Below are 97,565 nucleotides of genomic sequence, written 5' to 3'. Positions count from 1 at the left end.
AGTAGTTAAAGAGATGCGGGGGCGGCTCGCTTTAACAGAGCAAGACACCGCATCTTTTTGACGGCAAACATCAACGTAGCAATAAAAAAACAAACAAAAAATGGTCAACTTTTTTCAGGACAAGACATAGAGACAAGTGATTAGAGATCTGGAGGGAGTTGGGAGGTATCAGGTGTGTGGTGTGAGGCTTGAGGAGCGTCTTCTCATCATTCATCATTTATAGTTTATCATTCAGCTTTTGCCTGTCATGCCGACAAAGGAGGCATCTGCTGCAATTAAACAGGCTCAGTTTCAGTTGGGTATCTGGTATGAGGTATGAGGCTTGAGGAGCGTCTTCTCATCATTTATCAACCATAGTTCATCATTCAGCACCGCTGTCATGCCGACAAAGGAGGCATCTCCTGCATTACAGCAGGCTCAGTTTCAGTTGGGTATCTGGTATGAGGTATGAGGCTTGAGGAGCGTCTTCTCATCACTCATCATTTATAGTTTATCATTCAGCTTTTGCCAGTCATGCCATCGAAGGAGGCATCTCCTGCAATGAAGCAGGCTCAGTTTCACATGGGATATCAGGTATCAGGCATGAGGCGTGAGGAGAAAGGAGAAAAGGTGAGTAATCAGTAGTGAATGGTGAATGTGATCGGTTGGAGAAGCGCCATCTTATCATTCAGATTTTGCTGTCATGCCGACGAAGGAGGCATCCTCAGTATGAAAGCAGGTTCATTTTCACATGGGGTAACAGGTTCCAGGTTTGAAGAGCGTCAACTTATCAATCATCATTCATCACTTATAGTTCATCATTCATACTTCATAATTATCATCCAGCACCCCTTCCGCCTAATGCCTCACGCCTCTCTTTCAAGGGGATCCCTCCTATCGTCGGGATGACACAACACCAGGCAGCCAAAAAATCTGCAATCTCAAAATCTAAAATCTTAAATCACGGTCCGCAATCCATCTTCATGTTTTACATCCATACCACATCATTCCTTGCCGTATCGCATATAGTGCTGAAGTCTGCTGAGGCGGAACTGGCCCTGGAGGGCAGCTGGATTCATATGGTGGACGGGCAGCTGGAAGATGGCTATTCCCACTGTACACTACAATTGTTCAACGACCTGCTGGCTGCGCTCCCACAGCCCGGTGACCTGGATGTAGAACTCGCGGAGCAACTGGAGCAGGGTGGTGTGATAGATCTTGTGGACCTTGGCCTGTTGATCGACCACCTGTACTTCTCGCTGGAACCGCTCGATATTCACCCCAACCAATTAGGGTTTGCTGCAGAAAAAGAATACTATATCAGGGGCTTCTTAAAACCAACCATAGCGCTACCGGCGAATGATGGTTCTGATGAAACCGTGCTTACTGCACTGGCACTTTCCTACGAACTCTACCAGCAACTCCTTCGCAAAAACTACAATGAGCCGTTAGCGGCCTACTATGCCGGCCTGCAAAACCCGCTGGTAATGGAACTGGCGAGGAGAGAGTTTGAAAAAAGATTTAAGATTTCGGATTTATGATTTAAGATTTGGGAGGAAGAGTGGAGAAAGAAGTTCGATTGGATGTCTGATCTCTGATTTGAGCATGTCGGATTTTAGAGCCAAGGTATGAGACGTGAGAGGTAAGTACGAGGTACAAATTTAGAAGTACGATGGGGATTTTCTGATTTTTGATTTTGGGATGTCGGAATTGGGGAAGGCATGAGGTATGAGCTGTGAGGCGTGAGAGATAAATACGAGATACGATTTTAGAAGTACGATTGGATGTCTGATTTCTGATTTTGGGATGTCGGATTTGGGCAAGGCATGAGGTATGAGGCGAGAAGGAAGTACGTTTTAGATTTACGAAGTACGGATGGCTGATTGCTGCTAGCAGACAGCTAAATTTCTCACTTCTCTTTTTTTTCTTTTTACTTTTTGCTTTTTAATTTCCCCCCTTCTTTTTCATTTTACATTTTACATTCTCCCCCTTTTGACTTTTGAATTTTGACTTTTGACTTAATACTTCCCCCCCTCGTATCTTAGCCCGCAAACAGTCATTATGAAACAGTTACTTTGCCTTTTTGCCGTTGCTATCACTTTACAGTCAGGTGCACAGCAGTATTCTCTAAAAAAGATCTGGTCGACAGATAATAACATAGCCGTTCCTGAGTCGGTGTTACCTACCAAGAAAGTGCTGTATGTATCGCTGATTGACGGGCCGGCATGGGGTGCAGATGGAAAAGGTGGTGTGGCCAAACTATCCCCGGAAGGGAAGATCATTGATACCACCTGGGTTACAGGCCTGAACGCACCTAAAGGCATGGCTATAGTAGGTAAAAGGCTGTATGTAGCTGATATCACCGAAGTAGTGGTGGTGAACCTGAAGAGCGGGAAGATCGAAAAGAAAATAAAAGTGGATGGTGCTGTTGCACTAAATGATGTAACCGCCACCAAAAAAGGAATAGTGTATGTATCCGACTCCAGGACCGGGAAGGTATGGCGGTTTGAAAATGATATACCTACGCTTTATCTGGATAACCTAACCAATGTAAATGGTCTGAAAGCAATTAATGATGAACTGTACATAGCAGCAGGGAAATCATTTGTCGTTGCAGATGCCAACAAACAACTAAGAACAATTGCTGAACTTCCGGAAGGTGGTGATGGTGTAGAGCCGGTAGGCAACGGAGACTTTATTGTCACTTCATGGATTGGACTGGTATATTATGTTTCTGCTGATGGCAAAGTACAAACGCTCCTGGATACAAGAGCTGATAAAAAGAATACAGCTGATATAGGTTATGATCCTCGTAAACGTATCATCTACTTGCCTACGTTTAATGGTAAGACGGTGGAAGCATATAGATTAATTTTATGATTGAAGATTTTAGATTTGGGATTGGGAGAAGTGAGAGGTAAGTACGAAATACGATTTTAGAAGTACGATTGGGATTTCTGATTTCTGATTTGAGGATGTCGGATTTGGGAAAAGGTATGAAGTGTGAGGCGTGAGAATTAAGTACGACTTAAAATTTCTGATGTCGGACTTAAGATTGGCGAATTTGGTGGCACCGACTGGTCTTCTTTTTGCCTTTTGAAATTTGACTTTTTCGATCCACTTCGGCACAACGACACGGAGATGCACGACGAAGAGTTTGCTGGTTACTCACCAATGACCACTCACCAATGACCACTCACTGCTGACCACTCACCACTGACAGCTCACTGCTGATAGCTGCCTGCTCTCCATTTTTTATTTTTAATTTTTAATTTTTACTTTATGTCTTCGAAAAACTAACCAATGAGAACACCGCTGTTGATATTTGCGCTTTGCATGTTATTGTTTTCTTCAGTTGCATCTGCGCAGGAAAAAGATGAGCTGGACAAGTATATTCAGCATCTTAAGGATGATAATGCCGGGCCGCGTAAGGAAACCGGTTTTCTTTCTGCCGGCTCTGACTTTCTGTATGGCCAAGGATATTTTGATGCGAAGAATTATTCTTCGGCAGAATGGTATTTTATGGACGTGGTGAAGAAGCAAAAAGATAATGCCTTTGCAAACTATCAACTGGCCATTTCATTGATCAGGCAAAATGATGCGGCCAAGAAGCAACAAGCCCAGGAATACCTGGATGCAGCTTTTCGTCTCAATCCATCACTCAAGGACAGGTATCAAAAGGATGTTCCTGCAGGCACCATCACGGCCACTCAAACCACGCCTGCAAATAATCCTCCTGCTACAAGCACTCCTCCTGCAAACAATCCTCCAAACAACAACCCGGTAACAACTAACCTCACTGGTCTGGATGCTTACATTGACAGGCTAAAAAGATCGAGTGCAACATTTGGTGCGGAAACTGCCATGAATACAGCAGGACAAGAGGCACTGTATGGTATAGGCTACTATGAGAAGAATGATCTCGGCAGTGCTGAAACAAGGTTCAGGCTGGCACTTGCGCGTGATGCTGAGCAACCTTACATAAACTATATGATGGCTATCTCGCTTGCCGCACAGGGAAACAAAGAGGCTGCAAAACCTTTCCTGCAAAAGGCATTTGCTAAAGATGCATCCCTCGTACGTCGTTATGATAATGACTTACCTAAAGCCATGGCGGAATGGAAAAAGCTGGAAGATGCGAAGCAGGTAAAGACATCGCCGCCTACTAAAGAAACCTATGGAGGCCGATTGGTTTTTGGTAATTATACATGCCACCAATCGGTGTGGAATGGTCCTAACAGGAGCCCGGCCTACAGTTTCCAGTACAAAGGATATTTTGCATTGAAAGCAGACGGCACTTACAGGTGGCTCGACAATGGCCAGACAGGCAGGTATAAGTATGATGCAAAAACGGGTAACATCACATGGCTCTCCGGTTATTTTAAAACCTCCGGCGTAAAGTCGACACAATACAAGGTGGATAAAGAAATGGCACAGGCGACAGTAAACTTTTCAGAATCGTACAGGTGGGAATGCGGGTGCGAAAGGAAGTGAGTTGAGAGCCAAGTACGAGGTACGATTTACGAAGTACACTTGGAATTTCCGAATTGTGATGTCGGATTTGAATTAAGGCGTGAGGTGTGAGAAGTGAGGTGTTTGATGTTAGATGTTAGTTGTTAGGTGAGATTGCTTATTTCTGATTTACTGCTAGCTGACTTCTTTATTCATTCTTCTTTTTACTTTTTGCTTTTTAATTTCTCCCCTTTTTGACTTTTGAATTTTGACTTTTGACTTTTGAACCACAGCGACACAACGGCACAGAGATGCACGACGAAGAGAGATTAACGATTACTCACCACTGACTGCTCACTGCTGATAGCTGACTGCTGACCGCTGACAACTGAATTCTGAATTCTGACTTCTCCTTTTTTCTTTTTACTTTTTGCTTTTTAATTTCTCCCCATTTTGACTTTCGAATTTTGACTTCATGCTACTACAATCATTTCCACCGCTCACTGCTGACAGCTGATAGCTGACAGCTGACAGCTGTTCTTCATTCTCCCCTTTTGCCTTTTGACTTTTGACTTCTTCTTTCCTACATTCACCCCTCATTTCAACCCTAAACATCATGGCAAGGAAGCTTTTCCTCGTTGCATTACTATTCATCGCCACCCAATCGTACGCGCAGCTCAGTGTGATAAAGATGGTGGGAAACGACACTGAAGATTATAAACTCGGTGCAGGTTTATATTTAAAAGCTGGCTACCCCATTACTGAAGGAGACGACATCACATTTGAAGCAGCAGCTTATTTGTTTAGTTTGTACGACAACAGCTATACCTACGGCACCATCATGGTTCCGGCGAAATTCGGGTACCGTTATACATTGAATCGTAAGGGAAACGGATTTTACGTGGAACCGCAGGTAGGCTATAATTTATTTGGCATAACAGCACTCAATGTAAATGGACGTGCAAGAGAATTTAAGTACAACGGCGTCGTCCTCGGTGCAAGCACGGGTTACCTGTTTTCGTTGTGGTCATCCCCGCTCGACCTGAACCTTCACTTCGAAACCATCAGGGCTAAAGGCGGATCTAATAATTATTTCAGGCTGGGATTAGTATTTCCATTTAGCCTGAAGAGAAGAGAGAGCTACGACTAATGTGATAATCTTAAAGAAGTAATGAAACAGCTAAACAAGACCATGATAAAACAAATAGCAGCATGCTTATTTATAGCATTCACTATAGCTTCCTGTGCTAAGGAAACCATTGCAGGTGCCATGCTGGAAGCAGAAGAGCAAATTGCCAATGGTTCTACCATTTCTATGAGTTACCAGGTGAATGGTGCACTGGTGAAAACGACGGTGAATGACCGCACTAATTTTGCAGGCAGCTACCACAAGTTGTCGTGCAAAAAAGACACCTACACCATCAACAATACAGACTATTATCGTTATGCACTTTCACTTGTAAGTACAACCGGGGAATTAAGCTTTTTGTTTTATACTGACAGCTTGCAGGCAAAAACCTACGTGCACAAAGGTTCATTTGGGAACCAGCATTTCTTAGAATACAACAATACAAATGGCTATACCCGTTATGCAACAGATAGCATGAGCTTTACCATTACTTCCTATGCCAACAGGCGTATCAACGGTCATTTCTCGGGCAAGCTAACACCGTTGGTTGGAGGCACCAGCAATACCTATGGCACGCCTGGATCCATCATGGTCACCAATGGTACTTTTGAAAATGTACCGGTGTTTTATTAAAATCAGGTTGTAGACTATGTAGGAAAATCGATTAGAAATTACATCCTTTAGCCCCACTAACAAAACCTGCAAGGAAGCTAGCAGAACTTTCCATTCCACCTGGAGAGCAGTACAGCTTAAGACCTTATTTTTGTTTATAAAGTTGATGAACTTTACTTAACCTATATTCAATCCTAGCTTTAAGGGTTGTAGATTGATAGTAGAAAAGTTAAGAGTTCTCCTGGCACTATCTCTTATGCCATACTTGAATATAAAATGGTTGTACAACAGCTAAATTGACTAACATAATTGAACATAACACTTGGAAAAAATTAAATATATCCTACAGGGAATTTTGGGCAGGCCGAATTACATCAAACTGGAACAGTTGAAGAAAAAGATTCTTCCTACAAAGAATGACCGAAAACATGCAGCTATTGCAAAACGCCAGATAGACTTTTATAAGAACCTGGTGATGCCAAATGATCTTTGTTTTGACATCGGAGCCAATATAGGTTCTAAAACTAAGGTTTTTCTACAGTTGCAGGCGAGGGTTGTAGCCGTAGAGCCACAGCGCAATTGTACAGAGATCCTTGCTGCATTGTATGGAAACAAGGCCACTGTTCTCCAAAAAGGGGCTGGTGCAAAAAATGAGGTTAAAGAATTTTTTGTTGCAAATCATTCCGAATTATCCAGCTTCAATGAAGACTGGATTAGCGAACTGAAAAAAACAAGATTTGCAAGCGCAAATGTTCAATCAGTAGAAAAAGTTGAGATAGTAACCTTGGATAGTTTAATCCAAACATATGGAAGACCTGCTTTTATAAAAATTGATGTTGAAGGTTATGAATTGGAAGTGCTGAAAGGATTACATGAACCATTTGGATGTTTGTCATTTGAGTATACAGTTCCTGAGAAGAAAGCTACGCTCGTTGAAGCTTTAGAATACTTAAGGCAGCACTATCCTAATTCAACCTGCAACTATGTTATTGGCCGCGAAGATCATTTTGCATTAAAAACATGGGTTAGCATAGATGATCTACTGCAACTTGTGCAAAAGCAAGAATTTGATGAAACATCGGCAGGAGATGTTTATGTAAGGTCTTCAAAGAACTGATACAACATGCTTTAATCTTTCTTCTTTCTCCAATGTTTTTTATGAGATCAATACAATATTGGGCTTAACACCTACAAGTTGCATGCATCAGATTGGCCCTTTTACTACAGGCTCCATAATTTCCGATGAAGAGTTATTTCGGCTATGGGTGCACCTAACCCAGCTATATAACTAACTATTGAAGCAGGCCATGCACAAATAAACAACCGGCGCTCAGTTCTTCAGTTTGGAACGTCGGCACTAGATCTATTAAGTTAATTGTCCAAGCGCACCACAATCAGTACATTAGGCACGTTTAAACAACTCTTCTATTTTACGAACACATTCAGCAGCAATTTCGTATTCTTCTTCCACTACTGCTGCCTCCATGGTGTTTTCCAGTGTATATAGCCTCAACTTTGCTTCAAACGGAAGCGTTTCCTTTTGCTCTTCGGTAATCATACTTCACAATAAATGGTTAGCATGTATAGCAAAACAGAAACAATGCCAAAACTTTCAACTGTTGAAGTAGTGGTACTAGATGGAAATGAGCTAATCAAAACGATCAGATGATGTATTTACCTATACACAAAAGGATTTGCCGGTTGGGCAAATCCTTTATTTTTCAATCAGTGAAATGGCCTAAATATTAACGTTCAAAAATTCTCAATTGAAACTAGTGTCATCATTTGCTGGAAGCTTTGGCAGAACTTCACACACCCATCCAAGTATCATCACCCCTGGAGCGTTCAGTTCATTTGTGTTACTAAATGAACTATTTGCCAAATTAAAACATCCTAAACCAATAGAGGTTGTAGCTTCTTTTCTATCTGCTTCAGTCCATTGTGCTTTTATGGAAAGATCTTTAATAACAATCATCGCTTTTGGAATTGCCCGAATGGCACCATTGTTTTCAGCAGATACTTCACCTGTAGAGTAATAACCAGCTTTGCGTGTGAGTGCATACCATAGATTGGCGTTATCAATTACATCTGCAGCCATCCACGGTCTATCCAGGCTTACCAGGGTGTAAGAAAAGTCAAGCTGAAAATCAGTCGACTTCACTTCCTGCGTGGTAGAATTATCTATACGACCAACTGCCCTATTAAGCAATACTTTTTGTTGAAATGGAACCACAACATTCATAGCCTTATAAACCTGCCTATTGATGGTCGGCACTTTATTGAGCTGTAAAGTCGCATGCGCAACAGGCATATTGATCGGCTGAAATACCTGGTTGACAACAGGTTTGGCAGTCACTTTTTCTGCAGTCATCATTCCTGGCTTTTTCATCAACCTGGCCGAACCTGCAATTGCTGCAGTGTTTAAGTGTGTACTGCCTATGGTAGTAGTAACAGGCTCAGCAGCGTTGGGCTTGGCAGCAACAGGTTTAGTAGCCAGGTTAATCTTATCTACAAGCAATGGATTTTTTACAATATTGATGATGTTTGAATTCTGAACCAGCTTTGTATCCAGAACGCTTTCCTTCCAAACTAGTTTACTGTTAATAATGGGCGGTTGTTTGTTTCCTACACCACGGCCAGGTACTGTTTGGGTTGTTGTTTTGGTAATCGTTTTACGGGTCCATATAGAACTATTAGCGTCATACCAATTAGCAGGTGTAGCCCGAGTTAAATAAATGGTTTCGGTACCGCCATCTTCTGTTGATGCACGTGCTCCATTGTTATATAGCCTGTCAGCAAGTGATTTTAAGTTTCCCCATAAACCAATGTACGGAGTAGGGTCTCCAGTTATTCTTTTATCACTGAACTGAGCGGAAGCAATTAACTCTCCATATGTTCCACTCAGAGTTCTTGTTCCATCAGCAATGAATACATCATTTACCTGGGGTACTTTGTCGCATAGTCGTGATAAATGATCAGCTGCTCTTGTTGGGTCTGATCCGAAATCATCAGGAGAGATCATATGAGCTAAAGGTTCAAAAGCTACGAAAGAACGAGATGAATTATTCTTAATAGCATATTGGCTAATAAAAAAATCCCTGATGTTTTTCATTAAATCTACTTGTTCCATATATTGTTTTATTAAAGCCAGTACGGCATCACCGTACTGGCTTATTAATCAACTGTGGTTAAAAAATGGAATTACCTAACAGGGTTTACTCCTGAAGTAGTGCCCTTTGCTGGTTTTACATCTTTCATGTATTCTTTTGAATCGAGCCTTGGTGAAGCCGGGTTGATAACGGAGACATATCCTAATAATTGAACACCATCGCAAACCAATCCTTCGCTGGTAAAGCGATAAGAGAAATCTCTTTTCTTGTTATTGCTAGAGTAAGATCCACCAACCATGAATGGACCATATCCTACAGCTCCCCCACCCTTCAAAGCTTTCTCCAGCGTTGACCTTTGTGAATTCATCTCAGACCACTTAATCTTTAAATTTTTAATTAAGATGATGCTTGTAACAATTGATGGTAAGAAAGTAGACTTGTCTGATGCTGACTTTAGTTCCTGGCCGTAGGTGCCATCGGAAATGCAATTCTTTTTGTAATCACCCATTAAGAACCAATTACCCAGGTTTAGCAAGTTGGTATCGAGCCATGGACGCTTAATATCAGCGGTGCAATAGCTAAACGATATTTCCAAACCGCTGGTCTTTAAGTTCATATTGGTTCTTGCCTGGCTGCCACTTGCTGTTGCGCCAATAGAAAAGAAACCTAAGCTGAAGCCTCCTGATGCACCCCATGCAGATTGCGAGGAGGAAGCATGAGCCTGTGATTGAAAATCTGTTTTATTATAAGTCATCCACCCTCCGTTTTCGTTGGCACTATACCATTTGCGAGGCAGCATAAAAGTGTACGGAATTGAGCCAATTTTTTCAAACTGTATAAGACTGTTTTCCCATTTTTGCTTTGCCCTATTTATAAGGAGAACTGCCGGATCTTGTCCCTGGCTAGCCAGTAGGTTTATTGCTGTTTCGATTTCATTTTTGTTGCCAAAGCTTTGCCATTCGTTCCATGCTTTGTTTACTTCATCTTGGTATATTTTTCCTGCAATAGGCCAATTACGTAAAGCAGCTGGATCTGAAAAAGCATCCGCGTATGCCCTGTTCTGATCTTTCACCTTATCATAATAAGCATCACGATAAGTATTGTAGTTACTATACTTTGGCGTTACGTTACCATCCTTATCCATAAGCTTAGCCTGAGCGTCAGCCAAAGCTTTTTTCATACTATCATTTACCTGTGTTTTAGGCGGTATAGCGGTAGCCCCGTTTATGATGGCAAACCATGCATCCTCTACATGGCCAGCAGACGGCATAACGGTGTATTCTGGACTCATTGCTAACTTATCATTAGTAAGGAAGTACGTGTTCAGGTAGTTAACCTGCGACTGGGCAATTCCAGCCGTTATCACCTGGTTAACATCTATTTCAGCCGGAGGTGTTACTTCTCCAGATCCATCAGGCGTACTTCCCTTATCAGGAGGTGTAGAAGCTGTTTTTGCATCTGCAAGAATCTTTTTCATTTCTGCTCCCTGTGGTGTCCATGGATTAGCAAAATCAGCCTCAGGAATAGGCAAGCCTACATTTCTAAAAGAAACAAAATACCCTTCCTGCATTTTTTTGGTTTTTGGATCTAAACCGACAGCTTTGTATTGCAAATCGGAAAGAATTTTAAAAACATCTTGTGACATTTCTACGAATTTTGAATTGAATTAATGCGCCTACTCTTTTATGGATTTTCGGCTTCTTCCTTTTTTATCTTTTAAGAAAATGAATTCGTATCTACCCCTTGGGATCGCAGGATGTTTATTGCCTTTTCAACCTCATTTTTGAAACCTAAAGTGATCCACCTGTTCAAAGCCTCGTTCACGTCATCACTATATGATTTTCCTACAATTGGCCACATTTGGAATTTCATTGGAGATAGCCTTGCCTGGTTGTATGCATTCGCCTGCTCAGCTACTTTTTTATCATACTCTTGACGGTATTTCATATAAGCCTGGTAACAAGGAGTAGGATTACCATTGTAATCCACTAACAATCTTTTGACATCGTATTCCTCCAATTCCATGATCATTCATTTAATATAATTGATACATAATGGCGCGGTGTCTACCTGGAACAGGTAAACTGTTGTTTACGAGGAGGATTAGTAAGTCGTAGTGAAATCTACCAATGAGAATCCGAGTTAATCTTAGAGGCTATTGCTGGCGATTTTATATATATCTACAGGTGCAGGATACCGTGCTGAGGAATATGAACTTTATACGAATAGCAACTTGTTCTTTTCCAAATATTATGTGTCTAAACCCTTCAGCTGGCTGATAATCTTGAAGCGACGTTCATTATTGGGGAAACGCGAATTGCCTTTTGCATGATAAATCCGTTCTAATACAGCCAAACTAAATTTTTCTTGCCTGCTGATTTGCTGGGTTAAAAATGAAAAAGACTTTCCAAAAATGCAAGTGTTCAAGGATTTATTTTTCTGTTTCATTATGTCTTCAAGAGCGAATACCAGTTAGCTTGTTTGATTTTGTTGGTTCAGGGCAATCTGATCTTACCCGGTAATGCTCTAACAGGTATAAACATTTTGCTAACCATTAGATGGCGTCATTTCTCCCTCTTGTTCACTAGCCTTCCCTATAAGTTTTGGAAGAAGAATAAAAAGCCGTGACTTTTGATGATTGGATGCTCCCTGTAAAAGATTAGATTATGAAAATTATTCATCTGCTGGTTCTTTCTAGCTTCATACTTGTAGGAAATGCCTTGGCACAATCTCCTGCACCAATAAAATTTGTAGATTTTGTACTTACGCCTAACCATGATGACTGGGATTACAAGGTGAATGAAAATGCCACAGTACAAGTTAGTGTGCTACAGTTTGGGGTGCCTATAAAAAATGTTTCTGTTGATTATGAAATAGGTCCTGAGCTATTGCCGGCAGAAAAGAAGGGAAATGTTTTATTTAAAACCGGTGAAGGAAAAATAGATATTGGCACCAGTAAACAACCTGGCTTCCGGCAGTTAAAGTTGCGCACGTCTGTAAATGGTAAAGTATATACCGGCGAAATTAAGGTTGCCTATTCGCCGCAAGACATCCAACCGACTGTTCAGATGCCAGATGACTTCATGCAGTTTTGGAACAAGGCGAAAGAAGAGGCATCCAAAGTCCCTATGGATGCTATTGTAACGCATCTACCCGATCAATCCACTACTACTGTAGATGTTTACCTGGTCAACCTGCAGAGTTATAAAAAGGGACGCCGTTTGTTTGGATATTTATCTAAACCAAAAGCTCCAGGAAAATATCCTGTGCTGTTTGAACCGCCAGGCGCAGGCATCAAGCCAATCAACCCTTCAATTGCCTATGCTAATGAAGGTTTTATAGTGATGAACATTGAAATACATGGTATAACACCTTTAATAAGCACTGAAGCCTACCAACATATCAGCAGTGCATTTGGTGACTACATGCATCATAAACTAGATGATCGTGACAACTACTATTACAAAAGCGTTTACATGGGCTGTTTACGAGCAATTGATTTCCTCTGCAGCTTGCCAGAATTTGATGGTAAAAATGTAGTGGCTACAGGAGGAAGCCAGGGAGGTGCACTGGCTATAGTAACGGCTGCTTTAGACAAAAGAGTAACATGCGTTTCTGCTTTTTATCCTGCCCTTTCTGATATGACAGGTTACCTGCATGGACGAGCAGGAGGATGGCCACACTTGCTGAACGCAACCAATCAATCAATCAACAACAAGCCTGAGAAAGTAAAAACATTGGCCTATTACGATGTGGCAAATTTTGCCAAACACATCATTGTTCCTGGCTTCTATTCCTGGGGATATAACGATAATGTTGTACCTCCTACTTCGGTATTCGCCGCTGTAAATTCTATAAAAGCACCTAAGACTATTTCAATAACACCTATATCAGGTCATTGGCGATTTGCAGAAACCAACCAGGAGTCATTGGAATGGATAAAGAAGCAGGTTGGACAGCGGTAAACAACACGTAATTCCTGCTCAACTTGTACATACTTTTTTATTGAAAACTTCCCCCTACCCTTATCCTACCTTTGCAGTAAAAACCGCTATGCTTTCAAATAATGATATACTGAAGAAACTAAGAATAGCACTTTCCTTGCGCGATGAGGATATGCTGGAGATCCTATCACTAGCTGGGTTTAAAATGACAAAGGGTGCATTGAATGATCTTTTCAGGCACGAGGATCATCCAAGCTATGTAGTTGCTGGCGACCAGGTACTGAGGAACTTTTTAGATGGCTTGATCATATACAAACGAGGTCCTAAAGGCCAGTCCAAAGCTGCTGAAAATAAGTTTTAAGGAAGAATAGATGGCTTGTATAAGTATTGTGTTAACTACATTACTATTACTCTTAAACTGTGACACAAACACCTTAACCCGCAAACTACATCTAACAGGACTGATTACATATTGAGTTTTGAAATTATCAACTCCTGCAGTTGCCTAATAAATAGATGAAGATGAGCCGTTATACACAATATAATTCGTCAATCAGTCCACGAAGCTGAACAGCATTTTCAAATGCATTGCCCATTGTGTTGTTGAAGTAAACATATACATCCTTTCCTTCAGCGAGAAGAGCAGCGATCTTCTTTGCCTGCCCTTGTAGGAAAGTAGTTGAATAGCTACCTCTATAATCACCTGTCGGACCATGAAACCTGAAATAACAAAATGAAGTAGATGGATGCAAGTGCAGGTTGTTTGACTTAAGCATATCATGCAATACCAGTGTTGCCTTCCATTGTTGTAGCTTATCTATAAGATCATCATTATACCATGTATCGCTTCTGAATTCAACCGCCTTCAACCAGTTTTCTTCATGGTCTGCAAGGTGTAGATTATGCATTACTTGCTGCACCTGCTGCTCGTAAGCTGATGTTATGCTGCCAGGAAACTGCACAAGCAAACAAGCCTTCTTATTTCCTAGATGATTAGCTGCCTCTATAAATGATTGAAGCGCATTAAGATCCGGTTGAAGCGGCTTTACATGCGTAACGGTTTTTACCAGCTTCAACGTGAATTGAAAACCAGGACCTGTTTCCTCAGCCCACCTTAGGAAAGTAGTTGCCCTTGGAATTTTTCTGAAGGTGCTGTTTATTTCAACAGTGTTCAATAAAGATGCATAGTTGATAAGCCGGCTCTTACCATGAAAGGTCGCAGGAAAAGTTTCTTTATTTCCCGGAAGCACTATACCGCTTGTTCCTATTCGCAACTTTCCTTTTTCAGTCATTTTTCTTAAAGATGTTTGCTCATTCCTGCTAACACCATGCCTTAGAAGAGAGGAAATAGAAGTAGCTACCACTAATAATGATTTTCAAAAATCAATTAATCCCTTAGCTTGAATGAGAATATTATCTCTTTTGCTATCAAGTTACCAGACCAGCTTGTCCAACACTGTCACATATTTTTACTGAATGTTCTCAAGTTTCCGCAAATGATAAACATATAAGCAGACCCTTAAGAAGACGATTGAACAAGATGGATTGGCAGCGCTTTTGCACCTCAGTTAAAAAATAAAATCATGGCTAAAGCAAAAAGTTTGAAAGCAGGCGATAAAGTGGAATGGGAAACATCGCAAGGCAAAACTACCGGTACGGTAAAGAAAAAGCTGACCTCGCCTACAAAGATCAAAAGCCATAAAGTGGCGGCAACAAAAGAAAACCCGGAGTACCTGGTGGAAACAGAAAAAAGCAAGAAGCTTGCAGCACATAAACCCGATGCACTGAAGAAGAAGTGATGATTTTTGAGATGGGCATGAACATGGATGGTTGTGAATTTCGCTTCCGCAGATGTTTGCAATTAGATGTAATCCTTAAGTCTTTAGCTAAAATAATTCACCCCCACCCCTTCTTGGATCAATTGTTAATTGATACTTACTGCACCAGTATAACTAGGCGCTATTGGAGGCGCATCCAATGGGCAGGTAATCCTTATTTCAGTCCCGTTTCCATTACTTGAGTTAATCGACAGGCATGCATTGATCAGTTTGCACCTGTTATCAAGGTTAAGAAGGCCGCTGCCTGTCCCCGTTGTGCTTTCATGGTCAAAGCCTCTTCCATCATCTTTCACCGTAATGACCAATTGACCATCTTCCAATCTTCCTGAAACTTTTATTTCTGAAGCATGTGCATGCTTTAGTATATTATGCAAGGCCTCTTGGATCAATCTGAAAATAATGAGTTCCACTTGTTTGTTAAGTGGTGGAATATCCTGTTCCCAATCCAAGAAAGTATTCATCCCACTTGCCCTGTTGATAACCTTCAACTCCATTTCAATAGTACTTACCAGCCCCATCCTTGCTAACATATCATTATTTAGCGTCTTCGACATATTTCGCAAATCCTGGATAATGTTTCTCAATATCTCCTGCGCATCGCTGATTGCCACGCCAGCTTCCTTTGAAACATTATCTTTTATGTTTTCAAGGTTTAGCTTCAGCAAAGTGAGCATCTGGCCAATATTATCATGAATTTCCTGGCCGATACTTTTAAGTGTCTGTTCCTGTATTTCTAACTGGGCTTTAAGCAACTCTTTCTGCAGGTTCATTTCCATTTCACGTGCAAGCAATTTTTGTTTACGTAATTGTATCTTTTGCAGCTGACTTCGTTTAGCAAGACCAAAAGACAATAGGAATATTTCTATCAATAATCCTCCAACCATTAACTGCTCCAGGTGAAACATAGCTGGGGTTAATCCGAGCTCCATGAGAGCAAGGTTTATTATACCTGAAACTTTTACCAGACTGGCATACAAGTAGTACTTACCTGTCGGAGTTGCATTGAGAGATGATATGATGCTAAAAAGAATAACAATAACACTCAAAATGATCACCAATAAAAAAGAAATAAGGAATACATAATTTTCCTGGTAACCATAATTATCAAGTGGAGTCAAAACCGGCGCAATGGCAACTATGAGCAAAAGAATTTTGATGCCGTTACAGCATATATGAAGCGTCCGACTCAAGTTCCGTATATGTAAAAGCACCTGGCATAAATGTATATTCAAAGCCATATGCAGCCCTGAGAAAAAAGGAGCGGCGGCTGTATTAAACCAGGGGCTTTCAGGCCAGATCATCTCAAAGCCAAGTCCAAAGTAGCTAATGATCCATCCAATAGCTGAAAGTATATATAAACTGTAGGTTAGGTAAATCTTCTCTTTTCTTGCTATCCAGTAGAAAAGGCTGAACATAATACTGTAAATAAGGATGCCTAATGCTATACCTTCAAGCAGGTAATCACTCAGAATTTTTGATTGAATATCTTTTAGATTATAAACCTTGAGCGGTAGAATAAAAGCATGCCCCACCTGGTTGGCATACAAGTAATATTCCCTGGTACTGTTTGCTGGAATTGTAGTTGAGAAAACAAAATTTTTATACGAGTACTTCCTGTTTGCAAAATTGAAAAAGTCACCGTATTTTCCTAATGATAACAAGGTATCCCCCCTTACTTCATATAGGTGCAACTCGTTCAGACGAGAGTTTTGGACATTTATATAAGCCGTATTATTAGAAACACCTGTATTGGAAATGTTGAACTTGAACCAATAATATCCTTTAGAAATACCGCCGTTAAAGGGTTCCTGATTTACAGGAATAAAATTCTTAGAAGGAAGCTTTCTTATATTTTGTATACCGGGATCACTAGAAGAAAAAAAATAGGATAACTCATTGACCTGGAATGAACCATCAGAGAATTTTCCCGAAGGCAGATCTGCAGTTTGACTCATCAAATGATGTGAGGCAATAAAGAAAGCCACCAGGAAAAGGATGTGCGAAAAGTGAGCTTTCATAGAAGTCGAGGTTGTGCATTAGTAAAATAAATCTTTAAAGGTTTAAAAGCAAATATCAATATGGAAACAACAACAGTAAAAGAACATGATGGTGCCATAAACCCTCATACAAACAAGAAGTTGTTAGGTGTTTTTGCTTTTTATGCAGCTTCAGTATTCATTCCGGCAGCTATTACCCTGGTTATTATGAAGAGAAGAGGCAGGAATTTTAAGAAATGGAAGTGGGTACCAATGGTTATTTATTTCTTCCCGTACCTGATGATTGCCTTTTACTATGTATATGTCATCTTTAAAGACTACTTACTTAACCTAAAGATACCCCGACTGGAAGCCGGGGAACTAACGAATATGCGCTACGATAAGAAGTTCCCGCTTTTCCTGTATTACGACCCTTTTGGAAGAAGGCACAAATTTTCCGTAAGAAAGGCCGCACATTTAATCCATTACCTGAAAAAGGGTGACATTATCTTGAGACGCCATGAAAACTACCTTGATTCTTTACTCCTTACCCAAGCAAGCTATTTTACCCATGCAGGAATCTGCAGCGGCTTTAATAGCAGGGGCTTGCCCATTATCGTTCATGCTATTGGGAAAACAGGAGTGGATCATGCAAACTATTATGACTTTATGCGGTGCGATGATGTAGCCATACTTCGGTTAGGTGCAGAAATAATAAAAAATGATCCGGGAGAAACTAAACCCTCTATGCTTACTGTAAAAGGTGTTGGTATGCAACAGGTAAAGGAGGAGTTGATGGCGAACAAAGGCACGTCGGTGAAAGGAGTACCCTCTTCTTTGAAATTATTTGAACAAGTTAAAGGAAACGGCAAACAAAAAGCTACAGAAAGTGGCAAGCCTCTACTTGAAAAAATGATTGAAGATGAGGTACCGCTAATTGAAAAAACTACCTCGCCACGCATTGGTGAGCGCCAGATAAAGCTTTTTAAGAATTTACAATGTAAAACATGTTATGACATTTCAGACTGTATAGATGTAGTTACCGACATGTTCAAGATCTATTACAAACGGCCTTATGATTATTTGTTCAACTTTAGGGATGTGAATACCTTGAGTTGTGTGGAGTTTATCTGGTACTGTTACAAATGCCTGTACCCCTGGCATAATGTAATGGAAAATAAAGCTCATTGGTTTAAAGAATATGGACCACTAAAAGTTGAAGCCGATGTTGTACTTCCTGATGCATTTATAAACTCTGGTGCATTCGACCTGGTATATACTAGCGTTACCCAACACGGAAAAACACTTGACAAAGAGGAATTAAAAGAATATATTCCAATTCACCTTACGAGGTTCAGCAAATTTCACAAAGACAATTTCTTATGGCAAACAGGGCTGTGCAGCATTGCGTTGATGGTATATTTTGCTATCAATAGATCCAATAGATCTAAAGAGGAATAACATCACCTATTACAGGTATATTTAAAGTAACCCGGCAAGGTAATTTCTTCAAGGCTTTCACCGGTTCTTCCAGGCCTTCATAAGCTAAATGGAAAGTACCATAATGCATAGGTAAAAGTGTATCAGCGCCTGTTTGAATACAAGCTTCAATGGCCTCTTTTGGTGACATATGGTTTGGAGTCATAAACCATGAAGGCTTATATGCCCCTATACCTAATATGGCGATATTTGGCTCAAATGCCTTCATCATAGAAAAATGATCACCTTTTCCTGAATCACCGCCGTAATATATCGTTCTGGTTTTATCATCTTTTACTTTTATTATGAAGCCACCCCACAACGAGGTATTGTAACCTGTATCCACACGTTTGCAATAATGTCTTGTTGGTACAAAAGTAATTTCCGGAGAATGAGCAGGTAAAGGATATACTTCAAACCAGTCGGCACAATATATCCCACATTTCGGGTTCCCTGTATACCTACGTATTATTTTATCCATTCCAAGACCGGTAAGTATAGTGACCCCCTTATTCTGTTTTACAAGCAATTGCAATGATCGCTTATCCAGATGGTCTGCATGATCATGAGATATCAAAATATAATCAATAGAAGTAAAATAAGACGGATCAATTGGCATTTTGGAATGCCTTTTATAGACACTTGAGTTATAAAATTGCGGATCAATCAATATCCGCTTCCCTTCGATATGCAGGTAGAAAGATGCATGCCCAAGCCAAATCATTACATCTTGTTTCTCTAAAAAAGCATTGTTGTGATGTAATGTTACAGGAGTGCGATGAAAATAATTACGCAGCAGATAATAAAGATGCCCTGGCATCCATTTTAGTATATCTACATAGTTTTGATAAAAGGGATGTTCATGGTTTACAAATCTGCCTTTCCTGTCCATAGGTGTTCCTTTCCATTCCTTAGGATAATTGTATTTCCTGTTACGGCAGTTTTTTTTGAAAAAAATTGGAGGCGCAGGTCTTACAGAAACGATTCTGGCAAGGATCAACAATCCCCCAATAGTGATAATAATATTTGCAACTAGCCTTAGCATATTATGATGCTTGTTTTATTGACAAAGCAGTAACGGGTAGACCTTTTGCCATCTAATCTACAGCTGAAAAATCATTTTTGCAATGATACTTCAGCGCAGGCTCACGACTCAGGAAGCATAATGCTCTCCTGCTAAAAATTCATGATCTATGTAATCAAAAACAATTAGCAATCTTAGTAGTATAAGATGAAGATCAGGGCATAAGCTTGCAACTTTATGAACTCCCTGCAGATTTAAATGAATCAACCCTAAAGTACATCTTCCAAAACGGCATACAAAATGGGTGCTACTATAAAAAAAAGAGGCTGAACTTCTTCAACCTCTACCTTCAAATAGCCTATTTGATTATCATTGTTTATCAAAGCCTTCGTAAAGAGTCAGTTCGCCGTTATACGCTATAACTTTTTTGACTGTTTTTTCATCTTCCAGGTGAAGTACATAAAAAACGTCAGCATTTTCATGAATTTCCTGTACCAAGTTAATCTTGTAATTGCCATATCCACTTCTCTTTATCGACTTTTGTAGGTGCTTAGGCATTTTATCCTCAGTGTAAGATAACATATCGCGAAGCCAACGACCTTTCTTTGTATATACCACGGTTGTCTTCACATTATCGCGGTCAAAGTATGCGGTGATGACATCTTTATCCTGAACCCACGTTACGTCATCGCCGTCCCTAAAGTGGGAGGTAAATTTTTTAACTGCCTTTTGACCAGCTTTCGTAGTCATCATTGATGCTTTGCTATACCGGGCAGCACTAGCTGTGGTTTTACTAGTTGAAACACTCTCCTCGGTTGGTAATGCGGCCTTTGCTAAAAATTGAGCATCTGCAGAAGAAATAGAACCCAACACGATAGCTGTGATGGCTAAAATTTTAAACTTTTTCATTTTCAATTTTTTAATTAGTTAGTGAATGGTGATCGGCGCCTTGATCATGATGTAAAGGTGGAAGAATGCAGAGGCGATATCAACCGTTCATTGACTGATCTTTCTACCGTTTATTACAATAATGAACAGGTGTTTAAACTGTTTAGAAGGCAGTAAACAATGCGGTAATTTACCTGCACTACCAGTAGTTTATCATGTAAAATGATCAAAACCAATGGTTAGTGTAAAGAAGGTATATATTCGGTGGTTTCACTGTGAACAGAAAAAAATCGCCTAAAATAGGTGTTATTTGAACTACAAATTGATCATTGGCCAGAAGCTAATAGCATTCGTGAAATTGTCAAACAGGCTAAATGGGCGATATATACCAACTGCCATTGCCTTTACCTTGATGCTGGCTTCTAAATGGCTTAAGATATTTGGCAACTATATCATTTCGTTGCCTTAAAAACTATCACTTCCACTTTTCTGATAAAAGTTTTACTTTCATAAGAAGGAATTGAAGCATAACTGTGACAAAAACTGATCGTCCAAAACTGGAACTTAATAGAACTTTTTCGTTGTTCGGGCTGAGATAAGCAATATAAGATTGCGGATAATCCTCCTATCAAAAACCTACTTCGCTAATAGATAGAACTTGTAATGTAAGAAAGACACCGGAAGAGCTGATTTCTCAATGCGGATTCACTTATAAACTTATGTTCTATGAATAAGGATAAAATCGTTTTAGTGGACGATCATGTACTATTGCGATGCGGTTTGGCTACACTCGTTATCAACCTGGGCTATGAAATCATGTATGAATGCAGCAACGGCAAAGAATTAACGGAAAAAGTAGATAAGCATAATGCCCCTGATCTTGTGTTAATGGACATAAATATGCCTGTAATGGATGGCTACGAAACCACCACGTGGCTTAGTAAGAACTATCCTTTAGTGAATGTACTTGCACTAAGCATGTACGACGACGAGAATGCAATCATCAGGATGATCAGGAACGGGGCGAAAGGATATATTTTAAAAGACTGTAGCCCACAGGAACTTGGTAAGGCTATCAACGCTGTTCTTACAAATGGCTTTCACTATTCGGAAAAGGTAACCGGGAAAGTCATTCATTCTATTAGAGAAATGGACAAAGATGACAGTACCACTAAACAGGTACTAAATCTGAATGAAAAAGAAATAGAGTTTTTGAAATATGCTGCTACAGAAATGACTTATAAAGAGATAGCACTACAGATGCATCTCAGCCCGCGCACAATAGATGGCTACCGCGACCAACTTTTCGAGAAACTTAAACTAAAAAGCAGGGTTGGATTGGTATTGTTTGCAATAAAACAAGGCATCATTCAAATAACGTAACCAGTGGTTATGAAACCTGGATGAATACAATACACAAACAGTTAAAAGTCAGGCATTGTGTTAGCTCCTGTTTATCATTCAATTCTTTTTGCCAGGGTTCTAATACCGTTTATCTTGTTCATTTCACGGTCATGAAAGGTAAATACACCCTATAAAACGTAGTTAATCTACTGTTGTTTCCCCCTCTCCTGTTTTAGAAGATTTGTTTCATAAAACCAATCATTATGAGACAGATTAACAAGTATCATGTTTACACCTGCATCTACTTCATGTACAGGCGTATATACAGAAAATCATTGCTGTTATTTTTTGGATTGTTGTCACTGATGTGCTTGCACGCTCAGCAGAACAATCTGAATGGCAATTGGCGGGGCATCTTATTTACAGATGGTGATAGCACTGCCTATCGGATTAATCTTTCTTTTAACGGCAACAAGCTTGTGAGCTTAACCAACGACTTCGGCAGTAAAAATTGGTTCAAATCAAAACATTTGAAATGTTTCACCGAAACAGCGGCCACTACTTTGTCGGGAATAAGAAGGAAAGACGGCCATGTACGAACGGATCAGTATACAATTACAACTGTCGATCCAGAAACGGCATCCATCAACTGGCTCAGGGAGAGCAAAGCATCTGACGAAAGAGGCAAGAAGATTAAAAACAACTATAGCATAGTTGCCACAGGGTATATCCAAAAAGACATGCCGTAGGCGCCGCCTAAAGACCAGCTTTCTCTTAAGGTTTAAATAATCCATTCTCAAAGCCAATGTCATGAAACTAGCTCTTTATGAGGTCATTGCTACCGCATTGGCTCTAATATTCAACTGCCATGTAGAATTGTTTCATCCGATTGGACACAGGAGCCAATTTATCCTTTTATCAAAAAGGTTTCGAACATGGATAGTTCTTGCAAAAAAGGTATTGCAACCATCAAAATAATATTAAAATGAAAGGAATAATATTCATTCCCGATATCACGGGATTTACAAATTTTGTTAGCAGTATAAATATCAATACGGGAATGCTCATCACACAAACGCTGCTACAAGAAATAATGGAACATAATACACTTAAAATGGAGGTGTCGGAGATTGAAGGTGATGCTATTTTATTCTATAAAATTGGAGAGCCCATTCCTCTCGCCGAACTATTTATAGCCTTCAAACAAATGCAGGCAGCTTTCAATTACCGGTATGCGGCATTTAAAACGAAGTTCAACTTACAGGTGAAGCTTTCGCTAAAGACCATTGTACACTATGGAGATATCATCTTGTACAGCATTCACGGCTTTAATAAACTTTATGGAGAAGCCATCATTGAAGCACATCGACTGCTTAAAACTGGAAATCCTGCAGCAGGGTATATACTTGTCACAGAAGATTATACAAAAGCCCTGCATTTAAATGTTTCTGACCTGCTGGTACCTGGAGACACAGCTAGCAAATACCCATCTTCACTAACCGTCGGAATAACAAAAATTGCTTACCAGGTATATCCAAATATGAAAAGCCATATAGTTCTTGAATCCTGATTTTGGGGATGCATGAACCAACAATGCCTTTTGTATGCATGGAACTGCATCCTCTAAGTTCCTGAACCCTCTGTTTACAGTACCCTTCGCAGCACAATGTGTCGTACTTTTAAGCCCAAACACTACGTACACATGGGCAAGGCCTTCTATTTAACCATCATCTTATTTACATGCTTATCATCTGCTGCTGTAGCGCAAAAGACAACAGCTAAAGGCGCAAAGAAGACATCCGCTAAACCTGCACCAACATCCAGCTTCAAAATTGATTACGAGAAGTTCAAGCTGGCTAATGGACTGGAGGTGATCTTTCATATAGACCGATCTGATCCTGTGGTGTCGGTAGCGCTTACTGCGCATGTTGGTTCTGCACGCGAAAAAGAAGGCCGTACCGGCTTTGCTCACCTGTTCGAGCATTTGTTGTTCCTGGAGTCTGAGAACCTGGGCAAGGGTGGGTTGGATGCTATGAGTGCACGCATAGGTGGTGCAGGCGCCAATGGCTCTACCAGCAGGGACCGCACCAACTATTATCAAACGGTGCCTAAAGATGCACTGGAGAAAATGATATGGGCCGAAGCCGATAAACTTGGCTGGTTCATCAATACCGTTACCGAACCTGTATTGGCGAAGGAAAAGCAGGTAGTAAAAAATGAGAAACGCCAAGGTGTAGACAACCAGCCTTATGGTCATACACGTTATGTGATTGACAAGCACCTGTACCCTGCCGACCACCCGTACAACTGGCAGGTAATCGGCTCTTTGGAAGACCTGCAAAATGCTACGCTGGCCGATGTAAAAGAATTCTTCAACAGGTGGTATGTACCCAATAATGTAACACTGGTAGTAGCAGGCGATTTTGATAAAGCGCAGGCAAGAAAATGGGTGGAAAAGTATTTTAATGAAATAAAGAAAGGCGAACCCGTACAGCCGTTGCAAAAGCGGCCGGGTGTAGTAAAAGAAATCAAACGCCTATACCATGAAGATAACTTTGCGCGCCTGCCTGAACTAAATATGGCATGGGTATCAGTGGAGCAATATCATCCTGATTCTTATGCCCTGGAAGTTCTGTCTGAATATCTTTCTGATGGAAAAACAGCGCCGTTGTACCAGGTGCTGGTGGAAGACAAGCAACTGGCTCCGCAGGTAAGTATGTCTAACTATACTTCTGAACTGGCTGGCCAGCTACAGCTTCGGGTACGTGCCTTTGCAGGCAAAGACCTCGACGATGTTTCTAAAGCAATTTTTGAAACATTTGCCCGGTTTGAAAAAGAAGGTATCTCACAAAAAGATCTTGATAGGATAAAGGCTGGGCTGGAAACGCAATTTTATAATTCACTTTCCAGTGTACAAGGTAAAGGCTTCCAGTTGGCGCAGTACAATATTTTCACAGGCAATCCTGGCTTTATTTCTAAAGACATACAAAATACGCTGGCCGTCACCACGGCAGATGTGGTACGTGTATACAACAAATACATTCGCAACAAGCCATACGTAGCCACCAGCTTTGTACCAAAAGGCAGGCTGGACCTGGCACTGGAGCATTCTATAAAAGCAGATGTGGTTGAAGAACAGATAGTACAGGGAGCGGAGGACAAGGTAGATCCTAATATTGTTGCTACCTACCAGCGTACTCCGTCTTCTTTCGACCGCAGCAAGGAACCTCCTTATGGTCCTAAGCCAGAAATAAAGATCCCTGCTATTTGGAACCAAATATTACCCAATGGCACCAGGGTGTATGGCATACAGAACAACGAGGTACCGCTGGTACAGGTTGAACTGGTTATAGACGGGGGGCAGTTGATGGAGGACACTGCAAAACCTGGTGTAGCCAATATGGTAGCACGTATGCTTACCCAGGGCACCAGGACAAAAACACCACAACAATTGGAAGAAGCCATTAAGCAATTGGGTGCTACCATCAATGTAACTGCCGGCACTGAAGATGTGACGGTAAGGGTAAATACGCTGGCGCGCAATTATCCTGCTACGCTAAAATTGGTAGAAGAAATACTGCTTGAGCCGCGGTGGGATGCTAAAGAATTTGAACTGCAAAAACAGAATGTTGTTAGCCAGCTACGCCAGCAGGAAGCTAATCCTACAGCCATTGCGCAAAACCAGTACAACCTGCTTATTTATGGCAGAAACAACATCAGGTCGCGCAACCTGCTAGGTACTATCGAGTCTGTCAACGTACTCACTATTGATGATCTGAAAGCGTATTACAACAAAAGCATCTCTCCTTCAGTAGCACGTATGCACATAGTAGGTGCGGTTAATAAAAACCATGCAGTAAAAGCAATCACAGGTTTAGCCACAAGGTGGAAAAACAACCGGGTAGAAATTCCTGCATACCCGGCACCGCAGCCACCAGCAAAGTCTGTTGTATATTTTTATGATGTACCCGATGCAAAACAGTCTGTGATCCGTTTTGGTTATCCAGCTCTTGCTGCTACACACCCTGATTATTATCCCGCTTCCATCATGAACTATATACTTGGCGGTGGTGGCTTTGCATCGCGCCTTACACAGCAATTGCGTGAAGGGAAAGGTTATACCTATGGTATCAATTCAGGCTTTTCCGGAACGGCGACACCGGGACCTTTTACCATTGCCAGCAGTGTACGTACAAACGTTACATTAGAGTCAGCGCAACTGGTAAAGGAAATACTACAGGAGTACGGTAATACATTCACAGAAAAAGACCTGGAGACAACCAAGAGCTTTTTGATAAAAAGTAATGCACGCGCTTTTGAAACGGCAAATGCAAAACTGAACATGCTCGGGAACATCAGTAAGTACGGATGGAAGTACGATTACGTAAAAGAGCGCGAACAGGTAGTAGAGAACATGACGGTAGACCAGGTAAAAAAACTTGCGCAGAAATACCTTGATCCAAACAAGATGATATGGCTGGTAGTGGGTGATGCAAAAACACAACTACCACGGTTGAAAGATCTTGGCTTTGGTGAGGTAGTAGTGGTTGGTAAATAGAAGCGACTGATTAAGGTTATGTTCAGATTGAATCCAACTACCGGGGCGATAACATCTAGATTTAGAGTGGAATTACCTGCTAAATTTTATATATAAAAAAGAAAGGTCGAAGCTGTATACTTCGACCTTTCTCTATTTATTGAGCAGCAATTGAAATTCAACTCTTTTGCCGCCCCTGCAGTTTCTATTAAGCCTTTTCTTCAGAAGCCTCGTAGTTCACATGACTTTCAGCTATACCTGTTAGCAAAAGGTCTGTTTGCTTTTCCTCTTCCAAAGTAGTGTGCAGTAATTGTTGCGCTTCAGTAAGTCCAAGCGTTTCAGCAAGCTGAGCAAGACCACCATAAGTAGCGATCTCGTAGTGCTCTACTTTTTGCGCAGCGAATATCAATCCTACATCTCTAGTTGCGGTATTGGAATCTGTGTCAGAGATAATCCCTTCTCCTTCTTTAATGATACCTTCTATTGCTTCGCAAGTTTTTCCTTTTGCCTTTTCACCCAACAATTCAAATACTTTCTCCAGGCGTTCGATTTGCTGTTCGGTCATTGTAAGATGGCTTTCAAAAGCATTCTTCAACTCATCTGAAGTTGCTGCCTTCTTCATTTTAGGTAGTGTTTTCGCGATCTGTTTTTCAGCATAGTAGATGTCTTTTAGTTCGTCTACAAAAAACTCTTTCAGCAGAGAATTTGCTGCACCAGCACCAGCGTTTTTTCCGGCTATTTTCTTTGAATCCATGATTGATGTTTTTTGCTGTCTACCAGAAATTACCATACCAACCCTGAAAAAAAGATAATCCTAGAAACTTGTTCAAGCAGTGCATTTGAACATCAATGGTAAGTGCAACAGGAGGTATGAAAACTTTATTACAAGGAATTTTTTAACACCTCCTAACCATGGTAAATTGGGGATTTATAGCGGCATCCTTATCTTCCACTTTGTTACCACCTGCTAGCAATTAAAGTTTTATATTAACATAACATACCTCATCATTATGCGAATAGTTATTGTGTTTCTTCTACTGGTTCCATCGCTGCTTTCCATTGGTCAAACAGCGCCAACAACTAAATTCCATTCAATGCTGGAATCTTATTTCCAGGAGTACCTGGAACTGAATCCTTCAGTAGCTACCTCTTTAGGCGACTACAGGTACAACGACAAGTTGGAAAACAACCTCAGTCAAACCTATAGGACCAAGACACAAAATATGTATCGCCGCTACCTCGACTCTCTGAAGGCATACAATCCACAAAAGTTATCAGCCAGGGACCAGCTGAGCTACAAGATCTTCAAGTACGATCTTGAAAGAGGTTTAGAACGAGCAAAATACCCTACGCACCTCACGCCTATCAGCCAGATGGGCGACTTCCGCTTGTCGTTTTCGCAGCTGGGTGGCGGCACAGGAAATCATCCATTCAAAACAATGAAAGATTTTGAAGACTTCATTAAACGTATGGATGCCTTTTCGGCTATTACCGATACAGCTATTGCTAATATGCGTAAAGGCATTGCAGCAAAGCGGGTGCTTCCAACCATTGTTGTGCAAAAGGTGATACCACAGGTGAAGGCAATGCTGGTTGACTCTATTCCTTCAAGTCTTTTTTATAACCCTATCAAGAATATACCAGCAAGCATCACTTCAACAGATAAAGAGCGAATTACACAGGCTTACACAAATGCTATTAAACAAAAAATTCTACCTGCTTACCAAAGACTACATACATTTCTTGAAAAGGAATATCTACCAAAGACAAGAGAAAAAGTAGGATTACTTGCTCTTGATGGTGGCAATGAAGGATATGCGTTCCTGGTGAAGTCGTACACAACTACTGACCTTACACCTGCTGAAGTATTTGCCATTGGTGAGAAGGAAGTGAAAAGGATACATGCAGAAATGGAACAGGTAAAACAGCAGGTAGGCTTTATCGGTGACTTGAAAGCGTTTCTAAAATATGCTTTGGAAGATAAAAAGTTCTACCCCTTTAAAGAAGATGAGGAAGTGGTAGCTGCATACAACCAGGTGTATGACCGCATTAAGCCGCACATTTCGAAGTTGTTCAATATGGTGCCTAAAACAGCTTTTGAGATACGACCTGTAGAGAAATATAGGGCCGCAGCAACGGCAGCACATTATATGCGCGGCACAGTTGATGGATCACGCCCCGGTATATTTTATTTTCCTGTAGCTGACGCAAAAAAATATCATTACTGGAGAATGGAAGACCTATTCCTGCACGAAGCTATTCCCGGTCATCACTACCAGATATCACTGCAGATAGAAAATCCTGACATCCCGGGTTTTCAAAAAACAGGAGCATATGGAGCGTATGTAGAAGGCTGGGGATTGTATGCTGAGCGACTAGGTTCGGAACTGGGACTATACACAGATCCTTACCAACGGCTTGGACAATTGTATGGAGAGATACATCGTGCTATACGATTGGTGGTAGATGCAGGTATACACTACAAAGGCTGGACGAGAGAACAAGCCATTCAATACAGCCTGGACAATGAGCCTATAACAGAAGCCAATGCCATACAAGAAATAGAGCGTTACATTGTTATGCCCGGTCAAGCACTCAGCTATAAGATCGGCGAGTTAAAAATCCTGGAGATGAGACAAAAAGCCGAAAAGGAACTTGGTAATAAATTTGATGTACGCGCTTTCCACGATGAAGTATTGAAAGATGGAGCAATGCCGCTCCAGATCTTTGAAGCAAAAATGAATAGCTGGATAGAGCGGTCAAAATAGCCTGAGCTTGTCATCTCTTATCTGCATACATCGGTTTTATTGCATGAGCTGTTTGCCGCTGCTTATGCTACTATAAAAGGATAAGACGACATTGAATATTGATCAAGAACTTAATAGTATAACCTTTTTCCTACGCACGTTATTTACATGATGTGCGTTGGAAATAATGTTTCAGATATTACTGCTGATGCATTTAGTAGATGATGTACAAGCAAGTTGTTTTAGAAGCGTACCTGGTAGCCAGCCATAACATCCAGCTGTCCCATTGATACATTGTTCTCATAAGCCTGGCGCAAAAATCCAGCGTGGAGAGTAACATAATTCCTCTTCCATACACGATGCTGAAAATTAACTGTTGCCTGCTTTGAGTGTAACCTGCTTTTGTTGTTGAACTGGATATTAGTAGCACGATCATCAGGAGATATACCTGAACCTAATGATATGCCCACATAATCATCAGCACCTTTTAGATAGTACCTGCCAGTGAAATTAAAAGTTTGTGCACTGCTATTTACATTAGGTGATACATACATCCGGGCGCCAAATAAAAACTTCTTGTAGTACTTGCCGGCATACAGCGTATACAGCCATGTAGTATTATCAAAATGAAGATAACGTACGCCTGCTTCAGCTTCAAAACCGCGTGGCAGATTTGCAATTAATGAAAGCCCACCCCTTGAACGAGGGAATACACGATCACCAGGAGAGTAACCAAAATTTACATAACTGTAGAACGTCTTATTAATGCGTGGATAAGCTTCCAGTTCTGCTTGCCAGCCGTTGGTACCATACCTCTTTGCATAATGTATACTTCCTGTAATTGGCCCAAATGAACTTTGCCTTGTATAGGCAACACTTGCCATATGCCATGGCTGATTAGGAAGATTATCAAGATGTGAAAAGTTGTAACGGACAGCTACACTATTAACTGCCATTGCATCTTTGATGGATGTTGCTAGTGCATTTGCAGCGGGATGATGTTGACTTTGTTTTGTAACCTGTTCAATCACCTGCCATGCTTCCTGGTATTGTTTAAGCCCTTGCAGAATACCAGCTTTTTTTACCAGCAGATCAACTGAAGTGGGATAGACAGCAAGTCCTTTGTTACAAACTTCCAGGGCCAACTGTTGATGACCGTTCCATACCTCAAGGTCAGTATAAGCTAAATATGCATCTTCATGCAAGGGCGCATAAGCCAGTACATGCTTCAAATGAAAACGGGAAGAATCGTATTGTTTATCCCATGCATACAGCCTGCCCAAAAACACCTGTATATCTGCATTGAAAGGTGCTAACGATAACGCTTGCGTTGCCAGTGCTTTTGCCTTCACATGATCCTTCTGATCAAATGCTGCACTTCTTGCTTCATGAAATAATTCACTGGCTGTAGGTACAGGCTGCTGGGCCTGTAGTACACCAGCCACGTATATAGCAGAAAATATTAGCAGCATTCTTAATTTCATTGCGTCTTCACCTCTTTGATGTTTTAAATCATGAATAGAACTTAACTCGTCTTTTTATTCAGACCAGTCCTTGTCATTTCACCCCAGCTTGATTTATTTCTTATTTTATCTACATAGCCTCTTACACCACTCCACACAACAAAAGGATGAAATACAAAAGGCTCCGTCAGCGCTGTTAAGAACAGCTTCTTTATTTCAGCAGGTTTTTTATACTGGTTATAGGTTCGCACTTCCATGTAAACAGCAAATGTCGAATACAAGTAGCCAAAAGAAATGATGAAAATTAGAAAAGCGAAAAAGGTTTGCCAGTAAATCAATTTCAATATGGCCATGATGAAGAAAGCAACAATGCCAATGAACTCAACACCAGGCGCACACATTTCAAAGAAAAACCAGTAAGGATAACTTAATATTCCAAGTATACCGAAGCGTGGGTTAAAGAACATCTTTTTATGCAACCACAATGTTTCAATCGTGCCTCTTGTCCAGCGGTTGCGTTGCCTGCCGAGTATCTTGTAGTTATTGGGTGCTTCTGTCCAACAAAGCGGATCAGGAATGAAAGCAACTTTATAAGGCAGTTTCTTTTCCTCCATGTAACGCCGCATCCTCACTACCAACTCCATGTCTTCGCCTACCGTTTTATGATTATATCCACCAGCTTTAATTGCTATCTCTTTATCAAAAGCACCGAACGCACCAGAAATAAGAAGCAGTCCATTCAGCTTACTCCACGCCATGCGTCCCAACAAGAAAGCCCTAATATACTCAAGCGCCTGTATGCGCGGCAGGTATTGATCTGGCAGGTTCACCTTTACAAGTTTACCATTTTCTATTTCACAAGAATTAGCAATACGAACCACGCCACCTGTAGCTATTACTTTATCCCCAGTAGATTCCAGGAATGGCTTCATCAACTTTAGCAATGCATCCTGCTCCAGCACACAATCCACATCGATACATACGATGTAATCATTGGTGGCTATGTTTATTCCAACATTTAGAGCATCCGCTTTTCCGCCATTTACTTTATCCACCACTACCAGTTTCTTGTGTACAGGGTTCTTACTTTGGTAAACACCCCTCACCTCTTTAGTCGGTATTTTATAAGAAACAAAATAATTGATCTTCTCCAATTCATATGCTGTAATCAACTGCTGCAGGCTATCATCTTTGCTGCCATCATTAATTATGATGAGTTCAATATTGTTGTAATAAATTGACAATAGCGACCTGACATTTTCAATGATATTTAAGCCTTCATTGTATGCAGGCGCAAGAATACTTATAGATGGAGCATAAGGTGAAACGGCTAAAAGATTATAATCTATAAAGCTGTTTTTATTAGCATATTCTTTTATTGCACCTACTGATATGATAGCTATTGAAATATAACACAGCAGCTGCACGGAAGAGTAGATAAAAATAGCCAACGTCACAAAATCCCATATGGTCATTGACCAATTCATACCGCTATAGATTTTACCTGCAGGTATACATCTTCATTTACCTGAAATTGTATTTTATCTGCATTGTAAGACATGTTATATAAACCTGCGGTAGAGTTATAACCAATGGTGGCAAGCGTTTTAATAGCCTGCATACGCACAGCTTCATCAGTATGATACAGGCAATGAGCAGCCTCGGCTGAAACCTGGTGCTGCCGGTAATGCTCCGCCAGTTTTAGAGCGAATTGGATCACTGAAACATTTTTAGAAGACAACCACTTACCCAGTTTAGGTATCTCTTTGAAGTCTTCATTACGTAATAGTTCAAGCAGTTTTAGTTGCTGGAACGCAGTGATAGGATATGAAACGATATCAAGAAAACGCAATCCATTGAAGCCATACCATTTTACCATGGCAGACTGCGCTTCAATGCGCACATCAGGATCTTTAGAGTTGGTATACCTGTATATCTTCTGCAACAGGTGTCGCTGCTCCATAGTACACAATTCATGAATTCCCTGGCACTGAATGTGCGGCTGGCTATCATCTAATTTTTTTGTGGATTCTTCGTGCAGGCCCAACTGGTAAAACAGCTGAACAATATTATCAGCAACACTTCCTAAAAATGTTCTTTTACTACTTATTAATTCATCAATAGCTACCTGGCGTGCAGAAGCATTTTTAAGTAATTTCCTGAACCTGGCAGGCACTTTTATTTCGGATTCTTCTTCAGATATAATCTGAATAATCCATTGGTCAATATGTTCTTTTATTCTATTCTTAAATAAGGTTTTTTTATTCTTTATATATAATGAATAAAAAGTAGCAATTACAGTGATGAGTGTAGCCAGTATAAAAAAGGAAGCTGCTGTATATAAGCTTGCAGGATCGAGCAGCTTTTCTATTAGCCCAGAACCTGCATGCATCACAATCATTGGGTTACGTTTTTCACCTTGTTAAAAAAGTATCTTAACTGGCAATGGCTGGACTTGTAAGGCGATTGATATGAGAAGACAGCTGCTGAATATTGAACGGCTTTGAAATATAATGATCTGCTCCAAGCTTCACTGCTTCATCCACCACACCTTGTTGCCCCATTGCCGATAAAACAATAACGGGAACAGGCTGAATTTGTTGTTTTACCATTCCAACAATCTCAAGCCCCGAAATGTAAGGCATCATAATATCTACAATGATGAGATCAGGATTTTGAGCCTTTATTTTCTCAACGGCATCCCGGCCGTCTTTGCTACAAATAACATCATGGCCTTCTTTCTTTAGGCACAACTCCATCATTCGTAAAATGAGCGAGTCGTCTTCAGCAATCAAAATTTTCATATTAGGGGGTGTTAGGGTTTTAAAAAAGAATATTGTTACGCAAATTCATACTGGTCATGCAGCACTACATCTTTATTGGCTTCAATATATTCTAAGGCTTCTGCACGTATATCATTAAGAACATTTATGCATTTATCTATTTCAGAAAAATCTCTTTCCGCTGCAAGCTTTTCAATTCGTATGGTTATCTCGGATACACGGCTTACCTCCAGGTTGGCACATAATCCCCTGAACGAATGAGCTGCATATTTTATATTCTCCTGCTCCCTGTCTTCCGCGGCTTGAACCAGCCTATCAAACGTATCGTTGATGTGTTCAGCTATCTTGTTCATAAATTCGCAGTAGATCTCCTCGTCTTTTCCTAACCGATCGAATAAGGCAGGCAAATTCATAATAGCCGCAGGGGAATATGATTGTTTATTAGTTCTTGGAATCACACCTGGTTGTTTATTTCCAAACCTTTCAATGGCTTGCACGAAATCATCGAAACGAGCAGGCTTACTTAAGTAATCATCCATTCCCATTGCAATGCATTTTTCTTTATCACCTTTCATTGCATTTGCCGTAAGACCAATGATATGAATATGCTTATCCTGGTCTTTTTCACTTTCTCTTATTTTACCCGTAGCCACATATCCATTTATCTTAGGCATCTGCACATCCATGAAGATGATATCGAACTCTTCCTCTTCAAAAGCCTTTACAGCTTCAAAACCATTATTAGCAATAGTAACAGAATGACCAAGCCGGCTAAGCATATTAACTGCTACTTCCTGGTTAATGGTATTATCTTCTGCCACTAAAATTCTGAAACTGCCTGCAGGTTTGTTAGCTGCAAGTTCCTTATCCAAAATCAGCACACCCTGTTCAGCAGGTTGATCTCCTGATAATAAAATACTTTGGATGCTATCCAACAAATCTGATTGGCTAAAAGGTTTTGAGAAAAATGCATGCACACCCAGTTCTGCAAAACGCTCTCTATCGCTTTTCTTGTGCGACATAGAAACAACAATGATGCGCTGGTTCTGTAAAAGATTAGAAGCTATGATCTCTCTTGCAGTTACAAAACCGTCCAACTTGCCAGCTAGTGTTATACCTAACAATACCAGGCAATATGGATCCTTTTGTTGAGCAGCTTTCTTAAGTTCAAATATGGCGCTTTCACCGGTTGATACTACAGTTCCGCGCATCCTGAATTGCTGGATAAGCTGAAGGGTATGATTGCCAGCATTCTTATTTTTTTCTACTATTAATATGCGCTTGCCATCCAATGCAGCATCAGCAAAAAAGCGCGACCTGATCTGGGTATTTTGTACAGTCACTTGAATGGTGAAATGGAAAGTGCTTCCCTCTCCTACCTTGCTCTCCACCCACACATTTCCACCCAATAGTTCTACCAGTCGTTTGGTAATGGCAAGACCAAGGCCTGTGCCGCCGTACTCCCTTGTAGTAGAATTATCTGCTTGGGTAAATTCATTAAATATCGCTGTCAGTTTTTCAGGCGCAATACCTATACCTGTATCGGAAACGCGGAAGTGAATTACCGCTTCATTGTTGCTGTGCAGTGTCTGCAAATTCGCCTGCACGATCACCTCTCCCTGCTCAGTAAACTTTATAGCATTAGAAACAAGGTTAGTGAGTATCTGCTGCAGTCGCAAGGCATCACCAAACAACAGGTCTGGCACTTGTTGGTCTATAGAAAATATAAGCTCCAAGTCTTTCAATGAAGCTTTTAATCCAAGGCCCTGTAGTGCTTCTGAAACTTCATCGCGTAAGGAGAAATTGATAGGAGAAAGTTCCAGTTTGCCTGCATCTATTTTTGAGAAATCAAGGATATCATTAATAAGCTCCAACAATATCTTAGAAGAAGATTGAATGTTTTTTAGGAAATGCTTTTGCTGCAGGTCAAGCTTACTTTGTAAAACAAGTTCCGTCATTCCAATCACGCCATTCAACGGTGTGCGGATTTCGTGGCTCATATTGGCCAGGAACTCACTTCTTGCTTTTACAGATTCTTCTGCTTTATTTTTTGCGGCTATCAAGTCAGCTTCAGCCTGCTTTAGTAGAGTGATGTCGCTCATAGAACCAACCCTTCGTACCGGAATGCCAGCTGGTGAATACAAAATAAAACCACGGCTTAAGATGTTTGCATAGCTACCATCCGCCTTTTGGAACCGGTATTCAGCCACCCAATCTGCTTTTTTAGCTTCGTATGCAGCATTTATCAGTTCAAGAAATTCCGGCAGGTCATCCGGGTGAACCTTACTCTTCCACCATTCTACATTTACAATGATATTATCTACAGGGTAATCAAAGGAACGATTCAACTCTTCGCTAAACCACGAGGTACCGTCTTGTATATTGATGTCATAAATAATATCCCTGGAAGCTTTAAATGCATACTCAAATCTTTCGTTCTTTTGACGCATCAATTCTGCAGATACAATTTCTTCAGTCACATCACGAAAAGTGCCCACCAACTTAGTAGGATTACCTGCATTGTCTACAATTAATTTAGGTTCAGAACGTAACCAAACCCAATGCCCCTGTTGGTGCTTGAATCTATAGGTAATGGAATGGGTGCCTTTTTTAAACAACTTGTCTATTTCTTCCTTTGCTCTTAGCTTATCCTCCGGGTGAATATGCTTGCTGTGCCACCCGGACAACAAGCATTCCTCTCTATCGTAGCCAAGAATAGAAGTTACATTGTCACTAATAAAAAGAATTCTGAAATCGCCTCCTGGCTCACAGTGATAGATAATGCCGGAGCTATTGGCAACTACCAACTCCAGGTTATCCTGCGTAGTTTGTAGAACAGCTTCTACCTGCGATTGCTTCTCTATTACCGTTTTTTGCTGCTTGTTTAATCGTAGGTTATAACCGATTAATAGAATGCTCATGATGGCTAAGGCGACTACCACATCATCAACAGGGGAATCCTGGTACCTGTGAAAAAACTGCACGATGGCCTCCGTCCAATTGTACTCTACCGAAAGGGTAAACAAGAGTACAACCACGCCCACAATTATCAAAAGGTGCCTTGATAAGTATGGCTTTAGTTTTTGGATCAGGTGACGGTTAAACATAGGTAATGCAATTTAACCGTGTGAAATCATCAGAAATTGTGTCGGAAACGCATTACGTCTTTCTCGGGCATCATTTGGATTTTTATAATCATTAATAAGAGGCAAAAAGCTCATATAACATATGATCATGATGTTTTACTGAAAAGGCCGCGCATGTTTGGGTAGAAATTTATAGCTCCTTGAACTTGTTCTTTTAAAAGAGTTGCCATTCTCAGTACTATATTTTCAAAGAATGGCAACTCTAACAACTAAATTTTTCGAGGTTCTACTTATCCCGCCTGTACCTGGCAAAGAAGTTCCAGGTGATCTCGTTGAACTCAATCTCCCTTGTTGTTTTACCCAAAGGAAAACCAATATTGAAAGCATCCGCACCCGGCAATGTATGACCACCTCCTACTATACTTACAAGGCTAACCGCAGCTTTACCATCACCTACTGTCCTGGTGGTAACAGTTGTACTATCGCTACGATGCCTATCAATTGTAGTAGTCGTTTCTTTAGCTGCAGATAAATTGTTGAGCACTTTCCAGTAGTTATATGTTTCAGCCGCAGATTTATAAGCACCGGTTTTACCTTCATACTTTACTACCTCATCTGCAGTGCCATGAATGATCATGACTGGAATGGGCGTCTTGCTTGTATGAAAAGCCACCACACTATCCGGCAGCAATCCGCCTACTGATGCTATGGCGGCAATTTTGCCCGGCAGCTCTGCAGCTAACCTATGGCAGAAAAAGCCACCTCTTGATAAGCCGGTAGCATATACCGCTGTTTCATCTACACGGTACTGCTTTACCAGGTATTCCAGCAGCTTTTCTACAAAGCCAACATCATTCGTCCCATGGCGGTACGAGGTCTCAAAACCCACGTTCCAGTCCTGGTTGATGCCTTGAGGATACACTGCAATGAAACTGTTTTTATCAGCTGACTTGTTCATGCCTGAGTAAAACATCTGCTCCGTCATCGTCATTCCGCCACCATGAAAATTGAAAACGAGCGGGTATTTTTTCATCGAATCCGCATGGTAACCAGTTGGCAGATACACGATATACCTCCGTCTATCGTCACCTACTTTAAATTGTTTAGCCTGCGAAAAGGCTTGGAATACACACAAGGTCAGCAAGACCAGTAGAAAGCTTTTGTTCATTGTATTTGGTTTTATGCAAACCAACTTAGAAGCATGAAACAGACCTACCGGAATGATAATTTCGTAAGTGGAAACGATATTTCAGAAGGAGTAACTATTGAAAATCAAGCCATTGCATTTCTAAACATGGAAGGCGTTCTGCCGTTGATTTTCTTGAACGCGGTATTAAAAGACGACAAACTATTGAAGCCACATTCATAAGCAATAGCGGCAATACTCATATTTGCCAGCGCTGGATCTTTCAGCAGACCTTCTGCATGTGCAATACGATACCGGTTTACATATTCATTGAAATTTGAACCCGAACGGATATTAATTGCCATTGATAATTTCTGGCTACTTGACTTCAACCTTTTACTTAAGATAGCCAGCGTAAGATTTGAGTCAAGGTATAAAGCTTCCTTTTGTACCAGTTCATCTGCAGTTGCAAATAGGTTTTCAGTTTCGCTTTCAGACAGGCCGGTTGTCTTGTACTTAACCGTGTTGATGGCTGACAGGTACTTATGCTTGTATGCAAGAAAGGTGATAACATACACAGTAACTGAATAAACAATTGGTCCTAAAATATAGGGAACGCGTTCTTCAAAAAGGTTCAGGACATATTCAAACCAGATGGTCGACAAACCAATGGTGAGGATATTCACCCATGCCTTGGTTTCTGTTGTACTTTCTGCTGCCTTTATTACCTTAAGCCAAGAGAATAAGATGTAAGAGAGAAAATGGATATAGAAAAACAGGAAGCAGAAAATGGCGATATACTCCGGCAGGTTCCTGAAACCAAATTGCTGCATCGGGAAACCAAGGGCAATGAAGACAACAGCGGGTACGAAATGCAATAGCTCCTTTTTGCTAAGCGCAAAGTTCTTTTGTAAAACAGTTTTTGCGTAAATCAGGAATAGCGGCCCGATGAATAGCATAAGGCATAAGCCGAGGTAAACGTAAAGCATCGGGAAGCGATCTACGAAAGCCATAATAACAGACTTACCCACCCTGAGCGAAAGAACAACCATGACAGCACTTAGCAACTTGTTTGATAGCGGGTTAGGTGCTTTTGTACTCCAAAGTAGAACAGCGGTGAACAAGCCATGGAAGATGCCCAAGCCGCTTACAATTATCAATATAATCTGGCCTATACTCATTATCTGTGTAGCAATGGTAGTAAAAAATAGTACAATTACCAGTTTCGGTTAACCTCATTCTACGCCATTCTATTTTAATAGATAGTTCCTTCTCCTCCTCTAACTTATTTAGCAGCCAGGCTGCCGGCAGCAGAAAATATTTTTCAATGATGTTCATTACTTCATTAGCTTTGAATTTCAAAGTGCTTTCCAGCGACTGAGTTCAAAACAGATCTAAAACTCTTATCCCCTAAATCAACCATATAAATTCTATCATGAGATACATTTTTATTGCTCTGGCATTTTTTGCTTGCAAAATAGGTGCACCAAAAAACGATACGCCTATTTCAACCGAAAAACTTGACACCATCACTTCTACACCGCCAGCTATCATAGCACAGCCTGCTCTTTTTGAAAAAGCATTTATAAAAGGAACGACAGAAAAAGGAAGAACACAGGATATCAATTTGTACGGTGTGACGATCGGGAAATTGAAGATCACTACAGGACGTATAGTTGCTTGCGACCCGCTTCATATAGATGAGTATGGACTTCCTTTTACGCAGGTTTTTCCAACCGGCGAATTTCCCGTTCAGCTTTCTATTGCTGGTGTGGAAGGTGAAGAAATGGTTGCTTTTGCGAGAATCAAATTCAGCGATGAACCAGTTGTAAAATGGGAGCTGGCACTGCTTGAAGGACAGAAGCCGCTACCCGTTGGCGATGAAGAGATACATGGTTATGGTGTAGATGCAGGCGTCGGCATTTTTATGGACCAGGATGCAATCAAAGGTTTAAATCCAAAGCAGATATGGGAGATGGAAAGCAAGCATGAACTGTTTAAAGAGATGGATAAACATTACCATCCTGATTGGCGCTATACAATGTACAGTTTTGGTTCGTACAACCTGGCTGCATTTACTACCGGTGTTGGTGATGGCAGGTATGCCACCTATATTGGTTATGATGCAGCAGGAAATCCATGCAGGCTCACAACAGACTTTAAGCTATTTGACTGGAAGAATAAATAAGTATGGGTTCAATTAGTCAAACAATAAAATCATGAGCATCTCTTCAAGGTTGGATCAACTTCATGCTGAAGCAAGAGGAAACCGGTGGCTACACTACTTTGCCAACTTTACTCGCCTTGCACTTGCCTTTGGCTTTATCACTTCTGGTACGGTAAAGATTATAGGCGAAAGATTTGCTTCAGGTCTTTCTGTTAATCATCCCATGGGTCAATATTTAGAGGCATTACATCACACAGGCTTTTACTATACATTCATTGGTTATGCTCAAGTGCTAGCTGCCATCCTGCTACTGTTTCGCCGTACGGTATTGCTTGGTGCGCTCATCTATTTTCCTATCATCCTCAATATTTGTATCCTTTCACACGCAGTGCGATTTGAAGGATCAATTCTTACGTCGCCGCTTATGGTATTGGCTTCATTGTTCCTCATCTGTTGGAACTATGACAAACTAAAACACATCCTTCCATTTGGAGCACCTGGTACTAATCCTCCTCCTAAGCAAAGTGAACTAAGCAACAAGTTTCCTGCGAGGTTCTTTGCTGGCGTAGTGGCAACAGTTGCAGTTATCATCTTGTTTATACAATTTGGTTTCGACATTATGCCGCGCAATAGTTCGAAGGATTGCATGACGCAATTTGAAAATACTAACAGAACCACGGCAGGCGCACAATTCTGCGATTGCATCCACAACCAGGGCCAGCCGCTGGATACATGCCTGGTAGAATATTATCAGACACCTGATGATGTGGTAGATAGTAAATAGCTTACAAAGCTGTGTCAACTGAAGTAGATAAACTTATTCAAAAACTACTCGTATTGTAGCAGCATTACCCATGCCGGATTGGTGTGCGTAGCAGTCAACCTGAATTCAGTTTCACCGACCATTTCAAATCCTTTCTTTTGGTAGAAACGAATGGCCCGATCATTACCCGTCCAGACTTCCAGCCACATACCCTTATCGCCTGCTGCCTTAGATTGCTTGATGGCCTGTTCAAGTAGATGATGCCCCAGCTTCAGGTCATAGAATTCCTTTAGCAAGTAAAGACGTTCCAGTTTGGTTACTCCTTTTAAGGAAACTGCAGGATGAGGAAATTTGTAGATGATCTTATAATATCCTGCAGGTTGATTGTTATAATAAACAGCCGAGAAAATATTCTGCTCATTTTCTAATTCTGCACGGCAGGCTTTTTCGTTGAAACTCCTGTTTACATAAGCCTGCATAATTTCTATTGGTTGACTATGCCCATGCGATTCCAATAAACTGGTTCCACCGATCTGAGCAAGCAAAGGCGCGTCGGCTGGTGTTAAAGGTGAAAATGAGATCATCGCGCAAAAGTAAAGATGCAGGATATCCTTCTGCCAGCATTGTTGTTAAATGTGCTGATCAGAAGATGGCTAAATGATGTACTGTCCTTTACCAAACTGCTTCATTATAATAATCGAACTTCAGTTAAATTATTTTTCTAATACCTGTAGTATTTACCATCTACAAGATTTAACTTCTACATTATTATCATCATTAAAACAACCGGATATGATCAACTTTCTTTCCAACCTGCAAACGGAAGAACACAATTTTGTTGAAGAGTTTTACTCTGCAAATCATGCCGTAACAAGAGAAATTCCAACTTCCAAATCTTTATCGGGCATCGAGGTCAGGCTATCCAACATCACCATTATTGACAACAAGACCCCAAAGGTTTTTCCTTTCCCGGGGCTTGCTAAGGTTTACCTTATCACACTGGCTATTTCAGATGTTGAACAAGGTCCTATTTCATTTGATTTACATGGTTTTGAACGAGTGGATGATGGAGATAAACTTTCGGTAGATCGGGTTTTATTTTCCTGGAAACCAAAAGATGAGAACGATGATATTCCTTCTCAAACACATATTTTTTGTTCGCTTATAAAATGTAAACAAAGGCTCAGAAATGTTGCTAAAATTATGCAGGAAGCAAAGGATGATGAGCAGTTTAAAAACCTGACTTCTAAACTGAGCACATTGGTAAAATCAGCATCCAATTTATCAGCAATAACAAGCCTCACACTCGAACTAGCAGGGATAGTTGGTAAATTCTTAGGCACAGTAGATGACAAGCCACTTCTAACGGTTTTCCAAAGCTTTACTGACCTTAATGGCGATTACGATAGAACTGGAAAGAATGCAAAGACCTTCCAGAACAAATATGCTTCTTTAGATCTATCCATCACCATACGCGATAAAACAAGAGAGGATCAATTAAAAGAAAATAACATTCTAACGGGCGAGGAAGTGTAAGAATTACTGTTTTTATACAATGCCCCACCGGTGCCTTAAATCTGGAAAACTGGTGGCGCATTTTTTTATGCTGTTAGAAATCTTCAACACTTGATGGTGGTGGCTTCTTGCATATTCAAGCTATTACTGCATCTGGCTTGGTGGCTGTAATTCGTTTCCATAATTGTCGTATTGCAACCAGGTGAGAAAGATAAGCAAGCGGCACTATGGTTCCGGGTAACCATACAAATGGGAAAGATATTATTGCCGTGTTTGGCTGGTCGAAACCAAACTGCTGAAAGGGTGAAGGCGCAGATAGAATACCATTGGTAACTGTAAATGCAAGGATACAGAGACATGCAATATTCCAAACGAGCAATGCGCGTTCATCCAGTTTTTTGGATATGAATACAAGATAGAAAATGATGGGTGCTGAGATACCAGAAACAATATCAATATTTCTTCCTTCAAATGTCATCAGTTGTGGCATCAACTTATGAAGGAACAGCCAGTACAGTACCAGCTCAACCGGTATCCTGATAACATGAAATAGTGTCAATGCTTTCAGATCAAGTTTATCTATAAACGCTTTTCCGTGGCTTGTGTAAAACAAGTAAACAACCACAAAGGCCGGCGGCAGGACAATAGCCGCAAAACGTGGAGGCAAGGCATCTGTAACTGAAAGAAAACCTGAAAATGCAAGTACACTTTGTACAAGCAACCATGGAAATAACAGCCATAAAAATTTCAGGTTTTTATTGGTTGCTCTATAAAAAATAAAAGCAGCAAGTAAGGTTGTAGCAATAAAAACAGCCGGAATAAAATTTGGCATCTGTAGCATGTTGTGAATTTTATGCAAATCAAATTCATGCACAGGATTTCCTTCTTGCCATATGGCAAGAAATGATGCGACAATTACTTTCTTTCTCTATCCAACAATTCTTTTCGTATCCGGCTCAACGATGTATCTGTTATGCCCAGGTAAGATGCTATGTACTTTAGAGGCACATGCTGAAACAATACAGGATTAGCCTGGAGCAAAGCTTCGTAACGTTTATCTGCTGTTGTGGTGATCTGGGAAAGCATACGCATTTTTAAGGAAGCAAAACCTTTCACTAATATTCCGCGTCCCATTTCTCTAAATGCTGGTAGCGCGTGAAACAGCATGTTCAACTTTTCAAAATTGATGACCCAGCCCCGGCAGTCAGTAATAGCCTGGAAATTTTCCTGCGATGGAACACGACCAAAAAAGGATGCGACCTCAAAAACCGGCTGTACCGCAACATAAAACTCAGTGGTTTTTTCATCACCATTGGTATCTATGGCATAGGCACGCATAAGCCCTTCTGTCAGCACCAGGTATTCATTGCTTACCTGTCCTTCCCGCAAAAATAGATCGTTCTTCGCCAGCACTTTTTCTTTGAAATTATTTGCTATCTCAAGGCTTAGCGCTGCATCTATTTTTCCTGCGGATTGAAAGAAGTTGACCAGTTGTTGCATTTAGATAAATTAAGTTGAAATAGGCTTAGACACTATTAGTAGCGGTAAAAATAAAAGAATGAATGAAGAAGAATGAAACATAAGGCAGCTACTGCTATCATCCCTTTTACCACTTATGTCGCTTTTGTACAAGTTTGTAAAATTTGAGATTACCATTTTTGCCTGCGATAGTAATTTACATCATCATGAAAGTTCAACTGCACCAGCCTAGTGCTGCATTGAGTAGTTATATTGACAATTATATGTTTGTTGACATTGACTGGAAGCAACTCTCGTCTATCTCAACCATATGGCGATTGATTCCATTTGGGCAGGTGTCAATGTTGTTTTTACTGGGCGAACCTCATGGCTATAGTTTGTCTGGTGCTACTGAGGAAATGCACAATACTTCACAGGCTTTCATGGTTGGCCAATTAACGCAGCCCATCTGGCTCAAATTCTCTGGTCACACACGGCTGATCAAAATACAGTTTAAACCGTCGGGCATACAGCAGTTGCTGCCGCTTAACATGGAAGAGTTCACCAACATTCCAAGCGTAGAACTTGAAGCTATATGGGGACGATCTGTAAATGAGGCAATGGAAATGCTGCATGAAGCAACGGATGACGAAAATAAAATTGCAATACTGGATAATTTCTTTGAAAAGAAGTTGCTGCCAAAACGAGATAATGCGGCCTACATCGATTACACTGTTACACAATTAGAAAAGTTCAACGGAAACTTAAATATCCAGAACCTGGAAACGAAGCTCGGTATATCAAGTAGGCACCTGGAGCGGCTATTTCGTGCAAAGGTGGGCCTGACACCAAAAGAGATCAGTAAAATAATCAGGTTGAATAGTGCATTTAGCTGCCTGGAAAAAGATCCTTGTATGTCACTGACATCTCTTTCTTATGAGGCAGGCTATTACGACCAGGCACATTTTTCAAAATACTTTAAAAAAATAGCAGGTATTAGTCCATCTAAATTAATGTCGCGCAATTCATCAGAATTATTTGTGACTCATGGTAAATGCTTTGTAAAGAATATGCCGCTCGTAAATGCATGATTTAATAATAAAAGAATAGAAAAAGCTACAGAAATAAACCTGTAGCTTTTTTATTTTAAAATTGCCAACTACTAATAAACCTAAAGATTCATAAAAGAGATGCTGATGAAGCGATTGTGCCCCGCAGTTTTACGCTGACGGGGCAGGCGCAACGAATACGACATAAAATACAAATGCTGGCAAAAATAAATTAGATAACAAATTGAACAGGATAATTAAAATAAATTTGAATTATAACACACGTCGCTTTTGTACAATTTATTGCTTTTAGGTTAATGCATTTTTGCATTACAAAAAACAACAAATATGAATACAACAATTAATCAATTTCAACCAGCAATTGCTGCAGATTACCGCGACTACCAAGGCGGATATTTTAAAGTGCTTATTGATCCAAAGCAAACAAACGGAACGATGGCCCTGCTTGATATGACATTACCAAAAGGCGTAGAACCACCACCGCATTATCACACAAACGAAGATGAAACTTTTTACCTGCTGGAAGGATCTATGTCTTTTCACATTGGTGAAGAAAAAATAGTAGCCAAGCAAGGTGATGCAGTTTTTGCACCAAGACAGGTGCCTCATCATTTCATAATAAAAACTGAAACTGTAAGGTTCCTGAACCTGATCACCCCGGGACAGTTTCTGGAGTACTTCCTGGAGTACAGCTATCCTTCTACTGAACTTTCAGTTGTACCTCCTCAAGGACCACCGCCTGCAGAAGCGATTATGCAGATGACAAACCAGTTGAAAAGCAAATACGGCGTATTATTTCTTTAACCCAATTTCCGTCACTTCCTAATACAGAAGATGTTTCGATCGATCACACTTTTCAAGGCGCCTGCTCTTACTGTATGGAGAAATGATGTTGACACCTATGTACGTACCAATAATGATCTTCCTGGCACCATCATCCATGAAGATGCAGTTAACCTGCTGGTAGATTATTTAAAAGTGACGAAGGCTTTCTTTATTAACTATGGATACAGCCGAAAGCAATTACAGGTTTTTTATAAAGATGTTGCACAAAAACTTTATCCCAGAGAAGAAGAGAAAGCTATTAATCGGCAAATGATCTCCGGCATTATCCAGGATTTAGGATGTGTATCGGATTGGGTGCACTTACACCAGCAAAATAATTCTTAAACAATACTGATCATTTAAAAAAATACGGCAGAGCTGTGAAGGACATTGCTATGCCTCAACCAAAACAAAAACAAATTCAAAAAAGCAACCAAAACTATTTAACAATGAAACAGACAATTTTCTCCCTATTTAGTGCTATTGTATTATTAACAAGCTGTAAGAAAGAAACAGAAAAAATTAATGATTATACTGTAAACACCACCGAGTCGAAGGTAGAGTGGAAAGGCTACCTGGCTGATGGATATTTTAACCGCGGTACATTCTCAATTGCCAGCGCCGAAATAAAAACTAGAAATAATAAGGTAGAAGGAGGCAGATTTACTATTCCTATACTATCGCTCGATGTGTTGAACCTTACCGGCGAGCCTAAAGCAGGTTTGGAAGCTCACTTGAAGAGCCCTGACTTCTTCAACATACTGGTGCACCCAAATGCATATTTTGATATTAGCCAAATTGTTCCTTACCACAAGCAAAATGAAGCCGGCGTAATACAAGGAGCGAATTTCCAGGTGACAGGTGGATTTAAAATGCTGGGTGTAACAAAAACCATAAGCTTCCCTGCACGTATAACGTTTACAGGCAACAAACTGCAGGTAGAGGCTACCTTCAAGATAAATCGTGTGGATTGGGGTATGACCTATGCTGCTGATCCGGCTGCAGGTGCGCACCACATTAAACCAGTGGTAGACCTGCACCTGAAACTTTCTGCAGATAAAAAATAGTAACAGCAAAAAACAATCATTAACTAATACAGCACCTGACAACAGGTGCTTTTTTTGATTTATTAACCAATCAATCCATCTTTTAGAATATAATCCACAGGTATACCAGCTTGTTAAGCAGGAAGAAAAAATTGTACTTTGTCTTCAAATGCGGCTCAAGCTTAGGCAACTAAAACATGTTACCTATTGAAGATCACTAAACCCTATCTGTAAAAACTAAAGTCAATAAAAGTGACTACTGCCAACAAAACCTACGTATGCAGAAACTGCGGTTCTACTGGATTGGAAAATTATTGTAGCCGCTGCGGTCAGCCTTACCAAACAAAACAGATCACCTTACATGGGCTGCTTCACGAGGTCTTCCACCTCTTTACACATTTAGATAAAGGATTTGGATATACGCTAAAGCAACTACTTACTGCCCCGGGCCATATGCAAAGACGATATATTGAGGGTGATCGTTTCCGGCACCAGAAACCTTTTTCAACCTTCTTTATCTGTGCAACAATAGCCGCGCTTAGCCGCTACTGGATCTTCAAGGCACTATATAAATACTATAACATCGGCAGCATTACAGAAGCTACATTTTTCCATGAGTACATGGTACTGCTTCACATCGTACTGCTGCCCATATACGCGTTGATCGCATACCTTTTCTTCTACAGGTCGAAGTATAATTATGCAGAGATGGGCATCCTTGTATTATATACTGTCTCATTTTTCTTTGTAGCCGCTACTGCTATCTCATTGATCAAGTTCATATGGCCGAAACTAGACACTGCATACATTGAGTTACCTGTGTTATTATGCTACAACGTCATCACCTTCGTAAACTTTTTCAACCACCTGCCTCGCTGGAAGGTAATGCTAAAGAGCCTGCTTATTGTTTGCAGCATGTTTTTGCTAGCACAGCTGGCTGAAGATTATGTTGTAGAAATTATTAGGTGACAACTGTAAGAACTAGTCGCATGGGTGGTATTCTCCTACACTAGCTTTAAGTATAGTTGCTTATATAGGAAGTTACATAGCTTACAATTATTGGTTAATCCAACAGCCTGCATGTCCAGCGGCCATCAGGAATGGTAGGAAATACCAGGTAGTACCTGTTCTCTGATCCTTCCATTGGTGTAGCCTCTCCGCCATTAAGATAGCCTGATGAAAATGTGATAACACCTCCACTACCAACAGCAAAGGTTCCGTTACTAGCCTTTTCAAAACCATTATAAGCATAAGCGCCATTTGCCTTTAGCTCAAAAGAACCTTTAGGAAGATAAGTATAAGAACCACCAGAATATTTAGAAGCGGTACAACCGTATTTGCCAGTTTTCACTGCCGGTTTAGCAGAGGCAGTGTTTGCAGCTGGTTTTTCTGCGTTAAGCCCTCTTATCCTGGCAGCGGTTACTGTCTCATCCCACTTACTGGAATAGCCATCGTAGCGCACTTTGTAATTATTTCCCTTTACTTCAAGAATACGTGCTTTGTACCACTTGCCTTTCCAATTTACCTCTACCTGTTGGTTAACAGCTGGCTTCGCCTGTGCAAAGGCTACTGATGAAATTATGAGATTGATGAGAACCAGGATGAAGATGTTTTTCATATAATTCATTAAAAGTGGGGCTAAATATAGGGCACAGAAATGTTTTTTCATTCCACTTTTTTAGCACTCGTTCCCACTTATTCTAACAGCCTTGCAATGATGCTTTTATAAAATTGCCAAACGTAAGAAGCCGCCCAACTACAAAAGCTGAAGCGGCTTCTTAAGTGTTTGCGACCTGTTTTAATCTAACTTTTTTAATACGATTGTCATCAAGCCCTGGTGTTAGCAATAGAGATATAGATGGTCTTTGGGTACCCGGTAAAGTAGTCGGTCAAGTGCCCGCAGAACCAATTCCTGTGACCTTTGCCACGCCACTCGTACCAACCTTTAATCCCATCTCCTACCTGTTCATCTACATTATCTAAAATGACGGAAGCATTGGGCAGAGGCTGCTCCGAGATATATGCCGTGAAATGATTTACTTCCTTGCCTACTACCATATCAATCAACTCGCTACTTCCCATCACGAATGCTTCTGCATATACAGGCACATCCGGATCGTCGTACACCCATGTACCATGGCTGGTTCGGTATGGATGGATGACGTTTACCTGGTTCTTGGTTTTATCTTTTTTCATATCACTTCCTGTTGTTTAAATCATGAATCAATAGCAATCACTTACGCATGCTGTTGATGAAGATGAATGAAAAATGATGCCACCTTAGAACAGTCTTTTGTTGGTGAAATACCTGTTACTATTGCTGCAATAGCATTAGCACAAACCAATCTGGAAGGTGTTATTGTAGAAGAGAGAAACTACACCAGGAACTAAAACTTGTCGAGTTCTTTTATAAATATTTCAGACAGCCTTACCAGCTCTTTAGCCATTTTTTTAGAAACAGGAATATCAGTTTGTGAATATGCAGAAACAACACGCACACTGGTAACAGGTGTTTTTTGCAAGGCCTCCACTTCGCGGCGGGTAATGAAATAATGATGGATATAAAGATTAGGAACAGGCGTCTGGTTAGAAGGCAGTTGCACCCGTGAATCAAATTTTATAATGCTTCCATCCTGCTGAACAAATTGTAGACGATCATTCTCCCCTACTGCCCGGTTGTTGCTGCCATAGCCAATAAAGCTTAAGTACTGGTTATGCCCGTATGACCGCAGCGAGACACCAAATCCATTGGTAAAGCCATTCTTCAAAGTAACAATAGATGTTTCTATATCATGCTCACCCGTAAAACCATTGTAGTTACTCAACCTGATAGACTGGCTGCTGGCAGGCTGTGCCAATACGACCAATAACATAAAGCTAATTGATAAGACAAGGCTTCTTTTCATGGTGGCTTAAAGTTGACAATTATAAAAAGCAAGTATAAGTCATTAGCATTACACATCATTATTAACAAGCTGCTATGTGTAGGTGCAGGTAGTAAAACTAAACTACAGCAACTGATTCATGTCTATATTAGCTACTATGAAATATGCCCTTCAATTTCTTATACTAGCAACATTGTCTATACCTGCAATTGCGCAGGACACCACATCAGGAAAAACAGTAAGAATAGGTAACACAAAAGTGCAGATCATCACTTCTTGCTTTATCCCTTGCAACAATGGCATACTCTTCCTGAACGTGCATGAGAATGAAAAAACAAGTGTGAACGCGGCCACCGAATTCATGAATAACTATGGTGGCAAAATGATCCGGCTAAAACATTCAGGTGAAAGAAACATCTCTTTCTACATCGGCAAGTCGCGCTTCTTTTTCGATCCCAACCGAATCTATAGCAACAAAGGAATACAGGCCACGTTGAAGAAGCTCAGCTACTACACACCTGAAAGTTACAAGCAAGTTCAAGCTTTTTCCAGGGAGATCTTGAAACCGTTACAAAACCAAAAACTGCTGATCGCGCTTCACAACAACACGGATGAAAATTATTCCATCAAGAACTACCAGGAAGGTGGTGACGAAGAGAATAATGCTAAAGAGGTTTATGTAAACCCGGAAATGGATACAGATGATTTTATTATCACTACAGACAGCAGCATTTATAGGCGTATCGTTGAAAAGAACATCAATGTTGTTTTGCAGGACAATAAACGTGTGGCAGACGACGGCTCTCTTTCGGTGTATGCTGCTAAGAACAATATTCCTTACCTAAACATTGAAGCGCAGGAGGGGCATTATAAAGAGCAACTTGCCATGTTGGAGGCAATTGAAGATATCATCAAAGACTACCGCAGCAAATAATTATCCTTTAACCGTACAACCTATTTTACCAGTCGCCAGGTCATCGGGTACCTGTAGATCTTTTTATCGCTGGCTTTTACTGAAGCTATGATTACGCATATCAATATAAAGATGCCCACCAGCCAGATAAACAAGAGCCCTATTATTGTAAAGACCAGTGCTATACAAAGCAGCGCCATAGTGATCTGGAAATTGAGCGACTCCTTAGCATGCTCTGCTACAAAAGCGGAATCATCTTTTTTTACAAGGTAAATTATCAATGGCGCAAGGATGGGTGCAAAGAGTGTAAGAATATGGCAGAGAATAGCCATTGTTCTTTCATCATCGGTTATGTTTTGAAGAGTATGTTCTTCTGAACCAAAAAGACTATTCTGTTGCATGCCAGTAGATTTGAACCTTTAAGTTACTGCTATACATCTGAAATGATGTGTAAAGTGCAAATACTAACGCAAAAAAAATCCCGGTAAAAACCGGGATCCTGATCGTTGAAGATCTATTTGTTTTCAGAACCTGTTGGTTCACTCTTCAGGTAGTTTCGCTTTGCATCTATCAAAGCGCCTTCTTTCTGGTACCTTAACTCGCGAATTTTTTGCCTTCTCTCTTTGCCGGAAAGTGAATTATCATTCCTGGTAGAAGAGATGCGGTAGTCATATTCATTTACTATTTCATCCAGCTTCAGCTGAAGCTCAGATGGCACACGCGACTGCACCATGCGGCCACGGTAATATGGGTCGTAGAACGGATCGTAAAACGGGCTATAGAATGGAGACCAACGAGCCGGGCCCCAACCAAATCCCATTCCCATTCCCATACCCCAAGCTGGTACTACGGGGGCTGCAACAACCACTCTGGCACGCGATGGCGCTGTGCTTCTCACTTTGTTTTGAGCCTCAGCACTTGCAGCCAATCCGAAGGCAAGAACCGTTACTATTAAGTATTTCATGTTTGAATGTTTTAACGCCAATAGTATATCAAAACCTATGCGAGGAAAGGCGCTAAAAGATGGAATAACAATCTACTAACAATTTGGCAAACGCAGAAGTGAAGCCTTCTATAACAGGTTTATTAGAAGGTATTTTGGTCGTTGAAAAATGGGTTTAGAAACTATTTTTTGTGAAGGAAAATACAAAGGCTGTTAATGCCAGCACAGAACTTATTAGTCTCTCCACCTATAGATGATTTGAAGTTTAATTGTACCCAAAATGAAATGCATTTTTGACAGCACGATTACCTTGTACTGTCAGGCAAAATAACATTATTGTCATTGGGAACTGGCGTACGCAAGACGGCTGCAGTATCATCATGACCGGGAGATACTACAGGCATACTGTCTGCCCGTGGCGCTGGTAGTGGCGTTTCAAGCTTAGTAGAAGTATCTGCATCTGTACCACAAGACGCTGCAATCATGCAGGCTGCAGCTATGGTAAGTAGGTTTCTGATCTTCATATGTTTTGTTATGTATTCCAAGCTGATGAAGTGCTAATATTCATCACTAGCCGGATGTTTTGAAAGCGTCCAATAATCAATGATCACCTGGAGCATTTTCTTTAATTCTGGTATGTTGGCTGGCTTTTGAAAAAAACCCTGGACCGTCATTTGTTCAAATGCTTCTTCTACACTTGCCTTATCTACTGATGTAGAAAAGAACACAAATGGAATGCTTTTCTCTTTCAAAGATGGATCCTCCTCCATCATCTTCTTAAACTCCAGCCCATTGATCATTGGCAGGTTTATGTCGCAGAAAATGATAAAAGGCTGTATGGCAGTTTCTTTTAAAAATTTAAAAGCCTCCATAGCAGTGCTAAAGATCATCAGGTCGTTCCTGACATTCAATCCTTCAATTACCTCCCGTATAAATTCCTGGTCATCCGAATCATCTTCTAAAAAAACAATAGGTCCGTACTTTGTCATTCATCCCATTTACTGCTAATAATTAAAATGTTATGCCACAGCACAATGAGAAACTGCAGCATTAGAAGGTGTATTTGTAATAAGATAAAGCGTGTTCTGCTAAAACGATAAAGGTTTTACATGTCGCCAAAAAGCAAAACCTGATATCAAACCACCAATGGTTATAAACATGTAAAAAGGCAAAAGCGGGTCAACAGGAAGGTGCAGGTTAATAGCCGTTAAAGTGGTTGCCAAACACAACACACTGCCATAAGCTATGGCTTTTACTAGCATTATTGCTGCCAATATAAAACCCCAGGCATGCGTGCGCCACAGCAGAACTGCAGCAAGTGCAGTGTTAGGAACTACTATAGAAAGATCGAGTGCAAAAATGAGTGGTGGAGCCGCAGGTGTTGTTCCATTCATTATAAATTTCACACACTGGATGATCTCGAAAATAGCCAGTGGCAGTGTGACCATAACAAGGAAAATGGCTATCGCTCTTCGTGGAAATTTAGACGATATAGCAACAGCTATTGCTTTTGCATCTATGGTAGCCAATTGAATAAACAACGCATAAATGCTTAAGCTAAAGATAGCAACATACAGCAGGAAGAATTTATTGAACACCGCACCAAAAAGGTAGAAAGCGTAGTTATACAGCATATACGCCAACAGCCCTGTTACTATTAATATAGCCTTGGGTGAACCGTGCCTGGCAGCTTGCAGTGAAATATAATATGCAGGTAGAACAAAGAAAAACGTGACAATATCGTTTGCCTTCCATGTAATAACGTATAGCTCTTTATCAAGGTATAGGCCAGGTAGCAATAAACCTCCTGCTGATGCTATTGCAGCAAAGAAGAAGATGATGATTGAAAGTCGGTTTACAACAGGTGAAAAGGGCAGTTTCATAAGCAGCACCATTCAGTACACCCAAAGAAACAGGATGTGCTACAGCAAAAAACTGACGATCGTCATCTTTTTATTTCGTTAGAAATTGGAGTACAGGAGCATAAGCTGTATGCTAATTTTTTGAACGTATCTATTGATGTAATTGTAAATAATGAATTAAGAACAGGATGAATCTACACCTTCAACAACTGCTGCAGCCTTTTCAGGTCAGACACTTCAGCTGGCGTGAGTGCTTCATTATTATCATATTTTGATTTTAGAAAGAGCACCCGTTTGTGTTGCGGATATTTTTCCAGAATGCAGTTGATCACCTCTCCTGTTGCAGCATCTTTTTCAAACAAGGGTGCAGAAACAGATACTTCAGATTTATAGCGGTTAGGCATTTTTTTTATCATAGCTTCCAAAGTAGCCAGTTTACCTGCGGGAAGATCTTTTATGGCAGATGCTTTACCATGTAAACCTTCCAATTGCTTTTTGCTCAGGCTGCCCCGCTGCTGGTATTGCTTGTATAAACTGATTACAAAAGAGGAAACAGGAAACGCAAGAATACAAGCTTCCAGTACTTCATTCACTATATCTACAGCTGCATGCTTGTTTTGCATAAGAATATTTAAACAGCATCAAAAGTAAGCTAGCACAGCTACAGCTCTGCCTGTTTTTCTTTGAAACGAAAACTAATATATGGGATGATGCGAAAGGAACATCTATCCTTCTGCTGGTGGTGCTGCTTGTTTTGCTTTTACGGCTGCTTTTTTGGCACCTGCTATAGCGACGGCTTCCTTTACCCATGCTTTTACCTGCGCCGTCGGAATATCTTTCACCGTCTTTACTTTTATATGCCGCATACCAGTTCCGGTACCTTCAAAGAGATTGTTTGGATCAAGTAAAGAAGTGGCTTTCAGAAATCCAAGGTTCACATAATCCACAGTTTTGTAGGTATAGATAAATGCAATATTTGATTTACCAGCAACAAATGTCAGTTGCCCCCATTTGATGGTTTCTCCAATACCTGCATGAGCTTTCAATATCACTTCGCGTAGCTTAAGAGCCACCTTGCGTTTTTCTTCCGGCAGGCTTTGAAGAAAGTTTTCAATTTCTGGTTCCATAGCAGGTAATTTTTATCAAATGTATTATTCTTTTCTTCTCCTTATCTGCAGCTCTTCCCAAGGCGTGCTTCCATCTTTCTCCCGGGTAAATATGAGTTCATTCGATTCATGAATAACAATCTCTGCAGTGGTATATATTTTACATCCATCACTCAGATGGCCGCCAATCGTTTGTCCTGTACTATCAGAAATACTAATGTGTATATGTGAGCCATTTACTGAAAGTGTACCCACTAAACTTACAATCTCAAAATGACCTGAGCCTTTGGTTGATTGTGGTTGATTGGCAAAACGGATAGAGTAATCCGTAAGACTGCCAACACATGTTGCTATCCATCCCGCCTGTATATTTTTTTCTTTTACAAAAGAAGAGATGGACTGCTTCAGGTCATCACCGGGCTTCAATCGAATAGCATGTACTTTCATAGCAGTTCCTTTAATTGCAGTGCTACATCCTACACAGCAGATCATTATGGCAATCCACCAAACATATTTCATCTTTTCTTCTATTGAAGCATGAACAATGCATTTAACTAACTTTAACGCCACCCCTACCAACTTTAGGGATTTTATTACCGTAAGTAACTAGACTTTTGTGTTTCAAACAAGTGGCGATTTATGAATTACCTATTGGCGCTGTCTTTGGTATTAAACTGTTGCTTTGTTTCTTGTGCAACGCAAGATACATCAGCATTAAAAACTGCAAATTTTTCAAACATGTCGAACATTAATACAGATACAGCCACATTTGGTGCCGGTTGTTTTTGGTGTGTAGAAGCTGTGTTTCAGCAATTGGAAGGTGTACTAAAAGTAACGAGCGGTTATAGTGGCGGCCATGTAAAAAATCCAACTTACGAGCAGGTTTGCGAAAAGAATACCGGCCATGTTGAGGTAACACAGATCGTTTACGATCCTGCAAAGATCAGCTATGACGAGCTATTAGAGGTCTTCTGGAAGACACATGATCCAACCACGCCTAACCAACAAGGTAATGACGTAGGCCCGCAATATAGAAGCGCTGTATTCTATCATAACGAAGAACAAAAAAGATTAGCTGAAGGATATAAAGAGCAACTTGATAAAGCAGGTGCATGGAGCAATCCTATAGTTACAACGGTAGAACCACTTAAGAATTTTTACGAAGCAGAGAATTACCACCAGGACTATTACAACAACAACCCAAACCAGATGTATTGCAGGTATGTGATACAACCAAAGCTGGAAAAATTCCAAAAGGTATTTAAAGACAAGCTTAAGAAAACTGTACAATAAGAGAGGCCACCTAAACGGTGGCTTTTTGTTGGTGATTGTAAACCTGGAGAATGAGTTTGCTAACAGCAGAAAGAATAAATTGCAGGACTATCTCGCATAGTTCCTAACAGCCAATTCCAGTAAATGAAATCAAAAGTCTATGTTGCAATAATGTTGAGCCTCCTGGCAATAACCTCTAAAGCACAACATTCGCAGGAACAAAAGAAATTCACACGCTCCGATACACTTCGCGGTTCTATAACAAAGTACAGGCAGGGATGGGATGTAAAGCGCTACGACCTGCAGGTTGAAGTTGACATCATACACAGGTCCATTACAGGTTCTAATACCATTACTTTTTTAGAACAGCAACCAGTAACCATTATGCAGGTTGACCTGCAAGAGCCGATGCTAATCGACAGTATTGTTAGTGACAGCGGCAAAAGGCTTCCATTTAGTCGCGAGGGCAATGCATGGATGATTCACCTAAATGAAACTAGTACTGCTGCGCATTCACCAAAGGAACGCAGCATAAAGGTTTATTATCATGGCGTACCCAAGCAAGCTAAAAATGCACCATGGGATGGTGGTTTGGTATGGGCAAGCGATAAAGCAGGCAATCCTTTTGTAGGCACTGCATGCCAGGGTTTGGGAGCCAGTGTATGGTGGCCATGTAAAGATCACCAGAGCGATGAGCCTGACCGCGGGATGAGCATTTCTATAACAGCACCCGCAGACCTGCAAGCTATAAGTAATGGAAGATTGATATCTACCACCCCTTCAGCAAATGGCACACGCACATCAAACTGGCAGGTAGTAAATCCTATCAATACTTATGCAGTAACCATGAATATTGGCAAATACGCCAACTGGAAAGAAACGTACGATGGCGAAGCGGGTAGCTTAGATCTTGAATATTGGGTACTGGCTGAAAACCTTGACAAGGCAAAAAAGCAATTTGTGCAAACGAAACCAATGCTGAAATGTTTTGAGCACTGGTTTGGAAAATATCCTTTTTACGAAGATGGTTTTAAACTGGTAGAGACACCGTTTCTTGGAATGGAACACCAGAGTGCTATAGCTTATGGCAATAAATACCAGAATGGTTACCTGGGCCGCGACCTGAGTGGCAGTGGCTGGGGCCTGTTATGGGACTATATTCTTGTTCACGAAAGTGGCCACGAATGGTTTGGTAATAATATTACCACGCAAGACATTGCTGATATGTGGGTTCACGAAGGCTTCACTACTTATAGCGAGACATTGTATACTGAATGTCATTCAGGCAAGAAAGCCGGTTTTGAATATGCCGCGGGTATAGCCGGCGGAATTGATAACGATCGGCCAGTTATTGGTATTTATAATGTGAACAAAGGTGGCAGCGGCGATATGTATCCTAAGGGTGCTACCATTATTCATACCATCAGGATGATGATGAATGATGACGAAAAATTCAGGCAACTGCTTCGAGACATGCAGCAGACCTTCTTTCACAAGATCACCACATCTAAGGAAGTGGAGCAATTTATTATAGACAAAACCGGCCTGCCGCTACAAGCTTTCTTTAACCAATACCTGCGCACTGCACAGATACCCGTAGTAGAATTTTATAAAAAAGGCAACAGTCTGTCGTACAGGCTTACGGGTCATGTAAAAGATTTTGAGACACCACTTATCTATTCTTTTGAAAATAAAAGAAAGGTTATGACGGCAACATCTGCATGGAAAACAGTAACCTTGCCGAAAGATGAACTGGCATACTGGAAACCTGGTGCAATAGAAAATAATCTACTCCTTCGTTTCAAACAGGTACCGGAACAAAAATAAAAACTACCGGCACGATCAATGTCCAACATAAGAAAACAGGCAATTATAAGTAGCCTGCTGGTTTACGTAGGTGTATTAGTTGGCGCTATCAATACTTACTTTTTTGTAAAAGAAGGTTCTTTCACACCAGAACAATATGGCCTTACCCGCCTGTTCTTCGATGTGGCTCAAAACTTTTTTGCATGGGCAAGCCTTGGTGTCATCCCGGTCATATTCAAGTTTTACCCTTATTATAAAGATCACCTGCCGCATAGAAAGATAGACCTGCTTACGTGGGCATTGTCCATTGCCTTTGTAGGTTTCATCATTGTAATAGCCGGTGCGTTGATATTTGAGCCTGTTGTAGTGCGCAAGTTCTCAAGAGGGTCTGCCCTATTTGTAGAGTACTACCATTGGGTATTTGTTTTTGCTTTTGGTATGCTGTTCTTCTCTGTTGTGGAAGGCTATAGTTGGGCTTTACAGAAATCTGTTGTCTCCAACTTTTTGAAAGAAACACTGCTGCGGATATTCACCACCTTGTTTATTGTTCTATACCTGTTCAACATTATCGACTTCGATATATTCATCAAGCTATTTTCCTTCCTGTTTATTATAGTGCTGGTGGTGTTGGTAATTCATCTAGCTTCTATCAAGAAGCTCCCTATTACCTTTAGCATAAGCAAGGTCACACGCAGGTTTTATAAAAAAATGTTCGGCATGCAGTCGCTGGTGTTTAGCGGCATTTGCATCATGACGTTAGGTCAAACCATCGACAGCATTATGATAGCCGGTGTACAAGGGCTAACGCAAACAGGTATCTATTCATTGGCACAGTTTGCAGCCAATATTGTGCAGATACCACAACGCAGTATACAATCTGTTTCTACCGGTGTGCTGGCGCAACATTGGAAGGCAAAAAACTACGCAGAAATAGGCAGGATCTATGAGCGCAGCTGCATCAACCTGTTATTGATAGCACTTGTCATTTTTGGAAACCTGTGGCTTAATATTGATGCAGTTTTCACTGTTATGAACATCCAGCAAGAATACGCCGTAGGAATTCAGGTAATTTTTGTACTGGGTGTTGCCCGAATAATTGATGCAGGCACAGGTGTAAATGGACCTGTGATTGGCACTTCTACTTTCTGGCGCTTCGACTTCTTTACCGGAGTAATCATGCTTGCCGTAAGGCTGCCACTAGCTTATCTTATGTTGCGTGCATACGGAATGACTGGCATGGCTTTTAGCGAACTCATTTCAATGGCGAGTTACAATTTTGTGCGCTTCGAGTTTTTAAGAAGAAAATTCAAGATGCAGCCTTTCAATATGAATACAGTTTTGGCCCTGGTTGTAACAGGAATGGCTTTTGCCATTGCTTATTTCCTATTGCAAAATGTAGGCGGCTGGACCGGTATATTCAGCAGAAGTATCCTGTTTTCTTTATTAGTCATTGGTGGTGTATTTGGCTTTAAAATAACACCTGATGCGCACCAATTGCTGGATAAACTAAAGCAACGTTTTCGGTAATAACTTACATTATGATGTTCCTGATAGGAACTATCCTTTCAGGAACATTTGTTTCTCCCAGCATCTCGCGCAGATCAATTTCTATGGTGCGGCAAATAGCGGTCATAGGTATATCATTCACACCGTTCTCAAACGGGTTTTCACTCTTATCTCCCACTATTTCCATCACATTGAATATCCACGAAATCAACACGCTCATAGGAATCGTGAACCATACATAGTCATGACCAAATTTTATCACTTCACCCAGCAGACCGAAAGGAAGAACTAGTGCCAGTAACCAGACAAATACCTCGCTGAAATAAGCATACTGCCGCGGGAAAGGATAAGATTTAATCCGTTCACAGGCACCCTGCTGGTCGTACAACATCTTGATCATATTTCCTACTTCCACATGCTTGTATACATGAAGGCATTTCTGGTTGAACAAGTACAACATGTGCTCGCTTTGCCGCCGTAATATCTGTGTTGCAGTATTTGTTTTTGCATATAAATGAAAGGCTTCATCATCTTGCAGAAACTGCTTTATTTCCTCCAGTAGATTTTGCGAATGGAAAGGTGTTTTTTCTTTTACAATGCTGGTGAAGGCATCATCCTTCGCCTCCCACATCTTCCTGTCGCGCAGCTGTATGCGCAGCGCATTTATATAAGCTATGTGGCGGTAAATAAGAACCCGCTTATGCTTCTTCAGATCTTCTTCACCAATCTCTTCCGATGGCTGTAAATAGTCCAGAATAAACACAGCAAACGTACGGCTGGTGTTAACGATAGAACCCCAAATCTTTCTTGCTTCCCAAAGCCTTTCGTACGAGGAGTTGTTTTTGAAACCTACATAGAAGGCTACTGCAGTACCCATCACTCCTATAGGCACAAAGGGCAGAGCCAGGAACTCAAACCCGGCAAATTCATATAAACATGTGATGATTGTAGAATAGAAAAAAAAGAACAGGAGCGGCTTCCATGCAAAACGGAGGATAAACGTTCCTGAGAGATTTCTTGCAGCGTACATTCTTGATGATCATTTTTGAAGCAGATCAAGGTTCAAAAATTATTCCGCCAGCAATGTATCATCACCCATAAATCAATCCTGAACCACTGCCCTGCTTTCCAATGCTAAAGGCTGTAAACTCTGAATAGCAGCCACCACTTTGGTCGCTTTATCTTTTGGTACCGTTCCTTCAAGTACTACTATGCTGTCTTGCACAATGGCCTGCAAACCCGGGTAGTTTTGTAATATGCTATCAACATTTTGCTTAAGCATGTAATCGGTACCAAAAACAACAGGCGCTATTTGTAGTTGATCAACAACTGACTTTACACCATGTACCTTTTCCACTTTTTGAACAAGCGCAGTTTTACCCTCGCTGGTAGGCACTGCACCTGTTAAGTTTACAACCTTATCCTGCACCGTAAACCTAACTCCTAAGAAGTTTTTATCTTCTTTTGCTTTGGCCGTAAGATCTGCTTTTATTGCCTGGTCATTAGTACAAGCTACCAGGAAGCAGGCGAATGCTATGCATATACTTCTTATTCCTACCTTATTGCTATAACCTTTCATAATCATATTCTTGCTATTACGCCTTTTATTAAACGGGTTTTCAGAGCAAAAAGCATGCGATTTAGAAATGCAGCACCCAGGTTAAAGATTATTCCACAGGTGCTGTAGAAAGAGGAGTAACAGCTCTACACTTCATCTTCCTGTTTAAAAAGCTCTTTATGGGTTGCAATACTTCTTATGATGCTACCTGCGACCATGCATTACATGGCACATAAATTTTTAAATACCTTTCAGAATATTAAACAAACCTTTTTTCAGGTTGGTTATACATTTAAACAAATAGAATATGGCATTCATTAAAGATTTCAAAGATTTTGCACTAAAAGGAAATGTAGTGGAACTGGCAATTGCCGTTATCATTGGCGCTGCATTCGGTGCAATTGTATCTTCTATGGTACAAGATATTATCACGCCTTTGCTGCTTACTCCTGCCCTGGAAGCTGCCGGCGTTAAGGACCTGGATCAACTGACGTGGGGCGCAGTAAAATATGGTAATTTTTTAGCGGCTGTGCTAAAGTTCCTCATTATTGCACTTGTGCTTTTCATACTCATCCAGGCATTGAGTAAATTGAAAAGAAAGAAAGAAGATCCTGTAACAACCACACCTTCTGCCCCTGAATTTACCCTGCAGGAAAAACTACTAATGGAGATCCGCGATTCACTGAAGAAATAACGAACTACCAATAAAACAAAAGGCTCTGTTGGATATCCAACAGAGCCTTTCTTATAAACTTCTGAGCTTATTATATTTTCTTGACGTTCACAGCTTTCAAGCCTTTCTGGCCTGCTTCTACTTCAAAAGTTACTTTATCCTGCTCATTTACCTGCGTTTCTAATGCAGATATGTGAACGAAGATCTGCTCTTTTGTTTTGCTGTCTGTGATGAAACCAAATCCTTTTGAGTGGTTGAACATAGTAACAACACCGGTCTTTGGACTATCATCTTCTTCCTGGTGCTTATATACTACTCCAATTTCTATGTCTTCAGCTTTAATTTCTTTTCTACGCGACATATCCGGAGGAGTTGAACTGATGTTTCCGAATTCATCAACGTAAGCAAGCATTTCGTCAAGGTTATTACCATTCCGCGCATCATTCTTCCTTTCTGCTTTCTTTTCTTCTTTATCCTGGCGCTTCTTTAGTTTATTTTTTTCTTTTTCCCTTTTACTAAATGTTGCTTTCGATTTTGCCATATTGCTTTTGTTGTTTTAATGATTGAACCCGGCGCTGGTATCTCTCCAGTAAATCTCCGGTTCAGGTGTTTCTATTGTATGTTGTTCAGGGTTGATCACTCTTTCAATAGCGAGATTAGAGTGATAAATTGGAGTTAACCTATCCAAAAGGTAGCCGCATATCGCGTAATACAATGAAGGTACAGAAATATTTTGGGGTTGCTGCACAATGTTTGCAATTCGGCAAGGTTTAGCTTTTCATTGAAGGCTAAAACATGCTGTTGCGAAATGTTGGCTAGCAAAAGGTCAGGCAGTAACTTTTTTAGCGGCAGGTAATTCTACAGTGTTTTCTACAACAATACCCTGTGGCCAGGTTTCCTGCAGTTTCTTTTCATTGGCAATGGCAATGGGGTCACCAAAAATGAAGAACAGTTTTTTCTTCAGGCCTTTCGCTTGCTTCAGGTCATTCCACATATCCACATATTCGTGGAAGTTGATGGTTATCGGGTTTGCCTTGTCCTTGATGTTGGTCGTTATTCCGTAATGCACCTGCTCTTCTTCTTTCTGGTAAGTGCCAAAAAGCCTGTCCCAGAAAATGAAAGTAGCTCCATAGTTCTTGTTGATATACTTCTCCTGCGAACCATGATGTACGCGGTGGTTAGAGGGAGTAGCAATCATGTATTCCACCCATGGATGGAGTTTAGGTATATACTCAGTATGTACCCAAAACTGGAATAGAACAGCTATTTGGTTAACTACAAAGAAGACAATGGGATGAAAACCAAGCAAGGCAACCGGTAAAAAGAAGATCAGTTTAAGGTGCTGCACCCAGCTAAGGCGGAAAGATACCGTTAAGTTATAATGCTCTGCGCTGTGATGCACCACGTGCGTTGCCCACCAAAAACGTTGCTGGTGAGAAATGCGATGCGACCAGTAGCTGCATAGATCAAATATCAGGTAGCAAGGAATAAAAGTCCACCAGTTGAGCGCCATGCGATAAGGCAAGGCGTTGTATACCCAAATAACAAAAGTGAACATTGTAAGCTTGATGGCCAAGTTCACGAAAACATTTCCAATACCTACTAATATAGATCCGACGCTTTCCTTCTTATCGTATAGATGCTTGCTCTGCTTGTAAGAAATAAACCACTCCAATAGAACGAAGAAGAACATTACAGGAGCTGCCCATACAATGATATTAGGAGCCTGAGCTTCAATTGTACCTAATGCATCGAAAGGAATAGTGGGAGCGCCAAACAAATTCAGGAAGAAAGAAAATAACATAATAGTGCAAATATTAAATCCACTCAACCATTGCTATTAATGTTACTGCGAAAATGGGAGGGAAACTCAAAGAAGAAGATCACAAAAAAAAATATACCAGTCCCGAAGGACTGGTAATGTTAGTTAAACCTCTTCAACAGTAAGTTTACTGAAATCACTGCCATGAAAAAGCCTTGAAAGGTTGATGTCCTTAGACTTGGTCCACTCTTTTACATTGGCAACAGGAACGATTCTCCAGAAGTTTTTTGACTCTAATTCTACAGCATCTTTACAATGAACGATTACGCCGTATACAGGATTTCGCTTCTTAAAAGAGATCTTGAGGTGTTTGTTTGCGGGAAGTTTATTAGCATTTAAAAACTTCTGTATTTCTTCAGTATGCATATATCTAGTTATTATAACCTATTTAAATCGAATTACATTATTGGCTGCAGTAACAAAAGGCGGAAAACCAGGCTACTACTTATATTTATAAGGATGTGGTTGACCAGGAATACCTATAGCAGACAATTATATAATTCACTCACTGCTTAACGCCGGTAGATTATTCAGAGAAGCTGCGGCACCTGTAATCCGGTAAATGTAAGCGTTTCTTGTGAAGATTACCAAAAATGAACAATCGTTAACTTATTATGCTGATATTAATGAATATCATTTTATGTTATATCAGCTGATCATGTCTACTACGCTTTTTGAAACAGCAATCTTCAAGCCACTTTCAATGCTTCACCAATACTGCTAAGCCGGTTGCAGATCATTTAGTTTGCGTTCAAGGAATTTTGTAATTGAAGGATCTTCCGTTATGTACATCAATTGGCTGATCATATACTTCAGCGCATCCATTACCACCCTATCCTTTTTACCATAATCATATATGGGTAAAATTGACTTATCAAAAATTTCTTCAAAGCTCAACGTATTTGTTACTATCCTTACTTTCCCTTCATCGTCTTTATAGACATTACCTATAGGTGATGTGATGATCTGTAAAAACAGATCAGATAAAGCGTGGATAGCTAGTACGGCTGTCCCGGGATCATTTACACCGGGGCTTAGCGCTTTCACAGCAACCTCCATCAGGTGGAAGAAGCCGTAATAAGCATTCTTGTCAATCTCCTGCCCGTAATAGAAGTCAATATCAACCAGTAAATTCTTGATATTCTTTTCTTCCACATTTCCGTGTATCACCAGCAAAGGAGTGCCTTTCAAAACATGTGTACCCATAGGATGAAGCATGCGTATCACAATATCCTGCCTCGCTGCCACTTGCAGCAGCCTGCCCAATCCAAAGCCCTGGAAATAGCCGCTTTCTGCCGACAATACCATTCTACCGCCCTCAGCTGAAAATGATTCATAACTACACCTGCTGTCTGCAATATTGTTGGTAAGTGTTTCTAAGGAGCGGTTATGTATCCGTTGTATTAGTTGCTCATACCTGAATGACTGGGTTATATAGTGCAGGAAATAAATAAAGAGAAAGATGTCGATAACAGTGAGCACCAATAAGAAGTAGATGCTCAATACAGGCAGTTGGTGTACTTCAACCTGCTCAGTGATTTGTGTAAGCAAGAATAAAGAATACACAATACTTCCTGTATAAAATGCCAGGACGATCTTTTGTACCCTGTCGCCAATGATGTTGTCGAGCATGCGGTTACTCATTTGAGAACCTGCCTGGCTCATAACAATCATCACCATAGAAAAACTAAAAACGGTAAGCGAGATGATACCAGCAGCAACGGTAGCTACTATGGTGCGCGCTGTTGTCGGATCAGAAAGGCTGATCCATTTTAAGTACTTGTTGATGTTATTGAAACTGCCTTCTTCATCCAATTCTATTAGAGCCATGGCCAGCAATAAGAACAATATGGCCATGACTGCAGGCAGGAAAGCAATGCTATGAATTGACTTGTTGTAAACCTTGCGAAACCACTTTAAGAGGATATCCAGCATGTATAAATTTAAATTTGCTGCAGGCTTTCAACACTTTCTTCAATCACTTAATTGCATCCTGCGTACAACGAGTTTTACCAATATCATTCCATACAGGAAAAACATTCAACACGAAGTACAGCATGTACAGCTAAAAACATAATGCAGTATTAAATGATGCTTACCGGAAAGGCTGTTGCATTAATCTTTCAGCTCAATCCATACGGGTGCATGATCACTTGTTTTTTCCCAGCCACGTACATTGCTATCTACACCTGCTTTTAGCAAACGTTTGTCGAGTTGCGGGCTTAGCAGGAAGTGATCAATTCGCAGCCCTGCATTGCGGCTATAAGCATTGCGGAAGTAGTCCCAGAATGTATAAATGATTTCGTCCGGGTATAGTTTCCTGATGGCATCTGTCCATCCCTGGTCTACCAAGGATTTATATGCCTCACGTACTTCGGGCCTAAACAGCGCATCGTCGCCCCATCGTTCCGGCTTGTATACATCCTTTTCAGTGGGCATTACATTATAATCACCCGCCAGCACTACCGGCTTTCCTGAAGCAAGCAAACCTGCTGCATGATCGTGTAGACGCTTAAACCAACCTAACTTATAATCGAACTTGGGTCCCGGTGCCGGGTTGCCATTGGGTAAATACAAACAGCCAACATGAATTCCCTGCACCGTAGCTTCCAGGTACCTGCTGGCTACATCTTCCGGATCGCCAGGCAGAACCCTCGATATTTCTTCTATGTCATCGGTCTTGGATAAAATAGCTACCCCGTTCCAACTTTTCTGCCCATGCCATATTGCATGATATCCCAGGTCGTATATCGCCTGTTCAGGAAATTTTTCCTGCGGCGCTTTAAGCTCTTGCATACAAACAATATCAGGGGATGTTTCCTGCAACCATTGTAGTAAAACCGGCAACCGGCCATTGACACCGTTTACGTTATAACTAGCTATTCTCATACATCAGTTTATACATGCTAACATAAGCTTCTTTTTTTGGTGAAGCATAGGCATATGATATGGCTTGTTCTAATACTGATTCAAGGAATGCGTAAAAGACAATCATGAAGAGCGGACGAGATGATCCAACCTATTAATCTTCATCTATTGGAGGATTATATTCCACCCTGTCAGCTACTACAAATATTCCTCGATCGGGATAAAGAGCAGCGATCATTTTGCGCAGTTGCGACGCATCTTTTTGCGAAAGGAAATTTCCAATACGAACCCTGAAGTTGGGTGCCTGGTAAAGCAAGTAAGTCTTCTGGTCTGGGAAGCGGCGCAGCAATTCTGATTTTACAGCATTGGCCACTACCCGATCCTGTGCGTTGTACACCTGTATACGATACCCGCTCCTGATACCACGACTGGCTACTGTTTTCGAACGTTTATTCAGCTCAGCCTGTTTTTGCGACAAGACCTCCATTCGCGGATCTTTATAAACTTTCACAATGTCACCCTGGGCAAAAGCCGCAGTTGAAAAAAAAGCAATAAGAATAAGTAAAACTAGTTTCATTGAAGTATGGGCAGTTCTTCTGTTAGCTGCCATTGTATATTATTAAATGCTGTGCCATTATCTCCTGGTATTAGTTCTTATAACCACCCAATCTTTAGGCATCGCATGATCATTTTAAAAAAAGAACTGCTGGCAAAATATTAGCAGCTACATCTGCAGTTACAAAAACTTACAAAGCAGCCTGTTAGCGAGTTTGGTGGGATATTTTAGTTCTTGAAGCCGTCCTATTTGCAGTGGTGTGCTGCTTAAAAATCTTCATCTTCGCAGCCATTTTCAATTTTACTTAAGAAATGGAAGAAATAATCAATCAGATCAACGGGGTAGTGTGGAGCAATGCGCTGATTATTCTGTGCCTGGGAACGGGGATTTACTTTTCAGTTGTTACGCGTTTTCTACAACTGCGATATATAAAACAGATGGTTCACCTGCTTTTCAAAGGCAAATCTTCTAAAACAGGTGTGAGTTCATTCCAGGCATTTTCTATAGCTGTGGCAGGCCGTGTAGGAACAGGCAATATAGCCGGGGTGGCCACCGCCATAGCCATGGGCGGACCGGGTTCCATTTTTTGGATGTGGGTGGTAGCTTTTCTTGGCAGTGCTTCGGCGTTTATAGAGTCAGTACTTGCACAGGTGTACAAAGAAGTAAAAGATGGCCAATACCGCGGCGGACCAGCTTTCTATATACAGAAAGGTCTTGGCATAAAATGGTTTGCTGCTACGTTCGCTATCATCACATTGGTAAGTTCAGCGGCATTTTTTCCGGGTGTGCAAAGCAATACCATAGCTGCCAGTATGGAAAATGCATTCAGCATCCCGCCCATCTATTCTGGTGTTGCTGTTACCTTACTGGTTGGCCTTGTAATATTTGGTGGCGTTAGACGTATAGGAAAGACAGCTGAGATAATAGTTCCGTTCATGGCCATCCTATACCTGCTGATGGCTGTAGTTATCATCATCCTGAACATTGGACGAGTACCTGAAATTTTCAGCCTTATCACCAAGTCAGCATTCGCTGCCGAGCCTGCATTTGCTGGCATTTTTGGAATGGCTGTTTCATGGGGTGTAAAGAGAGGCATTTATTCAAACGAAGCAGGACTTGGCACAGCACCTCACGCAGCTGCGGCGGCCGAAACATCGCACCCGGTAAAGCAAGGATTGGTGCAGGCATTTTCTGTTTACCTGGATACCTTACTCGTTTGTACTGCAACAGCATTTATGATCTTGTTTACCGGCCAGTATAATGTTGCTGATCCAAGTGGTGGATTTATAGTGAACAACCTTCCGGGTGTTGCTGCCGGATCAGAATACACTCAAAATGCAGTGAGTGTTCATTTCCCTTTTATAGGACCTGGTTTTGTAGCGGTATCACTCCTGTTGTTTGCTTTTACCACTATTGTTGCTTATTACTACATAGCCGAAACAAACCTGAGCTTTCTTCAAAAGCAAGGCAAAGGGAAATGGCAGGTTACCACCCTTAGGTTAGTATTGCTCGTGTCTGTTTATTATGGATCTATCCGCACAGCAGAAGCTGCGTGGGCATTAGGTGATATGGGTGTGGGGTTAGTAGCATGGCTAAATGTTATAGCGATCTTACTGCTACGTAAGCCAGCACTTAAAGCCTTAAAAGATTACCAGGCACAACGTAAGGCTGGCATCGAACCAGTGTTTGATCCTAACAAACTTGGAATAAAACATGCCGAAGTTTGGGAGAAATAATTCCTGTTTATTCTTTACATATTGCTCCTTACAGCAGTAATTATCTTGTGCACTGAAATCAACAAGTGGAGAATTACAATTTCTGTGTCATCACCCTACATTGCTCCTAAGCGACAAATGATACACGAACTGTAGATAAGAGGAATATCCTTCAGCTCAAATGCTTGTATTGATTTGCGGTAAACCCTGTCGGGGCTGCTTTTTACTTCTATGAAAAGATCACCTAGTTTATAAAGTGCGAACCTGGTAAAACCGTCTGATAGCTCATCTAACTTTTCGGCATCGTAAATCAGCTGATGCTTTTCTATATCTGGAAGCGAATTAAATTTCTCACTAAACATATTGCTGGTTTGATGGAACCTCAATCACAATACATGCCATACAACAATCATATGTACCTCAGCATTTTATGAATTTCGGTTGGTGAAGAATGTGAGGAAGAACCGTTGAAAAGTGTTCAATCTCCTACCCGCTGCAGCACCAGATCATCCAACATGTCGAATGTTCTGGTTTTAGATATTACTCATGCTTTATATATAGGCGCTTTAATTTAATTGAAAACCATTACCAGCGGCAACTATTAAAACTTTTTAAAGCTCGCAGGAAACTATCGCAGGTACATTTACGTTGAAGTATGCAGAGATGCAGAAAATTCGATGCACAACAAACCTATATGAAAAACCTTTCCGCTACTGATCTGCTTGAGCAAGACAAGCAGAATCTGCTATTGAAAAACAAACCGTACGACCTGGAAGAAGTACTGGATAACATCACAGATGGGTTTTGTTTTTTTGACAACCAGTGGATCGTTAGAACCTGGAACAAAACAGCCGAAGAATATACCGGAGTAAAAAGAGAAGATATTGTAGGTAAGGATTACCGCGACGTAATGGTTGATCCGTTTTCAAAGTTTCTTGCTAAGAAGTTTGAAGTAGCAATACAGCAAAAACAAGAATCACAACTGGAAGAATTTGTAGAGCAGTATAAACTTTGGTTTCGGATAAATATTTTTCCTTCACCGCTTGGAGTATCGTTTTTTGTAAAAGATGTAAATAGTCAAAAGGAGCAGTGCCTGCAAAACCTGAAGTCTAAAGCTAATATTGACGCTCTTATTAATGCATCTAAGGACCTGCTTTGGGCGGTAGACAAAAACTGTAACCTTATTGCATGCAATGACACTTTTAAAGAAGCTATTTACAAATTAACTGGTCATCATTTAAAAGAAGGCGACAATATCCTGCTTCCATATTTTGAAAAGGAAAATCATCATTGGAAGACGTTGTATGAGAATAGCTTTAGTGGTGGCAGCTTTTGCCTTGACAACCATAGGATCGATCCTGAAACAGGAAATATGATCAGTGAAGAAGTCTGCTTTAATTCTATCTACAACAATGACAAAACTGAAATTGTAGGAGTAGCGTGTTCTTCAAGAGACATAACTGACAGGAAGGAAAAACAAGCCATCATCACCGATCATTACCATGTGCTTAAGGCTAAAGAAGCCGACCTGCAGCGGGTAATGGCAGACCTGGAAAAAGTGATGAACTCTTCGCTTGACATCATTTGTTCCATTGATGAAAAAGGTCACTTTGCCAAAGTGAGTGCAGCTTCCAAAACGGTATGGGGTTATGCGCCTGGAGAACTGGAAGGAAGATCTTACCTGGATTTTGTAGCGCCAGGATATGTAGAACTTACAGAGGATACAATAAACAAGGTGACCCTCGGCACCGTGATGACCAACTTCCAGAATGTGCATATTAGGCAGGATGGCACGCATGTACCCATGCTTTGGTCGCTAAAATGGGATGAACAGGAAAAGACAATGTTCTGTATTGGCAAAGATGCCACCGAGATGAAACGTGCAGAAATGCTACAAAAGGAAACGGAACAACGTTTCTCTTCGTTGATACAAAAAGGTGCAGACATGATCGGTATAATTGATCCGACAGGAAACTATAGCTATGTAAGTTCCAATGTAGAAAGAGTGATCGGGTATACAGCAGAAGAATTATTAGGATTTAATGCCCTTTCGTTGGTACATGAAGATGACCTGGGAAAGATTATGGAAGAACTGAGTACGCTACTTCAATGTAAAGAAAGGAAAATAGCAGACTTCAGGTTTAAACACAAGAATGGCGAATGGAGATGGATAGAGGTGATTGGTACCAATATGCTAGAGGATGAGCTTATCAAGGGCATTGTTATCAACTCGCGTGATGTAACCGATAGAAAAAATGCAGAAGAAGAACTGAGGTATAATAAGGAAAGGTTAGAAACAGTATTGAAAGCCACCAATGAAGCAATATGGGAGTACAATATGGAAACCAAAGAATTGTATTGGAATGAAACCTATACCAAACACTTTGGGTACCATGAGGGTGAAACAACAACCTTAGAGGTATGGAAAGAGAACATTCATCCAGACGAGGCTGAGCAGGTTTGGGAGGAAACGATCAATTTTCTCAAACAAAATAAAACCAGGTACTGGAAGAAAGATTATCGCTATAAGAAAAAGAATGGCGAGTATGCTTATGTATTAGATCAAGGCTATATTATACTGGATGAAAACAATAATCCTATTCGATTTGTCGGTTCGTTGATAGATAATACAGAACGTAAAAAAATAGAGCTTGAGAAAGAATTCATCATTAAAGAATTGACCAAAAGTAACAACGACCTGAAGCAATTTTCTTTTATAACCTCTCACAACTTACGTGCACCGTTATCAAACATCCTCGGCATCTTAAGCATCATCGATTACAAGTCGTTTGATGAAAATCACCAGAAGATGTTCAACCTGCTAAAGGTATCTACTTGCCAGCTGCAGGAAACCATCAAAGACCTTACTGACATCATTGTTATCAGGAACAGGACAAACCTTGAAACAGAGCTTGTACATATAGATAAGATCATTGAGAATGTAAGTAAGGTTTATCTCAATACACTCCATGACATTCCGCACGAGGTAAATCTTGATCTGCAGGCAAGGGAAGTATACCTATACAAACCATATATCGAAAGCATTTTCATCAACCTTATTTCCAATGCTGTTAAATACCGCTCAGCCGAAAGAAAACTGGTGATAAATATTCATACTTATCGTAATGAAAAAGGTGAACTGGTGCTTCGTTTCAGCGACAACGGATTAGGTATTGATACTTCTAAATTCTCAGACAGGTTGTTTGGCTTGTACCAGCGTTTTCATGATCATGTAGAAGGTAAAGGACTGGGATTGTTCATTGTAAGATCGCAGGTGACGGCACTGGGTGGAACTATAGCTCTGCAAAGCAAGGTAAATGAGGGAGCCACATTTATTATTACCATAGCTCCAAAAGAGAGTTGAGTTCTACAACAAGCTGTTAGCGTTCTTAATTTCCATTAGGCATAGTTTTTCTTACTCGTTGTAATAAAACAGCCATGGAAAACAACAATGAACACAAAGGCAGTGAGTTTAAGAACGTGCAGGAAACCTGGGATCAGAATGAACAGAATGATGCTAATAAGGAAGCTTCTGCTGATGCACCTGCTACACCAGCAACCAATGATGATGCTCTTCAGCAGACCATAAAAAACGAAGCAACAGAATACGACCAGGCAGATAAAGAGGAGCGCCTGCTAGGTGGAGAAAGAGCTACAGTAAACGATGATCAGGCGTAGCTAACAGCATTTAGAAGGTACGTCCATCCCTGAACTTTACATTCTTTTTGCCGGCGTTCTTCTTTTCAAAATCAAGTACGGCCTGTGGCTTTACTTTAGCTGGAGCCTTCTTCACGCTGTCCACCGGTACTTCTATCATAGTAGTTGCGCCTAATTGATTAGGATCTTCTTTTTTACCCAGGAAATACTTTTCAGTCCTGGAGATCATACCGTCATTGTAGTATCTCCATGTACCGTGCTTTACAGCTTCGCCCTCTATCTTAATCACCTTTCGCTGCACCTTGTACGGGTCATACACATCCGGCACATCAATGGTATCATAAGGATTTTCAGGATTAACAGCCTTCCAGCTTTCTTCACGGGCAATGCCAGCCATACTATAATACTGGCTCACACCATCTTTTTGTCCCCAGCGGTAACGCTCTATAGCAAACAAGTCGCCCATCAAAGTATAGATACGCCAAACGCCTTCTTTCTTTCCATCTTTGTAAATACCTTCTTCTTCATATCCAGGCTCACCGCGTAATCCATCCACCTTCACACTCCATTTTCCCTGCTTCAGGTTATTGTTATCTATGCAATTGATGGTTTCGCCGTTGGCAGCTTTTCGCGAAGATTTACATTGTGCAGATACATGAAAAGACAACAATAACAACGGGAAGAAGAGGAATTTCATGAGCTGAAAATTAGGTCGTGAAAATAACAATGTTTCTTGTAGCTGCTTTCCTTGCTACTGTTAAAAAACCACTTGGTTCAGTTATCTTCGGCAACATTATCATTAAAACTGTATTCCCGCTTGATTATGAAACATTTCTTCCTGGTCCTATTCCTGGCAGTCTCGTTCAACCATTATGCGCAGGTGAAACCAACACCCGCCACCGAACGTATGAAGAGCATACAACAGCGCAAGTCATTGCAGCAAAACTCATTGGTTAACCACATTTCATTCCGCAACATTGGCCCTACTGTAATGAGCGGCAGAGTGGTGGACATAGAAGTTAACCCATCAGACGCAACAGAGTTTTATGTTGCTTATGCTACAGGTGGCCTGTGGCACAGCACCAACAATGGCCAAAGCTTCTCTCCTATTTTTGATAGTGAAGATGTACTCTTCATTGGCGACATAGCAGTAAACTGGCAAGAGAAGAACAGGGTGATTTGGGTTGGAACCGGCGAAGTGAACAGTAGCCGTTCTTCGTATGCTGGTATAGGTGTTTACAAAAGCAACAACAATGGCAAAAGCTGGGAGTACTTAGGTTTACCTGAAAGCCACCACATAGGCAAAATACAGCTGCACCCTACTGACCCCAACACTGCATGGGTAGCGGTGCTTGGACATCTATATTCTCCTAACAAAGAAAGAGGCGTTTATAAAACCACTGACGGTGGTAAAAGCTGGAAGCAAACACTTGCCATAGACGAAAACACAGGTGTGGTAGAAATGGACATCAACCCTGCTAATCCTAATGAACTGTATGCGGCAACATGGTACCGTACCCGTCGCGCCTGGAATTTTGAAGAAGGCGGGAAAACAAGTGGTATTTATAAAAGTACAGACGGTGGCAATACATGGAACTTGCTTACAACTGCCGGTGCAGGTTTCCCTACCGGAGACAATGTAGGTAGAATAGGTGTTGCTGTTTATCCAAAGAACCCACAGGTAGTTTATGCAATAGTAGATAATCAGAACAGGCGACCTGATACTGCACAACGTAAAGCTGATACGAGCAGGTATGAACTGAAAGAGTTTCATAACCTGACAAGGGAAAAGTTTCTTGCGTTGGAGGACAGGAAGATCGACTCATTTATCAGGCGTACCAGCATTCCTAGAAAATACACTGCAAAAGGAATTAAAGAGTTGGTAGCAAATAATCAATTGAAGCCAACAGCTATATATGATTACCTGTACAATGGCGACGAAAATAGTACGCCGGTTATTGGTGCCGAAGTATACCGCAGTAATGATGGTGGAAGAACCTGGCAGAAAATGAACCAGAAGGGATTGGATCTGTATAGTTCTTTCGGCTATTATTTCGGTAAGATCTATGTAAGCCCTTCCAATGAAAATAAAGTAGTGATACTTGGTATTGATCTGCTTGCAAGCACAGATGGTGGTAAAACATTTAAATCAATAGATCGCGAAAATGTACATGCTGACCACCACGCACTATGGATAAATCCAAACCGCGACGGTCATATGCTAAATGGCAACGACGGCGGCTTGAACATTACCTACGACGATGGTAAAAACTGGTCTATTGCTAATACACCTCCTGTAGGTCAATATTATGCTATCAATGTAGACAATGCCCGCCCATACAATGTATTTGGAGGCTTACAGGATAATGGTACCTGGTATGGTCCATCCAACCACAGGGAAAATGCACGCTGGCATGTTTCAGGTGATTATCCTTTTAAGTCTATTGGTGGCGGCGATGGTATGCAGGTACAAGTAGATACACGCGACAATCAAACCGTTTACACAGGTTCACAATTTGGTGTTTATGTAAGGCAGAATTTACGGAACCGCCAGGACAGGCGTTTCATCAGGCCAAGTAACGACCTGGGTGAGGCAGCTTATCGTTTCAACTGGCAGTCACCAATCCTGCTTAGCCCGCACCACCAGGACGTATTATATTTTGGAACCAATCGCTTTCACCGCAGTATGAACAAAGGCGACACACTGCCAGCTATCAGTCCCGATCTTACTACCAGCCCGCAGCAAGGCGACGTTCCTTATGGTACGCTTACCACCATCAGCGAAAGCCCGCTAAAGTTTGGTCTGATTTATACCGGTACAGATGATGGTAACATTCACGTTAGCCGGGATGGCGGGTACAACTGGACACTCATTAGCGGTAAACTTCCTAAAGGTCTTTGGGTTAGCCGTGTAGTAGCGAGTGCCTACAAAGAAGGTCGTGTTTATGCTTCGCTGAATGGCTACCGCAACGACAACTTCATGCCTTACCTGTTTGTAAGCGATGACTATGGCACCAACTGGAGAAGCATAGCTGCTAATCTTCCATTTGAACCAATCAATGTGGTGAAAGAAGACACTCGCCATGACAGCCTGTTGTATGTAGGAACCGATGGTGGTTTATATGTAACGGCAGATGCAGGTAGATCATATTTCGCATGGACCAATGGCCTACCGAAGAGTGTACCTATCCACGATCTTGTGATACAACAAAGAGAGAATGAACTGGTACTTGGAACACATGGACGCAGCTTATATATAGCTAAACTTGACAGCGTTCAGCTGCTAATGACAAACGCCACCTACCGCAAGCAAAAAGAAGCCGAAGTAGGAAAAGGGCAAGCGGTGATAACACCAATCAATAAAGTTCCGGCAAGGAAGAGTAAGAGCAATACAGAAGGTGCTCAACTAGATGGTCCTTCACTTACACGTAAGGATTAACTGGTCATAAAAAAGCAATAAGGCTGTCCCTGCGAAGAGACAGCCTTATTTTTTTATAAGCTTTGATAGAGAAATCTAATTACTTATCCAGGAAAAACTGCACCGCAAGTGCATATCCCTTTAAGCCAAGCCCGCTTATAGTACCACGTGCCTTTGCTGACACATGCGATATCTTCCTGAACTCTTCCCTTGCATGTACATTGCTGATGTGTACTTCAATAACAGGAGTGGTGATAGCTGCAATAGCATCTCCTAAAGCCACCGAAGTATGTGTGTAGCCACCGGGATTAAGTATGATACCATCATGATCAAAGCCCACTTGCTGCAAATAATTGATCAACTCCCCTTCTACATTGGTTTGAAAAAAAGTAAAATTGACAGCAGGATACTCCTTACGCAGTTGATCAAGAAAACCTTCAAATGTTTCGCTACCGTAAATACCCGGCTCACGTTTGCCCAGCAAATTGAGGTTAGGCCCGTTGATGATTGCAATTTTCATTCAGTGGATTTAGAAGATAGATTACAATCTTGTCTTTACACTTTCAATGAAGTCGTCAAACAAATACCTGCTATCGTGCGGCCCAGGAAAACTTTCAGGATGATATTGAACACTGAAAGCTGGTTTGTCTTTCAAACGAATTCCTTCTACGCTATCATCATTCAGGTTGATGTGCGTGATCTCGATGTTCGGGTTCCTACGCACAGCTTCCGGGTCTACACCAAAACCATGGTTTTGCGTAGTTATTTCACATTTACCTGTATTTACATTTAGAACCGGGTGATTTAACCCGCGGTGTCCATGGTGCATTTTGTAAGTAGGAATATCATTAGCTAGCGCCAGCAATTGGTGGCCAAGGCAAATACCAAAAACAGGCTTCTCTTCGGCAAGCACTTCTTTTACTGTATTAACCGCATAATCCATAGCAGCCGGGTCGCCAGGACCATTAGAAATAAAATAACCCTGCGGATTGAAGGCTTTCATATCAGACAGTGAAGCATTCGAAGGAAACACCTTTACATGCGCACCACGAGATGTCATACAAGTAAGAATGTTTTGCTTCACACCATAATCAATAACTGCAATTTTGATAGGAGAATTAGGATCACCTTGTTCGTAAGCTTCTTTGGTTGAAACCTTTGATGCCAATTCCAGTCCGGCCATGCTAGGTACTTCAGCTAGCATCTCCTTTAGTTTCTGCTCGTCTAGAACCTCAGATGAAATGATACAGTTCATAGCACCTGTAGTTCTTACATGTGCTACAAGTGCCCTCGTATCTACATCTTCTATTGACACAATGCCATTTTCCTTTAGGTATTCATCCAAAGATCCTTTGGCTTGCCTGCGGCTATACAACTCTTCCAGGTTGCGACCGATCAACCCCTGGATCTTTACAGAATCACTTTCTATATCTGAATCCTTCACGCCGTAATTACCTACGTGCACATTGTTCATGATAACGATCTGCCCATAATAACTTGGATCGGTAAAAACTTCCTGGTAACCAGTCATACCGGTGTTGAAACATATTTCACCGGTGGTAGTACCAATTTTACCAAATGCCTTGCCGTGGTAAATGGTTCCATCTTCTAGTAGCAGTACAGCGGGAGCTTGATTATTCATGCGTAATTGAGTGGTTTCTTATTATTAAACAGGTTCAACCTTTATGAGCTAAAACCGTTGAATGATGTAATGCTGTACAAGTGAGTGACACAACGATGTTGAGTACTGTTATGCAGCCGGCGCAAAAATATCATTCAGCAGTAAAACATCTTGATAATTTTTCAACAGTTGGTAAAAACAAAAAAGGCAAGATCATTACGACCTTGCCTTTTTATATTTTCTAAAGTTTGCCAATTACTCAGCAGCTTTATTTTCTTCTGAAGTTTCTGTGGTTTCAGTAGCAGGAGCTGTTGCTTCAGCATCAGAAGCAGGTGTAGTAGTACCTTCAGCTGCAGTTGCAGCTTTTTTACGACCACCACCAGCACGACGTGTACGCTTAGCAGGCTCTTTAGTTTCACCAACACCTTTTCCGTAAACTTCGTTGTAGTCAACTAGTTCAATCATTGCCAGTTCAGCGTTGTCACCATGACGAGCACCCAACTTGATGATACGAGTGTAACCACCTGGACGAGCTTCAACCTTTGGACGGATCACATCAAAAAGTTCTTTGATTGATTCTTTGTCTTGCAGGTAGCTGAAAACGATACGACGCTGGTGCGTGCTGTTTTCTTTTGCTTTAGTTATCAGTGGCTCTACATAAGTACGCAAAGCTTTAGCTTTTGCCAATGTAGTAGTGATACGCTTGTGAGCGATCAGTTGAGATGCAAGGTTGCTAAGCAACGCTTTGCGGTGGCTCGCTGTGCGGCCTAAATTGTTGATTTTGTCTCCGTGACGCATGACGTGTGTTTTATAGGTTGTACCGTGTCAGGAATTACAACCCTTGTGAATTCAAAATTCAAAAGTCAAAATTAAAAACCTGAGAAGGTCCTTTTTTGACTTTTGAATTTTGACTTTTGATTTAATAATCTTCCTTATCTATACCCATTTTGCTCAGATCCATTCCGAAGCCAAGGCCTCTTTCGTTCAGTACTTGCTCGATCTCAGAAAGTGATTTCTGACCGAAGTTTCTGAATTTCATAAGGTCTTCCTGCTCGTATTGTACCAGTTCGCTCAGGCTATTGATCTTAGCAGCTTTCAAACAGTTAAATGCACGTACGCTCAGGTCAAGATCTTCCAATGGAGTCTTCAGGATCTTGCGCAGTTGCAGTGTTTGCTCGTCTACCAGGTCTTCTTTCTTCTCTTCTTTGTTGTCGAAAGTGATGTTCTCATCAGTGATGATCATCAGGTGCTGGATCAGGATACGAGAAGCTTGTTTAACAGCTTCCTCAGGATGGATGGTACCATCTGTCTGAACGTCCATCAACAGTTTTTCGAAGTCGGTTCTTTGTTCAACACGAGTGTTCTCGATGCTGTACTTTACATTCTTGATCGGAGTATGAATACTATCAATAGGAATATACCCGAAAACTGAATCTTTCACACGATTGTCTTCAGCCGGAACGTATCCACGACCTTTAGCAATAGTGATCTCTATATCTAGTTTAGAGCTGTTATCCATAGTACAGATCAGCAATTGAGGGTTCATTACTTCAAAACCCTGTGTAGCATCGCCAATCATACCTGCTGTAAATTCAGTTTGATTCTTGATGTTCAATGTGATCCTTTCAGTTCCAACCTCGCCTTCTACTTTCTTCTTGAAACGCACCTGCTTTAGGTTCAGGATGATTTCAGTTACATCTTCTGTAACACCACGAAGGGTAGCAAATTCATGCTCTGCACCTTCGATTTTTATACCTACAATGGCGTAACCCTCCAATGAACTAAGTAATACTCTGCGAAGAGCATTTCCAATGGTCAGGCCGTAACCTGGCTCCAATGGACGGAATTCAAATTGTGCTTCAAAGTCGTTTGCCTTCTGAAGAACGATTTTATCGGGCTTTTGGAAATTTAAAATGGCCATTTGTTATTGACGATTTGTTGATTTAAATGTTGTGAGTGTCAGTTGTGAGTAGTTAGTTGTGAGTGATATGAATGAGAGCTTTACTCATTGCTCACTACTCACCATTCACAACTCACTTCTATTACTTACTGTACAATTCCACGATCAGTTGCTCCTTGATGTTCTCAGGAACACTTTCACGCTCAGGGTAAGCTATAAAAGTACCTCTTAGTTCAGCCTCGTTCCAGTCTAACCAAGAGAACTTTTGGTTTTTACCACGGATAGCACTTGTAACAGCAGTGTTAACAGAGCTCTTTTCTTTAAGACCGATGATATCACCTGGCTTTAATTGGAAAGAAGGAATGTTTACAACTTCACCATTTACAGTAACGTGCTTGTGGCTAACCAGCTGGCGTGCAGCAGGACGGCTAGGAGCAATACCTAAACGGAAGATAGTGTTATCTAAACGTGCTTCCAGAAGTTTGATAAGGTTTTCACCAGTTACGCCTTTACGACGTGCAGCTTCGGTGAAAGTGTTACGGAATTGCTTTTCAAGCAAACCATAAGTGTACTTAGCTTTTTGCTTTTCTTTCAACTGAAGTGCGTATTCACCCAGTTGCTTACGCTTACGCTGAGCACCGTGGATACCCGGAGGGTTGCTGTTTTTGCTCAACCACTTACCGTTGCCTAAGATAGGCTCTCCAAAAATTCTTGAGATCTTGGTCTTGGGACCTGTGTACCTTGCCATGTTTGTTTCTTTTTCAGATTTTTTAGTTCCAGGTATAGTTCATCAAAAATCTTAAAACGCGACCTATACCTGCTTTTGATAATTCAAAACTTAAAAGTCAAAAATCAAAAACCATTTATTGCTTTTGATTTTTGACTTTTTACTTTATTATACTCTTCTCTTCTTAGGAGGACGACAACCGTTGTGAGGTAATGGGGTAACGTCTTTGATCATGGTTACTTCGATACCGCTGTTAGCCAAAGCGCGGATAGCACCTTCTCTACCTGAACCAGGACCTTTTACATAAACGTCTACTCTCTTCAATCCTGCTTCCAAAGCTACTTTAGCGCAATCTTGTGCAGCTAGCTGTGCAGCGTAAGGAGTGTTCTTTTTAGAACCACGGAATCCCATTTTACCAGCACTAGCCCAGCTAATAACCTGGCCATTCTTGTTGGTAAGAGAGATAATGATGTTGTTGAATGTAGCGCTGATATGAGCGTCGCCGTAAGCGTCCACTTTCACTACTCTTTTCTTGGCAGCTGCTTTTGCGCTGTCTTGTCTTTGATTTTTAGCCATTTTCTTTTTTTGAGGTAATCTTCTAAAAATGATAGTCTCTCCCTGCTAGGCAGCAGATCCGACGACTGGTATAAACAACAAATTACAAACTACAGGTTCCAATGATACACTGGAACCTATAGTTTGTAACATGGTTATATTATTTCTTAGGTGCCTTCTTTTTACCGGCAACTGTCTTACGCTTACCTTTCCTGGTACGGCTGTTAGTACGGGTTCTTTGTCCGCGAAGAGGTAAACCTTTACGATGACGAAGACCACGGTAACAAGCGATATCCAACAAACGCTTAATGTTCATTTGAGTTTCGCTACGAAGTGCACCTTCTACCTTAATCTCATTGTTGATGATATTACGGATAGCAGTTTGCTCTTCATCGTTCCAGGTGTTCACTTTCTTGCTACGGTCAATTCCAGCTTTGTCAAGAATGTACTGGGCTGTAGAAAGACCTATACCATAGATATAGGTAAGACCTATTTCGCCTCTTTTACTTTTTGGTAAATCTATACCGGCAATACGAGCCATATTTTAATTTCTGATTTTGTGATTTGGTGATTTTGGGATTGTATTTCGGATATCGAAATCTCAAAATATCGAAATCCCGAAATCCCACAATTCTTTCTTACCCCTGGCGCTGCTTGTAGCGAGGGTTCTTTTTGTTTACAATGTACAGCTTGCCTTTTCTTCTCACGATCTTGCAATCTGCACTACGCTTTTTAATAGATGCTCTAACTTTCATGATGTGTGTTATTAAAATTCCTTATGCTTATTGCTATCGGCTATCAAAGGCTAACAGCTAATTGTTTACTATTTATACCTGAAAATGATACGTCCACGGCTCAAATCGTACGGGCTCATCTCTACTCCTACTTTGTCGCCAGGTAAAATTCGTATGTAATTCATTCTCATTTTACCGCTGATGGTGGCAATGATCTCATGACCATTTTCCAACTTCACCCGAAACATTGCATTGGACAAAGCTTCTATGATTGACCCATCTTGTTTTATCAGTGCTTGTTTAGACATATTATTTTTGGGAGCGCGAAGATAAGCACATACACAACAAAGAAGAAAAAATAGTGGAAAATTTTGAATATTTTGTGGAAAAGTTAATAAATACTGTTCCTATTTCATCCAATTCTTCTAAAACTGCAACTTTTCTTGGCAACGGCCCCTGTTATATTAAAGATGATTGCTTAAGGTAACCCTTGTCAGTAGAGTAAATAAACATGCAACTGCCGTTTTTTATGTTTTGAATGATCTCGGGTGCATCTTTTGTAGGCACTGCAGGACATCCAAAACTACGTCCAAGGTAACCAGTAGATTTATAAAATGATTCATTGGCATAATCTGCGCCGTGAACCACGATAGCCCTTGCTCTTGCATTATCATTGATGTTTCTTTCTACACCATCTAAACGTAGTGACAAGCCATGTTTACCTATATATGTTTCTGAAGTAACATAAAAACCAAGACTGCTTTGATATGATTCCGCTTTGTTAGAAAAGGTAGTTGCCATCAACAACCCGGTGTTGCGGCCATGCGCAACATGCGAATGCCTAACCAGTTTGTTTTTCTTCATATCTATTATATACATCCGCTTGCTGGTGCTGGGTTGGCTAAAATCGATGATGGTCAACAAGTCATTCTTTATCTTTCCTTGTGTTTTAAGTTTAGAATATCCATTTATAGCAAGCTGAAAAGCCTGTTTGTTCAACTTGAGGTTTTGCAGGTTTAGCACATCGTATAGTGCAGTAAAGCGCATTTTCTCAGAAGAAACTGCATCATTAGCTACTACTTCTGTAGAAGCCAAAGAATCAGTACCAGTTTCAAAACTTGCTTTTACTATAACCTCATTTTTTGCTTTATACGCTGTTACGCCAAATGACACAAGAACCAGAGCTACGAGGGTAATCCATAATTTTTTGGGCATAAGATTGTACATTTTTTTAGGTTAACGAGCACGAAGGTATCATGTAAAAACAACATATTGCCTCTGTTTTAGCTAGTTAACAAACCCATAAGTGTGGAATTAATTCCCATGTACCAGATTAACTGAAGCTCAACATTTTACCAAGCTTTTTTAAAATCAACAGGTTGTTAAAGCTGCCTCTCCTTTTTTTAATCCAGCAAATTGATCGGCAATATCAGCTCCCATTGATTAGGTTGTGTAAAGCCTCTATATTGGTTATTCAACAAACGGCTGTAGCGAATACCAAAGGTCACTGGTTGCTGATTCCACCATTTTGTATCGAAATACATTTCGCCACCGGCAGTATTGAATGGAAACATAGCGCCTGTTCTTAAACTTTTGCCCTGTGTGATATCGTAAAATCCATTTGCCCGTACCCGCTGAAAGTATACTATATTACCTATCCCAAAATCAGGGTAGAACAACGGAAAGTGGTAGTTAAACCCAATGCGCCACATCTGTGGAAAATCCACCGATGTGTATCCTCTCGAAAAAGGAAAACTGTTGCCAAAGAAATACTGGTTCATTGTGTCCCGCTGTTGAAAAGCAGCATTGATAACCAAGTTATGATTTACATGCAAACCAGGTAAATACAAAGCAGCATTTGCAAGCAGCTGGTTTGCCTCCAGCTTATCTATAGATTTACGATACTGCAGTAGAAGTGTTTGCGCCCACCGTGGATAGATATGTTGCAGCGCCTGCTGAATTTGCCCGGTGTACAACAACCTGCCCTGTATATAGTTGAAGTTCCTGGCTGCAAGTAGTGATTTACCTATCCCCGTCCATTGGATCTGTTGGTTATTTAATGAACTGTTAAGTGTAAGAAAACGATATTGCCTGCCGCCGGAAAGATTGAGCGGAAGACGAACCCCTGCATTCAGATTAAGTTCATTGTAGTTGAAACTTGTATCTCGGTTGTATACGATGGTTCTGTCCCAGGTGTGGTTGATACCTAAAGTTGGTTGCAAATACCAGCCTCCATAGATGCCAGTAAAGCCGGCGCGATGGCTTGTTTCATTCCTGTTGTAAGTGTAAGCCAACTCAGACTGGAATGTATTTAAAACATTTTGGCCATATAGTGTAAAAGAAAACTCCTGCAGGTCGTACAATGGCCGCCAGCTATGGAAGTTGAAAAATCCAAAACCCTTCCTGTAACGCTGCGTGGTAAAGGGGCGAAGGGATATATTCTCTAAAGTGGAAGAAGGTTCTTGTTTTAATGCATTAGGAACATAAAGATCAGGTAGTGCATTCTCTCCTTCGCCTACACGTTGCCAGAGTAAGTCGCTGGCAGCTGTAGTTATTAGTTTATAGCCTGTAGATGAAAACGTAGAAGAAAATAAAAGGTTCTTCCCTCTATTCATTACCGCCTGGTAATGACCTGTTGGCTGAACAGCTACCCTGAACAAAGCTTTGGTGTTTTCTACGAACGCCCAAACTTCATCACTGCCTTTATATGTGCTGGAGAAAAAAATAGTATCACCTTGAACTGTAGGAAAAGCATAAACCCGATTGGCATACGGCACCAATTCGGTTTCTTTTGCAGATGGTATATCAAACCTGATCAAAGCCATTTTTCCATCTTCATTTCTTGCAAGCGTATAGATGGCGCTGTCGTTAGCAGAGAATTTTGGATAGGTATACACCACACCACGCCTGGCCACTGATCTGAATGTATTGTTACCTGTTTCGTCAACTACCACCAATGTAGAAGTAAGATCAGTACGCATATCTACCGCTACTATTTTACTACCATCGTTACTTATATCAGGTGCAAAATATCTTTGATGGTTGGTGATAACCTTTCTATCACCAGTAGCTGCATCCATCAAAATGATATTGCTATACTCCCTGTAGCCCCACCTGCTGTCCGGGTTCAAGCTCGCATATACTATTCTTCCATTCTTGTAAGAGAAGTAATCATCATGAGCAATATCGCGTGTTGCCAGCTTCTCCTCCTCTCCATTTTCTTTTACTTTATAAAAAGCAGGAATTTGCCTGTAACCCCTTTTCATTACAATCAACGACCCATCTTCAGTCATGTAAGGGTATTTGTAATCTACTCGCGTAGCTACATTTTTAGGCGTTACGTAAGTAGGTTCTACTCCTTTTGCCAGCTGCCATTTTTGCTGGTAAAAGTTGAAGGCATCATTTACAAACTGCTTATATGGAATGCCTGCATGCCGCCTGATGGCACCTTGCCACGGGTAAATGATCGGCTTGAAACGTACTGCATCCTGCGAAACTTTTAGCCAGAAGTCCTGCCCATATTTTTCGCGACCATACGACACCAACATATACCCCAACGAATAATGATCGGGAACAAAATCCTTTAGTGAACCATTGCGTAGCTTCATGAACGAATACTTGCGGCCATCGCGATTGAGCGACTGGAAACCATTGAAGAAGTAAGGGATCCTACCCCTACCCTGCCTGCTCAAAACAGTCTCAGAAAAAACAGCATCACCTTCAAAAAAATAATCCGGAACAGCAGCGCTATTCAGCAGGTCCTGTCCCTGCTGGCCAAATACAAATGACATAGCCCTGGCTAATCCAACATTGAAGTTGGTGTACTGCTGTACGTGCCTGTATTCGTGAACAGAAAGATTATCTAACCAGCTAAGGCCTCCAAGTTGAAAGCTGTTTTGCGGTGGCGTCAGGTAAAACTCGCTACGGTATGGTCCCAGCCCCACATAAGCATTGGAAACGGTCGATTGATTTTGTAAAACAATATTGATCTTACGCAGCCTGTTGCCTATAGTAGCCGATTGCTGTTTATGTACTTCATGAACTACGGAAGCAACTCTTCTTGCCGCATCATCCAAGCCTTCAGGATAGATGACACGCGCTGTATCAGTACTTACTTGCTTCCATTTTATAGAAGATGGATTGCCTCCGAATACTTGTGCATGCGTATGGCTAACCACAAGTAGACAAATGATGAATAACAAAGAATAAAAAGAACAACGTAGAATAGGTTTGAAGCTTACAAAGAAGCTGGCTGGCAAATGATCTTTTACTTGCATGAAGTTGTTTGTACCGGAAGTTATGTACGCATTTACTAATAAAAAAAATGCCACCAAAAAAGGTGGCATCGATAACTGCAATTAAGGATTTATCTAATTAAGCACTTCAGACAACTTCTTTTCAAGCTCTTCGCCATGAAGATTGCGTGCGATGATCTTGCCTTCCCTGTCAAGTAAAAGATTGAAAGGAATAGCTCGAATACCATACAGTTTAGCTACTTCATTTTCCCAGAACTTCAGGTCGCTCACATGTGTCCATGTAAGCTTATCATCGTGTATTGCTTTTATCCACCTTTCCTGTGCGCCCGGCTGATCGAGGCTCACACCCAATACATGAAAACCTTTGTCTCTATACTGGTTGAAGATCTTTACCACATTAGGGTTATCTCTCCGGCAAGGGCCACACCAACTAGCCCAAAAGTCAACAAGCAAAACTTTTCCACGAAGTGAAGACAACGAAACAGGAACTCCTGCAGTATCGTTTTGCGTGAAATCAATAGCTGTCTTGCCAATTCCAAGCTTACGAGCTATATCAATTCTTGCAGCTAGATCTTGTGCTGATGGTAGCGCTTTTAGATTGGCAGGTAGCAAGTCGAAAACAGGCTGTACCTTATCTGCATCTATATCGTATCCTGCAAATTGGTTAACTGCATAAATAGCTATCGGCGAGGAAGGATTGGCCTGGACATATTGTTTATTCGCTTCTTTCGATTTCACTTCCACCGCTTCAAAAAGAGACGTCAGTTTATTTTTAGTTTCCTCGTCTTTCGCTTCGCGCCACTGGTTGCTTAGCTGAGCGATCTCGTCATTGTATGGTTTTAGCAACGCGGTCAGTTTCTTCATCTCATCATGAGCTGCAGATCCCTTCACTGTTGTATTGCTAAAAGAATCAACAGAAACAATGCTTATGGTTGTAGGGCTAAGAAAAACGGCTGTGTAATCTCTGGCTGTATTTGTTTTCACTGGTGTACCATCGGCTGCAGCTACATATTTTACAGAAAGCGTTGCACGTACAGGTTCGGCAATGGTATTCGAAATGGTATAACTTCCTTTGTTCACTACCGCGCTATCTAGTCGTCTCTCTCCGCCGTTACTATAGCGCAGGTACACTTTTTCAACCGGCATGTTTATATTCTTGATCTTGCCTTTGAGGATGAACTTTTTCTCCTCCTGGCTATTGGCCATAATTCCCACTAATACGGCTGCTAGAAGCAATAGAATTCTCATATGTTTTGAATTAACGAATACAATTGTACAAAACTCGCAGCTCTTATTGTAGCCGCTCGTCCAGATATTGCTTGTGAAAGACGAAATTTCTACAAATAGAAAAGCCGGAGCTCTGAAGCACCGGCTTTTACAGATCATTTTTATAGATTATGCCTCGGCCTTTGCCAGGTGAACCTTGGTCATATCGAGGTAGTTATTTTGAAACTCATGCACGGTCATATGATGCGTAATATGACGCTTATCTTCACGGTACCAAATATCTACTATACCAAAATTGTTTGCATTTGGCAGTAGTACCCTGAATGCTCCGTGCATGTACTTCACAGAACCATCATCATTTACATGCTTTTGAAATCCTAGCCGGAACAACTGCGCCTCATCAAGCAAAATCGACTTTAACTGCTGGGGTTCGAACCAGAATTCCTGCAGATCTTCTATCTGCACACATACTTGTTTTTCATCTCCATTCAAATCAATCACTTCACCTTCTTTCCATACACCATCATACTCGGCCATAACAATGTCGCCGACTTTTAATTCATTGTACTTGATCATATGCTTTGCAATTTTTAAAGATGATAAGTTACAGAAAAACTGGAACTGTTGTGGTTTATGATTTAATGAATTATAAAGATGCTCACTGAACATCTAGAGAAAACATAGATACTGCTATTCAGCCCAACTCATAGTATAACCGTCATTTTCTATTTCCAATGCTTCTTTCGTAAGCTGCAGCGGGTGAAATGTATCAACCATAACAGCCAGTTCTTTTGTTTCTTTTTTACCTATACTTTTTTCTACTGTACCAGGGTGCGGCCCATGCGGTATGCCTGCAGGGTGTAAAGTAATCATGCCACGCGTAACGTTTTTACGGCTCATAAAATCACCATCTACATAATACAAAACCTCATCGCTATCAATATTGCTATGGTTGTACGGAGCTGGTATTGCATCAGGGTGATAATCGTATAAACGCGGTACAAAGCTGCACACTACAAAGTTGTGTGCTTCAAAAGTTTGATGAACTGGCGGTGGTTGATGCACTCGACCAGTAATGGGTTCAAAATCGTGGATGCTGAAAGCAAATGGGTAACAACAGCCATCCCATCCAACTACATCAAAAGGATGATGACCATAATGCAGCGGATACAGTACACCTTTCTTCTTGGTTAGTATCAGGAAGTCGCCGTCAACATCATTGGTTTGTAGGTTTTGCGGCGTACGAATATCGCGTTCGCAAAAAGGAGAATGTTCAAGCAACTGGCCATACTTACTTAGGTAGCGCTTCGGGTAACGGATCGGGCTAAAACTTTCAACTATAAACAAGCGGTTGTTCGTATCGTTGAAACTGATCTGGTAGATAGTTCCCCTTGGGATCACCAAATAATCTCCATAAGAAAAAGTCAACTCACCATATTGGGTAGTTAGCTTACCTGATCCTTCATGCACGAAGATCATTTCATCGGCATCAGCGTTTTTAAAAAAATAATCTTGCATGCTTTGCTGGGGAGCAGCCAACACAATGTGAAGATCATTGTTCACCAACACAGCCTTCCTGCTTTCCAGGTAATCAACTGTTGGTTTAATATTGTAGCCTTCCAAACTGCGATGCTTCAGCATTTTTTCCTCCGCTACTGTTGGTGCTACATTCCTTGGCTCGCCTGTCTTTACGATCTTGGTTGGAGGGTAAGTATGATAAAGGATAGAATAATCATTACTGAAACCTTCAGTAGAAAAAAGTTGTTCTGAATACAACCCGCCATCAGGCTTACGAAACTGAGTATGTCGTTTATGCGGAATTGTTCCGAGTTTGGTATAATGCGGCATAGAAAGTAAAATTTAAAAATAAAAGTTTGGAACCCTTGTTTTAGTGCAGAAATGATAACCAGAGGTTTTTCACTTCGCATTTTTCATCACATCAATTCGTTCAAGGCCTGCAGCAGGAAGTAGTACTTCCATCGGCGCTTGTCGATCCAGTAGGTAAAGTTGCGATAGAGTGGCATGAGGCAATCTGTTTCTTTTATAAAAGTAATGATATCTCCAGGTATAATGGATATTGCCAATAGTTGCTATCTATCACGATGGCAAACAATTTTTATGCATCTTGCTCTTAAAGAAAAATTTTGAGAAGAATAGGCCTTATTTCCGATACACACCATTATTTAGACGAAGCAGTATTCAGGTATTTTGAAGAATGCGATGAGATATGGCATGGAGGTGATTTTGGAACTGAAGAGATCATTAATAAACTGGAAGCATTCAAACCTTTGCGAGGTGTATATGGAAACATAGATGGCTACGACGTACGCAGCAGAATGCCTGAAGTGGCTTCTTTCAAAGTAGAAGAAGTAGATGTTTTGATGATTCATATTGGTGGATATCCCAACCGCTATTCTCCTTTGGCAAAAAAAGAGATAGCAGATAAGAAGCCAAAGCTTTTTATCTCCGGTCACTCGCACATACTAAAGATCATATACGATGAAAAGTTTCAGTGCCTGCATATGAACCCGGGCGCTGCCGGTAAACAAGGATGGCACAAGACACGAACGCTTATCAGGTTTAGCATAGACGGCAGCAATATCAGTAATTGCGAAGTGATAGGTTTGGGGAAGAGATGAGGGAGAAGTTTCTGGTTTCTGGTTTCTGTTTCCTGTTTCCTGTTTCCTGTTTCCTGTATACGGGCTACATCACTTTAAAGCTAATAATCATTAGCTACTGATCATAACTAATCACTGATTCCAACATGGTCACCTAATGCCGCAGTTAACCAGGAACAAGAAACAAGAAATACTAAACCTTCTCTATCTCCACATCAAACACCTTCTCAAAGTTTTTCTTCACCTTATCCTTCACCTCCTGCATATCCAGTTTTCTACCTAGCTCTTTTTCTAAAGAAGTTACTTGCTTGTTCTGTATGCCGCATGGAATGATATAGCCGAAGTAATCAAGATCTGTATTTACATTAAAAGCCCAGCCATGCATAGTGATCCAACGGCTGCAGCGAATGCCCATTGCACAAATCTTACGCTCCTTGCCTTTCACCTGTGCATCCAACCAGACGCCTGTTTCGCCGGCACTGCGTTCACCCTTCAAACCATATTCTGCCATAGTAAGAATGATAACTTCTTCCAGGCTGCGTAAGTACCAACCTAAGTCTGTTCTGAATTTTTCCAGGTCTATAACAGGATAACCAACTAGTTGTCCCGGTCCATGAAATGTGATATCGCCACCGCGGTTGATCTTGAAAAACTCAATCCCCTTTGCGTTACGCTCTTCATCAGAAATGAGCACATTGGTTATATGGCCGCTTTTTCCAAGCGTATAAACCGGCGTATGTTCTACAAAAAACAAATGATGATCTCCTTCACCTGCCGCGGCTGCACCACTTTCTCTTGCTAAAGATTTCAGCCGCACTTTTTCTTGCAGCAACTCTTCCTGCATATCCCAAATTTCTTTATAGGCCCTTTGTTCTCCCAGGTCTACCAGTTGTACCTTCTGTTTCATGTAACGCAAAAATAGATGTAACCAACAACATCAGCATCTTCACGAATTCCGCCACCAATAAACCTTGGCAGTTAACTTCAAAGCTTACTGGTTCAGCTTAAATTTGCGCCCATCATGACAGAAGAAACAGACCTGCTTCCCGAAGAAGGAGAAGCGCTTTACGAACGACAGGTGATAAAGACGGATAAAGGACAAGAGCCTTTGCGCATTGATAAATTCCTGATGGGACGTATAGAGGGTGCAACACGAAATAAAATACAACAAGGTATAGAGGCCGGGTTGGTAACGGTAAATGGCCAGCAGGTGAAATCCAACTTTAAGGTGAAAGGAAACATGGAGATCATCATTTTCACCACAAACGCGCCTGATGAAAGTGATATCACTCCTGAACCGCTGCCACTTCATATTGTATATGAAGATGATTCGCTGATGATCATTGATAAGCAACCAGGCATGGTAGTGCATCCAGGCAGCGGAAACTACAGCGGTACTTTATTAAATGGAATAGCTTACTACCTACGGCAACAGAACCCGCACCTTGACGAGTCTGTTTTACCACGCTACGGACTGGTTCACCGGATTGATAAAAACACCAGCGGCTTACTTGTTCTTGCAAAAACAGCTAAAGCTGCCAGTCATTTGGCAAAACAGTTTTTTAACCACGACATACAGCGAAATTATATAGCGCTTGTATGGGGCGATGTAGAACAGGATGAAGGAACTATTGTAGCACATGTAGGGCGCAACCAACGTTTCAGAAAATTATTTGAAGCATACCCAGATGGAGAGCATGGCAAAGAAGCTATCACGCACTATAAAGTTTTAGAACGATTAAACTATGTTACGCTGGTTCAATGCAAATTGGAAACAGGCAGAACACACCAGATCCGCGTTCACATGAAACACATAGGCCATACTTTATTTGGCGACAACACGTATGGTGGTGATAAAATTTTGAAGGGAACCGTTTTTACGAAGTACAAGCAATTTGTAGATAATTGCCTGGAGATCTGCCCACGCCAGGCGCTTCATGCAAAAACCTTAGGCTTCCGCCATCCTGAAGATGAAAGAGAGATGTTTTTTGAGTTGGAACTGCCGGATGACATGAAAACACTAATTGATAAGTGGCGCAGGTACGTACAGAACAAGACCATTTAAATTATTACTTTTAAGCGCCGTAAAGATCCGGCCCTTGATGATCAGAAATTTTTTAACCACGCTAACTGCCCTCTTCCTTTTTTCTACTTTGCAAAGTCAGGTATACTCGTTGAATGCTGGCTTTACAAACGGAGGAACAGTAACTACTTGCTCTGGTACTTTCTTAGATGCAAACAGGAACGGTAACTATGGCAATAACGAAAATTATGCAGTTACCTTTTCTCCCGGCAGCTCTATCCAGGCCATAGAATTACAATTTACTGATCTTGCTTTAGGCCCTGGTGATACGCTATGGGTTTACGATGGCGCCAGCATGAGTGATCCACTGATAGATGCATTTTCAAGCAACTCAGGAACTACTTCAGTGAGAGCATCGGCTACCAATACAAGCGGCTCACTTACGGTACGCTTCATTTCAGATGCTTCCGGCGTATCGCGTGGATGGACAGCTACTATAAGATGTAAAAGTCCTTGTCAAAAAATCAATGCTTCCATTGTTTCTATGATGCCACAGCCGGATGCGTCTGGCTTCATTAACATATGTAAAGGGCAGTCCGTTTTATTTAAAGGGAGTGGCAGCTATCCTGATAATGGGATGTATTATCATCAAACCGATACGCTGCACCGGTTTGCGTGGCGAGTGTCTGACAACAGGGATACTTCCGCCGTTTTCCTTGACAGCTTCCGCCATAGGTTCAATAGTGAAGGAGGATTTTTAGTAGAGCTGCGAATAACGGATACCACAGGATGTATTAATACAACCAAGAGCTTCTTAAAAGTAAGAACCGGCATACGTCCTAATTTCAATGTACAGGTACCTCCAAGAAACTGTTCAAGCGATAGCATCCGTATTACTACCAGGCCAAGAATGGTTACGGGTAGTTTTAGTAATCCACCAGTTGTGGCAGACTCTATTTTCCTTCCTGATGGTACAAATGCTGCCTACGAAACTTCATTAAATATTTCTCAATTTGCCCCGGGACAAACACTCAACAACCTGACTGACCTGCAAGGGATACTCATCAATATGGAACACTCCTGGCTGGGAGATCTTGAGATGTCAATTAAAGCTCCGAATGGCGCAGTTGTTAGGTTGAAGTACCAAACTGGTATCGGCAGCGGTTGGGATAGCTACCTGGGTGAACCTGTTGATGAACCTTCTTCCACGCATCCTTTCGCATCTATTGCCGGCAAAGGATATGATTATCTATTCAGCCCTACCCCTACTTATGGCACTATGACATTTGAACGGGGCAAATACAAGTATAGCTATGTAGACAATGCAGGGCAATCAGTGAACAATCACAATTACTTACCTGCCGGTAGCTATGCTTCAGAGGAAAGCCTGGCGGCTCTTATAGGTACTCCATTAAATGGCCTTTGGACCATATCAGTGATAGACCGTTATTCGGTGGATAATGGATTTATCTTCTATTGGACGCTTAAGTTCAATCCAGCCTTATACCCAACAGCGGAAGTGTACAACACGAGTTTTACCGGGGGCAACTGGTCGCCTGGCTTGAACGTGATCACAGGTTCTGATAGTACTGCTACTATTGTTCTTAATTCACCAGGAACCTTTCCATATACTTATACGGTAGTAGACAATTTTGGCTGTAACCACGATACTACCTTTAACCTGGTGGTACTGGATAGTCCTGTAAAGCCAAACCTTGGACCTGATACAGCCATGTGTTCGGGGCAGTCGATAACCCTGCGGGTGGGCAATGTACAAGGTGGAAATACATACACCTGGAATACTGGTGCAACCGGCACTTCATTACCTGTTACTCAACCAGGCAGGTATTGGGTACAAGTAAGAAATTTGAATAATTGCAGCCGCACCGATACCATTGAAGTACTTCCGACCACACCATATTCTGTGAACCTTGGACGTGATACCAGTTTTTGCGCCACCAGTCCACTTGTACTCTCACCAGCTACATCAGTGCCCGTAGCTTCTTACTTGTGGAGCAATAGTTCAACAAACAATAGCCTTACCATTACAGGCCCCGGCAGGTACTGGGTAGAAGCTTCCGACGCTGCCGGTTGTAAGGTGCGCGATACCATCGATATCTCTTCTAATCCAATTAATAGCTTCAATTTTCCCGGTGATACAAGTATATGCGAGCAAAGTTCAATCACACTTGCACTACAACCACATGCAGGTACATCTATAACATGGAGCGATGGAACAACTGGCAATACAAATACATTGTACGGAGGAACAATTGGAATTACAGCAAACAATATTGGATGTATCCGCACCAGCCAGTTAAATGTTGGTATTCGCCCGCTGCCACGCATTTCTGCAGGGAGGGATACAAGTATGTGTATGGGCTTTACAGTTCCACTTTCAGTATCGTATGCTGGTGCAGGTGCACAATACTTATGGAGCACCGGCAGCAGGGATAGCACCATCACTACCGGAACTGCAGGAAGTTACTGGGCAGAGGCTACAGTAAACGGATGCAGTTACCGCGACACAGTAGTAGTAGCCTACAAGGATTGCTCGTGCGAGGTAACTATACCAAATGCATTCTCACCTAATAATGATGGCATAAACGATTTCTTCAAACCTACTATTCAATGTGCCCCTATCAATTTTAAAATGACCATTTTCAACCGTTATGGCCAAAAGCTATACGAAGGTTTTGATTACGTCAGGGGATGGAATGGCCAGGTAAATGGAAGTTTATTGGGAGTTGGAACATATTATTACATCATCACATTCATCAATCAAAACCTGAAACGGGAAGAAAAGTTTTCTGGAAGTGTAACATTATTCAGGTAATCATCTGATTGTTTTACATTAAAAGAACGTGGTGCAGCACCACGTTCTTTTTGTTTTGGATATACCACAAATAGAAAAGCCCCTCCGTAAAACAGAGGGGCGAATGTTTTCAGACAGAAGTTGAATTACTTCTTCTTCTCGTAACGCTTCTTAAATTTATCGATACGACCCGCAGTATCTACCAGCATATTCTTACCAGTATAGAAAGGATGAGAAGTATTAGAGATCTCTAGTTTGATTACCGGGTACTCGTTACCATCTTCCCACTGAACGGTTTCTTTTGAATTTGCAGTAGAGCGGCTCAAAAAGCTGTGACCGTTACTCATGTCTTTGAATACAACTAAACGATAATTTTCTGGATGGATACCTTGTTTCATAAAATTTATTTTTCGATAGCATGTTGTCCGGCATGCTTTTTTATTTTCGACGTGCAAAAGTAGCAGATTGAACCATTGCAGCCAAATGAAATTCTGAGTAATCCGCTTTCTTAGCTTTTTTTAAGATTTCATATTCACGTACTGCAAAGGCAGACCGAAGTTAGAACTTTTGCAAAGCGCAATTACATCTTGCAGATCATCTATCTTTTTGCCAGTCACCCGCACTACCTCATCCATTATCTGTGCCTGTACTTTTAGCCCGCTATCTTTTATGGCCTTAACTATCTTCTTTGCATCTTCCTGCTTTATACCATTGCGCACAGGAACTTCTTTTTTTACCACTTTCCCGCTCTGGTAAGCTTCTTTGCTAAAATCAAATGCTTCGGGTGCAATGCCCTGCTTCATACTACGGCTAATGATAACATCCGTTACCTGGTCCATCTTCATTTCACTTTCTACTTCAATGTTCACCTTGTACTCCTTTTTGTTCAGCTCTATTTCTACATGACTATCCTTGAAGTCGAAGCGGTTCTGTATCTCCTTTTTTACGGTGTTTATAGCATTGTCCAGTGTCTGTAGATCAACCTTACTAGTGATATCGAAAGAGGCCATATGTATTGGTTTTTAGGGCGTAAAGATAAGATGCGCTTCGGTAAAGTGTTAGCCCAATCAAAGAGTATGATGAATAGTTGAACCAAACAGAAGGCCCCGGTAGACACCGGGGCCGATTCCCTTATAATGCACATGAGAAAAACACGATGTTGATGGAACTGGTATTACCTGGTCTTCATTTCCTGCCCCTTATTCACCAGTTCTTTGCTTTTGAATTAGCAGAAAAAGCGCTGTATATGTTTATAGTGCTAAGATGATTAACTAGCTGTACCTGAAGTAGTCATTTAGTATAAACGGGCAAATTTTGTACTTGAAAGGAAAGAGAAAACCTGCTATAAATCAGCAGGTTTCTCTTTTAAAAATGTACTCGGGAAACGGGAGACTCTTATCTTATTCTTTTAACCATTGCCTCCGCCTTTTACCCTGTTTTGCTCATCGCTTGCGCCACCAGATTTGCGTTTTGCAGGAGCAAAGTTTGTTTTACCAAAGCGGTAAGTAAAGCCCAGGCTTACCTGCCTGCTGTCTCTGCGGCTTGACAGGTCTACATCTACATCGCTATACCTTGCATAACCTGAGAATATTTGAGTGTAGAAGATATCGCGAACTACCAGGCGAACTGTTCCTTTCTTCTTGAGTACCTGCTTGCTAACTCCCATGTTAACTGCATACATTTCTCTTGCTACCAATAGGCCATCTACAGATTTGCTGCGATAGAAACCACTCAACTCAGCGCTCCAACCATTTTTGAAAGTGAAGTTGTTGTTGATGTTGGTTTGCAAAGACGTGAACTGGATATCAATTGGATCAGCCTGGTAGAAACCTGTGTAGTGATTATTAAATACGTTTACAAACACGTTGGTATTCCACCATTTAGTTACAGGCTTATTCACCATCACAGTTAGGCCATACTGGCGCATCATACTTACGTTCTCACGTGTTTGGTAAGTGATCTTTCTTTCAGTGTCTTGCTTTAGCAACTGTGTGATCACGTTATTTGTTTGGCTATAGTTAAGGGTAGTAGTAAGGAAACGATTGAAGCTATGCGTGAACTCAAAGTTGTTGCTCAATTGTGGCTGCAGGTATGGATTTCCTTGGCCGTAGGTTAGTGAGTCCAGGAAAAATGTGAAAGGGTTCAGGTCGTCATAATCAGGGCGGTTGATCCTGCGACTATAGCTCAGGTTGAACTGGTGCTTGATGCTAGCCTCGTAGCCTATACCCAGGTTTGGAAACAGGTTGGTATAGTTACGTTCAAAAGAAGAATCTGTTTTCACCTGTGTACCTTTTGCAATTGTATTTTCTAAACGCAAGCCAGCTATTACATTCCACTTCTTCATATTCCTGGTCAGTGTCAGGTAAGCAGCATTGATATTCTCATCGTATAAGAAATGGTTGCTCCTGTCATCTGCAAACCACTGGCTGCTGCCCTGGTTGCGGGTATAGTCAACTTTGTTATCTGTTTTTACAATACTTGTTTTCACACCAGCCTCCAGCTTCATCGTTTTGCTGAATGGATGTACATAATCAGATTTAAAGCTGTAGATATTGATATCAGATGGGAAAATACCCTTAAGCGCTACCGGAGCTGCATTCTGGTTGCCATGAGCATCAAATGTACGGGTGGTTAAAAGGGTATTGTTTTTCTTGTTATAGTATACATGGTCAACGTCTGCAGTTATCTCTTTACCAGAAGAGTCGAATGTATGCTTGTAGTTGATATTTGAAGAGATATTGGCAAAAGTGTAAGCATTGTCATTTTCAGAACGTAGCGAATAAATGATCCTTCCTTCTGCGTCGCGTACATTAGAAGTGCTGAAAGGATCTTCTTTACCATTACTAAAGTTGCCGTTTACCACTACACCCAATACATCTTTCTTACTTAAATTATAATCCACTCCCACTTTAGCATTGTGATTATAGCCAAACCAATGTGGCTTGGAAATTTGATCTGCAGTACCTGCCACTGTTTTTTTATCAGCCTCCAGGAATTTGCGGGTAATCCTGAGGTCGTTGAAACCTTCGTAACGAGAGAAACCATAGCTGGTGAAGATGTTCACCTTATTGTTGCGGTGGTTTAGGCTGATATTGTTATTGCTGCGGCCATAGATACCTTGAGAATAGGTAACAGAAGCATTTCCGTTGGTTCCGCGGGTTGTATTCTTCTTTGTCTTGATATTGATGATACCAGAGTTACCAGCTGCATCGTAGCGTGCAGGAGGATTAGTCATGATCTCTATCTGGTCAATATTGTTACTCTGCATATTGCGAAGCATGTTTACCAGGTCGGCTGAGCTTAGGTAACTAGGCTTTCCATCAATCAAGATCATTACGCCACTTTTACCGCGAAGGTTCACATTCCCATCTTTGTCTACTGAAATGCCAGGCGACTTCTCCAGCAGGTCTAAGGCACTTATACCAGCGTTAGATGGAGATGCATCTACATTCACAATGGTTTTACCTGGCTTCTGCTCTATCATTGGTTTCTTAGCAGTCACCACCACTTCAGTAAGCGCTTTGTTAGCTTTTGCTAATTCAATCTCAGCCAGGTTTGAAGAAAGGTTTTCGGCGGTCAATTCTACATTCGAATATTTAGTAGCATATCCCACAGCAGTTACTCTTAAAATGTATTTTCCTGTAGCCAGGCCTTCTACTGTAAAAGCACCGGTTTTAGAAGAAGGTATCTGCTTTATCAGTGAGCTGTCTTCTACGTTTAGAAGAGCAATGGTTGCCGCTTCTACTGGCTTTGAACCAGATGCTACTGAACCTGTAATTTTCCCGGTTCCCTGGCCAAAGGCACTACCGGCACAAAGTCCGAAAGCAGTTAGTATGGCAAAAATCTTTTTCATGAGTATGTAGTTTTAGTACTTGTTGATGATTATTACAATTCAAAACTAGCTACTATGTTTAGCATAGTACATTGTTTTAGCATGAACGGTAGCATTTGATGATGACTGGCTGCTTAGAGGATGAGCTCAAAATCCGGTAGCAACTATGAAATTTTTATATGCTGGAATAAAACTACTTGCTGTGAATAGAGCTAAGAAAGAAGAAAAGACAAGGATGGTATAACTGCAGATGAATGACAGAAACAGGGTGAAGAACTGGAACTGCCTGTTGTTCTGGAGATGGAGATGGTGATAAGCAGAAATAAAAGCACTAAA

The 97,565-nt window shown here is 41.1% G+C and carries 97 protein-coding genes; 38 read left to right on the top strand and 59 right to left on the bottom strand.

The genetic code is table 11. From position 1 onward, the window contains the following. The first annotated feature begins 962 nt into the window (after window positions 1–962). The 6 genes from J4N22_RS18325 (at window position 963) to J4N22_RS18300 (ending at window position 7,289) form a co-directional block, all read left to right on the top strand. Complete coding sequence (locus J4N22_RS18325) at window positions 963–1,520, top strand: hypothetical protein (protein ID WP_207496997.1); 558 nt, start codon at window positions 963–965, stop codon at window positions 1,518–1,520. Window positions 1,521–2,040: 520 nt separating this feature from the next. Then, the gene (locus tag J4N22_RS18320) at window positions 2,041–2,859 is read left to right on the top strand and encodes an SMP-30/gluconolactonase/LRE family protein (RefSeq protein WP_207496996.1); all 819 of its coding nucleotides are present in this window, start codon (window positions 2,041–2,043) and stop codon (window positions 2,857–2,859) included. Between the two features lie 423 nt (window positions 2,860–3,282). Beyond that, entirely contained in the window at window positions 3,283–4,473 is a 1,191-nt protein-coding gene (locus J4N22_RS18315; protein ID WP_207496995.1) for a tetratricopeptide repeat protein, read from the top strand. Between the two features lie 574 nt (window positions 4,474–5,047). Further along, window positions 5,048–5,581 (top strand): hypothetical protein, encoded by a 534-nt coding sequence (locus J4N22_RS18310; RefSeq protein ID WP_207496994.1) that lies wholly within the window; start codon window positions 5,048–5,050, stop codon window positions 5,579–5,581. Window positions 5,582–5,602: 21 nt separating this feature from the next. After that, on the top strand, window positions 5,603–6,193 hold the full coding sequence (locus J4N22_RS18305; RefSeq protein ID WP_207496993.1) for a hypothetical protein: 591 nt from the start codon (window positions 5,603–5,605) through the stop codon (window positions 6,191–6,193). Between the two features lie 367 nt (window positions 6,194–6,560). Beyond that, complete coding sequence (locus J4N22_RS18300) at window positions 6,561–7,289, top strand: FkbM family methyltransferase (RefSeq protein WP_207496992.1); 729 nt, start codon at window positions 6,561–6,563, stop codon at window positions 7,287–7,289. 285 nt (window positions 7,290–7,574) lie between these two features. Here J4N22_RS18300 and J4N22_RS18295 read toward each other — a convergent pair whose 3' ends face one another. From J4N22_RS18295 to J4N22_RS18280, 4 genes are all read right to left on the bottom strand, one after another. Continuing rightward, entirely contained in the window at window positions 7,575–7,730 is a 156-nt protein-coding gene (locus J4N22_RS18295; protein ID WP_207496991.1) for a hypothetical protein, read from the bottom strand. A gap of 204 nt (window positions 7,731–7,934) precedes the next feature. Next, window positions 7,935–9,302: a hypothetical protein gene (locus tag J4N22_RS18290; protein ID WP_207496990.1), complete on the bottom strand. Its 1,368-nt coding sequence runs from the start codon at window positions 9,300–9,302 to the stop codon at window positions 7,935–7,937. A 71-nt stretch (window positions 9,303–9,373) separates the two neighbouring features. Beyond that, window positions 9,374–10,927, bottom strand: coding sequence for a hypothetical protein (locus J4N22_RS18285; RefSeq protein ID WP_207496989.1), 1,554 nt, complete (start codon window positions 10,925–10,927; stop codon window positions 9,374–9,376). A gap of 71 nt (window positions 10,928–10,998) precedes the next feature. Then, window positions 10,999–11,307: a hypothetical protein gene (locus tag J4N22_RS18280; protein ID WP_207496988.1), complete on the bottom strand. Its 309-nt coding sequence runs from the start codon at window positions 11,305–11,307 to the stop codon at window positions 10,999–11,001. 641 nt (window positions 11,308–11,948) lie between these two features. On the opposite strand from J4N22_RS18280, the gene J4N22_RS18275 reads away from it, so the two are divergent. Together J4N22_RS18275 and J4N22_RS18270 are read left to right on the top strand one after the other, a co-directional pair. Further along, window positions 11,949–13,247 (top strand): acetylxylan esterase, encoded by a 1,299-nt coding sequence (locus J4N22_RS18275; RefSeq protein ID WP_207496987.1) that lies wholly within the window; start codon window positions 11,949–11,951, stop codon window positions 13,245–13,247. Window positions 13,248–13,335: 88 nt separating this feature from the next. Then, entirely contained in the window at window positions 13,336–13,587 is a 252-nt protein-coding gene (locus tag J4N22_RS18270) for a DUF1456 family protein (RefSeq protein WP_207496986.1), read from the top strand. Between the two features lie 169 nt (window positions 13,588–13,756). Here J4N22_RS18270 and J4N22_RS18265 read toward each other — a convergent pair whose 3' ends face one another. Next, a complete protein-coding gene (locus J4N22_RS18265) occupies window positions 13,757–14,518 on the bottom strand; it encodes a DUF72 domain-containing protein (protein WP_207496985.1) in 762 nt (253 codons plus the stop codon). 291 nt (window positions 14,519–14,809) lie between these two features. Here J4N22_RS18265 and J4N22_RS18260 point away from each other — a divergent pair, with 291 nt between their 5' ends. After that, the gene (locus J4N22_RS18260) at window positions 14,810–15,025 is read left to right on the top strand and encodes a hypervirulence associated TUDOR domain-containing protein (protein ID WP_207496984.1); all 216 of its coding nucleotides are present in this window, start codon (window positions 14,810–14,812) and stop codon (window positions 15,023–15,025) included. Between the two features lie 125 nt (window positions 15,026–15,150). Here the strand turns inward: J4N22_RS18260 and J4N22_RS18255 are convergent, their stop codons facing one another. Beyond that, on the bottom strand, window positions 15,151–17,082 hold the full coding sequence (locus J4N22_RS18255; protein WP_207496983.1) for a sensor histidine kinase: 1,932 nt from the start codon (window positions 17,080–17,082) through the stop codon (window positions 15,151–15,153). A 60-nt stretch (window positions 17,083–17,142) separates the two neighbouring features. Here J4N22_RS18255 and J4N22_RS18250 point away from each other — a divergent pair, with 60 nt between their 5' ends. After that, entirely contained in the window at window positions 17,143–18,501 is a 1,359-nt protein-coding gene (locus J4N22_RS18250) for a hypothetical protein (RefSeq protein WP_207496982.1), read from the top strand. Here the strand turns inward: J4N22_RS18250 and J4N22_RS18245 are convergent. Both J4N22_RS18245 and J4N22_RS18240 read right to left on the bottom strand, forming a co-directional pair. Next, window positions 18,488–19,564: an MBL fold metallo-hydrolase gene (locus tag J4N22_RS18245; RefSeq protein ID WP_207496981.1), complete on the bottom strand. Its 1,077-nt coding sequence runs from the start codon at window positions 19,562–19,564 to the stop codon at window positions 18,488–18,490. The genes J4N22_RS18250 and J4N22_RS18245 overlap by 14 nt on opposite strands. 348 nt (window positions 19,565–19,912) lie before the next feature. Next, window positions 19,913–20,452: a hypothetical protein gene (locus J4N22_RS18240; protein WP_207496980.1), complete on the bottom strand. Its 540-nt coding sequence runs from the start codon at window positions 20,450–20,452 to the stop codon at window positions 19,913–19,915. Window positions 20,453–20,741: 289 nt separating this feature from the next. Here J4N22_RS18240 and J4N22_RS18235 point away from each other — a divergent pair, with 289 nt between their 5' ends. From J4N22_RS18235 to J4N22_RS18215, 5 genes are all read left to right on the top strand, one after another. Then, entirely contained in the window at window positions 20,742–20,900 is a 159-nt protein-coding gene (locus J4N22_RS18235) for a hypothetical protein (RefSeq protein ID WP_207496979.1), read from the top strand. 257 nt (window positions 20,901–21,157) lie between these two features. After that, the gene (locus J4N22_RS18230; protein WP_207496978.1) at window positions 21,158–21,814 is read left to right on the top strand and encodes a response regulator transcription factor; all 657 of its coding nucleotides are present in this window, start codon (window positions 21,158–21,160) and stop codon (window positions 21,812–21,814) included. Between the two features lie 224 nt (window positions 21,815–22,038). After that, window positions 22,039–22,524 carry a hypothetical protein gene (locus J4N22_RS18225; protein WP_207496977.1) on the top strand — a complete coding sequence of 162 codons (486 nt, stop codon included), beginning with the start codon at window positions 22,039–22,041 and terminating at the stop codon, window positions 22,522–22,524. A 236-nt stretch (window positions 22,525–22,760) separates the two neighbouring features. Next, window positions 22,761–23,345, top strand: a complete 585-nt coding sequence (locus J4N22_RS18220) for a DUF2652 domain-containing protein (protein WP_207496976.1) — start codon at window positions 22,761–22,763, stop codon at window positions 23,343–23,345. 132 nt (window positions 23,346–23,477) lie between these two features. Then, window positions 23,478–26,333 (top strand): M16 family metallopeptidase, encoded by a 2,856-nt coding sequence (locus tag J4N22_RS18215; protein ID WP_207496975.1) that lies wholly within the window; start codon window positions 23,478–23,480, stop codon window positions 26,331–26,333. Window positions 26,334–26,520: 187 nt separating this feature from the next. On the opposite strand, the gene J4N22_RS18210 is transcribed toward J4N22_RS18215, so the two are convergent. Next, the gene (locus J4N22_RS18210) at window positions 26,521–27,066 is read right to left on the bottom strand and encodes a YciE/YciF ferroxidase family protein (RefSeq protein WP_242692275.1); all 546 of its coding nucleotides are present in this window, start codon (window positions 27,064–27,066) and stop codon (window positions 26,521–26,523) included. A gap of 256 nt (window positions 27,067–27,322) precedes the next feature. Here J4N22_RS18210 and J4N22_RS18205 point away from each other — a divergent pair, with 256 nt between their 5' ends. Further along, window positions 27,323–29,080: a DUF885 domain-containing protein gene (locus J4N22_RS18205; protein ID WP_207496973.1), complete on the top strand. Its 1,758-nt coding sequence runs from the start codon at window positions 27,323–27,325 to the stop codon at window positions 29,078–29,080. 221 nt (window positions 29,081–29,301) lie between these two features. Here the strand turns inward: J4N22_RS18205 and J4N22_RS18200 are convergent, their stop codons facing one another. From J4N22_RS18200 to J4N22_RS18170, 7 genes are all read right to left on the bottom strand, one after another. Next, on the bottom strand, window positions 29,302–30,543 hold the full coding sequence (locus J4N22_RS18200; RefSeq protein ID WP_207496972.1) for a YaiO family outer membrane beta-barrel protein: 1,242 nt from the start codon (window positions 30,541–30,543) through the stop codon (window positions 29,302–29,304). A gap of 41 nt (window positions 30,544–30,584) precedes the next feature. Continuing rightward, window positions 30,585–32,009 carry a glycosyltransferase family 2 protein gene (locus J4N22_RS18195; RefSeq protein WP_207496971.1) on the bottom strand — a complete coding sequence of 475 codons (1,425 nt, stop codon included), beginning with the start codon at window positions 32,007–32,009 and terminating at the stop codon, window positions 30,585–30,587. Next, on the bottom strand, window positions 32,006–32,923 hold the full coding sequence (locus tag J4N22_RS18190) for a hypothetical protein (protein WP_207496970.1): 918 nt from the start codon (window positions 32,921–32,923) through the stop codon (window positions 32,006–32,008). Before J4N22_RS18190 ends, J4N22_RS18195 begins: the two co-directional genes overlap by 4 nt. A 34-nt stretch (window positions 32,924–32,957) precedes the next feature. Further along, on the bottom strand, window positions 32,958–33,326 hold the full coding sequence (locus J4N22_RS18185) for a response regulator transcription factor (protein WP_207496969.1): 369 nt from the start codon (window positions 33,324–33,326) through the stop codon (window positions 32,958–32,960). A 35-nt stretch (window positions 33,327–33,361) separates the two neighbouring features. Beyond that, window positions 33,362–36,412 (bottom strand): response regulator, encoded by a 3,051-nt coding sequence (locus J4N22_RS18180; protein ID WP_207496968.1) that lies wholly within the window; start codon window positions 36,410–36,412, stop codon window positions 33,362–33,364. A 265-nt stretch (window positions 36,413–36,677) separates the two neighbouring features. Then, window positions 36,678–37,559 (bottom strand): extracellular catalytic domain type 1 short-chain-length polyhydroxyalkanoate depolymerase, encoded by an 882-nt coding sequence (locus tag J4N22_RS18175; RefSeq protein ID WP_207496967.1) that lies wholly within the window; start codon window positions 37,557–37,559, stop codon window positions 36,678–36,680. A 104-nt stretch (window positions 37,560–37,663) separates the two neighbouring features. Then, window positions 37,664–38,698 carry a helix-turn-helix domain-containing protein gene (locus J4N22_RS18170; protein WP_207496966.1) on the bottom strand — a complete coding sequence of 345 codons (1,035 nt, stop codon included), beginning with the start codon at window positions 38,696–38,698 and terminating at the stop codon, window positions 37,664–37,666. A 254-nt stretch (window positions 38,699–38,952) separates the two neighbouring features. Between J4N22_RS18170 and J4N22_RS18165 the strand changes: the two genes are divergently transcribed. Together J4N22_RS18165 and J4N22_RS18160 are read left to right on the top strand one after the other, a co-directional pair. Further along, entirely contained in the window at window positions 38,953–39,705 is a 753-nt protein-coding gene (locus J4N22_RS18165) for a DUF4241 domain-containing protein (RefSeq protein WP_207496965.1), read from the top strand. Between the two features lie 31 nt (window positions 39,706–39,736). After that, window positions 39,737–40,468, top strand: a complete 732-nt coding sequence (locus J4N22_RS18160) for a DoxX family protein (protein WP_207496964.1) — start codon at window positions 39,737–39,739, stop codon at window positions 40,466–40,468. Between the two features lie 44 nt (window positions 40,469–40,512). On the opposite strand, the gene J4N22_RS18155 is transcribed toward J4N22_RS18160, so the two are convergent. Continuing rightward, complete coding sequence (locus J4N22_RS18155) at window positions 40,513–41,031, bottom strand: GNAT family N-acetyltransferase (RefSeq protein WP_207496962.1); 519 nt, start codon at window positions 41,029–41,031, stop codon at window positions 40,513–40,515. A gap of 73 nt (window positions 41,032–41,104) precedes the next feature. Here J4N22_RS18155 and J4N22_RS18150 point away from each other — a divergent pair, with 73 nt between their 5' ends. Further along, window positions 41,105–41,983 carry a hypothetical protein gene (locus tag J4N22_RS18150; protein WP_207496960.1) on the top strand — a complete coding sequence of 293 codons (879 nt, stop codon included), beginning with the start codon at window positions 41,105–41,107 and terminating at the stop codon, window positions 41,981–41,983. Window positions 41,984–42,098: 115 nt separating this feature from the next. Here the strand turns inward: J4N22_RS18150 and J4N22_RS18145 are convergent, their stop codons facing one another. Together J4N22_RS18145 and J4N22_RS18140 are read right to left on the bottom strand one after the other, a co-directional pair. Next, window positions 42,099–42,794, bottom strand: a complete 696-nt coding sequence (locus J4N22_RS18145) for a hypothetical protein (RefSeq protein WP_207496959.1) — start codon at window positions 42,792–42,794, stop codon at window positions 42,099–42,101. Window positions 42,795–42,877: 83 nt separating this feature from the next. Next, window positions 42,878–43,462: a Crp/Fnr family transcriptional regulator gene (locus J4N22_RS18140; RefSeq protein WP_207496957.1), complete on the bottom strand. Its 585-nt coding sequence runs from the start codon at window positions 43,460–43,462 to the stop codon at window positions 42,878–42,880. 185 nt (window positions 43,463–43,647) lie between these two features. On the opposite strand from J4N22_RS18140, the gene J4N22_RS18135 reads away from it, so the two are divergent. From J4N22_RS18135 to J4N22_RS18115, 5 genes are all read left to right on the top strand, one after another. Continuing rightward, the gene (locus J4N22_RS18135; RefSeq protein ID WP_207496956.1) at window positions 43,648–44,511 is read left to right on the top strand and encodes an AraC family transcriptional regulator; all 864 of its coding nucleotides are present in this window, start codon (window positions 43,648–43,650) and stop codon (window positions 44,509–44,511) included. Between the two features lie 306 nt (window positions 44,512–44,817). Next, window positions 44,818–45,294, top strand: coding sequence for a cupin domain-containing protein (locus J4N22_RS18130; RefSeq protein ID WP_207496954.1), 477 nt, complete (start codon window positions 44,818–44,820; stop codon window positions 45,292–45,294). A 30-nt stretch (window positions 45,295–45,324) separates the two neighbouring features. Continuing rightward, window positions 45,325–45,660 carry a hypothetical protein gene (locus J4N22_RS18125; RefSeq protein ID WP_207496952.1) on the top strand — a complete coding sequence of 112 codons (336 nt, stop codon included), beginning with the start codon at window positions 45,325–45,327 and terminating at the stop codon, window positions 45,658–45,660. Between the two features lie 104 nt (window positions 45,661–45,764). Beyond that, window positions 45,765–46,382, top strand: coding sequence for a YceI family protein (locus J4N22_RS18120; protein ID WP_207496951.1), 618 nt, complete (start codon window positions 45,765–45,767; stop codon window positions 46,380–46,382). A 282-nt stretch (window positions 46,383–46,664) separates the two neighbouring features. Then, complete coding sequence (locus tag J4N22_RS18115) at window positions 46,665–47,330, top strand: DUF3667 domain-containing protein (RefSeq protein ID WP_207496950.1); 666 nt, start codon at window positions 46,665–46,667, stop codon at window positions 47,328–47,330. 94 nt (window positions 47,331–47,424) lie between these two features. On the opposite strand, the gene J4N22_RS18110 is transcribed toward J4N22_RS18115, so the two are convergent. Then, window positions 47,425–47,979, bottom strand: coding sequence for an agenet domain-containing protein (locus J4N22_RS18110; protein ID WP_207496949.1), 555 nt, complete (start codon window positions 47,977–47,979; stop codon window positions 47,425–47,427). A gap of 209 nt (window positions 47,980–48,188) precedes the next feature. Beyond that, window positions 48,189–48,557: a DUF6717 family protein gene (locus J4N22_RS18105; RefSeq protein WP_207496947.1), complete on the bottom strand. Its 369-nt coding sequence runs from the start codon at window positions 48,555–48,557 to the stop codon at window positions 48,189–48,191. A gap of 66 nt (window positions 48,558–48,623) precedes the next feature. On the opposite strand from J4N22_RS18105, the gene J4N22_RS20135 reads away from it, so the two are divergent. Next, on the top strand, window positions 48,624–48,752 hold the full coding sequence (locus J4N22_RS20135) for a hypothetical protein (RefSeq protein WP_255551773.1): 129 nt from the start codon (window positions 48,624–48,626) through the stop codon (window positions 48,750–48,752). Here J4N22_RS20135 and J4N22_RS18100 read toward each other — a convergent pair. Continuing rightward, window positions 48,749–49,267 carry a hypothetical protein gene (locus J4N22_RS18100; protein WP_207496945.1) on the bottom strand — a complete coding sequence of 173 codons (519 nt, stop codon included), beginning with the start codon at window positions 49,265–49,267 and terminating at the stop codon, window positions 48,749–48,751. The genes J4N22_RS20135 and J4N22_RS18100 overlap by 4 nt on opposite strands. Before the next feature lie 118 nt (window positions 49,268–49,385). Between J4N22_RS18100 and J4N22_RS18095 the strand changes: the two genes are divergently transcribed. Then, a complete protein-coding gene (locus J4N22_RS18095; RefSeq protein ID WP_207496943.1) occupies window positions 49,386–50,180 on the top strand; it encodes a hypothetical protein in 795 nt (264 codons plus the stop codon). Between the two features lie 20 nt (window positions 50,181–50,200). Here the strand turns inward: J4N22_RS18095 and J4N22_RS18090 are convergent, their stop codons facing one another. The 8 genes from J4N22_RS18090 to J4N22_RS18055 all read right to left on the bottom strand — a co-directional run bounded on the left by J4N22_RS18090 (window position 50,201) and on the right by J4N22_RS18055 (window position 54,589). After that, window positions 50,201–50,560 (bottom strand): DUF4870 domain-containing protein, encoded by a 360-nt coding sequence (locus J4N22_RS18090; protein ID WP_207496941.1) that lies wholly within the window; start codon window positions 50,558–50,560, stop codon window positions 50,201–50,203. 113 nt (window positions 50,561–50,673) lie between these two features. Continuing rightward, window positions 50,674–51,123, bottom strand: coding sequence for a hypothetical protein (locus J4N22_RS18085; protein ID WP_207496939.1), 450 nt, complete (start codon window positions 51,121–51,123; stop codon window positions 50,674–50,676). Between the two features lie 284 nt (window positions 51,124–51,407). Then, window positions 51,408–51,626, bottom strand: coding sequence for a hypothetical protein (locus J4N22_RS18080; protein ID WP_207496938.1), 219 nt, complete (start codon window positions 51,624–51,626; stop codon window positions 51,408–51,410). A gap of 33 nt (window positions 51,627–51,659) precedes the next feature. Continuing rightward, complete coding sequence (locus J4N22_RS18075; RefSeq protein WP_207496937.1) at window positions 51,660–52,091, bottom strand: response regulator; 432 nt, start codon at window positions 52,089–52,091, stop codon at window positions 51,660–51,662. A gap of 99 nt (window positions 52,092–52,190) precedes the next feature. Beyond that, the gene (locus J4N22_RS18070) at window positions 52,191–52,985 is read right to left on the bottom strand and encodes a hypothetical protein (RefSeq protein WP_207496936.1); all 795 of its coding nucleotides are present in this window, start codon (window positions 52,983–52,985) and stop codon (window positions 52,191–52,193) included. Between the two features lie 173 nt (window positions 52,986–53,158). Then, window positions 53,159–53,587, bottom strand: coding sequence for a hypothetical protein (locus tag J4N22_RS18065; RefSeq protein WP_207496935.1), 429 nt, complete (start codon window positions 53,585–53,587; stop codon window positions 53,159–53,161). A 102-nt stretch (window positions 53,588–53,689) separates the two neighbouring features. Further along, on the bottom strand, window positions 53,690–54,091 hold the full coding sequence (locus J4N22_RS18060) for a DUF1801 domain-containing protein (protein ID WP_207496934.1): 402 nt from the start codon (window positions 54,089–54,091) through the stop codon (window positions 53,690–53,692). A gap of 24 nt (window positions 54,092–54,115) precedes the next feature. After that, entirely contained in the window at window positions 54,116–54,589 is a 474-nt protein-coding gene (locus tag J4N22_RS18055) for a PPC domain-containing DNA-binding protein (RefSeq protein ID WP_207496933.1), read from the bottom strand. Between the two features lie 219 nt (window positions 54,590–54,808). On the opposite strand from J4N22_RS18055, the gene msrA reads away from it, so the two are divergent. The 3 genes from msrA (at window position 54,809) to J4N22_RS18040 (ending at window position 58,675) form a co-directional block, all read left to right on the top strand. Continuing rightward, the gene (gene msrA / locus J4N22_RS18050) at window positions 54,809–55,363 is read left to right on the top strand and encodes a peptide-methionine (S)-S-oxide reductase MsrA (RefSeq protein WP_242692274.1); all 555 of its coding nucleotides are present in this window, start codon (window positions 54,809–54,811) and stop codon (window positions 55,361–55,363) included. 123 nt (window positions 55,364–55,486) lie between these two features. Then, window positions 55,487–57,169 carry a M1 family metallopeptidase gene (locus J4N22_RS18045; RefSeq protein ID WP_207496930.1) on the top strand — a complete coding sequence of 561 codons (1,683 nt, stop codon included), beginning with the start codon at window positions 55,487–55,489 and terminating at the stop codon, window positions 57,167–57,169. Between the two features lie 18 nt (window positions 57,170–57,187). Beyond that, window positions 57,188–58,675: a lipopolysaccharide biosynthesis protein gene (locus J4N22_RS18040; protein ID WP_207496928.1), complete on the top strand. Its 1,488-nt coding sequence runs from the start codon at window positions 57,188–57,190 to the stop codon at window positions 58,673–58,675. A 4-nt stretch (window positions 58,676–58,679) separates the two neighbouring features. On the opposite strand, the gene J4N22_RS18035 is transcribed toward J4N22_RS18040, so the two are convergent. Together J4N22_RS18035 and J4N22_RS18030 are read right to left on the bottom strand one after the other, a co-directional pair. Then, a complete protein-coding gene (locus tag J4N22_RS18035; protein ID WP_207496926.1) occupies window positions 58,680–59,684 on the bottom strand; it encodes a bestrophin family protein in 1,005 nt (334 codons plus the stop codon). Between the two features lie 72 nt (window positions 59,685–59,756). Next, window positions 59,757–60,233 carry a BON domain-containing protein gene (locus tag J4N22_RS18030; protein WP_207496924.1) on the bottom strand — a complete coding sequence of 159 codons (477 nt, stop codon included), beginning with the start codon at window positions 60,231–60,233 and terminating at the stop codon, window positions 59,757–59,759. 286 nt (window positions 60,234–60,519) lie between these two features. On the opposite strand from J4N22_RS18030, the gene mscL reads away from it, so the two are divergent. Then, the gene (gene mscL / locus J4N22_RS18025) at window positions 60,520–60,906 is read left to right on the top strand and encodes a large conductance mechanosensitive channel protein MscL (RefSeq protein WP_207496922.1); all 387 of its coding nucleotides are present in this window, start codon (window positions 60,520–60,522) and stop codon (window positions 60,904–60,906) included. Between the two features lie 70 nt (window positions 60,907–60,976). Here the strand turns inward: mscL and J4N22_RS18020 are convergent, their stop codons facing one another. The 6 genes from J4N22_RS18020 to J4N22_RS17995 all read right to left on the bottom strand — a co-directional run bounded on the left by J4N22_RS18020 (window position 60,977) and on the right by J4N22_RS17995 (window position 66,152). Continuing rightward, window positions 60,977–61,426, bottom strand: a complete 450-nt coding sequence (locus J4N22_RS18020) for a cold shock domain-containing protein (protein WP_207496920.1) — start codon at window positions 61,424–61,426, stop codon at window positions 60,977–60,979. A 285-nt stretch (window positions 61,427–61,711) separates the two neighbouring features. Beyond that, window positions 61,712–62,689 carry a sterol desaturase family protein gene (locus tag J4N22_RS18015; protein WP_207496918.1) on the bottom strand — a complete coding sequence of 326 codons (978 nt, stop codon included), beginning with the start codon at window positions 62,687–62,689 and terminating at the stop codon, window positions 61,712–61,714. 123 nt (window positions 62,690–62,812) lie between these two features. After that, on the bottom strand, window positions 62,813–63,073 hold the full coding sequence (locus tag J4N22_RS18010) for a short-chain dehydrogenase (RefSeq protein ID WP_207496916.1): 261 nt from the start codon (window positions 63,071–63,073) through the stop codon (window positions 62,813–62,815). Window positions 63,074–63,427: 354 nt separating this feature from the next. Further along, the gene (locus tag J4N22_RS18005; protein WP_207496914.1) at window positions 63,428–64,642 is read right to left on the bottom strand and encodes a DUF2254 domain-containing protein; all 1,215 of its coding nucleotides are present in this window, start codon (window positions 64,640–64,642) and stop codon (window positions 63,428–63,430) included. Between the two features lie 180 nt (window positions 64,643–64,822). After that, entirely contained in the window at window positions 64,823–65,596 is a 774-nt protein-coding gene (xth, locus tag J4N22_RS18000) for an exodeoxyribonuclease III (protein WP_207496912.1), read from the bottom strand. Window positions 65,597–65,729: 133 nt separating this feature from the next. Further along, a complete protein-coding gene (locus J4N22_RS17995; protein ID WP_207496910.1) occupies window positions 65,730–66,152 on the bottom strand; it encodes an SPOR domain-containing protein in 423 nt (140 codons plus the stop codon). A gap of 290 nt (window positions 66,153–66,442) precedes the next feature. Between J4N22_RS17995 and J4N22_RS17990 the strand changes: the two genes are divergently transcribed. After that, the gene (locus J4N22_RS17990; RefSeq protein WP_207496909.1) at window positions 66,443–67,867 is read left to right on the top strand and encodes an alanine/glycine:cation symporter family protein; all 1,425 of its coding nucleotides are present in this window, start codon (window positions 66,443–66,445) and stop codon (window positions 67,865–67,867) included. Window positions 67,868–67,962: 95 nt separating this feature from the next. Here J4N22_RS17990 and J4N22_RS17985 read toward each other — a convergent pair whose 3' ends face one another. Beyond that, window positions 67,963–68,208, bottom strand: coding sequence for a hypothetical protein (locus tag J4N22_RS17985; RefSeq protein ID WP_207496908.1), 246 nt, complete (start codon window positions 68,206–68,208; stop codon window positions 67,963–67,965). A gap of 332 nt (window positions 68,209–68,540) precedes the next feature. Between J4N22_RS17985 and J4N22_RS17980 the strand changes: the two genes are divergently transcribed. Further along, complete coding sequence (locus tag J4N22_RS17980; RefSeq protein WP_207496907.1) at window positions 68,541–71,210, top strand: PAS domain S-box protein; 2,670 nt, start codon at window positions 68,541–68,543, stop codon at window positions 71,208–71,210. Between the two features lie 74 nt (window positions 71,211–71,284). Continuing rightward, on the top strand, window positions 71,285–71,524 hold the full coding sequence (locus tag J4N22_RS17975; protein WP_207496906.1) for a hypothetical protein: 240 nt from the start codon (window positions 71,285–71,287) through the stop codon (window positions 71,522–71,524). Window positions 71,525–71,534: 10 nt separating this feature from the next. Here the strand turns inward: J4N22_RS17975 and J4N22_RS17970 are convergent, their stop codons facing one another. Beyond that, window positions 71,535–72,200, bottom strand: coding sequence for a toxin-antitoxin system YwqK family antitoxin (locus tag J4N22_RS17970; RefSeq protein ID WP_207496905.1), 666 nt, complete (start codon window positions 72,198–72,200; stop codon window positions 71,535–71,537). Between the two features lie 17 nt (window positions 72,201–72,217). On the opposite strand from J4N22_RS17970, the gene J4N22_RS17965 reads away from it, so the two are divergent. Further along, entirely contained in the window at window positions 72,218–72,460 is a 243-nt protein-coding gene (locus J4N22_RS17965; RefSeq protein WP_207496904.1) for a hypothetical protein, read from the top strand. After that, window positions 72,411–74,942 carry a WD40/YVTN/BNR-like repeat-containing protein gene (locus J4N22_RS17960; protein ID WP_207496902.1) on the top strand — a complete coding sequence of 844 codons (2,532 nt, stop codon included), beginning with the start codon at window positions 72,411–72,413 and terminating at the stop codon, window positions 74,940–74,942. Before J4N22_RS17965 ends, J4N22_RS17960 begins: the two co-directional genes overlap by 50 nt. A gap of 79 nt (window positions 74,943–75,021) precedes the next feature. Here the strand turns inward: J4N22_RS17960 and aroQ are convergent, their stop codons facing one another. The 15 genes from aroQ to J4N22_RS17885 all read right to left on the bottom strand — a co-directional run bounded on the left by aroQ (window position 75,022) and on the right by J4N22_RS17885 (window position 88,025). Further along, window positions 75,022–75,441, bottom strand: a complete 420-nt coding sequence (aroQ, locus tag J4N22_RS17955; RefSeq protein ID WP_207496900.1) for a type II 3-dehydroquinate dehydratase — start codon at window positions 75,439–75,441, stop codon at window positions 75,022–75,024. A gap of 21 nt (window positions 75,442–75,462) precedes the next feature. Continuing rightward, window positions 75,463–76,563: a glutamine-hydrolyzing carbamoyl-phosphate synthase small subunit gene (gene carA / locus J4N22_RS17950; protein ID WP_207496898.1), complete on the bottom strand. Its 1,101-nt coding sequence runs from the start codon at window positions 76,561–76,563 to the stop codon at window positions 75,463–75,465. Window positions 76,564–76,797: 234 nt separating this feature from the next. Beyond that, entirely contained in the window at window positions 76,798–77,340 is a 543-nt protein-coding gene (gene rplQ, locus J4N22_RS17945; protein ID WP_207496889.1) for a 50S ribosomal protein L17, read from the bottom strand. A 121-nt stretch (window positions 77,341–77,461) separates the two neighbouring features. After that, entirely contained in the window at window positions 77,462–78,463 is a 1,002-nt protein-coding gene (locus J4N22_RS17940) for a DNA-directed RNA polymerase subunit alpha (RefSeq protein ID WP_207496887.1), read from the bottom strand. Between the two features lie 121 nt (window positions 78,464–78,584). Then, window positions 78,585–79,190 (bottom strand): 30S ribosomal protein S4, encoded by a 606-nt coding sequence (gene rpsD, locus J4N22_RS17935; RefSeq protein ID WP_207496885.1) that lies wholly within the window; start codon window positions 79,188–79,190, stop codon window positions 78,585–78,587. Window positions 79,191–79,337: 147 nt separating this feature from the next. Continuing rightward, on the bottom strand, window positions 79,338–79,745 hold the full coding sequence (rpsK, locus tag J4N22_RS17930) for a 30S ribosomal protein S11 (protein WP_207496875.1): 408 nt from the start codon (window positions 79,743–79,745) through the stop codon (window positions 79,338–79,340). Window positions 79,746–79,884: 139 nt separating this feature from the next. Continuing rightward, entirely contained in the window at window positions 79,885–80,265 is a 381-nt protein-coding gene (gene rpsM, locus J4N22_RS17925) for a 30S ribosomal protein S13 (RefSeq protein WP_207496868.1), read from the bottom strand. Window positions 80,266–80,362: 97 nt separating this feature from the next. After that, on the bottom strand, window positions 80,363–80,479 hold the full coding sequence (gene rpmJ, locus J4N22_RS17920; RefSeq protein WP_018612877.1) for a 50S ribosomal protein L36: 117 nt from the start codon (window positions 80,477–80,479) through the stop codon (window positions 80,363–80,365). A 68-nt stretch (window positions 80,480–80,547) separates the two neighbouring features. After that, window positions 80,548–80,766: a translation initiation factor IF-1 gene (gene infA, locus J4N22_RS17915; protein WP_133267249.1), complete on the bottom strand. Its 219-nt coding sequence runs from the start codon at window positions 80,764–80,766 to the stop codon at window positions 80,548–80,550. Window positions 80,767–80,917: 151 nt separating this feature from the next. Next, window positions 80,918–81,673 carry a murein L,D-transpeptidase catalytic domain family protein gene (locus J4N22_RS17910; RefSeq protein ID WP_207496860.1) on the bottom strand — a complete coding sequence of 252 codons (756 nt, stop codon included), beginning with the start codon at window positions 81,671–81,673 and terminating at the stop codon, window positions 80,918–80,920. Window positions 81,674–81,861: 188 nt separating this feature from the next. Continuing rightward, window positions 81,862–84,735 carry a TolB family protein gene (locus J4N22_RS17905; RefSeq protein WP_207496858.1) on the bottom strand — a complete coding sequence of 958 codons (2,874 nt, stop codon included), beginning with the start codon at window positions 84,733–84,735 and terminating at the stop codon, window positions 81,862–81,864. A 93-nt stretch (window positions 84,736–84,828) separates the two neighbouring features. Continuing rightward, window positions 84,829–85,962 (bottom strand): TlpA disulfide reductase family protein, encoded by a 1,134-nt coding sequence (locus J4N22_RS17900; RefSeq protein WP_207496856.1) that lies wholly within the window; start codon window positions 85,960–85,962, stop codon window positions 84,829–84,831. Window positions 85,963–86,109: 147 nt separating this feature from the next. After that, the gene (locus tag J4N22_RS17895) at window positions 86,110–86,517 is read right to left on the bottom strand and encodes a hypothetical protein (protein WP_207496855.1); all 408 of its coding nucleotides are present in this window, start codon (window positions 86,515–86,517) and stop codon (window positions 86,110–86,112) included. 114 nt (window positions 86,518–86,631) lie between these two features. Continuing rightward, a complete protein-coding gene (locus tag J4N22_RS17890) occupies window positions 86,632–87,789 on the bottom strand; it encodes a homogentisate 1,2-dioxygenase (RefSeq protein WP_207496853.1) in 1,158 nt (385 codons plus the stop codon). A gap of 86 nt (window positions 87,790–87,875) precedes the next feature. After that, complete coding sequence (locus J4N22_RS17885; protein ID WP_207496851.1) at window positions 87,876–88,025, bottom strand: hypothetical protein; 150 nt, start codon at window positions 88,023–88,025, stop codon at window positions 87,876–87,878. A 60-nt stretch (window positions 88,026–88,085) separates the two neighbouring features. Here J4N22_RS17885 and J4N22_RS17880 point away from each other — a divergent pair, with 60 nt between their 5' ends. Beyond that, the gene (locus tag J4N22_RS17880; protein WP_207496849.1) at window positions 88,086–88,580 is read left to right on the top strand and encodes a metallophosphoesterase family protein; all 495 of its coding nucleotides are present in this window, start codon (window positions 88,086–88,088) and stop codon (window positions 88,578–88,580) included. A 172-nt stretch (window positions 88,581–88,752) separates the two neighbouring features. On the opposite strand, the gene lipB is transcribed toward J4N22_RS17880, so the two are convergent. After that, window positions 88,753–89,466, bottom strand: coding sequence for a lipoyl(octanoyl) transferase LipB (gene lipB, locus J4N22_RS17875; RefSeq protein ID WP_207496847.1), 714 nt, complete (start codon window positions 89,464–89,466; stop codon window positions 88,753–88,755). A gap of 114 nt (window positions 89,467–89,580) precedes the next feature. Between lipB and J4N22_RS17870 the strand changes: the two genes are divergently transcribed. Together J4N22_RS17870 and J4N22_RS17865 are read left to right on the top strand one after the other, a co-directional pair. Then, window positions 89,581–90,624, top strand: coding sequence for an RluA family pseudouridine synthase (locus J4N22_RS17870; protein ID WP_207496845.1), 1,044 nt, complete (start codon window positions 89,581–89,583; stop codon window positions 90,622–90,624). Window positions 90,625–90,661: 37 nt separating this feature from the next. Then, the gene (locus J4N22_RS17865) at window positions 90,662–93,418 is read left to right on the top strand and encodes a T9SS type B sorting domain-containing protein (RefSeq protein WP_207496843.1); all 2,757 of its coding nucleotides are present in this window, start codon (window positions 90,662–90,664) and stop codon (window positions 93,416–93,418) included. A gap of 125 nt (window positions 93,419–93,543) precedes the next feature. Here J4N22_RS17865 and J4N22_RS17860 read toward each other — a convergent pair whose 3' ends face one another. The 3 genes from J4N22_RS17860 to J4N22_RS17850 all read right to left on the bottom strand — a co-directional run bounded on the left by J4N22_RS17860 (window position 93,544) and on the right by J4N22_RS17850 (window position 97,250). Further along, window positions 93,544–93,795, bottom strand: a complete 252-nt coding sequence (locus J4N22_RS17860) for a type B 50S ribosomal protein L31 (RefSeq protein ID WP_207496842.1) — start codon at window positions 93,793–93,795, stop codon at window positions 93,544–93,546. 120 nt (window positions 93,796–93,915) lie between these two features. Continuing rightward, a complete protein-coding gene (locus tag J4N22_RS17855) occupies window positions 93,916–94,407 on the bottom strand; it encodes a YajQ family cyclic di-GMP-binding protein (RefSeq protein ID WP_207496834.1) in 492 nt (163 codons plus the stop codon). 398 nt (window positions 94,408–94,805) lie between these two features. Beyond that, window positions 94,806–97,250, bottom strand: coding sequence for a TonB-dependent receptor (locus J4N22_RS17850; RefSeq protein WP_207496833.1), 2,445 nt, complete (start codon window positions 97,248–97,250; stop codon window positions 94,806–94,808). Window positions 97,251–97,565 lie beyond the last annotated feature (315 nt).

The organism is Aridibaculum aurantiacum (genome assembly GCF_017355875.1).
In the GTDB taxonomy this organism is placed as follows: domain Bacteria; phylum Bacteroidota; class Bacteroidia; order Chitinophagales; family Chitinophagaceae; genus Segetibacter; species Segetibacter aurantiacus.
The sequence above is the reverse complement of the archived record's forward strand: the minus strand, read 5'-3'. Positions and strand labels throughout refer to the sequence as shown.

Bases quoted from the DNA above. Each gene is read 5' to 3' on its own strand.
- J4N22_RS18325 (WP_207496997.1), top strand. From the start codon at position 963: ATGTTTTACATCCATACCACATCATTCCTTGCCGTATCGCATATAGTG.
- J4N22_RS18320 (WP_207496996.1), top strand. From the start codon at position 2,041: ATGAAACAGTTACTTTGCCTTTTTGCCGTTGCTATCACTTTACAGTCA.
- J4N22_RS18315 (WP_207496995.1), top strand. From the start codon at position 3,283: ATGAGAACACCGCTGTTGATATTTGCGCTTTGCATGTTATTGTTTTCT.
- J4N22_RS18310 (WP_207496994.1), top strand. From the start codon at position 5,048: ATGGCAAGGAAGCTTTTCCTCGTTGCATTACTATTCATCGCCACCCAA.
- J4N22_RS18305 (WP_207496993.1), top strand. From the start codon at position 5,603: ATGAAACAGCTAAACAAGACCATGATAAAACAAATAGCAGCATGCTTA.
- J4N22_RS18295 (WP_207496991.1), bottom strand. From the start codon at position 7,730: ATGATTACCGAAGAGCAAAAGGAAACGCTTCCGTTTGAAGCAAAGTTG.
- J4N22_RS18290 (WP_207496990.1), bottom strand. From the start codon at position 9,302: ATGGAACAAGTAGATTTAATGAAAAACATCAGGGATTTTTTTATTAGC.
- J4N22_RS18285 (WP_207496989.1), bottom strand. From the start codon at position 10,927: ATGTCACAAGATGTTTTTAAAATTCTTTCCGATTTGCAATACAAAGCT.
- J4N22_RS18280 (WP_207496988.1), bottom strand. From the start codon at position 11,307: ATGGAATTGGAGGAATACGATGTCAAAAGATTGTTAGTGGATTACAAT.
- J4N22_RS18275 (WP_207496987.1), top strand. From the start codon at position 11,949: ATGAAAATTATTCATCTGCTGGTTCTTTCTAGCTTCATACTTGTAGGA.
- J4N22_RS18270 (WP_207496986.1), top strand. From the start codon at position 13,336: ATGCTTTCAAATAATGATATACTGAAGAAACTAAGAATAGCACTTTCC.
- J4N22_RS18265 (WP_207496985.1), bottom strand. From the start codon at position 14,518: ATGACTGAAAAAGGAAAGTTGCGAATAGGAACAAGCGGTATAGTGCTT.
- J4N22_RS18260 (WP_207496984.1), top strand. From the start codon at position 14,810: ATGGCTAAAGCAAAAAGTTTGAAAGCAGGCGATAAAGTGGAATGGGAA.
- J4N22_RS18255 (WP_207496983.1), bottom strand. From the start codon at position 17,082: ATGAAAGCTCACTTTTCGCACATCCTTTTCCTGGTGGCTTTCTTTATT.
- J4N22_RS18250 (WP_207496982.1), top strand. From the start codon at position 17,143: ATGGAAACAACAACAGTAAAAGAACATGATGGTGCCATAAACCCTCAT.
- J4N22_RS18245 (WP_207496981.1), bottom strand. From the start codon at position 19,564: ATGCTAAGGCTAGTTGCAAATATTATTATCACTATTGGGGGATTGTTG.
- J4N22_RS18240 (WP_207496980.1), bottom strand. From the start codon at position 20,452: ATGAAAAAGTTTAAAATTTTAGCCATCACAGCTATCGTGTTGGGTTCT.
- J4N22_RS18230 (WP_207496978.1), top strand. From the start codon at position 21,158: ATGAATAAGGATAAAATCGTTTTAGTGGACGATCATGTACTATTGCGA.
- J4N22_RS18225 (WP_207496977.1), top strand. From the start codon at position 22,039: ATGAGACAGATTAACAAGTATCATGTTTACACCTGCATCTACTTCATG.
- J4N22_RS18220 (WP_207496976.1), top strand. From the start codon at position 22,761: ATGAAAGGAATAATATTCATTCCCGATATCACGGGATTTACAAATTTT.
- J4N22_RS18215 (WP_207496975.1), top strand. From the start codon at position 23,478: ATGGGCAAGGCCTTCTATTTAACCATCATCTTATTTACATGCTTATCA.
- J4N22_RS18210 (WP_242692275.1), bottom strand. From the start codon at position 27,066: ATGGATTCAAAGAAAATAGCCGGAAAAAACGCTGGTGCTGGTGCAGCA.
- J4N22_RS18205 (WP_207496973.1), top strand. From the start codon at position 27,323: ATGCGAATAGTTATTGTGTTTCTTCTACTGGTTCCATCGCTGCTTTCC.
- J4N22_RS18200 (WP_207496972.1), bottom strand. From the start codon at position 30,543: ATGAAATTAAGAATGCTGCTAATATTTTCTGCTATATACGTGGCTGGT.
- J4N22_RS18195 (WP_207496971.1), bottom strand. From the start codon at position 32,009: ATGAATTGGTCAATGACCATATGGGATTTTGTGACGTTGGCTATTTTT.
- J4N22_RS18190 (WP_207496970.1), bottom strand. From the start codon at position 32,923: ATGATTGTGATGCATGCAGGTTCTGGGCTAATAGAAAAGCTGCTCGAT.
- J4N22_RS18185 (WP_207496969.1), bottom strand. From the start codon at position 33,326: ATGAAAATTTTGATTGCTGAAGACGACTCGCTCATTTTACGAATGATG.
- J4N22_RS18180 (WP_207496968.1), bottom strand. From the start codon at position 36,412: ATGTTTAACCGTCACCTGATCCAAAAACTAAAGCCATACTTATCAAGG.
- J4N22_RS18175 (WP_207496967.1), bottom strand. From the start codon at position 37,559: ATGAACAAAAGCTTTCTACTGGTCTTGCTGACCTTGTGTGTATTCCAA.
- J4N22_RS18170 (WP_207496966.1), bottom strand. From the start codon at position 38,698: ATGAGTATAGGCCAGATTATATTGATAATTGTAAGCGGCTTGGGCATC.
- J4N22_RS18165 (WP_207496965.1), top strand. From the start codon at position 38,953: ATGAGATACATTTTTATTGCTCTGGCATTTTTTGCTTGCAAAATAGGT.
- J4N22_RS18160 (WP_207496964.1), top strand. From the start codon at position 39,737: ATGAGCATCTCTTCAAGGTTGGATCAACTTCATGCTGAAGCAAGAGGA.
- J4N22_RS18155 (WP_207496962.1), bottom strand. From the start codon at position 41,031: ATGATCTCATTTTCACCTTTAACACCAGCCGACGCGCCTTTGCTTGCT.
- J4N22_RS18150 (WP_207496960.1), top strand. From the start codon at position 41,105: ATGATGTACTGTCCTTTACCAAACTGCTTCATTATAATAATCGAACTT.
- J4N22_RS18145 (WP_207496959.1), bottom strand. From the start codon at position 42,794: ATGCCAAATTTTATTCCGGCTGTTTTTATTGCTACAACCTTACTTGCT.
- J4N22_RS18140 (WP_207496957.1), bottom strand. From the start codon at position 43,462: ATGCAACAACTGGTCAACTTCTTTCAATCCGCAGGAAAAATAGATGCA.
- J4N22_RS18135 (WP_207496956.1), top strand. From the start codon at position 43,648: ATGAAAGTTCAACTGCACCAGCCTAGTGCTGCATTGAGTAGTTATATT.
- J4N22_RS18130 (WP_207496954.1), top strand. From the start codon at position 44,818: ATGAATACAACAATTAATCAATTTCAACCAGCAATTGCTGCAGATTAC.
- J4N22_RS18125 (WP_207496952.1), top strand. From the start codon at position 45,325: ATGTTTCGATCGATCACACTTTTCAAGGCGCCTGCTCTTACTGTATGG.
- J4N22_RS18120 (WP_207496951.1), top strand. From the start codon at position 45,765: ATGAAACAGACAATTTTCTCCCTATTTAGTGCTATTGTATTATTAACA.
- J4N22_RS18110 (WP_207496949.1), bottom strand. From the start codon at position 47,979: ATGAAAAACATCTTCATCCTGGTTCTCATCAATCTCATAATTTCATCA.
- J4N22_RS18105 (WP_207496947.1), bottom strand. From the start codon at position 48,557: ATGAAAAAAGATAAAACCAAGAACCAGGTAAACGTCATCCATCCATAC.
- J4N22_RS20135 (WP_255551773.1), top strand. From the start codon at position 48,624: ATGAAAAATGATGCCACCTTAGAACAGTCTTTTGTTGGTGAAATACCT.
- J4N22_RS18100 (WP_207496945.1), bottom strand. From the start codon at position 49,267: ATGAAAAGAAGCCTTGTCTTATCAATTAGCTTTATGTTATTGGTCGTA.
- J4N22_RS18095 (WP_207496943.1), top strand. From the start codon at position 49,386: ATGTCTATATTAGCTACTATGAAATATGCCCTTCAATTTCTTATACTA.
- J4N22_RS18090 (WP_207496941.1), bottom strand. From the start codon at position 50,560: ATGCAACAGAATAGTCTTTTTGGTTCAGAAGAACATACTCTTCAAAAC.
- J4N22_RS18085 (WP_207496939.1), bottom strand. From the start codon at position 51,123: ATGAAATACTTAATAGTAACGGTTCTTGCCTTCGGATTGGCTGCAAGT.
- J4N22_RS18080 (WP_207496938.1), bottom strand. From the start codon at position 51,626: ATGAAGATCAGAAACCTACTTACCATAGCTGCAGCCTGCATGATTGCA.
- J4N22_RS18075 (WP_207496937.1), bottom strand. From the start codon at position 52,091: ATGACAAAGTACGGACCTATTGTTTTTTTAGAAGATGATTCGGATGAC.
- J4N22_RS18070 (WP_207496936.1), bottom strand. From the start codon at position 52,985: ATGAAACTGCCCTTTTCACCTGTTGTAAACCGACTTTCAATCATCATC.
- J4N22_RS18065 (WP_207496935.1), bottom strand. From the start codon at position 53,587: ATGCAAAACAAGCATGCAGCTGTAGATATAGTGAATGAAGTACTGGAA.
- J4N22_RS18060 (WP_207496934.1), bottom strand. From the start codon at position 54,091: ATGGAACCAGAAATTGAAAACTTTCTTCAAAGCCTGCCGGAAGAAAAA.
- J4N22_RS18055 (WP_207496933.1), bottom strand. From the start codon at position 54,589: ATGAAATATGTTTGGTGGATTGCCATAATGATCTGCTGTGTAGGATGT.
- msrA (WP_242692274.1), top strand. From the start codon at position 54,809: ATGTCGAACATTAATACAGATACAGCCACATTTGGTGCCGGTTGTTTT.
- J4N22_RS18045 (WP_207496930.1), top strand. From the start codon at position 55,487: ATGAAATCAAAAGTCTATGTTGCAATAATGTTGAGCCTCCTGGCAATA.
- J4N22_RS18040 (WP_207496928.1), top strand. From the start codon at position 57,188: ATGTCCAACATAAGAAAACAGGCAATTATAAGTAGCCTGCTGGTTTAC.
- J4N22_RS18035 (WP_207496926.1), bottom strand. From the start codon at position 59,684: ATGTACGCTGCAAGAAATCTCTCAGGAACGTTTATCCTCCGTTTTGCA.
- J4N22_RS18030 (WP_207496924.1), bottom strand. From the start codon at position 60,233: ATGAAAGGTTATAGCAATAAGGTAGGAATAAGAAGTATATGCATAGCA.
- mscL (WP_207496922.1), top strand. From the start codon at position 60,520: ATGGCATTCATTAAAGATTTCAAAGATTTTGCACTAAAAGGAAATGTA.
- J4N22_RS18020 (WP_207496920.1), bottom strand. From the start codon at position 61,426: ATGGCAAAATCGAAAGCAACATTTAGTAAAAGGGAAAAAGAAAAAAAT.
- J4N22_RS18015 (WP_207496918.1), bottom strand. From the start codon at position 62,689: ATGTTATTTTCTTTCTTCCTGAATTTGTTTGGCGCTCCCACTATTCCT.
- J4N22_RS18010 (WP_207496916.1), bottom strand. From the start codon at position 63,073: ATGCATACTGAAGAAATACAGAAGTTTTTAAATGCTAATAAACTTCCC.
- J4N22_RS18005 (WP_207496914.1), bottom strand. From the start codon at position 64,642: ATGCTGGATATCCTCTTAAAGTGGTTTCGCAAGGTTTACAACAAGTCA.
- xth (WP_207496912.1), bottom strand. From the start codon at position 65,596: ATGAGAATAGCTAGTTATAACGTAAACGGTGTCAATGGCCGGTTGCCG.
- J4N22_RS17995 (WP_207496910.1), bottom strand. From the start codon at position 66,152: ATGAAACTAGTTTTACTTATTCTTATTGCTTTTTTTTCAACTGCGGCT.
- J4N22_RS17990 (WP_207496909.1), top strand. From the start codon at position 66,443: ATGGAAGAAATAATCAATCAGATCAACGGGGTAGTGTGGAGCAATGCG.
- J4N22_RS17985 (WP_207496908.1), bottom strand. From the start codon at position 68,208: ATGTTTAGTGAGAAATTTAATTCGCTTCCAGATATAGAAAAGCATCAG.
- J4N22_RS17980 (WP_207496907.1), top strand. From the start codon at position 68,541: ATGAAAAACCTTTCCGCTACTGATCTGCTTGAGCAAGACAAGCAGAAT.
- J4N22_RS17975 (WP_207496906.1), top strand. From the start codon at position 71,285: ATGGAAAACAACAATGAACACAAAGGCAGTGAGTTTAAGAACGTGCAG.
- J4N22_RS17970 (WP_207496905.1), bottom strand. From the start codon at position 72,200: ATGAAATTCCTCTTCTTCCCGTTGTTATTGTTGTCTTTTCATGTATCT.
- J4N22_RS17960 (WP_207496902.1), top strand. From the start codon at position 72,411: ATGAAGAGCATACAACAGCGCAAGTCATTGCAGCAAAACTCATTGGTT.
- aroQ (WP_207496900.1), bottom strand. From the start codon at position 75,441: ATGAAAATTGCAATCATCAACGGGCCTAACCTCAATTTGCTGGGCAAA.
- carA (WP_207496898.1), bottom strand. From the start codon at position 76,563: ATGAATAATCAAGCTCCCGCTGTACTGCTACTAGAAGATGGAACCATT.
- rplQ (WP_207496889.1), bottom strand. From the start codon at position 77,340: ATGCGTCACGGAGACAAAATCAACAATTTAGGCCGCACAGCGAGCCAC.
- J4N22_RS17940 (WP_207496887.1), bottom strand. From the start codon at position 78,463: ATGGCCATTTTAAATTTCCAAAAGCCCGATAAAATCGTTCTTCAGAAG.
- rpsD (WP_207496885.1), bottom strand. From the start codon at position 79,190: ATGGCAAGGTACACAGGTCCCAAGACCAAGATCTCAAGAATTTTTGGA.
- rpsK (WP_207496875.1), bottom strand. From the start codon at position 79,745: ATGGCTAAAAATCAAAGACAAGACAGCGCAAAAGCAGCTGCCAAGAAA.
- rpsM (WP_207496868.1), bottom strand. From the start codon at position 80,265: ATGGCTCGTATTGCCGGTATAGATTTACCAAAAAGTAAAAGAGGCGAA.
- rpmJ (WP_018612877.1), bottom strand. From the start codon at position 80,479: ATGAAAGTTAGAGCATCTATTAAAAAGCGTAGTGCAGATTGCAAGATC.
- infA (WP_133267249.1), bottom strand. From the start codon at position 80,766: ATGTCTAAACAAGCACTGATAAAACAAGATGGGTCAATCATAGAAGCT.
- J4N22_RS17910 (WP_207496860.1), bottom strand. From the start codon at position 81,673: ATGCCCAAAAAATTATGGATTACCCTCGTAGCTCTGGTTCTTGTGTCA.
- J4N22_RS17905 (WP_207496858.1), bottom strand. From the start codon at position 84,735: ATGCAAGTAAAAGATCATTTGCCAGCCAGCTTCTTTGTAAGCTTCAAA.
- J4N22_RS17900 (WP_207496856.1), bottom strand. From the start codon at position 85,962: ATGAGAATTCTATTGCTTCTAGCAGCCGTATTAGTGGGAATTATGGCC.
- J4N22_RS17895 (WP_207496855.1), bottom strand. From the start codon at position 86,517: ATGATCAAGTACAATGAATTAAAAGTCGGCGACATTGTTATGGCCGAG.
- J4N22_RS17890 (WP_207496853.1), bottom strand. From the start codon at position 87,789: ATGCCGCATTATACCAAACTCGGAACAATTCCGCATAAACGACATACT.
- lipB (WP_207496847.1), bottom strand. From the start codon at position 89,466: ATGAAACAGAAGGTACAACTGGTAGACCTGGGAGAACAAAGGGCCTAT.
- J4N22_RS17870 (WP_207496845.1), top strand. From the start codon at position 89,581: ATGACAGAAGAAACAGACCTGCTTCCCGAAGAAGGAGAAGCGCTTTAC.
- J4N22_RS17865 (WP_207496843.1), top strand. From the start codon at position 90,662: ATGATCAGAAATTTTTTAACCACGCTAACTGCCCTCTTCCTTTTTTCT.
- J4N22_RS17860 (WP_207496842.1), bottom strand. From the start codon at position 93,795: ATGAAACAAGGTATCCATCCAGAAAATTATCGTTTAGTTGTATTCAAA.
- J4N22_RS17855 (WP_207496834.1), bottom strand. From the start codon at position 94,407: ATGGCCTCTTTCGATATCACTAGTAAGGTTGATCTACAGACACTGGAC.
- J4N22_RS17850 (WP_207496833.1), bottom strand. From the start codon at position 97,250: ATGAAAAAGATTTTTGCCATACTAACTGCTTTCGGACTTTGTGCCGGT.